Source organism: Pseudomonas sp. PDM16 (assembly GCF_014851865.1).
In the GTDB taxonomy this organism is placed as follows: Bacteria; Pseudomonadota; Gammaproteobacteria; order Pseudomonadales; family Pseudomonadaceae; genus Aquipseudomonas.
The window spans coordinates 394,612-506,082 of sequence record NZ_JACVAM010000002.1 but is presented as its reverse complement, the minus strand read 5'-3'; the positions used below and the strand labels follow the sequence as shown (position 1 = coordinate 506,082).

The window sequence follows — 111,471 nt, the reverse complement described above, 5'->3', positions numbered from 1 at the left end:
CTGTGGGCGCCTTGACCAGGTGGTCGTACGTTTCGAGAAACTGGCCATTCCCGCCGAATTCATCGGTCGCAACTACGACCAGGACGAGGAGTACCGCCTGCAGTTCCAACAGTGGGTCAACCAGCTGTGGGAGGCCAAGGACGCCCAACTCGGGCGCCTGCACGAGGAATATCCGGGCCGCGCCTGAGACCTAGCCGATCACCAGTGGCGGCTCGTCCGGCTTCCAGCTGGACCAGTCCAGCCGAGGTGGAAACTTGCTGGCACGGGCTGTCGGCAGCCCCGGCGCGACGAGGAAGCCCTGCATCGTGGTGCAGCGGTGGGCCATCAGCCAGTCGCGCTGTTCCACCGTCTCCACCCCTTCGGCGATCACCTCCAACCCCAGGTGATGGCCGAGGTCGATGATGGTGCTGACAATCGCCGCATCCTTGGGCGAATCGAGCATGTTGGCAATGAACAGGCGGTCGATCTTCAGCGTGTCCAGTTCGAAGTGGCGCAGGTAGGCCAGCGACGAGTAGCCGGTGCCGAAATCGTCGATGGCGATGCGTACCCCCAGCGCCCGCAACTGGCGCAACTGCTCACGGGTGGTGTCGAGGTCCTGCATCAACGCGCCTTCGGTCACCTCCACTTCCAGTTGTGATGGCGCAAGCCGATGCTGTTCCAGCATGCGGCGCAGGTCATCCACCAACTGCGGCATGCCGAACTGCACCGGGCTGACGTTGATGCTGAGCAGCAACTGCTCGCCGAACTTTGCCTGCCAGGTACGGCACTGGCGAATGCCCTGATTGAAGATCCAGTCACCCAGGCGGTTGATCAGGCGCGTCTCCTCCAGCAGCGGAATGAACACCCCCGGCGAGATGGTGCCAGCCACCCGGTGCTCCCAGCGCAACAGGGCCTCGAAGCCACGCAGGCGACCGCTGGCCAGGTCGATCTGCGGCTGGTAGACCAGCACGAAATCATCCTGCTCGATGGCCGTACGCAGGCTCTCCTCCAGCATCAGCCGTGAGCGGGCCCGACCGTTCATTTCCGGCGAAAAGAAGCGGTACTGCTGGCGACCGGCCCGCTTGGCCTCGTACATGGCCATGTCGGCCGAACGCAGCAGACCATCTACCGTCTGCCCGCACTCCGGGTAGCAGGCGATACCGATACTGGCACCCAGGGTGAAGTCGACGCCGTCCAGCGAGTGCCGCACCGATACCAGTTCGATCAGCTTCTCCGCCACCCGTGCCGCATCCTCGGGATGATCGAGGCTGTCGAGCAGCGCGGTGAACTCATCGCCGCCCATGCGCGCCACGATGTCGTAAGGGCGCAGGCAGACCTTCAACTGCTCGCCAACCTTGCGCAGTATCTGGTCGCCGGCATCGTGGCCGAGCGAGTCGTTGATGCGTTTGAAGCCATCCAGGTCCAGATAGAGCACGGCCATGCGCTTGCCGCTGCGATCGATACGCGACAATGCCGAGTCCAGCGCCTTGTGAAAGCCGCGGCGGTTGTGCAAGCCGGTCAGCGCGTCGGTAATCGCCTGCGATTCGAGCTGGGCGTGCAGGTTGCTCACCACCGACATATCCAGGGCGATCAGCACCATGGAGTTCTGGTACTGCGGCAGCGGCGAGCAGGAAAGCGCCACCGGCAGGTAACCTCCACTCAGCGTGCCGAGCACCGCATCGTGCACCCGGTAGGTCTGGCCGGCACGCCAGTGCCGGTAGAACTCGCTGTCCCGCCATTGGCCCGGCATCTCCGGTGCCTTGAGGTAGGACAGCAGCGAGGTACCCTTGAGGCCCGCCACTTCGCAGTGAAGCATCTGCGCCATCGCCGGGTTGGCGAAGCGGATGGTGCCGTTCTGGTCGATCACCAGGATGCCTTCGGAGGCATTGTCCAGCACCGAGGCGTTGAAGGCCCGCTCGCTGTCCAGCTGCTGGGTCAGCAGCAGCAACTCGTGGCGATGCCGCTCCTGCTCCAGCAGGGCGTTGATCTTGTGCTTGAGCACCTTCGGATCGAAGGGCTTGAGAATGAAATCCACCGCGCCGATGGCGTAGCCCTGCAGCACCGAATCCTCGGTGTGGGCGATGGCCGACAGAAAGATGATCGGCGTATAGCGGGTGTGCGGGCTGCCTCGCATCAGGCGGGCCACCTCGAAACCGTCCATCTTCGGCATCTGTACGTCGAGCAGCACCAGACCGACGTCCTCGTCCATCATGCAACGCAGGGCCGCCTCGCCGGAGTCCACGGTGCGCACGTTCCACTGCCCGTCGCCGAGCAGCGCTTCCATGGCGATCAGGTTCTCCTCGCGGTCATCCACCACCAGCAGGATCTGCTGGTCCCTCTCCGTCTCAAGTTGCAACTGCCCCATGCAGCCCTCCTTTCCTCGGCATCAATCGTTCCCTCTCAGCCCTGCACCTTCCGCTCCGGCTCCTGCGCAACAGCCAGCCAGCGGTGCAACATTTCCAGCAGTTCCTGACGACCGACCGGCTTGGCCAGGTAGTCGTCACAGCCGGCAGTAATGCATTTCTCGCGGTCGCCCTTCATGGCATGGGCCGTGAGGGCTATGACTGGAACGCCGCAGCCCCGTTCACCTTTCAGGATGCGCGTGGCGGTGTAGCCATCCATGTTCGGCATGGCCATATCCATCAGCACCAGATCGAAGGGCTCGCGGCCGAATACCTCAAGCGCTTCCACTCCATCCTTCGCCGGCATCACCACCAGCCCCAACTCGTCGAGCAGCGCGGTCATCGCGTAGATGTTGCGAATGTCGTCGTCCACCAGCAGTACGCGCCGCCCTGCCAGCTCCGAACTGCTCGCCTGCGGCTCACGCACGGCGGAAAGAAAGCCCTGCAACGCATCGCTTAGCGGCGACAGGTCATCGCCGCTCTTGCGCACCACCACGGCCGAATAGCGACGCAGGCGCTGCAGATCCTGGCGGGTGATATCGACGCCGGTGTTGATGACCACCTGAGTGCCCAGCAGCGGGCGCTCGCGATGCAACGCCTCGAGCAGGTCGAAGCCGTGTTGATCGGGCAGGTTGAGATCGATCACCAGCGCATCGAAATGTCTGCCTAAGTAGGCCTGGCGCGCCTCCTCGGCGCTGCCCAAGGCCACGACGTGGAAACCGATCTGCGTCAGGTGCTCGCGATAATGCTCGCGTTCCACCTCCACATCCTCGACCAGCAACAGATGGCGAGACGGCGAGTTGAACACGGTGATGTCCTGGAATACCTGCTCCAGGTCCTGGCGCGCCACCGGCTTGACCAGGTAGCTGGTGCCATCGCTGTGCCAGTCTTGTGGCTGCGGCACGCACGACACGATGTGCACCGGCACATCGCGGTACTGCAGCAGGCCGCGCAGGCGCCGGTAGATCTGCCAGCCGCTGATGTCCGGCAGGAGGATGTCGAGGATCACCGCGACGAAGCGCTCGCTCTGCATCAGCGCAATCGCCTGCTTGCCGTTACGGCAGTGCACGCTGGAGAAGCCATGGCCCTGTGCCTGCTCGGCGATCACAGCTGCGAAATTGGGATCGTCCTCGACTATGAGCACCGCCGGGCCATTACCACCGCGCTGCGGCAGCGAAGTCAGCGGATCGTCCTCCTTCTCCACCGGATTCAGCGCCACCACCGGTAGCCGCACGATGAAGCGCGAGCCCTCCCCCGGCGTACTTTCAAGGCTGATCTGGCCACCCAGTACCTCGACCAGTTGGCGGGTGATGGCTAGGCCCAGACCGGTGCCACCGAAGCGCCGGCTGGTGGAACCGTCGATCTGCTGGAAGGCCTGGAATATCCGTTCGTGCTGCGCCGGGTCGATGCCGATACCACTATCTCGAACGACGAACTGCAGGGTTTCACGTTCATCGTCCAGAGACACCGGCGAGTGGCCGATGGACAGCTCCACATCGCCGATCTCGGTGAACTTGAGGGCGTTGGACAGAAGGTTGCGCAGGATCTGCTGCAAGCGCCCACGATCACTGTGGATGACCCGCGCAACACCCGGTTCCAGATGGGTGAGCAACCGCAACCCCTTGATCTCGGCCATCGGCCGCAGGCTGGAATCCAGTTCCACCAGCAGGTCGTGAATGTTCACCGGCTCGAGTTTGAGCTGGACCCGACCGGCCTCGATCTTGGCCAGGTCGAGCACGTCGTTGATCAGTTGCAACAGATCGTTGCCGGCCTTGTAGACGATGTCCGCATGCTTGACCTGCTTCTCGGTCAGGTTGCCGGCGGCGTTGTGTCGGAGCTGCTCGCTGAGGATCAGGATGCTGTTGAGCGGCGTGCGCAGCTCATGAGACATGTTGGCCAGAAATTCCGACTTGTAACGGTTGGCCAGGGCCAGTTGCTCGGCCTGCTCGCGCAGGCGCTGCTCGGCCGCCTTGCGCTCGCTGATGTCGATGATCACCGCCTGCACCAGGCGATCGTCGCCAGCGCTAATCGGCGACAGCCCTACCTCCAGGGGGATCATGTGACCGTCACGGTGTTGGCCGAACAGCTCGCGATTGCCACCCATGCGCCGTGGCGAAGGATCCTTGATAAACGAATCACGCAGCACCGGATGCTGCTCGCGGGCGGACTCCGGCAGCAGCATCTCCACCGGCTGGCCAAGCAACTCGGCGCGGGTGTAGCCGAACATCTGCTCGGCCTGGCGGTTGACCATGCTCAGTCGCCCACGCCCATCCACCAGCACGATGGCGTTGGGCGAGGCCTCGACTACCAGACGAAAACGCTCTTCGGCGGACTTGCGCTCGCTGATATCGATGATCACCGCCTGTACCAGCACCTCTTCGCCGACGCGGATCGGCGCCAGCCCAACCTCCAGCGGAATCTGCCGACCATCGCGGTGCTGACCGAAGAGCTCGCGATTGCCCCCCATGCGGCGCTGCTCCGGCGCCTGCTGGAAGGCCTGGCGCATGCCGGCATGGCCCGCGCGCAGCTGCTCCGGCAGCAAACGCTCCACTGGCTGGCCGAGAAGCTCGCTGCGCTCGTAGCCGAACAGCAGCTCCACCTGGCGATTGACCATGGCTACCTTGCCGCTGCTGTCGACCAACACGATGGCATTGGGCGAGGCCTCCACCACCAGACGGAAACGCCCCTCGCTCTCACCCAAACGCCGGCTCTGCCGCTCGCTCGCCACCAGTGCGCGCTCACGCAGAAACAGGAAGCCGCCAACCAGCAACGACATCAGCAGTGACGCCAGCAACCCCGTGCCCAGGCCGATCGGCAGACCGCTGTTACCCACGCTCGCCTCGTAGACGGGTGTGCTGCTAACTCGCAACGACCAGTCCCGACCATAGATGTTCAGCTGTCGTTCGGTCTTGAAACGCGGTACATGGCCTTCAGTACCGATGTGAGCCAGCAGCGGCGTATCGGCATCATCCGGGTCGATCAACTCGATTTCGAACTGGGCGGCACTACTGCCGAGGATGCCGTGCATCAAATCGGCCATGCGGAACGAGCCGGCGATCACTCCCTGCATCGCCTCACGGCGCTCCTCCAGGGTGCTCAGAGGAGCATTCAGGCGGAACACCGGCAGATAGAGCAGCACCCCCGTCTGCACGTCCTTCTCGGTTTCCTGCTTGAGCTTCAAAGGCCCGGTGAGTACGGCCTCACCGCTGTCGCGCGCGGCACTGATGGCCACCCGGCGCGTTTCTTCGCTGTACATATCGAACCCGATGACCCGACGGTTGCGCCAGTCCAGCGGGTTGATGAACTCGATCACCATGTAGGCGTCCCGCTCGCCGGGCGGGTAGACCATGAAATCGTTACGCCCCTCGCTCTGCAACTCGTCGACGAAGGTTCGCAGCTCGCCAGCCCGGAGATAGCGCCCCCAGGCCAGTGCCTGGATGCCAGGATAATGATCCTGCAGTTGCAGCTGATCGGTGGCACGCTGCCACTCCAGATCGGATACCTGATCGCTGCCGGACATCAGGCCAGCCATGCCCCGCAGCACCATCTCATAGGCGCGCATACGCTCGCGCACGCTGAGCTCGACGCCGTCCACGGCCAAGGCGAAGCGTTGCTCCTGCGCCAGGCGGCTGCCCTGCTCCAGCGTCCACCACTGCCAGAGCACCAGCGAACCGAGGCCGAGCAGCAGCAACAGACTGATCAGAAAGGGAACGACGGGCTTGCGGGCAAGGGATATGGGAGCGGCTTCGTCCATGGGTTCTCCTGTTCCTTACAGCACCACGCCTCGCTCACCTGAGGCGCACCCGCGCGCGCGAGCGGGCGCAGCGCCTGCTGAGAGTGTAGTCAGGATTTTTTAGGGATAACCCGGCACGACAGACGGCAGTTGGCCATCACTCAGAAAAGCAGAAGGCCCCATTCGGGGCCTTCTGCTGAAGCTATCTGTCACTGGGCGCCAGGCAAAGGCCGTAGCGTCACCTCGACCCGGCGGTTCTGGGCACGGCCGTCGGCAGTCGCATTGCTCGCCACCGGCTGATCCGGGCCAGCACCACGGGTGCTCAGGCGCGACGCGTCGACGCCTTGGGCCGTCAGGTAGTTGGCCACGCTCTGGGCACGGCGCTGCGACAGGCCAACGTTATGTGCATGGCTGCCGGTGCTGTCGGTATGGCCGACGATCTCGATGCTGTTCTGGTTGTACTGGCGGAAGGACGATGCCAGGTTGTTCAGCGGGGTATAGAAGCTGCTGGCGATATCCGAAGAGTCGGTGGCGAAGGTGATGTTGCCGGGCATGATCAGCTGGATGGTATCGCCCTGACGCTGCACCTCCACGCCGGTGCCTTCCATGCTGCGACGCAGCTGTTCCTCCTGCTTGTCCGCGTAGTAGCCATAGCCGGCACCGGCGGCACCCGCCACGGCGGCACCTATCAGCGCGCCCTTGCCGCGGTTGTCATGGTTGATTGCGGCACCTGCCACAGCCCCGGCCACGGCCCCTATGCCACCGTATTTGGCAGTCTTGCTGGTACCGGAACCCTGCTGGTTCTCGTAGGGGTTCTGCGATGCACACCCCGCCAGCAGGGCCAGAAGTACTGCGGCGAGGACGGGGCGAGAAGAGGACAAAGTAAACATGGACTACTCCTGAACGAAGAACCTGCGGATGGGCAGGTTGCAGCGGTTTAGAGCACGGGCCTCCCTGAAGATTCCCCGCCAGCCGCTCCGCTTGCACCGGGTTCCGAGCACCCGCTCTTCCGGTGGACAGTGCCTTAGGGTAGCTTCGGAAACCTTCTCCCGCGCCGGAAACGCCCATGGCACTGCACACCTGGCTGATCTATCTCACCGCCGTCTTCGGCCTCTCGTTGACGCCCGGGCCCAACGGCCTGCTCGCCCTCACCCACGGCGCCCTCTATGGCCACCGCCGCGCCCTGTGGACGGTCACCGGCGGCATGCTCGGCTTCGTATTGCTGATGGCGCTGTCGATGTTCGGCCTGGCCGCCCTGCTCAAGGCCTCGGTGCATGCGCTGCTGGTACTCAAGTGGCTGGGCGCCGCGTACCTGATCTGGCTTGGCATCCAGCTCTGGCGCTCACCACCGTTGCACCTCACCCCACTGGAGTCGGCCGTGCCGCGTCCGGGCCTACAGCTGTTTCGCCAGGGCCTGTTGTCGGCGTTATCCAATCCCAAGGTGATCCTGTTCTTCGGCGCCTTCCTTCCACAATTTCTCGATCCGGCACGCAGCTTGTGGCTGCAGTTCGCCGTGATGGCGGGCACCTTTGCCATCGTGGAAGGCATCGTGGAGTACCTGCTGGCACGCACGGCACAGCGTACCCGGCCTTGGCTGGAGCGCGCCGGGCGCGGTTTCAACCGTTGCTGCGGAGGCCTGTTCGCCGCCATGGGCCTGGCTTTACCGCTAACCCGCTGAGACGGCGAAGTCCAACCGCCGTAACCAGCCGTAGGCCAGCAGCGCAGCACAGAGTCGCTCGCTGGCCTCCGAGGCCTCCAGCCACAGCAGATAGCGTTCTCCCCGAGACTCCAGCCGCCACTCGTCGGACTCCCCGAGCGCGGCGATGCACCGACGCAGGGCCTGTTCGTCCGGCTCGAAGGTCTCGATCAGCACCGCGCGCAGCATGGCGCCCTCCTCGCTCGATTGAAGCCTGGAATTGCCGGCCAGGCCGATCACTTCGTCAGTTGCATGGCGAAGCCGACGCCAAAGCGGTTCCATGCATTGATGGTAGCGATAGCCAGGGTCAGCTCGGCCATTTCGCTTTCGCCGAACTGAGCCGCCACCTGGTCGTACACCGCATCCGGCGCATGATCCTTCGGTAGCAGGGTCAGGGTGTCGGTCCACAGCAGGGCGGCACGCTCGCGCTCGCTGAACAGCGGTGAATCCTCCCAGGCACCCAGCGCCAACAGGCGGCGCGCCGACTCACCGGCCTGCATCGCCTCGCTGCTGTGCATGTCCAGGCACAGGGCACAGCCGTTGAGCTGCGAGGCACGGACCTTGACCAGTTCGCGCAGAGGACCTTCCAGCGAGAAACCTGCCTGGGTCTGCTCCAGTGCATACATGGCCTTGAACACATGAGGGGCGGTCTGGTGATAGTTGTTGCGCTTGCTGGTCATCATGGCGGCTTCTCCGACAATGGCCCGATGTCGTACCGGGATTGGCGGCCACTTTATTGATCAGACACTGCGAGATAAATTACCCACCAACGTAAGCATTGTGCGGAGAACCGGATAATGTCCTTCGACCGTCTCGAAGCGATGCGCGCCTTTTGCCGCATCGTCGAACTCGGCAGCTTCACCCGTGCGGCGGAGTCACTGGGCCTGGCCAAGACGACTGTCTCCGGGCAGATAGTGGCGCTGGAGAACCAGCTCGGCATAAAGCTGCTGCACCGCACCACCCGGCGCGTGTCTCCGACCACCGACGGCGGCGCCTACTACGAACGGGCACGCACCGTGCTGGACGACCTCGACGAACTGGAGAGCAGCGTATCGCAGAGCCGGGGCCTGGCTCGCGGTCGGGTGAAGGTCGAGATGCCATCACCGGTGGGCCGCTTCCTGATGATTCCCGCGCTGCCCGCCTTCATCGCGCGTCACCCGCTGATCCACCTCGACGTCGGTTGCAGCGAGCGGGTCGTCGACCTGGTGCAGGAAGGCTTGGACTGTGCGATCCGGGGTGGTCTGGTGAGCACGCCGGACCTGGTCTGCCGCCCCATCGGCAGGATGCGCTTCACCCTCTGCGCCACGCCCGGCTACCTGGCCGGGCATCCACCCGTGCAGCACCCGCGCGATCTGGCCAGGCTGTGCTTTCTGGCCTTCGTGTTCCCAGCCACCGGAAGGCAGAAGGTCAATGTGCTGCAGCGGGATGGCGAGCGTTTCGTCATCGACCAGGAGCCGACCATGCGCTTCAACAGCGGCGGCGCCTATGTCGCGGCGGCAGAGGCCGGGCTGGGGTTCGTCGCGGTGCCCACCGTCGAAGCCCGGCAGCCGTTGGCCGAGGGCCGGCTGGTGGAGATTCTTCCGGACTGGCGCCTGGAGGATATGCCCATGAGCATCGTCTACCCCCATTCGCGTCGCTTGGCGGCGCGGGTCCGCGCCTTCGTCGACTGGGCCGGCGAGCTGATGGGCAGCGACCCGTTATGGAAACTCTAGCGCCTATTGCCGTGTGGCCGCCGCTAGCCCTGCCCACCCAGCTCATTCAGGCACTGGCCGGACACCTGTTGCAGCCGCTTGACCAGCGGCTCGGGCAGCTCGGCCTTCTCCAGCGCGGCGAGTTCGGCGCTGGAAAAATCGCGATCAATGCGCCGCACCGTGCATTCGCAGTACTGCTGCGCGCGCGCCTGGCCGAGAGCCTGGCCGGCGCTGTTCACACAGCTCTTCTGAAAGGTGTCGCGCACACCCGGCGGCCATTCGCCGGCCAGCGCCGGCAGGCCCATCATCAGCAACGCGGCCAGGGCGATTGGCCTGGTACGGTCCATGGTGCTCTCCTCGCTGGGCGCGGGCAGGCGACAGCCCTCAGGGTTGTGGCGGGTTGGCATCCGGGCGGATATCGAAGCCGCCACGGTTCTCGCTGACGATATGGAAGTACTGGGTGCTGCCCGGCGCGACCTTCACGGCCACTTCCTTGTTCAGGCGGCCCATGCCGCAGAGGGTATCGTCGAGCGGATCTATCTTCAGCCCCAGCACACGGGTGCCGGCGGGCACTTCGAATCGTGCTACCTCGGCCATGCCGATGCGGGCAGCGAGCTTGCGATCCACCTCAATGGCGACGTAGCAACCGCCCCCCATCACCCCCATGTCTCTGTTCACCACCAGGCTACCGCCGTTTGCGTAGTCCTCCTGATAGGCCAGCAGGCGGTCTTCGGGCACGGGCGTGATGTTTTCGACATCGGGGCGGAACGAAGAACAACCTGCGAGCAGAACCAGGGGTACAACGGCGAAGAACTGGCGCATGGAAGCCCTCCTTGGGCATCGGGGAATCGAAGCAGTATTGGCGCTGAAGCGCTTCCTCTCAAGGGCCCTGCACCAATGAACGGAAATCCTGAACCTCGGCGCGGCCCCAGGTCTCTACAGATCAGCGATTCGAAGAGGAGTTCGACAATGAACAGAATACTGATCTGCGGCATCGCCGCCTCCCTGCCACTGCTGGCCGTGGCGGGTCCCGAGCTGACGGAAGAGCTCAACGGACTCAAGGTGGAGACCAGCACCAGCCCCTTCACTGCCCAGGACAATACCGGCTCCGGGCCGGTCACCGGCAACGCCACGCTGGTCCTCAAGCTGACCAACCGCGAGGCGCGCGCCGTGGAATGCGAAGTCGATCCGGGCCCGACGGCTACCGAAGTACAGGTGCAGAAGGTCAGCCTCGCCCCCGGAGAAAGCGCGACCCTGCGCGTGGACAGCCGAGCGGCCGGCGCCCGTACGGAAGCCAAGCTGACCTGTCAGCCCGCCAGCGCCTCCTGAGTTTCACTCCCCGCCGGGTCCGCCATGGGCCTGGCTTCTTTTTGCCCGCTCGCTCGTCTCGCCCCATCGGCGACTAGCCGTGGAATGCATGCCGCCACGCACTGGGCGACAGGCCGAACGTCCTGCCGAAATGATGACGCAGCGATACCGCAGAGCCGAATCCGGCCAGCACCGCAATCGACTCCACGCTCTGCTCGGTGCTCTCCAGCAGACGCTGGCACAGCGCCAGACGCTCCGTCAGCAGCCAGTCGCCCACGGTGGCGCCGGTGAGCTGGCGAAAGTGGCGTGTGAATGTGCGACGGCTCATCAGCGCTCGCTCGGCCAGGCTGTCCAGCGTATGCGGCAGATCGAGATGGGCACGCACCCAATCCAGCAGCCCGGCCAGGCGATCATCGCGCGAGGTGGCCGGCAACGGCTGCTCGATGAACTGCGCCTGACCACCCTGGCGATGCGGCGGTACCACCAGGCGCCGCGCCACGCGGTTGGCCAGCTCGGCGCCGTGCTGCTGGCGCAGCAGATGCAGGCAACAGTCGATGCCGGCGGCGGTGCCGGCAGAGGTCAGCAGGCCGCCGTCGTCCAGATAGAGCACATCGGCATCCACCGTCACCTGCGGATAGCGCTCGGCAAAATCGGCCGCCCATGCCCAGTGCGTCGTGGCACGAAGGCCGTCGAGCAGCCCCGCCTCGGCCAGCACATAGGCGCCCAGGCACAGGCCGACCATCCGTGCGCCACGCGCATGAGCCGCCACCAGTGCATCCAGCAGCACCTGCGGCGGCCGTTCTTCCGGGTCGTGCCAGCTCGGCACGATCACCGTCTGCGCCCACTCAAGCGCCTCCAGTCCGTGCTCGACCTGCAGGGCGAAGCCGGCCGTAGTGGGCAACGTGCCCACTACGGCGGCACACACACGTAGCTCGTAAAGCTCACCGCCCGGCCCGAGATCACCGAACACCAGGCAGGGCACGGACAGGTGGAACGGGGTGATGTGATCGAAAGCGACCACGGCGATGCGGTGGGCAGGCATGACGTTATCCAGGCCAGAGCTTTGGCCCGATATTAGCGCAAGCTGGCTTCAGGGCCACTCACAGCAAAGGGCGTGGCAGGCGAACAATCTACCCATCAACAACCACACCGCAAAACAAGAGGAACCCACCATGAGCCAGCAACCGAAACGCGCCCTGATCGTCATCGATGTGCAGAACGAATACGTGACCGGCAACCTGCGCATCGAGTACCCACCCATCGAGCAGTCGATGGCCAACATCGGCCGCGCCATGGACGCCGCCACCGCCGCCGGCATCCCGGTCATCGTCATCCAGCACCTGCTGCCGGAGAGCGCGCCGATCTTCGCCACAGGCAGCCACAACGCCGAGTTGCATCCGCTGGTGGGCGAGCGCCCGCGGGACCACTTCATCCAGAAGCAGATGGCCAGTTCCTTCGCCGGCACCGACCTGGCCGCCTACCTGAAGCAGCACCAGATCGACACCATCAGCGTGATCGGCTACATGACCCACAACTGCGACGACTCCACCGTGCGCCAGGCCCACCACGAAAGCTGGAAGGTCGAACTGCTGCACGACGCCGCCGGCTCGCCGCCCTACCGCAACGCCATGGGCTCGGCCACTGCCGAGGAAATCCACCGCGTGTTCACCGTGGTCATGCATACCGGCTTCGCCGCGGTGCTCAGCACGGACGAGTGGATCAACGCCCTCGAAACCGGCGAGGTGCCGCAGCCAGACAACATCTACCTCTCCAACCAGCGCGCCATTCAGTCTCGCTGAGAGAGCAGGCACGGCCGCCGATCAACAGGTTCGGCGGCCGGTATCACCCTGCACAGTGTGGCGAACACCGCCTGGCGGCTCACGCCGCATGCCACTCGCCTGATCAGCGGGATCGAGTCGGAAGCCGCTCCCACCACGGCAGCTCGCATCTGCCCAGCGAGCCTCGACATCGACACGAGTGATGCCCACTAGCAAAGGCTTCGATTTCTAACACTCCCGATGCCGGTGGTTTCATGGCTCCGCAGAGCGAACCGATGCAAGCCGCCGCAGCGACCCGCGCGCCGTCCGAACGCGCACACAGGCTGACGGCCTTCCCGGCGACCTCACTCGATCAACTGGGAGAAACCACCATGAAAATCGCCTCCATCGTCTCCGCCATCATTTCCAGCGCCGCCCCCTTCGCCTTTGCCGAAAGCGCCACCGAACTCGACAGCCACGCACCGGTCGTGGACTACCACTACGGCATGCAGCTGGACGTCGCCAGCGTCCTGCATCGAACTGACAACTCGGACAAGACCGGTGTGGTATCCAGCGTCATGGTCTACCGCGACAGCCTGGGCGAAGTACACAAGGTGCGCTTCCTCGAATGGGGTGGCCGCGCCAGCAACCAGAACGGCTGACCGCCAGCCCCCATGACCGCTCGACCCGCAGAAAAACGAACGCCGCAACCCGAAGAGCTGCGGCGTTCGTGTTCACTACAACAGGTGCCGGACGCCTCTGGCTCAGCCGGCGATACGCTTCACCAGCCGCTCCTGGAGCTTCACGAGCTCCGCCGGATCGGCCTGGTTGGTGGCGTGGATGCCGAGTTTGTCACCCTCGTAGCGCGGCACGATATGCACATGAATGTGGAACACCGTCTGCCCGGCCGGCGCGCCGTTGAACTGCGCCACCTGCACACCGGCCGGCTCCAGCTCGTCCACCACTGCCTGGGTCAGCTTGCGCACCACGGCCATCACCTTGGCCAGGTTGGCGTCGTCGATTTCCAGGATGTTGCGTGCCTCGGCCTTTTTCGGAATCACCAGGCAATGGCCATAGGACTGCGGGAACAGGTCGAGGAAGGCGAGTACGTCATCGTCCTCGTACAGCTTGTAGCAAGGGGCCTCGCCGCGAATGATCTTGGCGAAGATGTTCTGCGCATCGTAAGTGCCGTGCAGGCTCATGGGGTTCTCCGTGACCGAGTGAAACAACAAGGGCGAACCATACCGGCTTCTGATCAGTCAGGTAAGGATGTCGCTCCTCTCCACAGATAGTTATCCTGACCACCTAGCCAAATCCCTGGAGTCCCCATGCCAGACCTCTCCGCCTACGCCATCACGCGCAAATGGCCCGCCTCCCAGCCCGAGCGCCTGCAGCTCTATTCGCTGCCCACGCCCAACGGCGTCAAGGTCTCGATCATGCTGGAGGAGACAGGCCTGGCCTACGAGCCACATCTGGTCAGCTTCGACACCAACGACCAGCTCAGCCCCGAGTTCCTCTCCCTCAACCCGAACAACAAGATTCCCGCCATCCTCGACCCCGACGGCCCGAACGGTCAGCCTTTGGCCCTGTTCGAGTCCGGCGCCATCCTCATCTACCTTGCCGACAAGACCGGCCAACTGCTGCCGCAGGACCCAGCCGCACGCTACCAGTGCATCCAGTGGCTGATGTTCCAGATGGGGGGCGTGGGCCCGATGTTCGGCCAGCTCGGCTTCTTCCACAAATTCGCCGGCAAGGAGTACGAGGACAAACGCCCGCGTGACCGTTACGTGGCTGAATCGGCACGCCTGCTCGGCGTGCTCGACAAGCACCTGCAGGGCCGCGACTGGATCATGGGTGACGCCTACAGCATCGCCGACATCGCCACCTTCCCCTGGATACGCAACCTGATCGGCTTCTACGAAGCCGGCGAACTGGTGGAATTCGACCGCTTCACCAACGTGCGCCGTGTGCTCGATGCGTTCCTGGCCCGCCCGGCGGTACAGCGGGGCCTGGCCATTCCGAATCGCGCCTGACCATGCCGGCGGAACACCGCCGGCCCTGACAAGGAGTTCATCATGCCGCACGGCAATCTGCGCTCGACCACCCTGGCCGGGCTGCTGATTCCCTTCTGGCTGGCCGTCGGTGTCTTCACCGCCGGCCTCGCCTATCCCGGATACAGTCACATCAACCAGGCCATGAGCGAACTCGGCGCGGTAGGCGCACCGACTCATGCCTGGTCGCCGCTACTGAACAACTATCCGCTGGGGCTGCTCTTCATCGCTTTCGGCCTGGCGGTCTGGCGCCGCTTCCCCGGCTTCCTGGCGAGGCTGTCAGCCCTGCTGATCGCGGCCCACGGTGTCGCCAGCTTCTTCACCGGTTACTTCTCGTGCGATGTCGGGTGCGGGCTGGAATCACCGTCGAGTACCCAACAGATCCACAACGTCGCCGGGCTGGTCATGTTCATCAGCCTGGTCCTGGCCAGCGCCCTGTGGATCGCCACCGCCCCGCGCGAACTCGGCAGCCGCCGCTTCGCCCTGTTCTCGCTGCTGTGCACCGTGGTGGCTGTCGGCACCCTGCCGCTCATGGCGGCGGCAGTGGAGGCGCACAACGGCTTTGGACTGTATCAGCGACTCAACTACGGCGCCTCGGTGGTATGGACGGGAGCACTGGCCTGGATGATGCTCCGGCGCGCCTGAAGTAAAACACCGTGCAGGTGCAACACCTGCACGATCCCCCTACGCCCTCCTGCACACTATCCACCATCCGCTAACTGGCAATCGGCCAGCAGAGTGGATATAACCCTATGAAACGTACCTATTAGGCCTGCCGGATCAGACGAGAGGACAAGGGCCCGACGGCCGCATTCAATTGCCTGCAAGGAGCTGCAATGACTGATGACGTGATTGGCGTAACCGTCTGCGACGAGTGTGGTACTCGTTACAAACTCCGTGAAAAAAACCGCCATCAACTCGGTAAGCCTGCACGCTGCCAAAAGTGCAGCAGCATATTCACCGTCGAACTCGTCGACCCGACGCCGCTTGAAAATGCAGCCATCAAGAACGAGACGGAGCAGGCTCAAGAAGTTGCCGAACGCAAGCCCCGTCAGCGCAGAACCAGGGAAGAAATACGCCAGGAGCATCTCGACAGCATTCGCACCGGGTTCAAATCGCTGCATCCTCGGCTGGTCGCCATGGACCTTGCCGAAAAGACCTCGGAAGAGAACGTGCGCATCTGGGTGATCGACAGCCTGATCAACGCGCTCGGATACAGCCACGAAGAAATCGACACCGAGGTCCGTACGCTCGGCAAGCGCGTGGATATAGCGCTGAAGAAAGACGGCCAGATATTTCTGGTCATCGAATGCAAGAGCGTGCGCACCAAGCTCGGCAACAGTGTTCGAGACCAGGCAATCAACTATGCCACCAGCCTTTCCGCTCCCTGGGCGGTCATCACCAATGGCCACATCTGGCGGCTTTTCAGGATTCTTCCCCGCCAAGGTCGCGATCCCAAACTGGTAGAGATCTTCGATGTAGCGCTGTTGGACGCAGACGGCGTCAGCGACAGCGACGTAGAAAGCCTCTACCTGTTGACCGCCAGGGCTCTGTTCGGTGGCGACACCGAAAAGATGAGCCATCTCATCGGCTGCACGACCAAACGCAAGATCTTGCAGGCGCTGACATCCGACCGGGTGGTAAAGGCCATGAGGATGGAACTGGTAGAAAGCTACAAACAGGCCAACGACGTGAACGTGCCTCTGGACGATGCAGGCACCAAGTCCGTTATTGCCGATGCATTCGGCCTGGAAGACCTGTAGCCGAGCCAGCCGCTCATCCGGAGAAGCCCCTTCCAGAGCCTTCGCAAGCAACCAGTGACGTACAATGCCGCGCTTTTCATCGCGAGAAGCCCTGCATGCAAGCCGCTGTTTCCTCCGCGCCGCCGTTGTCGCGCGGCGCCATCATCCTGATCGAACTGGCGCTGGCCCTCGGCGGTTTCGCCATCGGCACTGGAGAGTTCTCCATCATGGGGCTGATGCCCGAGGTGGCGCGCGACCTGTCCGTCAGCGAGCCTCAGGTCGGCCATGTGATCAGCGCCTACGCCCTCGGCGTAGTGGTCGGCGCGCCGGTCCTCGCACTGCTCGGCGCGCGACTTTTCCGCCGCCACCTGCTGTTGCTGCTGATGGGCTGCTTCGCCCTCGGCAACTTTGCCAGCGCGCTGGCCCCCGACTACGCCTCGCTGATGCTGTTCCGCTTCATCGCCGGCCTGCCGCATGGCGCCTACTTCGGCATTGCCATGCTGGTGGCGGCCTCCATGGCGCCCCCACACAAGCGCGCCAAGGCGGTGAGCCGGGTGCTAGCCGGCTTGACCATCGCCATTCTCGTCGGCAACCCGCTGGCCACCTGGCTGGGTCAGCACCTGAGCTGGCGCTATGCCTTCGCCCTGGTCGGGGTGATCGCCGTGACCACCATCGCCATGGTCGCCCTGTTCATGCCGCTGGATCGCAACGAGGTGCGCAGCAGCCCCATTGGTGAGCTGAAGGCCTTCAACCGGGCGCCCATCTGGCTGGCCATGGCCATCGGCTCCATAGGCTTCGCCGGCATGTTCTGCGTGTTCAGCTACGTGGCCCCGACCCTACTGGAAGTCACCGGTGCCCAGCCCGGCTGGATTCCAGTGACGCTGGCGGTGTTCGGTGCCGGCGGCATTCTCGGCAACATGGTCGGCGGCTGGCTGTTCGATCGCCTGCGTTTCAAGGCAGTGGCCTGGATTCTGGCCTGGAGCACCCTGGTGCTGCTGCTCTTCCCGCTCGCGGCCCAGCATCTGACCAGCATGCTGCTGGCGACCTTTGCCCTGGGCACCATGATCGCCCTCGGCCCGGCCCTGCAGACCCACCTGATGGATGTGGCCACGGGCGCGCAAACCCTGGCGGCGGCGTCCAACCACGCAGCCTTCAACCTGGCCAACGCACTCGGCCCCTGGCTCGGCGGCATGGCTATCAGCGCCGGCATGGGCTGGACCGTCACCGGCTACATCGGCGCCATCACCGCCCTGCTCGGTTTGGCACTGTTCGCATGGGCCTGGCAGGTACACAAGCGCGCCTGAACAGATGCACGCCACGTGCGGGCCAGGTATCTTCGGCGTCCTTTTCCCGTACAAGTGGCGCCATGAACCGCACTCTCGCCCGTAGCCTGCTCCTCGCCATCGCCGCCTCGCTCTCGACTGCCGCCTCCGCCAAGGTCGAGATCGAGGCCGCCGAGCAGAAGCCCCTCGGCCACGTCCTGATCGCCAAGATTTCCGAGGAGATCGCCCCCGGCGACTACGAGGCGCTGTTCAAGGGCCTGCAGGCCCATCCCGGCAAGTTCGCCCGCAAGATCCTCCTGCTCGACAGCATCGGCGGTAGCTCCGCCGAGGCCATGCGCATGGGTCGCCTGCTGCGCGAGACCGGTTTCGAAGCGCTGGTGCCGTCTACCGGCGTGTGCCAGGGCAGCTGCGTCTACCTGCTCGCCGCCGGGCGCAAACGCACTGTGCGCGGCCACGTCGGCCTGCACCGCCCACACTTCCCGGCCGGCGAGTCCGCCCAGTCGCGCCTGGCCGGCATGCCCGCCAACCCGGCCGGCTACCTGCGCGACATGGGCGTGGCGCCCAAGCTGGCCAGCGACATGCAGGCCATCGAGCCACAACGCATGAAGGTGCTCACTGCCGACGAGCTGAAACGCTACGGGCTGAACTGATCCGCAACTGGCCCCCGGGCCTGCGATTCCGTACCATCGCCGCCCGCTTCGACCGACCGGCCAACCCGGTCCCTCACCCTGGTGACCCATGAAACCCGCCCGTCTGCGCGCCGACATCCTGGCCGGCCTCACCTCTTCCTTCGCGCTGGTGCCCGAGTGCATCGCCTTCGCCCTGGTCGCCCAGCTCAACCCGCTGATGGGCCTGTACGGCGCCTTCATCATCTGCACCATCACTGCCCTGTTCGGCGGCCGACCGGGGATGATCTCCGGCGCAGCCGGGTCGATGGCCGTGGTGATCGTCGCCCTGGTGGTGCAGCACGGCGCGCAGTACCTGCTGGCCACGGTACTGCTCGGCGGCCTGCTGATGGTGCTGTTCGGCGTGCTGCGCCTGGGCAAGCTGGTGCGCATGGTGCCGCACCCGGTGATGCTCGGCTTCGTCAACGGCCTGGCCATCGTCATCGCCCTGTCGCAGCTGGAGCACTTCCACGCCGAGGGCGCCTGGATCCAGGGCACGGCGCTGTACTGGATGCTCGGTCTGGTGGCCCTGACCATGGCCGTGGTCTACCTGCTACCGAAGCTGACGCGCGCGGTGCCGCCAGCGCTGGTGGCCATCCTCGGCGTCGGCCTGCTGGTCTATTTCCTCGACCTGCCCACCCGCACCCTCGGCGACATGGCCAACATCGCCGGCGGCCTGCCGCAATTCGCCCTGCCAGACATCCCCTGGAACTTGGAGACCCTGCGCATCATCGCGCCCTACGCCACGCTGATGGCGCTGGTCGGCCTGCTGGAAACCCTGCTCACCCTCAACCTCACCGACGAGATCACCCAGACCCGTGGCCACACCAACCGCGAGTGCGTGGCCCTCGGCGCGGCCAACATCGTCTCCGGCGCGTTCGGTGGCATGGGTGGCTGCGCGATGATCGGCCAGACCGTGATCAACCTCAGCTCCGGCGGCCGTGGCCGGCTGTCCGGCGTGGTCAGCGGAGTGATGATCCTGCTGTTCGTGCTGTTCCTCTCGCCACTGATCGAGCTGATTCCGCTGGCCGCGCTGGTCGGCGTGATGTTCGTGGTGTCGCAGCAGACCTTCGCCTGGGGCTCGCTGCGTGTGCTCGGCAAGGTGCCGGCCAACGATGTGCTGGTGATCGTCGCGGTGACCGTAATCACCGTGTTCACCGACCTGGCTACCGCCGTGCTCTGCGGCATCGTCGTCGCCGCGCTGAACTTCGCCTGGCACCACGCCCGCGAGCTGTATGTGGACAGCGACGCGCAGGTCGACGGCGGCAAGCTGTACCGCGCCCACGGCACGCTGTTCTTCGCCAGCACCACGCCCTTCCTCAACCTGTTCGACGTGGCCAGCGACCCCGACCAGGTGACGCTGGACTGCCGCCACCTGAGCTTCGTCGATTACTCCGCCATCGCCGCGCTGAAGACCCTGCGCGAGCGCTACGCCAAGGCCGGCAAACACCTGCGCGTGGTGCACCTGTCCGAGCGCTGCAAGCAATTGCTCAAGCGCGCCGGCGCCCACGACTGAGCAGGTTCCCGGCCGCCCAGGCTGCCGGGAGCCTGCACGACGCTACAGGCTGAAGCGCCCGACCAGGCGATGAAGGTCCGCCGCCAGGCGCGACAGCTCGTGGCTGGAGGCGCTGGTCTGGTGTGCGCCGGTGGCGCTCTGCACCGACAGGTCGCGGATGTTCACCAGGTTGCGGTCCACCTCGCGGGCCACCTGGGCCTGCTCTTCCGCCGCACTGGCGATCACCAGGTTGCGCTCGTACATCTCGCCGATGGAACCGGTGATATCGCTCAGCGCCGCGCCGGCGCTCTCCGCCAGCTCGCGGGTCGAGCGCGCCTTGCCGGTGCTTGCCTGCATCGAGCTGAGCGCCTGGCTGGCGCCGTTGCGCATGCCGGACACCATCTGCTCGATCTCCAGGGTCGACTGCTGGGTGCGATGCGCCAGAGCCCGCACCTCGTCCGCCACCACCGCAAAGCCACGGCCGGATTCCCCCGCCCGCGCCGCCTCGATGGCCGCGTTGAGCGCCAGCAGGTTGGTCTGCTCGGCGATGGCGCGGATCACGTCCAGCACCTTGCCGATGTCCTGCGACTGCGCCGCCAGCTCGCGCACCAGCCCGGCGGTGGACTCCACCTCCGCCGACAGCGTGGTGATCGCCTCGATGGTGTCCGCCACGCGCTCGTGGCCGACCTGCGCAGACTGGTTGGAAGCCTTGGACGCCTCCGAGGTGGACACCGCATTGCGCGCCACCTCGTCCACCGCCGCGCTCATCTCGTTGACGGCCGTGGCGGCCTGCTCGATCTCGTCGTTCTGCTGTTGCAGGCCGCGCCCGGCCTCTTCCGTCACCGCGTTCAGTTCCTCGGCAGCGGCGGCCAGTTGGGTGGACGAGCCGGAAATCTGCGCCAGTGTCTCGCGCAGGTTGTTCTGCATCTGCTGCAGCGAGCCCTGCAACTGGCCCACCTCGTCGCGGCCATCCACCTCGATCAGCTTGGTCAGGTCACCGGCCGCCACCTGCTGGGCAGCCTGCACCGCGCCGCGCAGCGGGCCGACGATGCTGCGGGTCAGCAGCCAGGCCAGGCCGACAGTGGCCAGCGCAGCGATCAGGATCACCAGAATCACCACATAGCGCGAGTTGGCGTACTCGGCGGCGGCCACCTGCCCTTCATGCTCGATGCCCTTGGCGTAGATCTCGCCCAGCTCGTTGAGCTGCGCGCCGGTGCCATCCACCACCGGCTTCATGTCCACCAGCAGCAGCTTGTTCAGCGCCGCCGTGTCGCCGTTGCGGGCCAGCTCGAAGGAGTCGGCCATGCCACGCTGGTAAGTGGCGAAGTCGCGGCGAAACTGCTCGTACAGGCGCTCCTCGTCGGGCGTGTCCACCAGCTTCTCGTAGGCCGCGATGTTCTGCATCAGCACCTGGTTGCGCGCGTCGTACTGGCCGCGATAGGTGTCGATGTTGGCGGGCTCCGGGTCCAGCGCCATGCGCAGGGAAATGGTGCGGATGCGCAGCATGTTCTCGCGGATGGTATCCACCGCGCGGATGCTCGGCACCCAATCCTGTTCGATGACCTCGGCACGCTCGCGGATGCTGGACATCTTGCCCAGCGAGAACACCCCCAGCAGCGCCACCATCATGGCGATCAGGCCAAAGCCGAGCGCCGCCCTGGGCGCGATGTTCCATTGGCGTAAGAACATGGAAAACCTCTGACTACTTATAGTTGTATGACAACCACCGAACCCGCCCTCTGCGACGGCTCCCGACTTGTTGGCAGCGGGAACGCCGCCGAACCCTATCAGGCCGGTGGCAGAGACGATCAGGCGCCGCGTGGGCGTGCACCTTCTTCGTGCACGGCCATCATAGTCATACGATGACTTATCAGGGAAGCTACCTACTACCAAGGCATAGAGGAAGAATGCATCGCTACAGGAGCAAGTGCCGGGAAACAGGAACCGGCACCAATGACGCCGACTCGCAAGAGTGGAATGAAGTGAGGACAGCGCCTGGGGGCGCCTCGACAGCCCCGCCGATAGATGCAGATGCCTAGTCCGCGCTCTGCACCCTAGACCTTGGTGGGCGGCTTCTTGTCCTGGGGTTTCGACCAGGGAGCCTTTTTGTAGTCGGCAGCGATGCCTGAGGTGCCGGTAGCAATCTGGGTGATCTCGCCGCCCTTGACGAGAAACGCCTCGACCTGCTCATCGAGTGACGAACGCAGTTTCTCTTGGATGGGGTCATTCATGGCGGCGCTCCTTGCGCGAGTAGGACGTCCACTATACAGACTCCGGCCCCATGACTGGCCCTGGCGACCGGCCATCCTTAATTACTCAGTAAAAACCGATAGACCTGGCTAATCGAACCAATCCCTGTATGCTGCCCGCCTGCCTGCTCTGTTTAGCGGCACCGTATTGATGTTCTGGCTGTCATCTCCATCTCCTCGGCCCCTTCACTCCGCATTCAGTCATCCAGAAACCTTCTGGCTGATCTCTCATTTTCTGGAGATGCACATCATGGCCAACCGCGAAAACGGCACCGTCAAATGGTTCAACACCGAGAAAGGCTTCGGTTTCATCACTCCCGAATCTGGTACAGACCTGTTCGTTCACTACCGCCATATCGAAGGTAGCGGCTTCAAGTCCCTCGAAGAGGGCCAGCGGGTTTCCTTCGTGGTAGCCCCGGGCCAGAAAGGCCAGCAAGCCGAACAGGTTCAGGTCATCTAACGATGCCCGGTCCGAAAGCCCCGCCCATGCGGGGCTTTTTTATGGGCAGCGCCTGCCCCAGCCAAGGAGTGACAACCATGCGTGCAATACTACTCTCCACCCTGCTCTTGAGCGGCCCGGTCAGCGCCTGGCAAGGCCAGGACCTGAAGACAGGCGCAAACATCGATGTCGACCGGGGCGCCGTGATCAGGAACGGAGAGAGCATCAAGTTTTACGACTACGGTGCCGGCGAGTACCGCACCGGCCGCATCACCGGTATCAGCTTCCGCAAGGGCGTGATGGACGTGGAAATCCACGACGAAAAGTCCGACCAAAGCCGAACCCTGGTCATGGAAAACTGATCGCGTCGCCACACGCCGCGCCAGTGCGCGACATGGCCCGGTACTGGGCCGTTCTTCAACTCTCACCGCCAACGGCTATCGCTCGACGGCGATCAAGTAGCACTCGACGAGCCGTCCGCGTCAGGCCGGTCAGTATGTTCACCTGACCAGCCACGTCACTTACTCTTCCGGCAGTCCAGGACGATCAGCCGTTGCTCAGCGCAGGGTGTAGCCCTTGTCCACCACCCAGTCCTGGCCGTACACGCCACGGGCACCCTGGGAGAGCTGGAACAGCACCACCTCGGCCACCGCCTCGGAACTGAGGAACTCGTTGTCCACCAGGCGCGCATTCACGTCGCTGGCAACGCTGGCCAGCGCCTCGTCCGGCAGGCCCAGGCTGTTCCAGATCGGCGTGGCGGTCGGCCCTGGCGACACCAGGTTCAGGCGCAGGCCCTCGTTCGCATGCTCCAGCGCCAGGCTGCGCACCAGGCTCGACAGCGCCGCCTTGGTGGCGATGTACGCCCCCAGGCCGACAAAGCCCAGGTGGCGCAGGAAGGTGCTGATGAACACCACCGAGGCCGGCTGGGCCAGTTGCTCCTTCAGCGCATAGAAGGTATTCACCGCGCCAGCGCCGTTGATGCGCCACTGCTCGTCGAACGCCTGCATATCGCTACCCGGTGCCAGCTTGGCGATGCCCGCATTGGGCACCAGGTAATGCACCTCGCCCAGCTCGGCGGCACGCTCGGCCAGCGCCTGCAGCGACTCGCTACGGGTGACATCGCCCTCGAACCAGAACAGCCGCTCGGGGTACCGCTCCAGCAGCGGCCCCAACTCACCCAGGCTGCGCGACATCGCCAGCACCCGTGCGCCACGCTGCAACAGCTGTTCGCACACGGCCAGGCCGATACCGGAACTGGCGCCAGTCACCACCGCCAGGCGTTGTTCGAATTCATTGCTCATCATTACCTCCAAAACAAAGGGAAGCCGTGCCCCGGGCAAGGCCCGGAGCGGACAGAAAGGAATCAGCGATAAAGGATGCGGCCCTGTTGCACGTCCACCTGCTGGCCGAGCTCGAAGCGCTGGTTGGGTGAGCGAATCCAGCGTTCGTCGCCCTCGTCGTCACGCACGATGTAGGCAGTGCCGGTCTGGCCACTGGCGCGCTGCACCTGCGCCCCGCTCCAGCCACCCACCGCCACGCCGATCACAGCACCAACCGGGCCGCCGGCCGCGGCACCGACCATCAAACCGGTGAGGCCACCGAAACCGGTGCCGACCGAGTTCTCTTCCTGCTCAGCCACCACCTGGGCGGCCTGAATGGATTGCACGGCCAAAAGGCCGGTAGTGAAAGCAAGCAAGGCAAAGCGATTCATCTGAGTTTTCTCCGTTGGTAGGTGTTACGCCACGGGATCTACTCAGCTTTCGTGCCAGATATTTTTATGTTTATTTTCAATTACTTGAAAAGATTAGAAGTCATTAAGACTTCGAATAATGGAAGTCCTTAAGACATCAATAAATGTCCGAATGACAGCGAAACGGCAAAGTCCTTATAGAGAAGAGGTACTTGATACCCCTATAAAACGAAAGGACAAGTTGCGTGACGGACTTCACATTGGATAAGTTCGGATAACGCTAATGGCGATGCGCCACCCCAACCGTATCGTCGAACAGGATGTAGGCCCAACGGGCAGTTAGCTAAGCCCGCTCAGCATGATAAGGAATTCGAGATGCGCGTTTGCTTTTACAGCCGCCTTACATCAGCTCCACCATCCCTATCCACTCACCACTCTGTCAGGCACTCCCAATTTCGGCTTAAGTCTTCTGCGACTGTTTTTATCAAAAAGCACCACTCCCGAGTCGAGACATTCAGCAATCGAAAAAGCAACCATCCAAATTTAACAAACAATTAAATCAAGAATCACAACCCAAGGAAGATTAAATGGACTCTCTTAACATAAACCTAGAGAACTGCTATGGAATTCAAAAGCTAGATGAAGAGTTAATTTTCAAATCATTTCAAGGCACTCCTGCAGGATCTACATTCTCAATATATGCTCCCAACGGATTCATGAAAACTTCGCTCGCCAGAACTTTTCTAGATATCCAAGAAGACAGGGAAAGCCAGGACCTTATATTTCCTGCGCGCCCTACAACTCGCTCAATCACGGCAGAGCCGGCCAACACCATCACTAGAGATTGTGTATTTGTAGTTAAACCCTATATAGAACGCTACTCAGCAGCAAGCACATCAACACTATTAGTGAACGCGAAGTTACGAGAGGAATATGAAGAGGCAGTCAAAAACATTGAGACAACCCTAGACAGCCTTCTTAAAGACATAAAAGACGCATCAAAATGGCCAGGACGCACATTACCAACAAAAGAACTGAAGGAAGTATTTCAATATAAAAATATTTACGAATTCTTCTCAGAGCTAGCCAACAATCTTAATGAAGATCAAACTTTCTCAGACCTAACCTACACAGAGATTTTTAATGAAAAGACATTAGCAGCTTTAGAATCAGGAGCTCTAAGCAAAGAAATAAATGAATACATGGGGAAATATCAAGAGCTAATTGATCAATCACCAGTACTTAATAAGAAATTCAACCACACAGGAGCAGCAGACGTATCCAAAAGCCTTCTAACTAACGGTTTTTTTGACGCAAAACACACGTTAAATATATCAAAAGGAACAGATAAAATTGAGATAAGCTCAACCAAAGAGTTAGAAAGCATTATTGACGAAGAAAAGCAGCGAATCTTAGGAGACAAAGAGCTCAGCACAAAATTCGAGGCAGTAGACAAGCAACTGCAAAAAAATGCCGAGCTTAAAAAATTTCGCGAATATTTATTAGAGCACCCAGAGGTGCTCACTGAACTAGGAAATCATAAGGAGTTCAGGAAGAAACTTTGGAACGCATACTTCAACAAAGCAAAATCTACTATTACCGCATTCTCGTCAGCCTACCACGGAGCCAAAGATGTCATCGCCAAAACTGCGGCTCAAGCAGATGCGGAAAAAACCAAATGGGCTTCCGTGGTAGCGCAATTCAATGAGCGATTTTACGTACCGTTTAAACTAATCATGCAAAACCAACAGGATGTGATACTTAAAGGAGAAATCCCTAACATCGGATTTGAATTTGACGACGGCAGAGAATCATGCGAAGTCGATGAAGAGAAACTACTTCAAGTACTTAGCCAAGGAGAAAAACGCGCTTTATACATCTTAAACATACTATTTGAAATACAAGCACGAAAAGAATCCAACCAAACCACCCTTCTTGTAATTGACGACATCGCCGACTCCTTTGATTACAAGAACAAGTACGCAATAATTGAATATCTAAACGAAATATCCAAGACACCTTTCTTTAGATTGATTTTCCTTACACATAACTTCGACTTTCACCGCACAATTAGCAGCAGACTCCAAATAGCCAGAAAAAGACGCCTATTCGCCCAGAAACATCAGAACACTCTTTCCTTCATCGTAGAAAAATACCAAAAGAACCCTTTCACCATTTGGAAAGACAATTTAGCAAGAGATCCATCCTATCTAGCCGCCAGCATTCCTTTTGTGCGCAATCTAGTTGAATACTGCCACGGAACAACAAGCAATCAGTACCTATTACTTACATCTCTACTACACATCAAGCCTGACAGTTCTAAAATTACCATTTCCGATCTAGAGAGCATCTATAAATCCACACTCCTAGATCAAGCAAACCTTACCCTCCCCAATCCAGCCTCATCAGCACTAAACTTAATCTACGACCAAGCCGAGGCTCTCGCTGCCGCCAAAAATGACAATGCCGAACTAGAATCCAAGGTAATTCTTTCAATTGCCATTCGACTAAAAGCAGAAGAGCACATGATCGACAAAATTAATGATCGAATCTTTGTCGAATCCATAACTAGCAATCAAACTTTTGAGCTGTACGAAAAATACTCAAAAACTTTCCCCCAAAACAGCAACCAACTACTTATTCTTTCTCAAGTAAATCTTATGACTCCTGAAAATATTCACTTGAACTCATTTATGTACGAACCAATTCTAGATATGTCAGCACTACATCTTTATGAGCTATATACAAAAGTTAAAGCATTAGCTTAAACACTCTAATCAATAGGAGGGCAAACCACGACTCACGACCTTGATATAGGTTATAAAACACCAATTATCTCGACCCAAACTACAGATTTCGCCTTGCACGGCGAGTTACTTTCTCTTTGCACGCGCAAAGAGAAAGTAACCAAAGAGAAAGCGCGCCCGGCATCCGGGTCTGGCCTGCGGCCAGACTTCCCTCGCTCCGGTGCTGCTCCGGGGGCCGTCACGAAGGGACGTCCCTGTCCCTTCGTTCCTAGCTCGGCGTCCTGCCTCGCGTCCCCCTGCGCAACACCTCCACTCGGCCTCCTGACGGGGTTCGGAACCCGAGTTGCCTGCAGGCTCTTCTTGCACGGGACCTTCAAGCAGCTCCAATCGCCCCTTCAGAAGGGTGAACAGAATCGTTGCGGAAGGGGTTGAGCGGCATGGATGCCGCGAGAGACGCGATGGGCCAAGGATGGCCCTTCGCGACGTGCCCCTGGAGCGGCGATGGAGTGAACGAACCCGGAGCGAAGCGCAGGGCCGGATGGCGGGGCAAGACCTTTTGGTTCCTTTTGGCGGGGCCGGCCATCCGGGCGACTGCCAAAAGGAACCCGCCCAGCAGGGCGGAACTGATACCTCCGCCAACCGAATCAAAGAGCAACGGCACACAGACAAGCGCCACTCCCACAATCGACAGCGGGGAGTTACAGTGCCCGCCCCAACTCCCCGCCAGCCCTGAGCAAAACCCGATGAGCAACGACCCCCTCCACGGCCTCCCCCTGAAAGCCATCGTCCAGGCCCTGGTCGACAAACACGGCTGGGACCGCCTCGGCCAGCTCATCGCCATCCGCTGTTTCACCCACGAGCCCAGCGTCGACTCCAGCCTCAAGTTCCTGCGCAAAACGCCCTGGGCGCGGGAGAAGGTGGAAGCGCTCTATATCCGGGATATCGCCGGTAAACGCTGAGGTTCGCCGACCATCCGGCGGATGAGCGAAGCACGGGGCGGCGTGGCGCGGTCATAAACGGGACCACATGCCTCCTGGTAAGCCCCATGCCCTCGCCTACTTGCGTTCGCCACCTGCGCCTGGACCTCGACGGCGTCGATATCTTCTACCGTGAGGCCGGCCCTGCCGATGCGCCGGTGTTGTTGCTACCGCACGGCTACCCCTGCTCCTCGTACGAGTTCCGCAACCTGATGCCGCTGCTGGCGGCTGGTGGCGCCGGACTTTCCCGGTTGCGGCTATTCGGCCACGCCCTATGACTTCGGCTACGACTTCGATGGCTACGCCCACTTCCTCGCGCGCTTCACCAACCAGCTGGGCATCGAGCACTTCGCCCTGTACCTGCACGACTTCGGCTCGCAGATCGGCCTGCGCCTGGCGATCAGCCGGCCGCAGCGCATCACCGCGCTGATCCTGCAGAACGGCGATATCTACGAGGACCAGCTGGGGCCGAAATACGAGGCGCTCAAGCAGTTCTTCGCCCACCCCAGCGAGGAAGCACGCGCCACGCTAGCCGAGGCGGTGAGCCTGGAGGGTTTTCGCGACGAGTTTCTCAACGACGTCGACCCGCCACTGGCGGCGCATATCCCGCCGGACCTGTGGCACCTGCACTGGGCGTTGATGACGCGGCAGCGCAAGCAGATCGCGGTGAACCTGATCGCCGGACTCAAGGACAACCTGGCCTGGTTCCCCCACTACCAGGCCTACCTGCGCCAGCACCAGCCGCCGACGCTGATCCTCTGGGGCCCGCGCGACGGCTACATGCTCGAGGGCTCGGCCCGCGCCTACCTGCGCGACCTGCCGGAGGCGGAGCTGCACCTGTTCGAGGAAGGCGGCCACTGGCTGCTGGAGACGCACCTGCAGGAGGCGGCGGAGCTGATGCGCGATTTCCTCGACCGCACCCTGGGCAACGGGGAAGACTAAGGCGTGCGGACGAACGGCCGGCACCCTGCACGAATGTTCTAAACCTCGCCTGGCAAACCGGTTAAGGTCGGGACTCGCCCCCTTCACTCCCGCCGGAACGCACCGTGAGCACACGCAACTGGATCGACCTCGCTCAGGATGCCGACACCGGCATCGAGTCGATCCGTGCGCATTTCGAGGGCCACGCCTACGACCCGCACTGGCACGACAGCTACCTGGTCGGCGTCACCGAACAGGGCGTGCAGCAGTTCAACTGCCGGCGCGAGAAGCACCTGAGCACGCCGGGCAAGGTGATCCTCCTGGAGCCGGGGGAGATCCACGACGGCCACGCGCCGACCGAGGAAGGCTTCACCTATTCGATGCTGTACATCGACCCGCAATGGCTGGAGCGCGAGCTGCATGCGCTGTTCGAGCACGCGCCGGCGGACAGCACGCCGAGCTTCGCCAATATCCTCAACACCGACAGCCGCCTGGCCGGCGCCATCTTCCGCGCCTTCCAGACGCTGCACGAGGGCGACCTGCGCATCGTCCGGCAGACCGCCATCGACGACCTGCTCGGCACCATGACCAGCCGCCTGCAGTGGCGCAAGCGGGAGAACCCGGACCCGCGCCTGCCGCTGGTGGCACAGATGGCGCGCGACTACCTGCACGCGAACTTCGACCAGGACATCGGCCTGGACGACACGGCGGCGGCCTGCGGGGTGGATCGCTTCCGCCTCAGCCGCGCCTTCAAGAGCGCCTTCGGCGTAGCGCCGCATGCCTATCTGATCCAGCTGCGCCTGGCCAAGGCACGCCAGCGCCTGGCCCGTGGCGACACGCCGGCGGACGTGGCCAGCGCGCTGGGCTTCGCCGACCAGAGCCACCTGGGCCGCTGGTTCCGCCGCGCCTACCAGCTCACCCCAGCCGACTACCGTCGCCGCTGCTCAAAGCTTCCAGACTGATCCACTGCCAACCCGCAGCATGGTCCTCCCTTACACGGAGAACCCATGCCATGCGTGCTACCCATCATTCTCGCCACGGTCGGAGGGGCTGAACCATGCAGTCCCTGTTGCCCTTCCTGCTGTTCGCCTTCGTCGCCACCATCACGCCGGGGCCGACCAATATCCTGGCGCTCAGCCACGGCGCGCGCTTCGGTGTGCGTGCCACCCTGCCGCTGGTACTCGGCGCCTGCCTGGCGGCGGCGCTGATCGTGCTGCTGGTGGGCTTGGGCCTGGGCGAGGCGTTGTTGCGCTACCCGCGTGTGCAACTGGCGATGAGCTGGCTCGGCGCGCTGTGGCTGAGTTGGTTGGCCTGGCAGTTGCTGCGTAGCGCCGCCACGCCGCTGAACACCACGGACGAGCGCGAACTCGGCCCGCTGGGCGCCGCGGCGCTGCAACTGGTGAACCCCAAGGTGTGGATGATGGCGGTCGCGGTGGTCAGCGTGTTCGCCGCTGGCAGCGAGGACAAGGCCGCGCGCGTGCTGCAACTGTCGCTGATCTTCCTGCTGCTGGCCGTGCCGAGCATGACCGCCTGGGCGTTGCTCGGCGCCGGCAGCGCACGCCTGTTGCAGTCGCCCAAGCGGATGCAGCGCTTCAACCAGGCGCTGGCGGTGCTGCTGTTCGTGTCTACCTGGCTGGCGTTGCTGCTGTAGCCGGCTCAGCGCTTGGCATCGATGCGCTTGACCGCTTCCAGCCAGGCCCCGTCGAGGCGGCTCTGCTCCGGGTCGAGCCCGCGCGCCAGCATGGCTTCGCGGTGGTCGTCGATCTCGCGGACCATCTGGCTGAGGTCGGCGCTGTTGCCGTCCAGCTGGTGCATCTGGGAAACACCCAGGTGGTAGAAGCGCAGCAGCTTCATGGCGCTCTCATCGCCCAGTTTCACACCGGCCTGCACGTGGTGCATGACGTTGGTGACGCGCATCAGGCTGCGCTTGAGCCGCCAGCCATAGGCGGCGGCAGCCATGAACGGTCGGTGCCACAACTGCAGGCGCACCACGGCGACGGTCAGGCCCAGGCCGAGTAGCACGCCGATCAGGTTCCACTTGAAGTTGTCGCCATCGGCCGCGCCGAACAGCTGGGTGCTGGCGGTGGCACAGAGCATGCCCAGGGCCAGGAACAGGCCGATGACGGCGTAGGTGCTGCGCCGGGTCTGCTGGCGATAGCGCTCGGGGCTCATGGGCTGGATTTCGAACAGGGTGGTCATGGCGATCCTGGCAGTCACGAAAGGCCGCCACCTTGCCTGATCGGGCCGGAGGGGTCGAGCCCGATGTGTGGCAAAGCTTGACCTGCGTCAGCAGGCGCGGCGGCTACTCGGTGACGGGTACGATCGGGATCAGCTCGACGTGCTTGCTGCCGGGCTCTGGGGTAAAGCCCAGGTCGCCGAACTGGTACCAGTCCTCGCCGAAGGTCTCGACCGGGTGCATGGTGCGGTCCGCACCGTTGCCGCACGCCAGCGAGGTACTCGGGCAATACAGGTCGCAGCCCCAGCAGATGCGCTCGGGATGGGGTGGGTTGAGCGGGAATTTCTTGGCCATGGCGCGCCTCGTACAGACTGCTGCGATGGTTGCAGGCTACGCCGATGGTGCGACCGCACCTTGACCTGGGTCATCGCGCGCCGATTCAGTGCACCTCGATGCGGTCGCGGCCGCCGGCCTTGGCCTTGTACAGGGCGCGGTCGGCACGGTCGAGCATGTGCTGCGGGTTCTCGTCGCCATGGAACTGGGTGATGCCGAAGCTGGCGGTCTTGCGCAGCACGGTATCGAAGTCGAACTGGCGGATGCGCTCCTGCAGGGTGCGCGCGGCTACCTGGGCCTGCTCGGCGTCAATCTCCGGCAGGATGACGAGGAATTCCTCGCCACCGAGGCGGCCGACCTTGTCGACGCTGCGCACGTTGTCGCGCAGCAGCGCGGAGAACTGGCGCAGCACGCTGTCGCCCACCGCGTGGCCGTGGTCGTCGTTGACGTGCTTGAAATGGTCGATGTCCAGCAGGATCACCGAGAACGGCGTGCCATAGCGCTGGGCGCGGGTGATCTCGTCGGCGAACAGCTGGTCGATGCGCGCGCGGTTCCACAGGCCGGTGAGGCCGTCGAGGCTGGCGCTCAGGGCCAGCCGGTCCTGGTGCAGGAACATGGTCTTGTGTGCCTTCTCCATCACGAAGGCGCAGAGCACGCCGAAGGAGAATGCGGCCAGTATCCAGATGAAGTGCAGCTGCTGCGCCCCCGGTTGCATGGCATCCAGCAGGGTGAAGGCGAGCAGCACGGCGGTGGACACACTGGCCGTCAGCAGGGCCTGGCGCAGGATCAGGCCGGAGACGGTGAAGGTCCACATCAGGTTGAGGTAGATCTCCGGCACGAAGTAGGCGAAGTCGGGGTTACGGAAGTTGAAGGCCAGGTTGGCGACCACCGCGCTGATCGGCGCCACGCTCAGCAGCACCCGCATCCAGCGATGCATCTCCTCGCGAAAACTCATCACGCCCACCGCCAGCAGCGACAGCGGTACCAGCACGCCATGCACCAGCAGGCGCAGGCCGTGGTGATCCTGCGCCACGTTCTGCTCGATGGCAGCGTAGATCAGGTACAGCACCGTGGTCAGGAAGGCGACGGAACGAATCTGCGGCAGCTTGGCCTGCCGGTACCAACGGACGAACTCCTGCCGCGTCGCGGCAGGCAAGCCGTACAGGGGGTCCAGCGACCGCGCCAGCGTTTCGATCACCCTCACTGGGGAACTCCTGTCCAGTGGCCGAGAAGAGCCGCCCGATGGCGGCTCTCCTATGTCGGCCGTAATTGCATCGACATGAGCTCAAAATGCCATCAGGCGTCGACCTGGCTCCACTGTTTGGCCAGCCGCTTGTCGGACACTGCCATTTTCGTGCCCAGTTGCTGGGCGAATAGCGACACGCGGTACTCCTCGAGCATCCAGCGGTACAGCACCAGTTCGGGGTCACGCTTGCCCTCCTGGGCGTGCTTGGCGGCCCTGGCCTGGTACTGCTCCCACGCGGCGGTCAGCTCGCCGGTCCACACGCGGTCGCGCTGCACCTGGCCGCCGACCTTGTCCAGGCGCTGCTCGATGGCCTTGAGGTAGCGCGGGATTTCCTTCAGCCACTCGCCCGGCGTTTCGCGGACGAAGCCGGGGTAGACCAGGTTGACCAGCTGCTGCTTGATGTCGTTGAGGGCCATGGCCTGGGCCAGATCGATCTTGCCCTTGAAGCGCTTCTGCAGGCCGTGGGCCAGCTTGAGGATGTCCAGCACCAGCCTGGCGATGCGCTCGGCGTGGCCGGTCCAGTCGCCGCGCTTCTTCTCGGCCAGGGCAGCCAGGGCTGCACCGTCGCGCGGCAGAGTCGCTTCGCCGTCGAGCACGCAGGCGTCGAGGCTGGCCAGCAGGATGTCCTCGACCAGCGCCTCGGGGCGGCCCATTTCACGGTACAGCAGACCCAGCTCGGTAAGGCCCGGCAGCTTGCCGCGCAGGAACTTGGCGGACTCGGCCAGTTGTTGCAGCAGCAGTTTCTGCAGCGCACGGCGGTGCTGGAAGTCGGCCTCGGCCTGGGTCGGGAAGCGCCCTTCCTTGACCACCCCACCCTCTTCCACCAGCGCTGGGAACACGGTCATGGAGAGGCCGGCGATCTTCTGCTGGGTCTTCTCGGCAACCTGGGCGAAGGCCTTGGCCTCCACCGGTTTCTGTTCCTGCTTCTGCTGCGGAATGGCCAGGGCGGCCTGGCTGGCTTCGGCGAAGCGCGCGGTCAGCTCGGCCAGGTCGCGGCCCTCGCCGAGGAACTTGCCCTGGGCGTCGACCACTTCCAGGTTCATCTTGAGGTGGCTTTCCAGTTGTTGCGCAGCCTCTTCCCAGGCCTCATCGGAGACGCGGGCGCCGGTCATGCGGGTCAGCTCGCGGCCGAGGGATTCGGGCAGCGAGCCCTGGCCGAAGACGATCTTCGACAGGGCCGCGCCGACGAAATCCGGCACCGGCACGAAGTTCTTGCGCAACGCCTTGGGCAGGTTGCGCACCAGGGCGATGGCCTTGGCCTCGATCAGCCCCGGCACCAGCCACTCCAAACGATCCGCCGGCAGTTGCGGCAGCAGCGGCGCCGGCACACGCAGGGTCACGCCGTCGCGCGGGTGATGGGGCTCGAAGTGGTAGGTCAGCGGCAGTTGCAGCTCGCCGAGCTGGAGGATGTCCGGGTACTGCGCGGCGGTGACTTCCTTGGCGTCACGCGCCAGCACGTCCTCCTCGCGCATGATCAGCAGCTGCGGGTTCTTCGCGCTCTCGCTCTTGTACCAGTGCTCAAAGGTGGCGGCCTGGTGGATCTCCGCCGGGATGCGCGCCTCGTAGAAGGCGTACAGGGTTTCCTCGTCGGCGAGAATGTCGCGGCGACGGGCCTTGGCCTCCAGCTCGTCGAGGCGCTCCAGCAGCTCGCGGTTGGCTGCCAGGCACTTGGCGCGGCTGTTGATCTCGCCGCGCACCAGGCCGTCGCGGATGAATAGTTCACGCGAGGCCACCGGGTCGACCGGGCCGAAATGCACCGGGCGGCGGCCGACCACGATCAGCCCGTACAGGGTGACCTGCTCGAAGGCGACCACCTGACCGCGGCGCTTCTCCCAGTGCGGCTCGAAATGGTTCTTCTTGATCAGATGGCCGGCCAGCGGCTCGATCCAGTCCGGCTCGATCTTGGCCACCTGGCGGGCGAACAGCTTGGTGGTTTCCACCAGTTCGGCAGTCATCACCCAGGTCGGCTTCTTGCGCCCGATCACCGAGGACGGGTGAATCCAGAAGCGCCGCTGGCGCGCGCCGAGGTAGTCGCCCTCCTCGGTCTTCTGGCCGATCTGGCTAAGCAGGCCGGACAGAATCGCCTTGTGCACCGCGGCATAGCTCTTGGCGCGCTGCGCCGCCTCGCCGGCCTCGGCTTGTTCGCGGACGATGACATTGACCTTGGTGTCGGTGGTCGGCTGCGGGCCTTGAGCAGCTCGGCCTTTCTGCCCAGGCTTGGCGGACTTGCCCATGTCATGAGCTTGGGAAGCTCCAGTCTTAGCGACAGACAGCTGCAGCTCGCGGGCGATCAGTACCAGCTGGCGGTGCGCGTCGCGCCACTCGCGCAGGCGCAGGTAGTTGAGGAAGTTCTTCTTGCACCAGCTGCGCAGCGGGTTGCTGCCCAGCTCCTGGCGTTTTTCTTCGAAGCCGCGCCACAGGTTGATCAGCGCGGCGAAGTCGGAATCCACGTCCTTCCACTGCGCATGGGCCTGGTCGGCGGCCTGCTGGCGCTCCATCGGCCGCTCGCGCGGGTCCTGCACGGACAGTGCCGAGGCAACGATGAGGATCTCTTCCAGGCTGCCGAGCTTGGCCGCTTCCAGCACCATGCGGCCCAGACGCGGGTCGATGGGCAGGCGCGCCAACTGGCGGCCCAGCGGAGTCAGCTGGCTCTCGCGGTTGACCGCCGACAGCTCCTGCAACAGGGTGAAGCCGTCGCTGATGGCCTTGCCATCTGGCGGCTCGATAAAGGGGAAGTCCTCGATGCTGCCCAGGCGCAGATGCAGCATCTGCAGGATCACCGCCGCCAGGTTGGTGCGCAGGATTTCCGGATCGGTGAACTCGGGGCGGCCGAGGAAATCCTCCTCGCTGTACAGGCGGATGCAGATGCCCGGCTCGACCCGGCCGCAACGGCCCTTGCGCTGGTTGGCGCTGGCCTGGGACACGGCCTCGATGGGCAGGCGCTGGACCTTGGCGCGGTAGCTGTAGCGGCTGATCCGCGCCGTGCCGCTGTCGATCACGTAGCGGATGCCCGGTACGGTCAGCGAGGTCTCGGCGACGTTGGTGGCCAGCACGATCTTGCGTCCGGCCATGGGCGCGAAGATCTTCTGCTGCTCGGCCGGGGTCAGCCGCGCATACAGCGGCAGCACCTCGGTGAAGCGCAGGTTGGCCTTGCGCAGCACCTCGGCGGCGTCGCGAATCTCACGCTCGCCGGGGAGGAATACCAGAACATCGCCGGGGCGCTTGCCCTCGGCACTCTCGTGGGCGGCGATCTCGTCCAGCGCGGCGAGGATGCCCTGGTCGACGGTGAGGTCGTCGAGCAGGCTCTCCCCCTCCTCGTCCACCTCGGCGGCCAGCGGGCGGTACCAGGTCTCCACCGGATAGGTGCGCCCGGAGACCTCGATGATCGGCGCATCGTTGAAGTGTTTGCTGAAACGCTCCAGGTCGATGGTCGCCGAGGTGATGATCAGCTTCAGATCGGGGCGGCGCGGCAGCAGGGTCTTCAGGTAGCCGAGCAGGAAGTCGATGTTGAGGCTACGTTCGTGGGCCTCGTCGACGATGATGGTGTCGTACTTCTCCAGGAAGCGGTCGTGCTGAGTCTCGGCGAGCAGGATGCCGTCGGTCATCAGCTTGATCAGCGTGCTGTCCTTGCTCTGATCCTCGAAGCGCACCTGATAGCCGACCAGCTCGCCGAGCGGCGTGGCGATCTCCTCTGCCACCCGGGTGGCAACGCTGCGCGCGGCCAGACGACGTGGCTGGGTGTGGCCGATCAGGCCATGCAGGCCGCGACCGATCTCCAGGCAGATCTTCGGCAGTTGGGTGGTCTTGCCCGAACCGGTTTCGCCGGCGATCACCAGCACCTGGTGTTTCTCCAACGCAGCCTTGATCTCGTCGCGCTTGGCGGCGATCGGCAGCGCGTCGTCGTAGCGGATGGTCGGGATGCTGCGCTTGCGCGCCTCGACCTTGGCGATGGAGGCCTGGAAGCGCTCCAGCCACTGCGCCAACTTGGCCTCGTCGGGATGCTTCTGCAGCTCATGGAGCTGACGACGCAGACGATGGCGATCGGCGATCAGGGCTTGGTCGATGTTCTTGTGCAGGGGAGCGATATCGGTCATCAGGCGGCGCGAGGCAATCGTGGCAAAGGCGCGATTGTCGCAGATTCCGCCTTCGCATTGCGCCCCGCACCGCAGATGGCGCGAGGCGATGCGGACAGGCTCAGCGGGTGGCGGTCACCGGCAGGCTGCGCAACTCCTGCGGAACCGTGCGCAGGGCCAGGTCCTGGGCCTGGATCGACGACCATGCGTAGCCCTGCAGGTCGCCCGGCTTGGTGTGATCCAGCTTCACCAACTGCTCGGCAGAAGGCGCCGGCGGCTGCACACCGTAGATCAGCGAGTAGAACACCGAGGCGGCCAAGTAGCTTCCGGCGTAGCTCGGATGGCTGCCATCCTCGATGAACAGGTTGGGCTGTGGCGACACGGCCAACGCGCGCTTCCAGGCCTGACCGACCGGCGCCAGTAGCGCGTGGGTCTCGTTGGCCAGTTCGGTGTAGACGCTGTCGAGCTGATCCTGCATGGCCGGCTTGGCCTTGCGCGCCCAGGTCAAATAGAGGATCGGCTGGGCGCCGGCCTTGCGCGCGGCAGCGGCCACATGGCGCACGTACTCGCGGGTCAGGTCAGGGTCGTCCACCGGCATGGTGCTAAAGTCCTGAATGACGACGTAGTCCCAGTGCTGGCTGGCAATGACCTTCTGTACTTCGCCACGCTGCCAATGAGCCTGCAGGCTGGCACCACCGAAGGTCACATCGCGAACCTGCAAGGGGCGAGGCTGGGCAGCCTCGACGGACATCTGCCGAACCATCTGCGGCAAGTCGTTGTAGAAGGTGTAGCTGTTGCCCACGAACAACACGCTCAGCGGCTGCCCCGGCAAGGCCGATTGGGCGGCAGTGCCGATTACCGGTTGTGCGGTCGGCGGATCGCCGGCCACGGCTTGGCCGACAGCGGCCACTCCCAGCATCCAGGCCAGGAGGATACGACGCATGGAAATACGCATTGAGGTCCCCCGGGAAGCGCAACGGCGCGGGTTACGGGCCCGCGCGCGACCGCCGCAGAGTATGCGAATACGCCCCCGTCGCAATGCTGGCACTTGGCATTCGCGACGAGAGGTCATACCGTTCGGTAGAAGTCATGATCCGGCTTGACCGTGATCAAAGTCCCATTCCCGCGACTGGGCAGAATATGGCCAAATGCCAGTCGGCTTGCGTGCAGATAGAGCGACTATGAAAAACTGGATCCTCAACCTCTCCCTCAAATACAAATTCTGGGCCGTCAACCAGGTGGCTTTCGTCACGACCCTGATGCTGGTGTTGTTCGCCATGCAGCAGGAGCAGGCTGGCCGCGCCGAGGCTGCGCGCGAGGCCGCGCAGTCCAAGGCCGCCGTGCTGGCTGCCTGGCCAGCCGGCAGCGCGCTGCCGCGTGATGCCCAGGTACTGACCTTCGCCAATGGCAGCAAGCCGGCCTGGCCCGGCCTGACCGGCAAGGAGCGCGGCTGGGTAGAGCTGGAGCACGATGGCATCTGGGGTGATACCCCGGTATTCGGCGCCTGGCTGCAGGACGCCGCCGATGGCCAGCGCGTGGCGGTGACCGCCAGCGCCCCGAGCCTGTGGCAGGTATTCGAGGCCCGTGCCGGCGCCTATGCGGTCTGCGTATTCGTGCTGATGCTGCTGCTCCTGGCCGCCTCGCAGTTGCTGATCCGCTTCATCCTCAGCCACCTCAACCAGCTCAAGGACGTCATGCTGCACGTCGAGCGCAGCGGTGACCTGTCCGCCCGCGCCCAGCTGAACAGCCGTGACGAAGTCGGCCAGATGGCCTCCGCCTTCAACGCCATGCAGGCCGGCTACCAGCGCGTGGTCAGTACCGTGGCCCAGGCCGCCGCCAGCCTCGACGATGGCGCTCGCCGCCTCGCCTCCAGCATGGAGCAGGTGCGCGGCGGCATGCTCGGCCAGCAGAGCGAGACCGACCAGGCCGCGACCGCGATCAACGAGATGTCGACCACCGTGCACCACATTGCCCAGCACGCCGCCGACACCCGTGACCAGTCCACCGAGGCGGACCGCCTCAGCGGCGTCGGCCAGCAGGTGGTGGGCCGCGCCAGCCACGCCATCGCCGCCCTCTCTCAGGGCGTGCAGCAGACCGCCGAGATGATCCAGCAACTGGCCGACGACAGCCGCACCATCGGCGGCATGGTCGAGACCATTCACGGCATCGCCGAGCAGACCAACCTGCTGGCGCTCAACGCCGCCATCGAGGCGGCTCGTGCCGGTGAAATGGGCCGCGGCTTCGCCGTGGTGGCCGACGAGGTGCGCAACCTGGCCAAGCGCGTGCAGGACTCCACCGACGAGATCACCCGCATGATCAGCAACCTGCAGTCCGCCAGCCGCGACGCGGTGGAGTTCATGCAGGAAAGCTCGCTCAAGGCCGACCAGTGCGTGCAGGAGGCCGGCGCCGCCGGCGAGGCCCTGGGTCATATCGCCAAGGCCGTGGCCTTAATGCGCGAGAGCAACACGCAGATCGCCGTGGCCGCCGAGCAGCAGAGCCAAGTGGCCGAGGAAATGACCCGCTCGGTGGTCGGCATCCGCGACGTCACCGAGCAGACCGTGCAGCAGACCGTGGCCTCTGCCAGCACCAGCGCCGAGCTGGTGGGCCTGGCCGAGGATTTGGGCAAAGCGATCCGCCGCCTGAAGCTGTGATGGCCAACTGAAACGAAAAAGCCCCGCATGAGCGGGGCTTTTTCGTGGGGCATCAGCCAGCAGATAAGCAGTTTTACACCAACCGCACGGTTGATCGGTAAAGCGCGGTCCACGGGGTGGATGGCCCTCTGCTCATCCACCACCATCCGCCCGGACAGGACACCTCTATGTGGCGTCCGGAGTCTGCCTGGCGCCGCGCCCGGCAATCGGCTCCTGTGCCTGGCAACCGTCATCGTTGCAGGTCAGCCCTTCGACCTTGGCCGCGGTGTCGACCCGAGCGTCCACCGACATGCCGACCCGCAGGTGGCCGATCAGCGGCTGGTCGGTATCGAGCACGATCTTCACCGGAATCCGCTGCACCACCTTGGTAAAGTTGCCGGTGGCGTTGTCGGGCGCGACGGCGGCGAAGGTCACGCCGGTAGCCGGCGCCAGGCTCTGTACATGACCACGCAGGACCTCGTCGGGAAAGCTGTCGACCCGGATGCTGACCGCCTGACCGGGACGCATGTGGTCGAGCTGGGTCTCCTGGAAATTGGCGATCACGTAGACCTGCTCCAATGGCACCACGGCCAGCAGCACATCGCCGGGCTTCACATAGGCACCGACCCTCACGGCGCGACGTCCGACCATGCCGTCCACCGGCGCGCGCAGCTGCGTGTGCGACATATCCAGCTCCGCCCTCTCCAGGTTGGCCTGGGCGCTCTGCAACGCGGCCTCGGCGGCGTCACGCCGGGCGGCGAGGATATCGGTCTGTTTCTGCGTGGCCAGCAGCCCGGCGCGGTTCTCCTGCTGCTTGGCACGGGCGCTGTCGTACCGGCTCTGTGCCTGCTGCGAGTTCTGCAGAGTGCCGGCACCGCGCCCGACCAGGCGCTCGTATCGCTCGCGCTCACGCTCGGCGAACAGCACCTCGGCACGGTCCGCCTGCAGGGTCGCATGCACCTGGTCGATCAGCGACTGCTGGCGATCCAGCGTGGCCTGGGCGTTGGCCAGCTGGGCCTTGACACTGGCCACCTGGGCCCGCGCGCCGTCCAGTGCCGCGCGATAGTCACGATCGTCGATGCGCGCCAGCACCTCGCCGGCGCGGACTCGCTGGTTGTCCTGCACCAGCACTTCGTCGATGAAGCCGGACACCTTCGGCGCCACCAGGGTGAAGTCGGCACTGACGAAAGCGTCGTTGGTGCTCTGCTCGTGATGATCGGCCAGCAGGAGGTACCAGGCGCTCCAGGCTGCCAGACCGGCGAGCAGCGCCAGGCCGGGAAGCACGATGGGGTTGGATGGACGAGGGGTGGAATCGCTCATGGAAATCTCCGACTCAGGTAGCGGCGCGCGGCGGGTAGATGCGCGTCGGCACGAAGGGAATGATCAGGATCAGCACGACGGCCAGCAGCGCCATGCACAGGTAGAGGTCGGACGAAGTCAGCACCAGCGCCTGCTTGTGCAGGCGCGCCGCCAGGCGGGCGCTGTCCTCGACCAGGGGTGAGTTGCCGAGGCGGTCGACCAGGCTGGTCGAATGGAAATGCAGGCGTGCGGTGGTCAGCACATCCAGCACCGCGCCGGCGAGAATCGCGGCGAAGCCCTTCACCGAGTTGAACCAGGCCGAGGCGAACGGCCCCTGCGCCGGCACGATGCTGCCGGTCGACAGCATGAGCAGTGGCAGTACCGCCATCGGCTGGCCGAATATCTGCAGCGCCTGCACCAGATAGAAGTCGTCGCGAATCCATGCCGAGGTGATCTGCGAGCCCAGCAAGCAGGACAGCGACAACAGCGCCAGCCCAGTCGCCAGCACCCAGCGGCAATCGACCCAGCGCAGGTTGCACAGTGCCGCCACCAGCGGCAGGGCCAGCAGCTGCGGCAGGGCGACCACCAGTAGCACCGGCGAGGTCTGCAGCGGCCGATAGCCCTGCACCTGAGCCAGGTAGCTGGACGGAATCAGGCTCGAGGCCAGCAGCGCGAAAAGCACACCGCCCAGGGTGAACAGGGCGAAGCTGAGGTTGCGCAGCTTGAGCAACTGCAGCTTGAAGAACGGCAGCGGGTGGCACCACTCGTTGATCAGGAACAGCACCATCAGTGCGCTGCCGCCACCGAGCAGCACACGGATCAGCGGTGAGGCGAACCAGTCCAGGCGCTCGCCCTGGACCAGGCCGATCACCAGCATGCTGATCGCCGGAAAGCCGAGCAGCAGCCCCTGCCAATTGAACTCGGCGAAGCGCTCCAGGCGCAGCGGGTCCTGCGGCAGGCCCCAGGCGACGGCGGCCATGGCCAGCAGGCTGCTGGGGATGATCTGCCAGAACGCCCACTGCCAGCCGACGTACTCGACCCAGAACGCCGCCAGCGGCGTGCCCAGGCTGGGGCCGAAGGTTGCGGTCAGGGCGTAGCTGGCCAGGCCATAGAGCTTGATGTTGGCCGGCAGAAAGCGCAGGGCCACGGTCATCAGCATCGGTGGCAATGCACCGCCGGCCAGGCCCTGAAGCATGCGCAGCAGCATCAGTGTGCGCTCGTTGGGAGCGAACGGGCTGAGCAGGCCGAGCACCATCAGCGCGGCGATGGCACCGAGGGTGAAACGGCGCAGCGACAGGGTTACCGAGAACCACGGTGCGAAGGCCATGGCGCATACCGAGGGTGCGGCGTACAGGGCTATGAGCCAGCTGCCTTCGTCATGGCCGATCCCCATGGCCCCGCGAATATCGGCCAGGGCGACCTTGGTGACGTTCTCGTTGAACCCCGCCACCAGCACCGCCAGCAGCACGCCCAGCAGACCGACCACGATGCGCGGACCGAACGCCACCACCGGCGGCGCAGTCACAGGCGCCGGAGCCGGCATGCCCTGGGAGATGAGTGCGGTGCTCATCGGGCGCCAGCCTGAACGGAGAAAGAAAGAAGCGGTGACATGCAACGAATCCGGACTATGGGGAGTGCGCAAAGTCTATGGGTCGTCAGCAATGCCGAAAATTGCAATATTCAAAATGAACACGTGCATAAAACGCACGACTATTACTAGCTGCGCAGCCCCTCCTCGCAGCACTGCTTGATCAGGCCACGCAGCCAGCGGTGGCCAACATCGTTGTCGAAGCGTGGGTGCCAGGACTGGCGTACCGGCACTCGCTGCAGCGGCAGGGGAATCTCGAATCGACGCAGAGGCAACCCCAGGCGCTGGCAGGTGGTGGCAACGAGATCAGGCACCGGCAGGATCAGGTCGGACTCCATCAGCGCCAGCACGGCAGAGAAGAAGCTCGGCGAAATCAGTACCACGCGCCGGGTCAGATCCAGCTCAGCCAGGCGCTGGTCGATGGGCCCACGCGCAAGGCCACGCCGGGAAATACTGATCTGGTCGAAGCGGGCGAAATGCTCGGGGGTGATGGGCTCGTCGAAGATCGGATGGCCGGCACGCGCCAGCCCGACGAAGCCCGCCTCGAACAGGCCCTGGGACTTGATCTCCGCCGTCAGGCTGCTGGAGGCACCGACGATCAGGTCAATACGCCCTTCGCGCATGGCGTCGTCATCGCCATCGATCTCCGGCACGAAGCGCAGCACCACGTTGGGCGCCTGCTGATGCATACGCTCGGCCAGTCGCCCGCCGTAGCAGACCATGAAGATATCGTTGGTGCGTACGTTGAACTGACGCTGCAGCGTCGGCAGGTCGACCTCCGAAGAGCGGAACAACCCGGTCGCCTGCTCGACCACACCACGCACCTGTTCACGCAACTCCAGCGCCCGCGGCGTCGGAACCAGGCCACGACCGGCGCGTACCAGAATCGGGTCGCCGACCGCCTCGCGGATGCGCGTCAGGGTTCGACTCATAGCCGGCGCGCTGAGGTGCATGCGCCGTGCGGCCCCCACCACGCTACCTTCGTCGAGCAGAATATCCAGGGCCACCAGCAGGTTCAGATCCGGTAGTTGCATGCAGCGCATCCTCTAGCGGCAATGATTGCAGTTGGCGCACTGTATAAGCCCGGGACAATGGCGTCGATGTCAGACAGCGGATGGGCTGGTAATGGAGCCAGAGCCCGCCCCTCCTTTTGTGGAGGATGGGGGCGAGCTGCGGATCGTTTACAACCGGGGCATGTTCTTGGTCACGCAATGGATGCCACCGCCACCGCCAGCGATCGGGTCGATGTTCACCTGCACGACCGTCCGCCCCGGATAGAGCCGGGTCAGCAGGTCCTTACAATACTTGTCCGCCGCCGCATCGCCGAACTGTGGGGCGATCACCGCACCATTGATCGGCAGGTAGTTGATGTAGCCAGGGGCGAAGTCCGGATTGTTGCGGGTGTAGACGTTGCTGCGCACCTTGAGGGGCGGCGGCAGGGTATGCACGACGAGGCGGCGGCCATCGGCGTCGGTGGCGTTCTGCAGGATCTGCAGGTGGGTACGCGTCACCGCGTAGTCGTATGACTTCGGATCGTTGTCCAGGTTGGCGATGACCACACCTGGCTTGACGAAGCGCGCGTAGAAGTCGACGTGGGCATCGGTGATGTCCTTGTTCTTGATACCGGGTAGCCAGATGATCTTGCGCAGGCCCAGATTGGCCTTCAGTTCAGCCTCGATCTGAGCACGACTCATACCCGGATTTCGGTTGCTGTTGACCCAACAGCTCTCGGTCATGATCGCCGTGCCGTGGCCGTCCACCTCGATACCGCCACCCTCGCCCACCAGCTGGCTGGCGATGTAGCTGGCGTCCATTTCGTAGCTCAGGGTGTCGGCCACCTGGGTGTCGTTGCTGGCGCGCTGCTTGCCGCCCCAGCCGTTGAAATTGAAGTCAACCAGGCCACGGCCGCCCTCGCCGTCGACCACGAAGCAGCCGCCGTAGTCGCGCACCCACACGTCATCCAGCGGCGTCGTGAGGAACTTGATATTGCTGGTGCCGCACTTCTGCCTGGCCTGGGTCAGCTGGTTGGCACGGCACAGCACGGTCACCGGCTGGTATCTGGCGATGGTCTTGGCCAACAGGGCGATGCAGTCGTTGACCGGCGAGGCCCAGTCTTCCCACACCGCCGAGGACGCTGCGAACGCCAGAATCACCCGCTCCTGCGGGGCATGCTCGTCGGGCATGTACCAGTTGCCGGCCAGCGCTGCGCGCGCGCGGGGTGCGCCGATGCCCAGGCCGAGGGAGGCGACGGCGCCGAGACTGGCAGCCATCGTCAGGTGCTTCATGAAATCGCGACGCGTAGACATGGTGTATCCCTCATCTCGTGGGTAGTGGTGTGGCGTCAGTGGGCGGTAGTTTTGAAGGTTGTCCAGGCCCGCATGCGCGCACGCATGGAACGCTGTGGAATGTCCTTGCCAGGAATCAGCCGCGCGTAGGTGGCTTCGCCGGCGTAGATGTCCGGGTTGTTGCGCATGTCGGCATCGACCATCGGCCGGGCCTTGGCGCTGGAGGTCGGGTAGCCGGTGAAGTTGCTGATCGCCGCCATGTTCTCCGGACGCATGACGAAGTTGATGAAGGCGTAGGCGTATTCCGGGTGCCTGGCGTCCACCGGGATGGCCATGGTGTCCATCCACACCGTGGTGCCCTCGCGCGGGATGTGGAAGCGGAAGTCCGCCGCCTTGCCGGCACCGCTGGCGGCGCGCTGGGCCTGGGTGAAGTCGCCGCTGTAGCCGAGCGATAGGCACAGGTCGCCATTGACCAAGTCGGTGACCGGCTGCGACTGGAACTTGCGGATGTAGGGTTTGATAGACACCAGCAGCTCGGTGGCGGCCTTCAGGTCATCCGGCTCGGCGCTACGTGGCGTGCGGCCAAGGTAGTTGAGCACCACGGCCATCACCTCGTCGGGCGAGTCGATCATGGAGATGCCGCAATCGGCGAACTTGGCTGCGTTCTCCGGCTTGAACAGCAGGTCGAGGCTGTTCACCGGCGCGTCAGGCATGCGCTTGCCGACCATCTCGGCGTTGTAGGTGATGCCGATGCTGCCCCAGGTGTAGGGCACGGTGGCGTGGCGCGAGTAGGGATACTTGGTCTGCAGGTTGCGCAGGCCCGGCTCGATGTCGGCCAGGTGCTGCAGCTTTTCCGGGTCGAGCTTCTGCAGGGCGCCGGCGCGCATCAGCCGTTCGGCCACGGTGTCGCCGGGGAAGATCAGGTCGTAGCCGCTGCCACCTGCCATCATCTTGGCCTCCAGCGTCTCGCTGCCCTCCATGACGTCGTAGATCACCTTGATGCCGGTCTCCTTGGTGAAGTTGGCAATGGTGTCTTCGGCGAAGTAGTCGGCCCAGTTGTACAGGCGCAGGGTCTTCTCCTCCACGGCAGCCGAGGCCTGGGCACAACACAGCGCCAGGGCGGCGAACAGCAGGCTTTTCTTGTGACTCATGGTCAGGCTCCCCGATGGTTCCAGTGGCTATGCCGGTGGCGGCCATCCAGGCCCAGCAGCGCTCCGTACATCTCCGGGCGACGGTCGCGGTAGATGCCCCAGGTCATGCGCTCCTCGCGCATGGCGGCGAGGTCCAGCTCACGCACCAGCACACCGCTGGTGTCGCGGTCGGCCTCGGCGAGCAGCTTGCCCTTGTGGTCGGTGATGAAGGACGAGCCGTAGAAGCTCATCTGCAGGCCCGGATCGGTGGTCGCCACCTCGCGACCGACGCGGTTGGCGGCGATCACCGGCACTATGTTGGCGGCAGCGTGGCCGCGCTGGGTCAGTTGCCAATGGTCACGCGAGTCGAATGCCGCAGCCCCCGACGTAGCGACGCCCGGCTCTGAGCCGATGGCAGTCGGATAGAGCAGCACCTCGGCGCCCTGCAGGGCCAGGCAGCGCGCGGTCTCGGGGAACCACTGGTCCCAGCAGATACCGACGCCGATACGGCCGACGGCGGTGTCCCAGACGCGGAAGCCGGTATCGCCGGGGCTGAAGTATTCCTTCTCCTGGTAGCCGATGGCGTTGGGGATGTGGGTCTTTCGATAGACACCGAGCAGGCGGCCGTCGGCATCGGCCACGGCCAGGGAGTTGAAGTAGGCGTTGCCGGCCTTCTCGAACCAGCTCAGCGGCAGGACCACGCCCAACTCGCCGGCCAGCGCGGCGAAGCGCTTGAGCAACGGGCTGGTGCTGTACTCCTCGGCCAGGGCCAGGTGCTTGTGGTGCTGTTCGATGCAGAAGTACGGCGTGGCGAACAGCTCCTGCAGCAGGATCAGCCGCGCACCGCGGGCGGCGGCGTCGCGCACCAGCTGTTCGGCGCGGTCGAGGTTGTCCTTGAGGTCCCAGCTGCAGGCGAACTGGGTGGTGGCGACGGTCAGTCTGCTCATCGCCTTACCCCTTCAGCGGCCACAGCGGCTGTTGCTGGGTGATGCAATGCACCCCGCCGCCGCCATGGGCCAGCTGGTTGATGCGTACCGGCACCACTTCGCGGCCGGGGAAGGCCATACGCAGGGTGGCGGCCGCGTCCTGGTCGGCGGCGATGCCGTAGGCCGGCATGATGATGGCGCCGTTGCAGATGTAGAAGTTGGTGTAGGAGGCGCAGAACACTTCCGCCTCGGTATCCACCGCATCGGTCGCTTCGTACAGCTCCAGCAGCTCCAGCTTGCGTCCCTTGGCGTCGGTGGCCAGTTCCAGGGCGCGACGATTCTCGCGCACGACCTCGGCGTACACCGAGCCGTGGTCATGGGTGGCGTCGACCAGCAGCGCGCCAGGCTTGGCGAAGGCGCACACGCCGTCGACGTGGCCGTCGGTCATGTCGCCGGTGACGTACTTGGGGTCGCCCGGCAGCCAGATGGTCTTCTTCACGCCCAGCAAACGGGCGAAGATTTCTTCCATCTCGGCCTTGCTCATGCCCGGATTGCGGTTAGGGTTGAGCAGCACCGACTCGGTGGTGATCAGCGTGCCCTCGCCGTCTACATGGATGGCGCCGCCCTCGTTGGAGAGCGGCGTGCCGAAGCACTCCAGGCCCAGGCCGTTGAGGATGCGCCGCGCCAGGCCCTCGTCGAGGCTGTGCTCGGACTTGCCGCCCCAGGCGTTGAAGCGCCAGCTGACACCAGCCAACCCCAGCTGCGGGTGGCAGACGAAGCTCGGGCCGGAATCGCGGCACCAGCTGTCGTCCACCGCCAGCTCGATCAGCTCGACACCCTTGCCACAGAGTTCGCGAGCACGCAGTACCGCCGAAGGATCGACCACCATCTTCACCGGCTCGAAGCGGGCGATGGCGTTGGCCACGCGGGCGAAGTCGACCTGCACCTCCTCCAGGGTTACGCCCCAGCCGGACTCCCACAGCGGCTGATTGTGCGGCCAGACCATCCAGGTGGCGGCGTGCGGGGCCCATTCGGCGGGCATGAACCAAGCGTTCGGAGTTGCTGCGTGCTGTTGCATACAAGTGCCTTTCAGTTAAGTCTTTGTTATCACTGAAAACCGCGAATGCGGTGATGGCTTGCATGCTAGGCCTGTAAAAAAGGCTCAACAAACGATAGATTTTCCACAATTCTGATTAGACAGGCTTATCAGTCATGCTCAAGCACTGGCCTCCCCTGAACGCCCTGCGCGGCTTCGAAGCCGCCGCCCGCCTGGGCAGTTTCCACAAGGCCGCCGAGGAGCTGCACCTCACCCAGTCGGCGATCAGCCAGCAGATCCGCAGCCTGGAAAGCTTCCTCGAACAGCCGCTGTTCTTCCGCAACGGCCGCAGCGTGGCGCTGACCGATGCCGGCTTCGACCTGCTCAGCACCACCCAGGCCCTGCTGCAGCAACTGGCCGTGGGCATCCGCCGCCTGGAGCAGTACCGCAAGCCCAACCAACTGGTGGTCAACACCACGCCGGCCTTCGCCCGTCATTGGCTGGTGCCGCAGCTGGGCGACTTCCACCGGCGCCATCCGGACGTCGACCTGTGGCTGTTCACCAGCGACGAGGTGCCGGACATGGCCAGCCAGACCATCGACATCGCCGTGCGCGACGACCTCAGCGCCCAGGCCGAATGCAGCTTCCGCGTGCTGCTGGAGGACCGCCTCTACCCGGCCTGCCACCCCAGCCTGCTGGCGCTGCCTGCAGGCGAACGCACCACCCTGCACGGCGAGCGCGAGATGGACTGGGCCCACTGGCAGGTACAGGGCGGCGCCGATATCGGCCAGCACAGCCAGGGCCTGAACTTCTCCGACCCCGGCCTGCTGCTGGACGCTGCCAGCGGCGGCCTGGGCATCGCCCTGGTCAGCGAGCTGCTGGCCGCCACCGCCTGTGCACTGAACCTGCTGCAACCGCTCAGCGAACAGCGGGTACGCGGCCCGCGCTGGACCTGGCTGGTACACCGCGACAGCGAGAACGACCCGCTCACCCGCCAGTTCTGCACCTGGCTGGAGCAGCGCCTGAGCCCGGTAGCACCAGCTGAAAACGCTCGTCAGCCGTTATGATCGCCGCATCACCCACCGACTCAACCAGACATGGAGCAGTCATGCCCTTCATCACCACCCGCACCGTTCTGTTCGGCGACTGCGACCCGGCAGGGATCGTCTACACGCCGCGCATCGCTTACTTCGTCATCGAGGCGATCCAGGAATTCCTCTCACATCGCCTTGGTGGCGAGGGCCTGCGCAAGCTGTTCGCCATGGGCATCCTGCCGCCGGCGCGGGCGCTGTCTGTCGAATTTCTCTCGCCCATGACCTGGGACGAGGTGATCAGCATCGAGGTACGCAGCGAAGCGCCCGGCACCACCTCGTTCGGCTTCACCGTGGAGGGCCGCCAGGTATCCGGCGAGGTGACCTTCCGTGCGTCGATGACCCAGGTATGCATCGACCCCGAGAGCAAGCAGCCAACTGCCCTGCCCGACGTCCTGCGCCAGGCGCTGCTGCCCGAATAAGAGAGGCACAGAAACGAAAAAGCCCCGCCGAAGCGGGGCTTTTTCATGCTGTTCGAGGATCAGGCCGTGGCGGCGATCTTCTTCAGCTCCTCGTCACGCAACTCGCGGCGCAGGATCTTGCCAACGTTGGTGGTCGGCAGGGTGTCGCGGAACTCGACGAAGCGCGGCACCTTGTAGCCGGTCAGGTTGGCACGCATGTGCTCCATGACCTGCTCCTTGGTCAGGCTCTCGCCCGGACGCACCACGACGAAGACCTTGATCGCCTCGCCCGACTTCTCGTCCGGCACACCGATGGCGGCGCACTGCAGCACGCCCGGAAGGGTGGCGAGCACGTCTTCCAGCTCGTTCGGGTACACGTTGAAACCGGACACCAGGATCATGTCCTTCTTGCGATCGACGATGCGCATGTAGCCGTCGTCCTGAATCACGGCTATGTCGCCGGTCTTCAGCCAGCCATTGGCATCAAGCATCTCGTCGGTGGCTTCCTGGCGCTGCCAGTAGCCCTTCATTACTTGCGGACCCTTGACGCACAGCTCGCCACGCTCACCCAACGGCAGGTCATTGCCGTCGTCGTCGATCACCTTGCACAGGGTCGACGGAACCGGGATGCCGATGGTGCCGATCTGGATGTTCTGGTACGGGTTGACCGACACGACCGGGCTGGTTTCGGTCATGCCATAGCCTTCACAGATGGCGCAGCCGGTGACTTCCTTCCAGCGCTCGGCGGTGGCCAGTTGCAGGGCCATGCCTCCGGACAGGGTCAGCTTCAGGCTGGACAGGTCCAGGCGGCGGAAGTCTTCACTGTTGCACAGGGCCACGAACAGGGTGTTCAGGCCGACGAAGGCGGTGAACTTCCACTTGCCCAGTTCCTTCACCGTGCCCGGCAGGTCGCGCGGGTTGGTGATGAGGATATTGTGGTTGCCGGTCAGCATCATCGCCATGCAATGGAAGGTGAAGGCGTAGATGTGATAAAGCGGCAGAGGGCAGATGACAATCTCCGCACCCTCGTGAAGGTTGGAGCCCATCAGCGCTTTGGATTGCAGCATGTTGGCCACCAGATTGCGGTGGGTCAGCATGGCACCCTTGGCAACGCCGGTGGTGCCGCCGGTGTATTGCAGCACGGCGACGTCGTCGCTGGCAGGGCTAGCCTCGGTGACGGACTTGCCGCGACCGAGAGCCAATACCTGGTTGAGCTTGACGGCCTGCGGCAGGTTGAACGCCGGGACCATCTTCTTCACGTGTTTGACCACGGTGTTGACCAGCAGGCGCTTGAGCGGCGGCAGCAGGTCACCCACCTCGGTGACGACGACGTGCCTGATACCGGTCTTCGGCAGCACTTCCTCGGCCAGGTGGGCCATGTTGGCCAGGCAGACGAGCGCCTTGGCGCCGGAGTCGTTGAACTGGTGTTCCATCTCCCGCGCGGTGTACAGCGGGTTGGTGTTGACCACGATCAGGCCAGCGCGCATGGCGCCGAACACCACGATGGGATATTGCAGGACGTTCGGCATCTGGACGGCGATGCGATCACCGGACTTGAGGTCGGTGTGGTTCTGCAGATAGGCGGCGAAGACGCCGGAAAGCTCGTACAGCTCACCGTAGGTCAGGGTCTTGCCCATGTTGGTGAAAGCGGGCTTGTCGGCGAAGCGTCGGCAGGACTCTTTCAGTACGGCCAGTATGTTGGGGTACTGGTCGGTATCGATCTCGGCAGCGATTCCGACAGGATACTTGTCCTTCCAGAAGTTTTCGGTCATGGAAGCCTACTCCTGAGCAACAGCTTGTCTACACCGCGCGCAATGGCGGTTGTTTGTTGTGATGTTTGACCTTGACGCGAGCTGGTGACAGGCGCAAAGCGTGCCGAGAGTAGCAGCTTTGCCAAGGTGCGCCTAGCACCAAACATAGCCAGCACGGTCAGTAAAACGACTACAACTGCATTTTTGGTCACGCCTTTGTCATGCTCGAGGCGAGGCCCTGGATCGGGCTTTTCGGCGCTATGGACAGGGTAGAGAGTGAAAACGAAAGTGCCCATTGCCGAGAATGGCGAATGGGCACTTAACAGGGCGCAGCGTGTGCGTCAGGCGATGTCGCGCAACTCGCGACGGAGGATCTTGCCGACCGGCGTCATCGGCAGGGCGTCCTTCAGCACGATGTGCTTCGGCACCTTGTAGCCAGTGAAATTCTCACGGCAATAGGCCTTCAACTCCTCGACGCTCACACCGCCCTCGCGAGGCACCACGAATAGCTTGACCGCCTCACCGGATTTCTCGTCCGGCACGCCGATGGCCGCGCAGCTGGCGACCTTCGGGTGGGCCATGACCACGTCCTCGATCTCGTTCGGATACACGTTGAAGCCAGAGACGATGATCATGTCCTTCTTGCGGTCGACGATGCGCACGTAGCCATCCGGGTCGATCACGGCGATGTCACCGGTCTTGAACCAGCCTTCGGCATCCAGCACTTCGGCGGTGGCCTCTTCACGCTGCCAGTAGCCCTTCATTACCTGCGGGCCCTTGATGCACAACTCGCCCCGCTCGCCCACCGGCTGCTCGACGCCATCGTCGTCGATGACCTTGAGCGCGGTGCCCGCCACCGGAATGCCGACGGTACCCAGGCGAGCCAGTTCGCCATAGCAGTTGGTGGTGGCGACCGGCGAGGTCTCGGTCAGGCCGTAGCCCTCAACGATGGCGCAGCCGGTCATCTGCTGCCAGCGCTCGGCGGTGGCCTTGACCAGTGCGGTGCCACCGGAGTTGGTCAGCTTGAGGTTGGAGAAGTCGAGGTTCTTGAAGTCCGGGTGATCCATCAGCGCGACGAACAGGGTGTTCAGGCCGAGCAGCGCGGAGAAACGCCACTTGCCCAGCTCCTTGACGAAGCCAGGGATGTCGCGCGGGTTGGTGATCAGCACGTTGTGGTTGCCGCTGACCATCATGCACATGCAGTTCGCGGTGAAGGCATAGATGTGATAGAGCGGCAGCGGCGCGATCATGATCTCGCCGCCTTCCTTCATCAGCGGCTGGCCGTCGTCGCCGGTCTGCTGCAGGCAGTTGTGCACCTGCTGCATGTTGGCCACCAGATTGCCGTGGGTGAGCATCGCGCCCTTGGCCACGCCAGTGGTACCGCCGGTGTACTGCAGTACGGCGATGTCGTCGAGCCCGGCCTTGACCGGCTTCAGCGCATGCCCCTGGCCACTGCGCAACACGTCCTTGAACGACAGCGCCTGCGGCAGCTGGTAGTCCGGCACCATCTTCTTCACGTGCTTGACCACGGTATTGACCAGCCAGCCCTTGAGGCTCGGCAACATGTCACCCAGGCGAGCCTCGATCAGATACTCGACCTGGGTATCGGGCAGCACTTCCTGCACCGACTTGCCGAAGGTGTTGAGGTACACCAGCGCACGCACGCCGGCGTCATTGAACTGGTGGCGCATTTCGCGCACGGTGTACAGCGGGTTGGTGTTGACCACGATCAGCCCGGCACGCATGGCGCCGAACACGGCGATCGGATACTGCAGGACGTTGGGCATCTGCACGGCGATGCGATCGCCAGGCTTGAGGTCCGTATTCTTCTGCAGCCAGGCGCCGAAGGCCGCAGAGTAGCGGTCCAGCTCGGCGTATGTCAGCGTCACCCCAAGGTTGCTGAAAGCCGGACGGTCGGCGAACTTCTTGCAGGATCTCTCGAACACCTCGACCACGGAGCGGTAGGTGGAGAAATCGAGTTGGTTGGATACCCCGGCCGGGCGCTTGTCGTCCCAGAAGTCAGGTTGCATTGTTGTTATCCCCTTGACCTGAATGAGCTGACCGGTCACCAGCGAAGCGACCGGGTTGCCCCGGAACTTAGCAGCAACACGGCCCAAGGCAAATACCTCCCGGGGGCTCATTGACCCTGTGAATCTTTACCATGCTTTTCGGCGATTCATGCTCGGCTGGGCTATAGCTACTAATCACGCCCCCGATCCGGCTCGCCATGCCACGCAGCCTCTGCCTCGTCGTGCTCGCCCTGCTCTGCCTGCCGCTGGCGGCCGAACCACGCCTGGCCACCCTGGAATACCCACCTTACAGCAGCCAGGCACTGCCCTCCGGCGGCAGCATCGTCGAGCTGACCCGAAGCGCCTTCGCCACCCAGGGCTACGCCCCGCAGATCGACTTCCTGCCCTGGGCACGAGCACGTGCCGAACTGCGGGACGGCAGCTACCAGGGCGCCCTCGCGCTGTGGCCGCAGGAGATAAAGGAAGAGAAACTCACGGCCTCGCGCCCGCTGTTCTACAGCGAGCTCGGCCTGTTCGTCCGCCAGAGCGACCCACAGCCCTTCACCCGCCTGGCTGACCTGCGTGGGCGCAAGGTCGGTATCGTCCGCGGCTACGGCTACCCACCACGACTACTCGAATCCGGGTTGCTGCCGGAGGAAGCGGTGGACGACATCAGCAACCTGCGCAAACTGGCGGCACGACGCTTCGACCTGGTGTTGCTGGAGCGGGTCGTCGGTGAATACCTGGTGGCAGGTGACGCGGAGCTGCGCGGCCGCCTCGTATGGCAGGAACCAGCACTGGAACGCATACCGCTGGTGGTCGGCTTCACCAAGCCCAGGGCCGGCCAGCCGGACTGGGCCGCCATCTTCGAGCGCGGCCTGCGCGAACTGCACGCCAGTGGGGAATACATGCGCATCCTCAAGCGCCACAACAGCTGGCGCTAACGGTCCTTTGCCTGGAGCTTCGGGCCATGCACAATGCCGCGACTCACCTGGGCACAAGGATCGCCATGCACCAGCAAGCATTCTGGATGGGCGCCAGCGACGGCACTCCACTGCACGTACTTCACTGGCACGCCGACACGCCGCCCAGGGCAGTGCTGATGATCGCCCACGGCATGGCCGAACATGCCGCACGCTACGCGCGACTGGCCGAGCGCCTGGTGGCCGACGGCTACGAGGTATACGCCCTCGACCAGCGCGGCCACGGCATCACCGCCGAAAACGGCGTGCTGGGTCTGTACGCAGATGAGGACGGTTGGAGCAAGGTGGTCGGCGATCTCGCCAGCCTCAACCACCATATCCGCCAACAGCATCCGCAGCTGCCAATCCTGCTGCTCGGCCACAGCATGGGCAGCTACATCGGCATGGCCTATCTCATGCAGCACAGCTGCAGCGTCCACGGAGCCGTCCTGTCGGGCTCCAACTACCAGCCGCTACCGCTGTACAAGGCCGCCAGACTGATCGCCCGACTCGAGCGCCGGCGTCTGGGGCCCAACGGACGCAGCCGGCTGATCGACTTCCTCTCCTTTGGCTCGTTCAACAAGGCCTTCAAGCCCAATCGCACCGGCTTCGACTGGCTCAGCCGCGACCCGGCGGAAGTCGATAAATACGTGACCGATCCGCTGTGCGGCTTCGTCTGTACCACCCAGCTGTGGTGCGATCTGATGGAAGGCTTTCAGCAGATCACCCCGGTGCGCAACCTGGCCCAGATCGACGCCGACCTGCCGTTACTGGTCATCGGCGGCGACCACGACCCGGTCAGCCAGGGCAAGCGACTCGGCCACCTGGCGGGCGCCCTGCGCACCGCCGGCATCCGCAATGTCGAGCTGAAGATCTACCCCGAGGCCCGCCACGAGCTGCTCAACGAGAGCAACCGCGACGAGGTCACCGACTACCTGCGCAACTGGCTGGAGCGAGCCCTGGCCCGTAGCCGCCAGTGCCCCAACACCATCGAGGAACCCGTATGACTCAGGTCACCAACATCCCCTACGACGCCCTGGAAGTTGGCCAGCAGGCCAACCTGGTGAAAACCGTTGAAGAGCGTGACGTACAGCTGTTCGCCGCCGTTTCCGGCGACAACAACCCGGTCCACCTGGATGCCGCCTACGCCGCCGAGACGATGTTCAAGGAGCGCATCGCCCATGGCATGTTCACCGGCGCGCTGATCAGCGCGGCCATCGCCTGCCAGTTGCCCGGCCCAGGCACCATCTACCTCGGCCAGCAGCTCAAGTTCACCCGCCCGGTAAAGCTCGGCGACACCCTGACCGTGCAGCTGGAAGTGCTGGAGAAGCTGCCCAAGGGCCGCGTACGTCTGGCCACCCGAGTGTTCAACCAGAGCCAGGAACAGGTGGTGGACGGCGAAGCCGAAGTATTGGCACCACGCGCCGAGCAGACCCTGAACATGCCGGCGATGCCGAAAGTCACTGTGGGTTGAAATATCTAGTTCACGCCCTCCACCTAGGCTAGAACTCCACGCATGAAAAGGCCGCTCACTGAGCGGCCTTTTCACTCCCTCTCCCTCCGGGAGAGGGTTGGGGTGAGGGAAAGCGGCGAGTTGCCTAAAGCTCCCTCACCCCTGGCCCCTCTCCCAGAGGGAGAGGGTGATACTACTCCCTTGCTACCCTCACACTCGCCGTCATCCCTGCACTTAGCGGCAACTCCTTCGGCACCTCCTCCAGCTCGATGCGCACCGGGATACGCTGGGCCAGGCGCACCCAGTTGAAGGTCGGTTCGACGTTGGCCAACAGCTGCGCGTCCGGCGCGGCATTACGATCGGTGATGCCGCGGCTGATGCTCTGCACCTTGCCTTGCAGCGGCTCGCCACCACTCATCAGGATCACTTCGGCCGACGCACCGACACGAATGCCCGGCAGCTTGGTCTCCTCGAAGTAGGCCTGCACATAGAAGGAATCGTCCGCCACCACGGCCATCACCGCCTGGCCGGTCTGCACGTAGTTGCCCTGGGCCAGATGCAGATTGGTGACCTGGCCGGAGCGTGGCGCGCGCACCTCGCTGCGTTTGAGATTCAGCTCGGCCAGCTTGACCTCTGCCTCCGCCTCCTGGAACTCCGCACGGGCGATGGCGGCATTTATCTGCGCATTCTCGCGCAGCTCGGCGCTGATCGCCTGCGGTCCCAGGTGGGCACGACGCGAGGCCTCGTGCTGGCGCAGGTTGAGCTGCTGGCGGCGGGTCTCGGCCATGGCTCGCGCCTTGTCCAGCGCCGCCTGATAGCGCTCGCGATCGATGCTCATCAACAGATCACCGGCCTTGACCACCTGATTGTCGTGCACCTTCAGCTCCACCACCCAACCGGATACATCGGGCGCGATGGTGACCACATCGGCGCGTACCCGGGCATCGCGGGTCCAGGGCGAAATCATGTAGAAGTGCCAGAGCCACCAGCCAGCCAGCAGCGCCGCGGCGACCAGTACCAGGGTGACTAACACGCGGGGCAATGCGCGCATCCTCAAACTCCTCACCAGGCAGCCAGCAGGGCCATCAGCCCCGCCAGCACGCAGATATAAAGGGCGCAGTCGAACAGCGCCTCGTGCCAGATCCAGCGCGACATCCCGGCGCGCTGCAGAGCCAGGCGCAATACGCCAGTCAGCAGCAGCGCCAATAGCGCATATAACAGCATGGGGCTGAGCAGCACGCCGCCCAGTGCCCACTCACGCAGTTCCATGAATCCCTCCTTGCCGGGCGCACCACTGGCGCCAGCTATGGGTCAGTTGCAGCAGCGCGGCCTCAGCCAGGCGCAGCTCGATGGCAGGCGGTTGATCGTGCAGGGCCCGCATCAGAGCCTGAGCCGGCGCGTCCAGGTCATCGCCACGCGCCCGTGCAGGCCCTCGCCCCAACAGCGCCTGAACTTCACCGAAGAAACGCCGCTCTGCCTGGCGCGGAGCCGCCGGAGCAGCCGCCAGGCAGGCACGCAGGTGCAACAGCTCATCACCCAGATCGAGACTGTCGATACCGTCGTCCCAGCGACTGCGGCCGCCTTCCGGCAGCTGCGGATAGAAGCGCGCCAGCTGCAGCAGACGATCGGCCATACGCCCACCGAACCAGTTCTCCGCGCCCTCCAGGCTGCGCGAGCAGAGTCGCGCCAAGTCATCCAGGGTTGCCTTGAGCAGACGGCGACCGTGCCACACCGGGTTGCGCAGCACGATCAGGCGCAACGCCAGCACCGCGCAACCGACGCCGATCAACATGGCCAACGCTTCGTTGAGAAAGAACGCGACGTTGTAGACCATGTCATTCCGCGGTGCGCAGAGCACGATGAAATGCAGACAGAACGAGGTGGCAGCACCAGCCAGCGCGGGCCGCGACATGGCCAGCAGGCCGAAAAACAGCGGCACGCCGAGAGCCAGGCAGAGCAGCGGAAAGCCGTTCCATTGCGGCAACAGCACCTGACCAACCACGAAGGCCACCGGCAGCGCATAAAAGATGCCGCGCAGGAAGGCCATGCCGATCAGGTCGGCATTCTCGCGACTGGCGAACAGGCTGCACACCACCGCCGCCAGCAGCAGCGCGCCGCTGGCGGCCGGCCAGCCGGTGGCCAGCCAGAAGGCCGACAGCACCAGCAAGGTCAGACAACTGCGCAGGCCGTAGACAGTGGCAGTCTGCACATCGCGGTGCCAGGAAAGAGGCGGCGGCGCACCTTGCGGCGCCTCGCCACGGACCACCGCATCGAGTGTCGCCTGGGCCCGCGACAGCTGACGCACCAGCACGGCCATGCGACCGATGCAATATTGCCGCGCCAAAGGCTGGGCCGGGTCGTGGGACTGTTCCAATAGCCGCCGATAGAGCGCTTCCTGCCGTGCCGCATCCGGCTCGGCGAGCAGTGCCTGAATCTCGCTCAGCGGCGGCGTCAGTGCATGCACATCTGCTTCGTCCAACTGCTGCCACTGACGAGCCACGCCTCGGGCCAGGCGCAGCAAGCCGAGCAACTCCCGTGTCAGCGCCCGCAGACCCCGGGCCCGCTGGCGTCCCAGACTGCCCTCGAACCACGCGTGTTCGCGCTGAGCGTCTACGGCGACGATGCGGGCCAGAGTTTCTAGCAATCCCTGGCGCGCCGCATCACGCCCCTGCAGCGCCGCGGACGCCGCTTGCGCTCCGCTTTGCCACGCCGCGCGTGCCTGCTGCACCACCGCTCGTTCCACCCGCTGCGGCCAGATCACCGCGCTGACCGCCATCGAGCAGAGAATGCCCAGGCAGATCTCGGTGCAGCGTGCTACCGCCTCGTCGAACACCAGAAGCGGCTTGCCGATAACCGGCAGGCAGATGATCGCCACCGTGTAGCCGGCCAACACGAACGAATAGGCCCAGGCACTGCGCAGCAGGGTCGATGCCGCCGTGCACAGACCCAGCCACAGCGCCATCACCAGCAGGAACAGCCAGGGCGCCTGGGCGAACAATCCCATGAAGACCACCGACAGCGCGGTACCGATCAGGGTACCTAGCAGCCGCGCCAGGCCCTTCTGCACCACCATGCCGGCCAGCGGCTGGGCAACGATGAAGGCAGTCATCAGCGCCCACTGGGGCTGATCGAGATCGAAGCGGAAGGCGCACCACAATGCCAGGCCACCGCTCAGTAGCGTCTTGCAGGCGAACTGCAGGGCGGCAAGATCGGGAACGAGCAGGGCCGAAAGGGAATCGCGCACAAGGGCTACCAGCAAGGATTCTTAGATGAAGGTAGATGGCCGGGGCAAAACCGACCAAGCAACCAAATCTAATTATTAGCCAGCTAATAATATTCGTCCACCATCACTAGATAGATGAACGGCTGTTGCAATTAATTAACCGCATATTTAATTATTGAACTCATGAGCAAACAGACCAGAACCCCACGTGCCCCCGGGCGCCCCGCCGCCGATGCCACGGTGCAGCGCGAGCTGCTACTGAACGTCGCCACCGACCTGTTCTCCCACCAGGGCATCCAGGCCACCAGCCTGCGCGCCATCGCCGAGCGCGCCGGGGTGACACCGGCCCTGCTCAACTACTACTTCGGCAACAAGGAAAGGCTGGTCGACGCCATGGTCGAGGAGCGCTTCCTACCATTGGTAATGACCGCCGCTCAGGGCCTGCAGCAGGCCGGCGACGATCCGTTCGCTCTGGTCGAAGCCTTCCTGCGCGACATGAGCCGCAACGTCGCCGCGCACCCATGGATATCCCAGCTGTGGGTACGCGAGATCCTCTGCGAGGGCGGCGTACTGCGCGAGCGCCTGATGGACCGCGTCGCTCCACTGGTGCCGCTGCTGTTGGCGCAGAAATTTGCCGCTGCCCAGGCACGCGGTGCACTCAACCCCGAGCTGGACCCACGCCTGCTGGTGGTCTCGCTGATCGGCCTCACCCTCCTCCCCTACGCTGCCGCACCGATCTGGCGTGGCGTGTTCGCCAACCCGCAGATCGGCGACGACGCGCTGATCGCCCACACGCTCGCCCTGCTCAAGGGCGGCATGGAGCCCTGAGATGGACCATTTGCTGCGACCTTGTCAGCTACTGGCCGGCCTGCTCATCGTCACCCTGTCCGGCTGCGATGCCGGCCGCGAAGAACTGCTGGGCACCCTGGAATGGGACCGTATAGGCCTGCCCGCCGAGGCCTCGGAAACCATCCTCTCCTGGAAAGTGGCGGAGGGTGACCGGGTCGAGGCCGGCCAACTGCTGCTGGAACTCGACCCACGTCGTCAGGACGCTCGCATCGCCCAGGCCCGCGGAGAAGTGGACCAGGCTGCCGCGCGACTGGCCGAGCTGAGCAACGGCGCGCGCAGCGAGACCATCGACTCCGCCCGCGCCACCCTGGCGCGCAATCGGGCCGAGCAGGTCGACAGCGAACGCAACTTCACCCGTATCGCCGAGCTGCACCGACGCAAGATGGTCGCCGTGGCCGAACTCGACCGCGCCCGCGCCGCTCGCGACCAGGCCAGCGCCGCCACCCGGAGTGCCGAGGCACAACTGCGCGAGCTGACCAACGGTACCCGCCCTGAGCAGTTGGAGCAGGCCGGCGCCGCCCTGGATGCCGCCCGTGGCAATCTGGCCCAGCTTGAGGTTGGCCGGGAACACCTGAGCCTGCGGGCGCCCCGCGCGGGCCTGGTCGACTCGCTGCCGTTCAGAGTCGGCGACCAACCGCCGGCCGGCGCAGAACTGGTCAGCCTGCTGGTTGGCGAGGCGCCTTATGCACGGGTGTTCATCCCTGCCAGTATCCGCTCCCAGGTGCAGGTAGGCGATGCCATGCACATCCATGTAGAAGGCATCGAAGCCCCCTTCACCGCCAAGGTGCGCAGTATCCGCAGCGAGGCCAGCTTCACCCCCTACTACGCCCTCACCGGCGACGATGCCAGCCGCCTGATGTACCGCGCGGAGCTGGTCCTCGAAGGTGAAGCCGCACGCCAGCTGCCAGCCGGCCTGCCGCTGCACGCGGAGCGCATCGACCATGAACGCCGATGACCTGGTGATCCGCGCGCGCGGCCTGACCAAGCGCTTCGGCAAGCTCACCGCGGTCGATCATCTTGATCTCTCGATACCCTGCGCCGAGGTATTCGGCTTCCTCGGCCCCAACGGCTGCGGCAAATCCACCACCATCCGTATGCTCTGCGGCCTGTTGCAACCCAGCGAGGGCCAAGTGGAAGTGCTTGGCTGCCAGATCCCCCGCGACGCCGAGGAGCTGAAGAAGCGCATCGGCTACATGACCCAGAAGTTCTCGCTCTACGAGGACCTGACGGTGCAGGAAAACCTGGAATTCCTCGCCGCCGTGCAGGGCATCGGCCGCCGCGAAACCCGCGAGCGCATCGACGAGCTGCTGGAACGCTACTGGCTGGCCGACCGCCGCAAGCAGATGGCCGGCACCATGAGCGGTGGCCAGAAGCAGCGCCTAGCCCTGGCCGGCGCCGTGCTGCACAAACCCGACCTGCTGCTGCTCGATGAACCGACCAGCGCCGTCGACCCGCAGTCGCGCCGCGAATTCTGGGATTCGTTGTTCGAGCTGGCCGAAGCCGGCACCACCTTGCTCGTGTCCACCCACTACATGGACGAGGCCGAGCGCTGTACCCGCCTGGGGATTCTCGACGCCGGCCGCCTGGTGGCCGACGGCAGCCCGCGCGAACTGATGGATGCCCTGCCCGGCCACCCGCTATTGATCGAATGCGCCCAACCTCGCGAAGCCCAGCGCGCCCTGCAAAATCACCACGAGGTGCTGGCCATGGCGCAGATCGGCGCCACCCTGCGTGTGCTCTGCGAGGGCAATGGCGCCCGCGACGATATAGCCGCCACCCTGCAGCGCGCCGGTATCGACGCCCAATTGCGCGACGGCGAGGCCAACCTGGAAGACGTATTCGTCGCCGTCACCCGCAAGCCGCTGGAGGCCACGTCATGAACCTGCGCCGCATGGGTGCCATTGTCCTCAAGGAGCTGCGCCAGCTGCGTCGCGACAAACTGACCTTCGTCATGATCGCCGGCGTGCCGCTGCTGGAACTGGTGCTATTCGGCTACGCCATCAACATGGACGTGCGCGGCATCGAGGCCGCGGTGCTGGACCAGGCCAACACCGCGCAGTCGCGCGAGGCAGTGGCAGAGATCACCTCCAGCCAGGTGATCGAGGTGAAGTACCGGCTGAACAACCCGCAGGAGATCGATCGCCTGCTGCGTGAGGGGCGTATCAGCGCCGCGCTGGTGGTACCTGCCGACTTCGAGGCACGCCTGCAGCGCCGGGACCGTCCGCCGCTGCAACTGGTGGTCGATGGCTCCGACCAAAGCGTGCAGGCCTCGGCGCGTCAGTTGGCGGCCTATCCGCTACCCGGCTGGGGATCTGCCCAGGGCGTGGAGGTGGTGAACTTCTACAACCCGGAGCGGCTGGCGCCACTGAACACGGTGCCCGGCCTGCTGGGAGTGATACTGACGATGACCATGGTGCTGTTCACTGCCGTGGCGCTGGTTCGCGAGCGCGAACACGGCAACCTTGAGCTGCTGATCGCCACCCCGGTGTCGCCCTGGGAGCTGACCATCGGCAAGGTGCTGCCCTTCATCGGCATCGGCCTGATCCAGGTCACGGTGATTCTGGTAGTCGGCCACTGGCTGTTCGAAGTGCCGGTGCGCGGTTCGATCCTCGAACTCTACGGTGCCTCGTTGTTGTTCATCATCGCCAGCCTGGCGCTCGGGGTATGGCTGTCGACATTGGCCACCACGCAGTTCCAGGCCATGCAGATGGCCTTCTTCACCTTCCTGCCGCAGATCCTGTTGTCCGGGTTCATGTTCCCCTTCGCCGGTATGCCCAAGGTGGCCCAATGGATCGCCGAGCTGATGCCGCTGACGCACTACCTGCGTCTGTCACGCGGCATCATGCTGCGCGAGGCGGGATTGCTTGAACTGTGGTCGGAGATGCTGATCCTAATTGTGTTCTGTGCGGCGCTGCTGGGCCTGGCCGTGTCGCGCATCCACAAGCGCCTGGACTGAGGGACAAGTTTTAGCGGATGTGTCGTCGTCACACCACGGCCATCCATACGCACTATGCTCGGCCCAGGTAAAGACGGCGAGGCATGCCATGCGACGACGCTTCTCCCCCCTCCCCCTGCTCGTGCTGCTGGCCGGCCTCACCCTGCTGACCGCCTGCAGCCGCCTCGACCTCGCCTACCGCAACCTCGACTGGCTGCTGACCTGGCGCATCGACAGCTACCTCGACCTCAACTCGGAACAGAAGGCCTGGCTCAAACCGCGCCTGAACCAGCACCTGGCCTGGCACTGCAGCACTCAGCTGCCGCAGCTGGCCAGCTGGCTGGACCAGGATCGCGCCAATCTGGCAGCCGGCCAGCTGGACGCGCCACACCTCAAGGCACGTTTCCTCGACCTGCGCGACGCGCTCGGCGAGGTCTCCGCTGAGATCAGTCCGACCGCCGCCGGCCTGCTGCAACAGCTCAGCCCGCTGCAGGTCCAGCAGCTGCGTCAGTCGATGGCCAAGGAGAACGAGAAGCTGCGGCGGGAGTTCGTCGAGCCGCCTCTTGCCGAACAGATCAGCAAGCGCAGCGAAACCACCGAGGAACGCCTGGAACCCTGGTTCGGCATACTGGACGCACAGCAGAAGGCCCTAGTGCGCAGTTGGGCTGAACAGCGCGGCGAGCAGAACCGTCTGTGGCTGGACAGCCGCGAACGCTGGCAGGCGGCACTCCTTCAGGAGCTGGATGCGCGGCGCAGCGCTGACTTTCCCCAGCGCATCGAGGCACTGCTGCGTGAACGACAGGACTACTGGAGCGAGGACTATCGACGTTCATTCACGGACGGCGAACGCAGCCTGGCGGAGCTTCTCGACCAGCTCATCGCCACCTCCAGCCCTGCCCAGCGCCAACAACTCAGCGAACGTCTTGACGCACTGCGCGAGGATATCGCCAAGCTGACCTGCACTAGCCCTGCAGCGGAGGCAGTTGCCAGTCGATCGGAGTGAGTCCGCACTGCTCCAGATACTTGTTGGCCCGACTGAAATGGCCGTTGCCGAGGAAGCCGCGATAGGCCGACAGCGGCGACGGGTGTGCAGACTTCAGCACCAGGTGGCGGGTGGTATCGATCAGCTTCTGCTTGCTCTGCGCGTGTGCCCCCCAAAGCAGGAACACTAAGTTACCCGGTCGCGCATTGACCGCCTCGATCACCCTGTCGGTGAATGGCTGCCAGCCCTTGTCGGCATGCGAGCCAGCGCTGGCCTGCTGCACGGTCAGCGAGGTGTTGAGCAGCAACACGCCCTGCTCCGCCCAGCTCTGCAGGTAGCCGTGATCAGGGATGTCGATGTTCAGGTCGCGCTTCAACTCCTTGAAGATGTTCTGCAGCGAGGGCGGCGCCGGCACACCCGGCTGCACCGAGAAGCACAGGCCGTGAGCCTGGCCGGGGCCGTGGTACGGGTCCTGGCCGATGATCACCACCTTGACCTGGTCCAGCGGCGTGGAATTGAGCGCGTTGAAGATCATCGGTCCCGGCGGGTAGATCACTTTGCCTGCAGCCTTCTCGGCACGCAGGAAATCCCCCAGGGCCAGCATGTAGGGCTTGTCGAACTCCTCACGCAGGACTTCCTTCCAGCCCGGTTCGAGTTTGATGCGGTCGTCGGCGCTCATGCGGCTTTCCTGCTGTAAAACGAAAACGGCACGCTAGGGAAGGCACTGGGTCAAGTCAAGGCTGATGCCGCGCCATCACGCCGCTGGATGCACGTGGCTCACCGGCGAAATCCGTCCAAGACTGCAGGCTCCAATACCCGTGAGGAGCATTGAGCCATGAGCACCACAGGAACCGAAACCGGCATCAGCCGCGAGCGACTGGAGCAGGCGCTGCAACACTCCACCTTCGCCCAGTTGCTGGGCGCCGAACTGCTCGACTTCGAGCCGGGCAGGGTCAGCCTGCAGGTCGCCAGCCGTCCCGACCTGTGCCAGCACCACGGCTATATGCACGGCGCGGTGGTCGGCTTCATGGTCGATAGCGGGTGCGCCTGGGCCGCAGCCTCGATGGTAGGCGACGTGGTCACCAGCGAGTACAAGCTCAACCTGCTCGCGCCGGCCATCGGCGAGCGGCTGGTGTGTCGTAGCGAGGTGCTCAAGGCCGGTCAGCGCCAGGCGGTCTGCCGAGCGGACGTGTTCGCCGTGAAGGACGGAGCGGAGAAGCTGGTTGCCACGGGGCTGGCCACCATCTCCCGGGTATGAGCATGCAGTCCGTCCGATCACCTTGGCGTGGCACGGATGCCCACTAGGCTTGTGGATGGGAAAACGGACGGAGATAACCGAATGGACGCCCATCCAGATGGCCTTAAATTCTCGCTCTATTTCAACTTCCTCAAGGGCAACGCCAAGGTGCCGCAGATGCCCGAGACATCGCTGCGCCTGCGCGAGCTGCTAGCCTCCGAGCACGCCTCGCTGGAGCAGGTGACACGCCTGCTCCACAGTAACCCGCCACTGGCCGCCTACCTGCTGCAGTTTGCCGAGAGCCCATTGCTGCGCGGCAGCAGACCGGGCATTAACCTGCAGGAAGTGATATCGCGACTGGGTCTGAAGCACCTGAACAACCTGGTGCTGACCTTCACCATTCACCACATGCTTTCGCAGACCGACCCGGTTCTGCTCAAGGTATTTCGCACCCGCTGGAACGCCTCGCTGCTGTGCGCGTCATACTGCGCCTGCCTGTCCCAGCAACTGACCCGCCTGCCGCTGGAAGACGCGATGCTCGCCGGCCTGGTTCAGGACATCGGCAGCCTGCCGGTGATAGATGAGGTGGAGAACTGGTCCGGCAAGGTGCCGACGGAAGTGGAGCTGATGGCACTGTGCGACGAGCTGTCGGCAAACGTTGGGGTGATAGTGCTGACCAGCTGGAACCTACCGCAGCCGTTCATCGAATGCGCCCGACTACGCGGGCAATGGGAGCGTGAACATGCGGTCCCCGCCGACCTGATCGATGTGGTTCAGGTTGCCCGTTGCCTCGCCGCAGGAGCCGACAGCGACCTGGTCCGACTGCCGGCCTGGCAGCAACTGGTGGGTCAACGCACAGGCGAATTCACTCCCGCTCAACTGCGCGGCACCATCGACGAACCCGTCCGTTTCTGGTTCAAGCTGCTCGGCGGCAAGGGCGCCTGAGAACCTGTTCAACGACTCGCGCACCAAAAAACAAGGCCTTGGCGGCCCCACAAAAAGCAGCTGGGGAAGCTAAATATCGAGCGGTAGTAACATCAACGCAGTTTTTCCGGCACGCAGCAGCCTTGAACGGGCGCTCAGCTCTACGCCGCCTCTGGCGACTGGTGCTCACGGCAAATCAGCTGCGCATCCGGTGGTGCCAGCGCCTCCTGCGTCAAGCCGCAGAACGGCTGGCCATCGCGCTGCTGATGGAAGCGGCAGGTATGGCACAGGCCGAAGCTCGGCACCTGCTCGCCCTGCTGGATCTGCCGCAGCAGCATGCCCAACAGCCGCTCCAGCTCATCCGCCTGCCCACCCATGCGCGCCAGCGCCTGACCGAGGAACTCCGGCGGCACCACTGCCGCCACCAGCTCGCGGGCCGGCGCGGTCAGCTCCAGGTGCACGCTGCGCCGGTCGCGCGGGTCCTGGCTCTTCTCGATCAGGCCCTTGGCCTCCAGCGCCTTGAGCGACTGCGACACCGTGCCCTTGGTCAGCCCCAGGTACTCGGTCACCGCCAGCGGCGTGTTCGAGTAGCGGTTGCAGCGCGCCAGGTAGATCAATGCGCTGACCTGGATCGGCTGCAGCTCCGCCAGCAGCGGGTGCTGACGGTTCCACATGCGCATCAGGCTGGTCAGCCGCTCGAGCAGATCGAAGAAGGTTGTGCCGGTCATATATCACTCCTGTCGAAACATAGTATCGATTAAAAACCATATTGACAAAGAGTGGAACGAGAGTAGCCTTCACATCAGTATCGAATCGATACCAAATTAATCTGAAGGAGACTCGAAATGACCAACGCACGCTTCTACCACGCCGGCTGCCCCGTTTGCGTCTCGGCTGAACAGACCCTGCTCAACCTGCTGGACCCACAAGTGAAGGTCGAGGTCGTCCACCTCGGCGATCAGAAACAGCGCGTCGCCGAGGCCGAGCAGGCAGGCGTCAAATCGGTGCCCGCACTGGTGGTCGATGGCCAGGTGCTGCACCTGAACTTCGGCGCCTCCATCGACGACCTGAAATAAGGAGCCAGCCATGAAAGCCCCCTTCGCTCTCGCGCTCACCGCGCTCCTCGCCAGTCAGGCCTGGGCCCATGGCCCGGGCGGCATCCACAGCGAGAAGACCGCCAAGGTCGACGCCGCCTTCGACCTGGTACACACCCGCGTGTTCAAGGACGGCAGCGACTTGGTGTTCGAGCAACTGGTCGACGGCAAGGCCGGTAGCCGCGTGCCCACCGCCAAGGGCAGCTTCGCCGCCGCCGAGGTGTACAGCTACGTCTGGCCGACCAGCCTGGACGCCGGCAGCGTCGGCTTCGAACAGGGCTCGGGCATCCTAGCCCTGGCGCTGACCTCGCACCCGGACTTCGACGACACCCCGCAGCTCGACGAGAACGGCGACGGCAAGCAGGACAACGACGGTGGCCTGTGGCACTCGCACTGGGTGGTGCTGACCAAGGATACGAGCTGCGGCCCGTCCGGCCTCAAGGTGCGCGACATCCCCGAGGGCGCCAAACCCAAGCTGCCAGCCACCTGGCCCGGTGCGCCGATCTACATCGACTCGCCCGGCTATGACCTGAGCGTGCAGGACGATGCCGCGCGCATTCGCGTGCCGCTGGCCGCCGTCGGCTTCCCGCAGAGCTTCAACTACGACGGCGTGACCGCCGCCCTGCAGGTCAACGCTGACCTGCACAATCCGCTGCTGTGCGTTTCCAGCGTGTGGGACGTGGCTTCCGGCGACCTGTCGCTGCCGGCCACCTGGAAAGAGGAGAAGTGACATGAACGTGAAAGTGTTCGACACCCATGTGCGCACGGTCGACGGTGGTTACCTACACTTCGACGTGCTCATCGAAGGCAACGACCAGGCGCTCGCCACCCGCTACGCCCGCGAATGGCTCGCCAGCCGCGGCGTGGAGGATGCGGACGTATCGCAGAGCCGCTGCCAGTTCTGCCACAGCGAGCCGGCCCACCCCGAGGTGGCCGCGGCCATCGCCCAGCAGGGCTACTTCATCATCCCGCTACAGGGTTGCTAAGGAGACAAGGTCATGAACGCGTATCAGCCCCTGAACTGCGATCTGCACGACTTTCTGGAGATCGCTTGCATGCACGGCTACCGCCTGCAGGTTGAACTGGTCGAGGGTCCGAGCTTCGTGGCCAGGGCGCTGGATACGCGCACGGCCCCGAGCAAGGAGGAATTCCTCGTGCTGCAGACCGACGAAGGCAAGCAGGAGGTGCGTCTCGACCAACTGCTGGCCATCACCCCGCTCGACCCCGGCGCCAGTTTCGGCCGGGTGGAGCTGGCGGGGATGATCTGCTCGATCTGACCCCTCGCGAAAACCATGCAGCTTGCGGTACGGGCCACAGGCTGCATGAGCCGGGGGTATTTGCTAGCATCGCGCTCCCTCCCCCATTCTGCCGTGCACCATGTCGCTGTCCGTCAATGCCGTGCGCTTCGCTTTGCTCACTCGTTTCCTCAAGGGACAAGCCAAGGTCCCTCAGATGCCGGAAGCCGCGTTACGCATCCGCCGCCTGCTGGAAGACCCACGCACCTCGCTGGAGCAGCTCGCGAGAGTGATCAACAGCGATCCGCCATTGGCTGCCTACCTCATGCAGTTCGCCGAAAGCCCGCTACTGCGCGGCGGACGACCATGCGTATCGATGCGCGATCTGCTCGCCCGCCTCGGAACCCGCCAGCTGAACGATCTGGTACTGGGATTCTCTCTGCGCCATCTCTTCTCCAGCCCGGAGAGTGCGCTGCAGAAAGCCTTCACCCTGCGCTGGCGGCGTGCCCGCGAGCGAGCGGCGTATTGCGCGGCACTGGCGCAGCGCAGTGGCCTGATGCTCGACGAGGCAATGCTGGCAGGTCTCCTGCAGGACATCGGCAGCCTTCCGCTGCTGGCCGAAATCGAGCACTGGCCCGACTTTCCGCGGGAAGTCGCGACGCTGGACGAATTGTGCGAAGAGTTGTCCGGCGACATAGGCGCGCTGGTGCTGACACGCTGGCAGCTCCCCACGGCGATAATTGATTGCGCACGCCAGCGGGGCAAATGGCAACGCGAACACTCCGGGTCCGCCGACCTGGCAGACCTGGTGCTGGTCGCCAGTGCCTTGCAGGCAGCGGAGAGTGATCTCCCGGAAATACTCCCGGCTCAGTTGCAACTGGGGCTGGACATGCCACTCACGGCACTTCGTGACGAGCTGCGCCAGGAACTGCAGCTGTGGCTGCGGCTTCTCGCCTGATCACCCCTGGTGCAACGCCCGGTAGTGACTGGGCGCCATGCCCACCACCTTGCGGAACAGTCGCGAGAAATAATAGGGATCGTCATAGCCCAGCTGCTCGGCGATCTGCCGTACATCCAGCGTTCCCTGGTCGAGCAGGCGGCAGGCCTGGGCCATCTTCAGCTGGATGAAGTCCTGAATCGGTGCGTGGCCGGTCAGCGAGCGGTAGGTCTTGGCGAAGTGGAAGCGCGACAGCTTGAACTGCGCTGCCAGGTCATCAAGCTGGAGGCTGCCGTGCAGGTGGCTACGCATCACGGCCCGTACCGCCTCCACATCCAGAACTCGACCTGACTTCAGTGTCGCCCGCGCCGGCAGCACGGCCAGGGAGCTGAGCAGCGCCTGCAGCTGGTGCGCGGCGTGGATGAAGTGTGCCGGATTCAGACCCTGGCGGTGCACACCGAGCAGCGCCTCGAAGTCCGCCAGCAGGCGGGGCTGCACACCGATGCGGCGTACACCGGGCTTGCCCAACAGGCGCAGGAAGTCATCGCACAGACCGCCGTCGAAATGCACCCAGTGAATGGTCCAGGGTCTCGCCGGGTCGGCGCCATAGGTATGCGGGCGCCCCTTGGGCAACAGCAGCAGATCGCCGCCGCCAACTTCCAATCGTCCATCCCCTGTATCCAGCCATCCGCGTCCGGCACGGCAGTAGATCAGCAGGTGATCGTCAGGCTGGGGACGCTGCATGCGGTGTCCAGCGGCGTCCGGATAGAAGCCCAAGGCCAGCGGATAGCAACCGGACGAGAGTGGATGGCGGGCCAGCACGCGGCGCAGTCTCGGCGGCACGATAAAGCGCAGACCATTGGCCGGCAGCGGCCAGTTGGAGGTTTCGACCGAGGCGCTCATGGCACTCTCTTTCTTGTTTGAATACCAAGATCGTCCATCCCTTGAGCAAGATCGTCAATCCACAGCCGCGCCCCGGGCGGCTATAAAAGCCCCACAAGAACAATTCAGGAGGCCCACGATGCCCCAGGTGATCCCGCAGCTGATCGACGGCCAATGGCAAGCCAGCCACGCCCGCGAACTGATCGAAGTGACCGACCCGGCCACCCAGGAAGTCCTGGCCCTGGCGCCCAAGGCCACCCATGAGGAGATCGAGGCGGCCATCACCGGCGCCAAGAAGGCCTTCCTCGGCTGGCGCGAGGTACCGGTGCCGGAACGCGCGCGACTGATGCTGCGCTACCAGCACCTGCTCAAGGAGCACCACGACGAGCTGGCCGAGATTCTTGCCGCCGAGACCGGCAAGACCTTCGCCGACGCCAAGGGCGACGTCTGGCGTGGCATCGAGGTGGCCGAGCATGCGGCCAACATCTGCAGCCTGATGATGGGCGAGACGGTGGAGAACGTCGCCCGCGAGATCGACACCGCCAGCTGGATCCAGCCACTCGGCGTGTGCGTCGGCATCACCCCGTTCAACTTCCCGGCAATGATCCCTCTGTGGATGTTCCCGTTGGCCATCGCCTGCGGCAACACCTTCATCCTCAAGCCCTCCGAGCAGGACCCACTGACGCCCAATCGCCTGGCCGAGCTGTTCGTCGAGGCCGGCGCACCGGCAGGCGTGCTGCAGGTGCTGCACGGCGGCCGCGAGGTGGTCGACGCCCTGCTCACCCACGAGGACATCCGCGCCATCTCCTTCGTCGGCTCGGTGCCGGTGGGCCAGCATATCTACCGCACCGGTACCCAGCACCTGAAGCGCGTGCAGGCCTTCGCCGGCGCCAAGAACCATATGGTGATCATGCCCGACGCGCCGAAGGACCAGGTGCTCAGCAACCTGCTCGGCGCCAGCTGCGGCGCCGCTGGGCAGCGCTGCATGGCGATCAGCGTGGCGGTGTTCGTCGGCGAGTCGAAGCAGTGGATCGACGAACTGGCCGCACAGATGGCCGAGCTCAAGCCAGGCCACTGGAAGGACCCGAGCTCCGCCTATGGCCCGCTGATCAGCCAGCAGGCCAAGCAGCGCGTGCAGAAGCTGATTGCCGAGGGCAAGGCGGAAGGCGCCGAGTGCCTGCTCGACGGCTCGCAGTGCGAGGTGGCCGGCTACCCCAACGGCAACTGGCTGGGCCCGACCCTGTTCCGCGGCGTGACCACCCGCATGAGCCTGTACCGCGAGGAGATCTTCGGCCCGGTGCTGGTGTGCATGGAGGTCGACACCCTGGAGCAGGCCATCGAGCTGGTCAACGCCAGCCCCTACGGCAACGGCACCAGCATCTTCACCCGCTCCGGCGGCGCCGCTCGCCACTATCAACATGCAGTGGAGGTCGGCCAGGTAGGCATCAATGTGCCGATCCCGGTGCCGCTGCCGTTCTTCTCCTTCACCGGCTGGAAGGGTTCGTTCTATGGCGACCTGCACGCCTATGGCAAGCAGGCGGTGCGCTTCTACACCGAGACCAAGACCGTCACCAGTCGCTGGTTCGACGATGCGGCCGTGACGGGCGGAACCCCGGTCGGCCCCAACATGACGATACAACTCAAGTAAGCGTTGACGTACCGCAACACGGTGCCACTACGACGAAAAGACAATGCCTCCGCGTTCGCCAGAGCTGCACAGTCAGCCCTGGCACAACAAGAACAAGGAGCCGACACCATGAAACGACTGACTGCCTGCCTGGCCCTCTGGGCCGGAATCACCGCCGCCGTACAGGCTGCCGAGCCGATTACCCTCGGCCTCAGCTACCCACGTACCGGCAGCTACAAGGAAGAAGGACTGGCACAGATGCGCGGAGCCCTGCTGGCCATCGACGAACTGAACGCCAAGGGCGGTGTACTGGGCCGACAGTTGCGGCTGTCCAGCCTGGACGACGCCTCTCGCCCCGAAAAGGCGGCGCGCAACGTCGACAAGCTGGCCGGCGAAGGTGCTTCCATGCTCTTCGGCGGCGCCTCCAGCGCGGCGGCCATCGCCGCGGGCAAGCGCGCCCAGGAGAAGGGTCTGCTGTATTTCGGCACCCTCACCTACTCCAACGACACCACGGGCAAGGACGGCCACCGCTACCTCTTCCGCGAGTGCAACAACGCCTGGATGAGCGCCCGCGTGCTCGGCCAGTACCTGGCCAAGAATCTGCCGAACAAGCGCTACTTCTATGTCACTGCCGATTACACCTGGGGCAACACTACCGAGAGCTCGCTGCGCGAGACCACCGGCACCCAGGATAGTGCGCGCAACCCGGGTCTCAAGGTGCCCTTCCCCGGCGCCCGTATCGCCGACTACCAGAACGCTCTGACCCAGGCCGCCCAGAGCAGCCCAGATGTGCTGGTCCTGGTGCTCTTCGGCGAGGATCTGGTACGTGCCATGCGCGTGGCCGAAGACCTGGGGCTGACCCGCAAGGTGCAGATCGTCGCCCCGAACCTGACCCAGGGCATCGTCGAACAGGCCGGCCCAGGGCTGATGGAAGGCGTGCTCGGCACCGAGCCCTGGACCTGGCGCGTACCAGAGCTGGAAGGCTCCCAGGCTGGCCAGGACTTCGTGCGCAACTTCACCGAGCGCTACGAGGTCTACCCCTCCAGCGCCGCCGCGTCGGCCTACAGCATCGTCCAGCAGTGGGCCGACGCCGCCGGCCGTGCCAAGAGCCTGGACAGCGAGGCGCTGATCAAGGCACTGGAGGGGCATCGCTACAGCCTGCTCAAAGGCCCCCAGCAATGGCGCGCCTTCGACCACCAGAACGTGCAGACGGTGTACGCGGTGCGGGTCAAGACACGCGCTGAAGTGATGTCCTCGCCGCTGCACCAGGATTACTTCGAGATCGTCCACCGTCTGGACGGAGAACAGGCCGCCCCCAGCCTCGCCGAATGGCAGGCCGAACGGCGTGCCGCCGGCCAGCCCGTTACCCTACAGTGAGAACCTATGGACCTTGAGCTGAGCGAAGAACAACGTCTGCTGGTCGACAGCGCCCGCGCCTTTGCCGCGCGGGAACTGTTTCCCCACGCGGCCGACTGGGACCGCGAACACCACTTCCCGGTCGACGTCATCCGCCGCGCTGCCGAACAGGGCTACCTGGCCCTGTACATCCGCGAGGAGGATGGCGGGCTGGGCTTGTCGCGACTGACCAGCTCGCTGATCTTCGAACAGCTCTCCGCTGGCTGTGTGGCCACCACGGCCTACCTCACCATCCACAACATGGCGTCCTGGATGGTTGCCTCGTTCGCCGACCAGGCGCTGAAGGACGCCTGGCTGCCCAGACTGACCAGCGGCGAACTGCTGGCCTCCTATTGCCTGACCGAGCCCGATGCCGGCTCCGACGCCGCCCACCTGCGCACCCGTGCCCGGCGAGACGGCGACGAATACGTGCTGGACGGCAGCAAGTGCTTCATCTCCGGGGCAGGCAGTACCGATGTATTGATCGTCATGGCGCGCACCGGCGAGGACGGCGCCAAGGGCATCTCCTGCTTCCTGGTACCAGGCGATGCAGTCGGCGTGAAATACGGGCGCAACGAGGAGAAGATGGGCTGGAAGGCGCAACCGACCCGCACCATCACCTTCGAAGGAGTACGCATCCCGGCCGGCAACCGCATCGGTCCCGAGGGACAGGGGTTCACCTATGCCATGAAGGGCCTGGACGGCGGGCGCATCAACATCGCCAGTTGCTCGCTCGGCGTGGCCCAGGCGGCGCTGGAGCAGAGCCTGCGCTACGTGGAGGAACGCAAGCAGTTCGGCAAGGCACTGGCCGAGTTCCAGGCCCTGCAGTTCAAGTTGGCCGATATGCTCACGGACCTGACCGCCAGCCGGCAAATGGTGCGCCTGGCGGCCCACCGGCTGGACACTGGCCACGGTGAGGCCAGCCTGTATTGCGCGATGGCCAAACGTTTCGCCACCGACCACTGCTTCACTGTGTGCAACGAGGCTCTGCAGCTGCACGGCGGCTATGGCTACCTCAACGACTATCCACTGGAGCGCTGGGTGCGCGACAGCCGTGTGCACCAGATTCTGGAGGGTACCAACGAGATCATGCGGGTGATCATCGCCCGTCGCCTGCTGGACCAGGGCGGCATGCTGGATCGCCTGCTGTAGCTTCTGCTGGGAGTCCTCTCTCCTGCAGGGAGAGGGTTGGGGTGAGGGCCGGTATCGATCCAGAGCCTCTCACCCTACGCGGGCCGCCCCGCCCTCTCCCACGGGAAAGGGGAACACTATTACGAGGACCGTTATGACCACCGCCATCGAAGCCTACAACCCCGGCATGTTCGATCTGACCCACAAGCTCACCGTGGAGAAGCACGGCCACACCGCCCTGATCACCATCAACCACCCGCCGGCCAACACCTGGGACCGCGACTCGCTGATCGGCCTCAAGCAGATCGTCGAGCACCTCAACCGCGACGACGACATCTACGCCCTGGTGGTGACCGGCCAGGGCAGCAAGTTCTTCAGCGCCGGCGCCGACCTCAACCTGTTCGCCGACGGCGACAAGGCCCGCGCCCGCGAGATGGCACGACGCTTCGGCGAAGCCTTCGAGACCCTGCGCGACTTCCGTGGCGTGTCCATTGCCGCGATCAACGGCTACGCCATGGGTGGCGGTCTGGAATGCGCCCTGGCCTGCGACATCCGCATCGCCGAACGTCAGGCGCAGATGGCCCTGCCGGAAGCCACCGTCGGCCTGCTGCCCTGCGCTGGCGGCACGCAGAACCTACCCTGGCTGATCGGCGAAGGCTGGGCCAAGCGCATGATCCTCTGCGGCGAACGCATCGACGCCGAGACCGCCCTGCGCATTGGCCTGATCGAGCAGGTGGTGGACAGCGGCGAAGCCCGTGGCACCGCCCTGCTGCTGGCAGCCAAGGTGGCGCGGCAGAGCCCGGTGGCGGTGCGCACCATCAAGCCGCTGATCCAGGGCGCCCGTGAGCGCGGCCCGAACAGCTGGCTCTCCGAGGAGCGCGAGCGCTTCGTCGACCTGTTCGATGCCGACGACACCCGCGAAGGCGTCAACGCCTTCCTCGAGAAACGCGACGCCCAGTGGCGCAACAAGTGACTTCCACCATGAACATGCATTTCGAAGAACGTCCCGCCCTGCATGGCTACCGCATCGGCATCGCCAGCCTGGACGCGGAGAAGAGCCTCAACGCCCTGACCCTGCCAATGATCGAGGCGCTGGATGCCAAGCTACGGCAGTGGGCCGAGGACGAGCACATCGCCTGCGTGCTGCTGCGCGGCAACGGACCCAAGGCCTTCTGCGCCGGCGGTGACGTGGTGCAGCTGGTACAGCAGTGCCGCGAGCATCCCGGTGAGGTGCCGCCGCTGGCGCGGCGCTTCTTCGCCGATGAATACCGCCTCGACCACCGCATCCACACCTACCCGAAACCGCTGCTGTGCTGGGCCCACGGCCACGTGCTGGGCGGCGGCATGGGCCTGATGCAGGGCGCAGCCATCCGCATCGTCACCCCGAGCAGTCGCCTGGGCATGCCGGAGATCAATATCGGTCTGTACCCGGATGTCGGCGGCAGCTGGTTCCTCGCCCGCCTGCCGGGCAAGCTCGGCCTGTTCCTTGGCCTCACCGCCGCCAGCATCAACGCCCGCGACGCCTTGGACCTGGACCTGGCCGACCGCTTCCTGCGTGACGATCAGCAGGACACGCTGATCGAGGGCCTGGTGCAGATGAACTGGCAACACCAGGCGCCGGAGCAGCTCAACAGCCTGCTGCGCGCTCTGGAGCACGAGGCCCGCCCGGACCTGCCACCGGCGCAGTGGCTGCCACGCCGCGAGCGCATCGACGCCCTGCTCGACCTGGCCGACCTGCCCGCCGCCTGGCACGCCCTCACCGCCCTGCACGGCGACGACGATCTGCCGCTGGCGCGCGCCGCCAAGACCCTGGCCGCCGGCTGCCCGCTGACTGCGCACCTGGTCTGGGAACAGATTCGCCGCGCCCGTCACCAATCGCTGGCCGAGGTGTTCCGCATGGAATACGCCATGAGCCTGAACTGCTGCCGCCACCCGGAATTCCCCGAGGGCGTGCGCGCCCGCCTGATCGACAAGGACCAGGCGCCGAAGTGGCACTGGCCCGACCCGGCGAGCATTCCACCGGCGGTGGTCGAGGCGCACTTCGCTCCGGTCTGGGAAGGCGACCACCCGCTGGCGGACCTCTAACCATCACCCTGAGGAGAACAACAACAATGACTCAGATCGCCTTTATCGGCCTCGGCCACATGGGCCTACCCATGGCCCGCAACCTGCTCAAGGCCGGGTTCGCCGTGACCGCTTTCGACCTGGTCGCCGAGGCTCTCGCCGCCTTCGCCGAGGACGGTGGCAAGACCGCCGCCAGCGCTGCCGAGGCGGTCAAGGGCGCGAGTGTGGTGGTCAGCATGCTGCCGGCCAGCCGCCATGTGGAAGGCCTGTACCTGGGTGACGGCGGCCTGCTGCAGCAGATTGCTCCCGGCAGCCTGGTGCTGGAATGCTCGACCATCGCCCCGGACTCGGCGCGCAAGGTTCACGCTGCCGCAGCGGCCAAGGGCATCGCCCTGCTCGACGCGCCGGTCTCTGGCGGCACCGCTGGCGCCGCAGCCGGCACCCTGACCTTTATGGTCGGCGGCAAGGCCGAGGACTTGGAGAAAGCCCGGCCGATCCTCGCCACCATGGGCAAGAACATCTTCCACGCCGGCCCCGATGGCGCCGGCCAGGTAGCCAAGGTGTGCAACAACCAACTGCTCGCCGTACACATGATCGGCACCGCCGAGGCCATGGCCCTGGGCGTGGCCAGCGGTCTCGATCCGGCGGTACTGGCCGAAATCATGCGGCAGAGTTCGGGCGGCAACTGGAGCCTGGAGAAGTACAATCCCTGGCCAGGGGTGATGGAGAATGCACCGGCGTCCAAAGGCTACTCGGGCGGCTTTATGGCCGAGCTGATGACCAAGGACCTTGGTCTGGCCCAGGAGGCCGCCCAGGCCACTGGCAGCAGTACGCCGATGGGCGCGCTGGCCTTGCAGATCTACCGCATGCTGCTCAAGCAGGGCGACGGCAAGCTGGACTTCTCCGCCGTGCAGAAGCTGTTCGTCGAATGAGTGATTTGGAGCGTGGCGGCCAACCCGCCACGCTCCATGCGCCTCAACGCAGACGGACGATCTGCCCCTGCTGTGGCGGCAGGCGGCCATGCACCAGGCCGGAGATGATCTCCGCTGCCGCCTCATAACCCTCGCTGCGCACCACCTCGACCAGCTGCGTGCCGCTGGCCTCGACCCGCCGATAGAACTTCACCATGCCCTCGCCGACATAGCGCGAGACGCCGCCCGAACCCCAGTCGACATTGCGTTTGCGCATCTGGATCGGCGCGAAGAACATCTTCGGCTCCGGCCCGCTGGCGGCCTTGTACTCGGCCTCCTCGGTGTTCTGCGCCGAGCCGGCCACGCAGCTGTAGGCCAGCTGGTCGGCGAAGTGTGCATGCACGCGGTCGCGCAGGGCCAGGTCGCTGGAGAAGTCGACGTAGACGGTCGGCACGCTGGCATCGAGCGACTCCAGGTTCTGGTAAGCCAGGGCGCTGTCATAGCAGCCGAGCTGCTCGACGAAGGCAATGTTGCCGCGCGAGGTCAGGCCGATGCATTCGATGTCGTACTCCTCCAGGCAGAACAGCGTGCAGTAGGCAGTCTTGCTCGACGCGCTGGAGAACAGCAGGCGCTGGGCGCCGAAGAAATCGTTGTCGAGCAGGAAGTCGGCGAGCATCGCCGAGGTCAGGTACAGCGGCTTGAGCAGCGCCTGCAGGTCCTCGTGTTCGGGGCTGTAGTAAGGATCGGCCGCGCACAGCGCGTACTGGTTGTAGGGCGTCGGCAGTTCGGCGCGATGCGCATCCAGCGCGCGGAAGCCACGTGGCGAGGCCTCGGCCTTGACCCGCGTGTAGCTGGCGATCGGGTAATAGCCGTAGTAGCGCGCGCCAACCTCGATGTCCTCGACCGCCGAGGCCACCACATCGGCGAAGCCCCATACCGGCATGTGTCCCCACTCGGCCGTGCCGGTCGGGTAGAAGTCCCAGTAGCGCATCGAGTCGCCGAAGGCGGCGTAGGTGATGTTGTTGGTGGTCAGGGCGAAATGATCGGGCCTGAGGACGATCTCGCCGGGCGCCACGCTCAGGTCGAAGTCGAAGCTGTCGATACGGCTCTGGTCGAGCGCGCCCTTGCGGGTGAGCAGGCGCGTGGCCTTGACGAGTTGGGTCATTTGCGGGTCCTCTGGCAGGCGACTGATGATGAACCGACAGGGTAGAGGGCGATGGACAGGAAGGGGTTCGGAAACCGTGCAGCGGTCAGCGCGCCAGGGCAAAAGCTCAGAACCAAGCCGCTCAAGCGCCCACAGCAGGCCCGCGCGCAGTTCACCGTGGAGGCCATCTACCAGGCTTTCGTTCGGATTTGGCAGCGCGATGGCTGGGAGGCCGTGACCACCCGCGCGGTGGCGCTGGAGTCGGGCTTCGCCGTGGGCACCCTGTACGAATACTTCCCCAGCAAACAGGCGCTGCTCTCCGGCTACGTGCGCCACAGCATCGAGCAATTACTACGCAGCATCGATGAACAGGTGATCGCGCCGCCGCTGGACTGGCGCAGCCGCGTCAGCCTGCTGCTACGCCTGAGCTGCAGCCCGGCCGAGCCCATCAGCCAGCTATTCACCTTCGAGGTCGCCCAGCTGGAAGCGCAGATCGCCGAGCCACGGCATCACCAGCGGGCCTACGAGGAGCTGCTCGGCAAGTGGCAACAGGTGTTCGCCAACTGCCGCGACCTGCCCCACCCCGCCTCGGCGGCTACCGTCGAGGCGCTGTTTCTGATGGTCTGGGGTGGCCGCCGCTACGCGGCCCTAGGGCAACTCGACGAGGCGCGCCTGCGCCGCTGGCTGGGTGAGACGGAGCGCCTGGTGCTAGGTGCACTCGAGAACATCTAGCGCTCGCGCAATGCCTCCCCCTTGGCGCGGATGATCGGCTTGAGCAGATAGCTGAGCACACTCTTCTGTCCGGTGATGATATCCACGGACGCCACCATGCCCGGGATGATCAGCAACGGGCTCTGCTCGCTGCCCAGGTGGCTCTTCTCGGTGCGCAGCTGGATCAGGTAGAAGCTGTTGCCCTCCTCGTCGGTGATGGTGTCCGCACCGATCTGTTCGAGGTTGGCCGCCAGGCCGCCATAGATGGTGTAGTCATACGCGGTGAACTTGACCATGGCCTTCTGGCCGGGATGCAGGAAGGCGATGTCCTGCGGACGGATACGCGCCTCCACCAGTAATGTGTCGTCCAGCGGCACGATCTCGACCAGGTCGCTGCCCGGCTGTATGACTCCACCGATGGTGTTGACCAGCAGCTGCTTGACAATGCCACGTACCGGCGAGGTAACCAGCGTGCGGTTGACCCGGTCCTCCAACGCCTTGCCACTCGCCTGGACCTTGCTGAGGTCGGTGCGCGCCTCGTTGAGCCGGGTCAGCGCCTCGCTGCGGAAACGTCCGCGGGTTTCGTCGATCTTGCGCTCCACTTCCTTGATCGCCGAGCCAGCCCGGGGAATGGCCAGCGAAGTAGCGTCCAGTTGCCCGCGATTCTCCACCTCCGCACGGCGCAGCCGCAGCAGCTCGACCTGGGAGATGGCCCCCTTGGCCACCAGCGGCTCGGACATGTCGATCTCCTGCCGCAGCAGAGCGAGGCCACGCTGGTATTGATCGCGCTTGGAGACCAGCTCGCGCAGCTCCTGCTGGCGCTGAGCCAGCTGCTCCTCGAGGCCGGCCACCTCATCCTGCAACTGCTGGCGGCGGCTCTGGTACAGCGCCTGCTCGCTGGCAGCCAGACCCGGAGCGGCTTCCATTGCCGTTGCCGGCAGCTCCAGGGCACGGTCCTCGACCTCTGCGGACAACCGCTCCACCCGCAGCAGCAGCGCCAGACGATCCGCCTCGGTCTCGCCGACATTGGAGGCAAAGCGGGTATCGTCCAGCCGCAGCAGCGGCGCACCGACTTCGACCACCTGCCCCTCGCGCACGAACAACTCGGCGACTATCCCACCCTCCAGGTTCTGGATCTTCTGCAGCTTGGAGGATGGAATCGCCTTGCCGTCGCCACGGGTGACTTCGTCCACGACCGCGAAATGCGCCCACAGCAACGCAAAGAGGCTGAAGCCTACCAGGCTCCAGATGGTCAGCCGCACCAGTCGAGGCGCATCCTCGATCAGCGCCTTGCGCACTTCTGGCAACGGTTGCCCCGACAGGGACTGCCGGCCCTGGAAATAGCTGCGCAGGTGCTGCGCCGCTCGGAAGTCACGCCACATTGATGCGCCCCCCCCGTATCGCTTCCATCACCTCGGCCTTGGGGCCGTCGGCGACGATTCGCCCTCGGTCGATGACGATCAATCGATCCACCAGGCTCAGCAACGATGTGCGGTGGGTCACCAGTACCAGGGTCTTGTCCGTGATGAAGCCCTGCAGGCGCTGCTTGAGGCGCTCCTCGCCGGTATTGTCGAGAGCACTGGTGGGCTCATCCAGCAGCAGGATGGGAGGGTCCAGCAACAGGGCGCGAGCCAGGGCTACCGCCTGACGCTGCCCTCCGGACAGCTGCTGACCGCGCTCGCCGACCTGCAGCTCATAGCCCTGCGGGTGCAGGCGGGCGAACTCATGCACACCTGCCAGCTCTGCGGCCTGCAACACCAGTTCGTCCTCTACATAACGAGCACCGCTGACAAGGTTGTCGCGCAGCGTGCCGGAGAACAGCTGGATGTCCTGCGCGACGTAGCCGATGTTGTGGCGCAAGTCGCCGACATCCAACTGCCGCACATCCACCCCGTCTACCAGCAGATGGCCTGCATCGGCCTGGTAGAGGCCGACGATGAGCTTCGCCAATGAGCTCTTGCCGGAGCCACTGCGACCGATGATGCCAACCTTCTCGCCGGCGGCAATGCGCAGGTCAATGCCAACGAGTGCGGCATTCTGCTGCTGCGGATAGCGGAACTGCAGCTGCCGGCACTCCAGTGCCCCTCGCAGTTGCGGGCGGCTAAGACCACGCGCCTGCTCCTCGCGCTCCTGCGGCAATGCCATCATCTGGTCGATGCTCTGCATGCTCACCCGTGCCTGCTGATAGCGGGTGAGTAGTCCTGAAAGCTGACCGAGCGGCGCTAGCGCCCGTGTACCGAGCATGTAGCAGGCGATCAACCCACCCATGCTGAGATTGCCGGCCATGATCAGATAGACCCCCAGAACGATGGTCACCACGCCGGTCAGTTGCTGGATGAAGCCGGTCAGATTCAGCGCCAGGCTGGACAGCATCCGAGCCCGGAGTTCGAGGCGCCCGAGCGTGCCGATGGTCTGCTCCCAGAGATACTGGCGCTCGCTCTCGGCATTGTTGATCTTGACCGCATCCAGTCCGGCCAGGGTCTCGATCAGGCTCGACTGGCGCTCCGCGGACAGCGCCATGCTGCGCTCCATGGTGTCCGCCAGCGGGCGCTGCAGCAGCCAGCCGAGACCCAGCGCGAGGGGGAAAGCCAGGATGGGAATCCACACCAGGTGACCACCCAGCCAGGCGATCACGGCAAGCACCAGTATGGTGAACGGCAGGTCGATCAGGCTGGTCAGGGTCAGCGAGGCGAGGAAGTCGCGCAGCACCTGGAACTCGTGGATATGTTGAGCGAAGCTGCCGACCCGAGCCGGGCGCACCTTCATGGTCATGCCGACGATACGCTGAAAGAGACTGGCGGAGATGATCAGGTCGGTCTTCTTGCCGGCCAGGTCCAGGCACAGGCCGCGCATGGTCTTGAGCAGCAGGTCGAACAGAAAGGCCCCCGATATGCCCACAGCCAGTACCCAGAGCGTCGCCTCCGCCTGGTTCGGCACCACCCGGTCATACACATTCATCACGAACAGCGGCGCGAACAGGCCGATCAGGTTGATCAGCACACTGGCCGCAACGGCATCCATGTAAAGCCAGCGAGAGCGTTTCAGGGTGTCGCGAAACCATGTGCGGGTGCGCGGGATAAGGCTCTCGCGGTCCTGATCGAATGCATGGCGTGGCTGCGCGAAGAAGACCTCACCACTGTAATCCTCCTCCAGCAGGTCAAGGGAGACCGCCACCTCCCCGCCCTCGCTCTCGCTCAGCAGCAGTCGGGCACGCTCACCTTCACGTGCAAGCAGGATGGCCGCGCGACCTTCGCCAAGCAGCAACAATGCCGGCAGCGCGATGGCGGGAATCTGCCGCAGTGGACGATGCAACCAGCGCCCTTGCAGTCCGGCCCGCGCCGCGGCACGTGGCAACAGGTCTGGCGACAGCCGCTGGGCGGGGAGCGGCAGGCCGGCACTCAACATGGAGCGGGTCGCCGGCCTCTGGTGCAGCGTGCACAGGGCCAGCAGGCCGTCCAGCAGCGGGTCATCATGGCGGGCGCGTGGATCGCCCAAGTGCAGCGTCTGGTTGGCCGCGGCGGACATGGTTCAGTCTCAGCTCTTGTTTTTCGGGTTCCTTCCGGCGAGCCATCCGCCTTCCCCCTGACAACCGGGCCGGACCAACCGCACCCGACGCGGAACTCCACTCCATGACCGATCATCGGTCGGCTCCCAATCAACCCACATTCCGGCTCGCTCAGGGCGTTACCAACTGGCCTGCCAGGCGAAACAGATACTTGCGCACACATCCCGACTACTTGGTCAGGCTTGCCAGCCGTGGCCTCCAGTCGCCGGGCGACCGTTGATCGGAGAGGTTGAAAGAGCCAAGCAATAGCAAAGTGACATGGCAGAAACGATTGTTTAGCATGCCCCGCGACAGGTCAATACTTTGGCATAAAGCCAATAACTAGAAGAAATAAGCCAATTTATTGGCGATAAGAATTTGCCGCACTTCATCGCAATGGCGCCGGCATTCCCACCCGAATCGGCAGGAAGCCCGCAGCAGACCAAGGAGAGTTCGCCCATGAACAATGTCATCGCTGTCGTCAAAACTGTCGTAGGCCAGGTCATGGCGCTTTCTCCCGATGGCGCCCAGCGACTCCTGGTCGAAGGCGACCGCTTGTTTCGTGGTGAACAGGTCCTGACCGGAGAGGCCGGCCTGGTAAGCCTCCAGCTCAAGGATGGGCAGACCGTCGAACTGGGCAGCACCAGCCAATGGCCCGCCGTCGAGCAGCAGGAGCAGGACGCCACGGCCTCCACCACGCCTCCTGCACAGGATCTGCAGCAGGCCATAGCCAGCGGCATGGACCCGACGACCGATCTGGCACCAACTGCCGCTGGCCCCGCGCCCGGTTCGGGCAGCAGCACAGGCATCGCAGGCGGGCACGGGTTCGTCATGCTTGACGCCACGGCCTCACAGGTCGATGTGCAGGTAGGTTTCGAAACCCGCGGACTGGACTTTTCCGCGCCCCTGACAGAGCAGGAAGATCTGATCGACGACTTCACGCCGAGCCTGGCCGAGGTACCGGTAGACCCAGTGCCCGAGACGCCCGTCCCCCAGCCGCCACTGGAAGAGCCAGAGCCGCCCGTAGAGGAACCCGAACCGCCGATCGAGGAGCCGGAGCCCCCAGTGGAGGAGCCAGAGCAGCCGGAGCCCCAGCCACCAGTCCCGCCGGCCAATACACCACCGATCGCCGTGGCAGACAGCTTCACATTGCTCGAAGGAGGCTCGATCTCGGGCAATCTGCTGAGCAATGATTTCGACAACGATGGTGACAGCCTCAGCATTACCTCTTTCACGCTGAGCACCCAACCATTGGTGAGTCAGCCGCTCGGCAGCCCCATTACCATCCCCTTCGTCGGCACGCTGCAGATCAATGCCAATGGCACGTTCAGCTTCAACCCACTACCCAACTACAACGGCCCGGTGCCAGTCATCACCTATACCGTCAGCGACGGCAGCAGCATCGCCAGCACCACGGTCAGCATCGACATCACGCCGGTCAACGACGCGCCCTTCCACATCGTGCCGCAAGCGCAAACGACGCCCGAAGACACTCCTCTGACCTTCTCACTGCAGACCAGCAATGCGCTGGGAGCCTTCGACGTCGATCTGGATTCGCTGACCACCACACTGAACGTGCAACACGGCGTGCTCGAGGTGGGCCTGAATCTGCTCGGCGTAACGGTGACCGGCGGCGGAACCAGCACATTGACTCTGAGCGGCAGCCCTGCGGCGATCAACAATGCGATGGCCCAGCTGAAGTACACCCCGGACGCCAACTACCACGGGCCCGATACCCTGAGCATCAGCACCACCGACGGGCAGGAGACGGCCACTGACAGCGTTGCCATCACCGTCACTCCGGTCAACGATGCTCCGGTGGGTGCGCCAGAAACCAACAGCGGTCCGGAAGACAGCATCGTCACCGGTAACCTGCTGACCAATGCCACCGATGTGGACGGCGATAGCCTCAGCATCGCCAGCTTCAACCTGACCGGTTCGCCACTCACCCAGTATCCGGTGGGCACACCGATCAACATTCCTCAGGTCGGGACGCTGCAGATCGACGCCGACGGCACCTACACATTCACACCGCAGGCCAACTACAACGGCAACGTTCCCCAGGTGACGTTCACGCTGACCGATGGAACCGATACGGCCACGTCGACCCTGGATATCACCATCACCCCCGACAACGATGCACCGATCATCCACGTCCCCACAGCGCAGACCACTCCCGAAGACACCAGCAAAGTCTTTTCCCTGGCGACCACCAATGCCATCGGTGTATTCGATCCAGAGCTGGACAACCTGACCGTCACCCTCAGCGTCGAGCATGGTGTGCTCAATGTAGGGCTGAACGCACTCGGCGCAGGTGTCAGTGGTGATGGGAGCAGCGCACTGGTGCTGACCGGCAGCCAGGCGGCAATCAACAACGCGATGGCCCAGTTGCGTTATACCCCCAGCGCCAACTACAACGGGCCAGACACTCTCAGCATCGTCGCCAGCGACGGCATCGACAGCACCTCCGACTCGGTGGCCATCACCGTCACTCCAGTCAACGATGCCCCGACCACCAGTGACCTGGGCCTGGTCACCGATGAGAACGTGCCCGTCAACGGCATCGTCACCGGCACCGACATCGAGGGAGACACGCTCAGTTTCTCCATCACTGGCGCGCCGGGTAACGGCACCGTGGCCCTCAACACGGCCACCGGTTCTTTCACTTACACCCCAAGCACGAACTACAACGGCTCGGACAGCTTCGTCGTCACCGTCTCCGACGGCAACGGCGGCTTCGCCACCAGCACCGTCACCATTGGCGTCAACCCGCTCAACGACGCCCCAGTCTCATTGCCCGACAGCATCCTGGTCGCCGAGGGCGGCACAGCCAGTACGCTGGTGGGTGGCAGCACCAGCGTACTGGCCAACGACAGTGACGCCGACGGCGACCCGCTCGACGCTATCCTGGTCTCCGGCCCGGCCCATGGCACTCTGACGCTGAACCCCAACGGCACATTCAGCTACGTCCACGACGGCAGCGAGACCACTACAGACAGCTTCACCTATCGGGCCAACGACGGCACCGCCAATGGCAACACCGTCACCGTCAGCATCGGCATCACGCCGGTCAACGACGCACCGGTCTCGGTGGCCGACAGCATCGTGGTCGCCGAAGGCGGCACCGCCACTGTACTGGCGAGTGGCAGCACCAGCGTGTTGGCCAACGACAGCGACGCCGAGAACGACACGCTCAGCGCTATCCTGGTCTCCGGTCCAGCCAACGGGACCCTGACGCTGAACGCCAATGGCACCTTCAGCTATACCCACAACGGTAGCGAGACCACTGCCGACAGCTTCACCTATCGGGCCAACGACGGCACTGCCAATGGCAACATCGTCACCGTCAACATCGGCGTTACCCCGGTGAACGATGCACCGCAGGCCACCGATGTATCGGCCAGCGCTGTGCAGGGTGGCGCAGAGGTGGCCATCTCGCTGTCCGGCAGCGACCCGGATATCGGCGACGCGGTGGAGAGCTTCCGCATCACCTCGCTGCCCGACCACGGCACTTTGCAGATCAATGGCGTAGCCGTGACCGCGGCCGCCGTCGCTGCGGGCAGCGCGGTGATCAGCGCGACCGACGCGGCGAATGGCTTGCTGACTTACCTGCCGCCGGGCGACTTCGACTCGACCAACGATGGTCCTGCGCCTACCTTCGGCTACCAGGCCTTCGACGGCGACACCTACAGCGCCGGAGCAACAGTCACCGTCAACGTCGCCGACGCGGCACCCGTGGCAGTGGACGACTTCGTCGTACTGACCGAAGGCAGTACGACGGCCTCGGTCAACCTGGTGATCATGCTCGACACGTCGGCAACCATGGTCAGCCCGTTCCTCGGCGGTGTTGTCAGCCTGCCGGGTGGCGGCACCACCACACGCCTGGCCCTGGCCCAGAGCGCCCTCGAAAACCTGATCACCAGTTACGGCGGCAGTCTGCAGAACGTGATGCTGGTGACCTTCGACGACACCGCCACCTATCACGGCTGGTTCAACGACCCCGCCGCCGCCATCGCCGCCATCCGGGGCGTTAGCACCGGTACCGGCACCAATTTCGACGACGCGCTGAAGCAGGTCCAGACCCACTACGGCACCCCACCGGAGGCCGATCACACCTTCGTCTACTTCCTCTCGGACGGCTATCCGGCCACCCCGCTGGGCGCCAACCGGCCCTCGGTATCCATCTCCTCCAGCGAACGGGACGGCTGGGTAGACTTCGTCACGGACAAGGGCGTGGACTCCGTATACGCAGTGGGCATCGGCGCCGAGCTCGTCGGCGACTATGCCCAGAGCAACCTGGACACCGTGGCCTGGTCGCCGAGCGGCAACCCTCCGCTGACCTGGAACACCGACGACGGTCTGCTCCACAACCCGGGCGACTTCGTCCAGGAAAGCACGGTGCATAACCCCAACACCATCGTGGTGGTCAACCCGCTGGACCTCAACGGCGTGCTGCAGGGCACCGTGCAGGTGGGTGGTCTGCTCGATGGCAGCGTCTCAGGTAACGTCGCCGATGACTTCGGTGCCGATGGCCCTGCCGCGCAGAAGGTCGTCGGCGTCAGTCTCGACAGCGACGGTGACGGCATCGGTGACCTCTCAGCGACCTTCGACGGCAACTTCTACCAGCTGGATCTGGGCACCGATATCGGACTGCTGAAGATCGATGCCCATAGCGGCAACTACAGCTTCACCCCGGCCAGCACCTTCAATATCGACCAGGACGTCACATTCAAGGTGGTCTACACCATCGAGGACAGTGACGGCAGTCAGGCCTCCGCCACGCTGCATCTGACACTGGAAAGCGCAGCAGGCGGCGGATTGCGCATGGCCCCGGCAGCTGCAGCGTTCGACTCTGGAGACACGCTCCTGCCGCTGGAAGACGAACAGCTTCTCATGGCGGAAGATCCGGAAGCGTCTGGCTCAGCGATCCAGGCTACCAGCGGATTCGACTCCAACAAGGAGAGCATCGACCTGGCCGACCTGCTCCAGAGCGAGAGTAACGATCTCGGCGCCTACATCGACCTCCAGCGCGGCAGCAACGATGCGGAAGGCCACCTCGAACCGCCCGTTCAGAACGGCGGCGGTGAGGACTTCGCACCAGACGGCCTGGATATCGGCGGTTCGGGCATCATGCCGGCCGCGATCATCAACTCGCTGATCGCCGGTGCCGACCACAGCATGAAGCTGGACCAGTAGAAGCGAAGGCGGGCCCTGGAGGCCCGCCTCTATACAATCAATCGGAAAGAGCCCGCCCTCGCAATGGGGGCCGTGAGCGGTCGAACTCGCGTCGCCAGCCGTCATGGCGCTGCCATGAGCGGCCGTCGTGGCGTGGTCTCCAGGCAGAGCGGTCACGGTATGCATCATGGCGGTGGAAGTCCCCATGCCAGCGATAGCGGCCACCGTGATCCGGGGCGTAATGGGAATGGCGGCGCTCCTGGTAACGGTCGCGGTGCCATCGGTAGTCGCGATCATCGTATCCCCTGGGTAGCGGTCGTATCTCGTAGTAGCGAACCTCGTAGCCTGGGCGGGCATACTCGTCGCCATAGGCGACACAGCCGGTGGAACCGAGCCCGATAACGGCGCAGAGCAATATCTGACGGAACATGGCGGCCTCCTTCGACCGCAGGGAGAGCACCAGCCATTGCCAGCACCCAGGTCTTCACCTATCCGTGAGACTCGCTCACACGACTACTCTCACCCAGCCGCCAGCTGCCATTTCCGTGTCAAATTGCGACACGCGAGCTCCATCCACCAGTTCGGCCTGGCCATAAATGCAGAGGCCCCGACATCAGCGATATCGGGGCCTCTGCAGGGTACTCACCGGCAGATCGCCGATGAGCAGGCAACGACACTCAGCGGATATGAGCGTCCTTGTATTCCTTCTCCGCTTCGTAGAAGCGTTGCAACATGGACTGGCTCGGTGCGTTGCCGATGCGGCTGAAGACCAGGATGGCGATAGTGCCCAGGATGAAGCCCGGGATGATTTCGTACAGGCCCATGCCGATCCAGTTCTTCCAGATGATCACGGTAGCGGCACCGACCACCATGCCGGCCAGGGCACCGTTACGGGTCATGCCTTTCCACATCAGGGACAGGATCACCACCGGACCGAAGGCGGCGCCGAAGCCAGCCCAGGCGTAGGACACCAGGCCCAGAACCTTGCTCTCCGGATTCTGCGCGATGAGGATGGCGATCACAGCGATCAGCAGCACCATGCCACGGCCGACCCACACCAGCTCCTTCTGCGAGGCGCCCTTACGCAGGAAGGCCTTGTAGAAGTCTTCGGTCAGGGCACTGGAGCAGACCAGCAGCTGGCAACTCAGGGTGCTCATTACCGCCGCCAGGATGGCGGACAGGACCACACCGGCAACCCACGGGTTGAACAGGATCTTGGTCAGTTCGATGAACACGCGCTCGCCGTTCTCATGAACAGGGCCAGCCAGGTCCGGGTTGTTGTTGAAGTATGCAATGCCGAAGAAGCCCACAGCCACGGCGCCGCCGAGGCAGAGGATCATCCAGGCCATACCGATACGACGGGCAGCCGGGATCGACTTGACCGAGTCTGCGGCCATGAAACGCACCAGGATATGCGGCTGGCCGAAGTAGCCCAGGCCCCAGCCCAGCAGCGAGATGATCGCGATGAAGGACAGGTTGCGGAACATGTCGAAGTTGGCCGGGTTGGCCTGTTCGATGGTGGTCATGGCCGCATCGAAGTCACCCAGGGCGAGGATCACGAACACCGGGGTGATCAGCAGGGCAAAGATCATCATGGTGGCCTGCACGGTATCGGTCCAGCTCACTGCCAGGAAACCACCGATGAACACGTAGGCGATGGTCGCCGCGGCACCGACCCACAGGGCGGTGTCGTAGGAGAGGCCGAAGGTGCTTTCGAACAGGCGAGCACCAGCCACCACGCCCGAAGCGCAATAGATGGTGAAGAACACCAGGATCACCAGCGCGGAGAAGATACGCAGGATCTTGCTGTTGTCCTCGAAGCGGTTAGTGAAGAAGTCCGGCAGGGTAAGGGCGTTGCCGTTGTGCTCGGTCTGCACGCGCAGGCGACCGGCAACGAACAGCCAGTTGAGCCAGGCACCGATGATCAGGCCGATGGCGATCCAGCTCTCGGAGATACCGGCGATGAAGATCGCGCCCGGCAGGCCCATCAGCAGCCAGCCACTCATGTCGGAGGCGCCGGCAGACAGGGCGGTCACGAAGCTACCGAGGCTACGGCCGCCAAGGATGTAGTCGGAAAAATTCTTGGTAGCCAGGTAGGCAGCGAAGCCGATTGCAACCATCGCGGCGATATACACCACGAAAGTAATCAGCATGGGGGTGCTAGCTGTCATGAGGAGGGTGCCCTCTCGTTTGTTGTTATGCGCCGCGACGGGTCGTCCGCGGCCAGGTTGGCATACGTGCCCGTTCGTGGCGGACACTCGGATACCCCGGTTTGAACCGGGGATTGCAAGGCGGACGCCCGTAGCCGGCGCCACATCACATCGCTCCCCTCCCGGAAACGACCGCAAGGTGCGTATCGTGCACCCTGCCGCAATAGCGACCACCGGCAAGGAAGCCCCTACCTTCGGTTTAGCCCATTGCTCCGGCGGCACAAGCGCAACGCGAAACCCGCCCCCGGAGCGGGATGCAGGACTCTAGTGACAGGGAGGTGACGGGTTCTTGCGAAAAACTCCGGAGTTTTTTCAGAAAACTCCGGAGTCGCGACCGATTCTCGACTTCAGCCGAAGGCGATATTGCCCCGATATCTCGTTCGACCGAGGGAGATGATGCTCCCGCCAGACGAGTCAGTCGTTGCTCGGCTTGTTCACCGCGTGCAACACATACTGTGGCAGGGCGAAGGCACCTAGATGGATCTCCGGGTTGTAGTAGCGGGTAACGATTCCACTACCGACGAAGCGCTGGCGCAGGGTATCCAGGGGCAATTTACGGTATTCGGCATCGGTGCTACCCCAGGCGAAGGACATACTGCCACCGATATGGGTTGGCACTGCAGCCTGGTAGAAGTGCCAGTCGGCAAACAGACCGTCCATGCGGCTGGCGGTGTTCTGCACCTCACCAAGCTGCATGAAGGGAGTACCGTTCTGGGCCACCAGGATGCCGCCATCGTCCAGGCAACGGCGGCAGGCTTGATGGAAGTTGTCGGAAAACAGCATCTCGCCCGGCCCGGCCGGATCGATGGAGTCAGAGATGATCACGTCGAACCTCTCGTCGGTGGTCGACACGAAGCTCATGCCGCTATCGATCACCAGGTTCAGACGCGGGTCCTCGTAAGCGCCACAACTATGGTTGGGCAGGAACTCCCGGCATATGTCGACCACCGCTCCGTCAACCTCGACCAGTGTGATGCTCTCGACGCCGTGATGCTTGCGCACCTCACGCAGCATGCCTCCGTCGCCACCGCCGATGATCAGCACGCGCCTGGCCAGGCCGTGGGCCAGGATCGGCACATGGGTCAGCATCTCGTGGTAGATGAACTCGTCGGCCTCGGTGGTCTGGATAACGCCGTCCAGCGCCATCACCCGCCCCATCCGGGCGTTCTCGAAGATCACCAGGTGCTGGTGCTCGGTACGCACCTCATGTAGCAGCCTGTCCATGCGAAAGCGCTGGCCATAGCCGTCGTAGAGAGTTTCCTGATAGTCACTCATGGGTAGTCCCCCGTCGCCGCTGGTGGATTCGGACGGACAAGCGCCCGCCCATGAAGGAGGTGCGCATTATAGGAAGACAGGCCCAGCGGCCCCAGCCGACTATGGCAACAGGATGTGTGGATCAGATGCGCACGTTGCCGCGCGGCCCCAGCAGCGCCCAGATGATCAGGCCCAGTACCGGCAGCAGGATGATCAGCAGCACCCAGAGGATCTTCATCCCGGTTTCCGCGTTGCTCTTGATCACGTTGATGATCGCCCAGATGTCCAGGGCAAGGATGATCAGACTGACCAGACCGCTGAGCATGGAGCCCATGACGACTCTCCTATATGAAGGGTGGTCTGCTTAGGATAGCCGGGGCACGCCAGCCCGCTTAAATACGGACGAAACGGGAAAGACCGAAAAAACACTGACATGCGACATATTCCTATGTTTTCACGACAGGATGTGACTCCAAGGTCAGGATTGATCATCAACTGTTCACAGGCCGCGGCAACACGTGCTTTCGCTGGCCGGATTGCACATTGGGCATCCCTTGGAGAACAGACCCATGAATACCTCGCTCCGCGTAAACGAAGCTCTTCTGATCGCTGGCCGCGCTTTCCAGCCGTTCCAGTGCGTCGCCTGGCAGCCACAGGATGGTACCGGCCTGATCACTCTGGCGGTGATCGACCGCACCAACCGCCGCCTGGGCCAGGCCCAGCTGGCCAGCCACACCTACGCCGATCCTGCACAGCTGGCCGATGCATTGTCCCAGTCGCGTGAGCAGATCAGCCGCCAGGGTTATTCGCTCGACCCATGGAGCATGCCCGAGTAATCCATCTCCAGCCCCGGCCTGCCGCCAACAGAAGCCCCCTCCGCCTAATGGCCGAGGGGGCTTCGCTTTTCTGAACGAACCTAAAGTCTGCCGCCCCGTCTATTCACTAACAGCCACAGACGGAGGGGTAGCATGAATAGCGCCATCAATCTGGACGAGGCATTACGCATCGTCGAGCAGGCTTTCCTGCCACACACCTGCAAAACCCGGGCGGACCGCGACGATGCCAGCTTCTCCTTCCGCGTCTTCGACGACAGCGAAGTCGAGTTGCTATCCCAGGCCCACGTGGCGCGCTCGCAATACAGCGACGCCACCCGCCTGGCCGGGCTGATCGAGCTTGCACGCCTGGAGCTGAGCAAGGACGGCTACGAGCTGGTGCCTTGGTCGATGCCCTGGAGCAACCCGCAGGGCTGAGGCATACGCCATGGAAGCCTTCGACTGGCAACGCATCCTGCTCCACGACTTTCCCCTGGCATTCCTCGGCGAGGTCGCCTTGCGCGCGGCCTTCGCCTATCTGGCGGTATTCGTCTTCCTCAAGGTCTCCGGTCGACGTGGCGTGCGCCAGCTGTCGGTATTCGAACTGGTGGTGATCCTTACCCTCGGCTCGGCCGCCGGCGATGTGTCCTTCTACGACGACGTGCCATTGCTGCCGGTCATCGTAGTGTTCGCCACCTTGTTGCTGCTGTACAACCTGACCACCCGGGTAATGAAGCACAGCCCGCGCTTCGGCAGCTGGGTCGAGGGCAAGCCGGTGGTGATCATCCGTGACGGCCTTTTCGAGCTGGGCACCCTCGACGAGCAGAACATCTCCAGCGACGAATTCCACATGGAGCTACGCCGCGCCGGCGTCGAGCACCTGGGCCAGGTTCGCCTGGGCATTCTCGAAGTAGATGGCGACCTCAGCCTGTTCTTCTTTCCCGCCGAGGAGACCCACAGCGGCCTGTCGGTCCTGCCAGAGCCGCTCAACCCGAAACACCAGCTGATACCCGCACAGGGCCTGTACGCCTGCGTCCGATGTGGCAACCCCCAACCACTGTCGGCCGGCCAGAACCCCAGCTGTGCACGCTGTGGTGGCCGAAGCTGGAGCCATGCCCTGGATTGGAGGCGCGAACGATGACCGAGCAGGCACGTCCGCTGGCTGAAGGTGAGCGGCCGCTTCCCGAGGACGAGCGCGAAGACACCGGTACAGCCCTGTGCCCGTCGCTGCCCCCGGACCTGGTGTACGTCGATGATCGGCAGATGGGCATCAGCCGGCGCAAACTGCGCGGCCGCTTCGTCTACTTCGATGCCGATGGCGAGCGCATCCGTGACGAGAGTGAGATCAAGCGAATCAACGCTCTGGCGATTCCTCCGGCCTACACCGACGTATGGATCTGCCCAGACCCACGCGGCCACCTGCAGGCGGTCGGACGCGACGCCAGGGGACGCAAGCAGTACCGCTACCATCCACGTTGGCGCGAGGTACGCGACTGCAACAAGTACGAACGGCTACTCGAATTCGGCCGCGCCCTGCCCGGCCTGCGTCGCCAGGTGGAGCAACATCTGGCCCTGCGCGAACTGAGCCGCGACAAGGTGATGGCCACGGTGGTCGCGCTACTCGACTCGACACTGATCCGCGTCGGCAACCCTCAGTACGCCCGCGACAACAAGTCCTTCGGACTCACCACCCTGCGCAACCGCCATGTCGAGGTCGCTGGGGCCGCCATCCGCTTCCACTTCCGTGGCAAGAGCGGCATCGAACACCGCGTCAGCCTCAACCATCCGCGCCTCGCGCGCGCAGTACGGCGCTGCATGGAGCTGCCTGGGCAGCAACTGTTCCAGTATCTGGACGAAACCGGAGAACGCCGTGGCGTCAGCTCGGCGGACGTCAACCTGTACCTGCAGAATCACACCGACAGCGACTTCACCGCTAAGGACTACCGCACCTGGGCCGGAACCGCCCTCGCCCTGCAATACCTGCGCGAGCTACACCCGGACAACGCCAGCGAGGCCAAAAGCCAGGTGGTGGAGGTGACTCGCCAGGTCGCCCGCCTGCTCGGCAACACCCCGGCCATCTGCCGCAAGTGCTACATCCACCCGGCCGTGATCGAGGCCTTCCTCGACGGCAGCCTGGCCAAATTGCGCGCTGCGAAGCCCCGCCAGGGCCTGCGCGAGGAAGAAAGCCTACTGCTGCGGTTTCTGGAGAAGCTGTCCAAAAGCGGTTGAGAGACTGGCAACATGCACCAGCCTGGCAATATCTGTGGGCTTATTGTCCTTGTTGCCAGAACAACGTACGCGCAGACTGGCCTCCAGTTTCCGGAGGACCGCCTCGTTGAAGACCATCGCCAGCCTGATCTATCCCGACGTGATGAGCCTCGATGTCACCGGCCCGCTGCAGGTGTTCGCATCGGCCAACGTCGAGCTGCGCCGCCTGGGCCAGGCCGAGGCCTATCGCCCGCTGGTGCTGGCCGATGAGGCCGGTCCGATCGCTACCTCCGCAGGTTTCCAGATAGTTGCCGAAGGGTCCTGGCGCGACTGCGCGCCGAGCGAGCTGGACACCTTGTTGATTCCCGGCGGTCTGGGCGAAACCGCGCAGTGTGCCAACCAGCCTCTGCTGGCCTGGCTGCGCACCGCCGAGCCGCAGATCCGCCGCCTGGGTTCGGTCTGCTCCGGCGCCCTGATCCTGGCAGCTAGCGGACTGCTCGACGGACGGCGCGCCACTACTCACTGGGCCGATGTGCAAGCCCTGCGCTGCCACGGCGATATCGACGTAGACGGCGACCGTCTGCACACCTATGACCCGAGCGGCCGCGATGGCGACGCCCATGTGTTCACCTCCGCCGGCGTCACCGCCGGCATCGATCTGGCGCTGGCACTGGTCGAAGCCGATCTCGGCCGCCCTCTCGCCCTGGCCGTGGCGCGGCGACTGGTGATGTTCCTTCGTCGCCCCGGTGGACAGGCGCAGTTCAGCGCCCTGCTCGCTCCGGATGCCAGCCGGACACCCCGACTCCTCAGCCTGCTGGAGTGGATGGCGCAGCACCTGGATGCCGACCTCTCGCTGGATGCCCTGGCGCAACAGGCCAACCTCTCGGCCCGCAGTCTATCGCGCCTGTTCGTTCAGGAACTGGGCATGGGACCCGGCCGTTACGTCGAGCAACTACGCCTGGAGGCCGCGCGCAACCTGTTGCAGGACAGCGGCGCTTCGATCGGCACCGTGGCTCGGCTGACCGGCTTCCGCCACCCGGAAAACCTGCGCCGCACCTTCCACAAGCACCTGTCGGTGAGCCCCCAGGACTACGCCGAGCGTTTTGCCTGAACCGCACCTCTCGCACCAAGGAGAATCATCATGCTGCAACTGCGCCCCGGCTGCGAATGCTGCGACCGCGACCTCCCCCCGGAGTCGCCGGATGCGCGCATCTGCTCCTTCGAATGTACGTTCTGCGTCGACTGCGCCACCAGTCATCTGCACGGCCACTGCCCCAACTGCAGAGGCGAGCTGGTGCGCCGGCCGGTCCGGCCGGCCAACAAGCTGGAAAGCTATCCCGCCACCACCGAGCGAACCCTCAACCCGGCCGGCTGCCCAGCACAGGAGCAGGCGTCGTGACCCACTTACTGCACAAACTTCGCGGCGATGCCGTAGCCCTGCCACCCCGCGCCAGCTGGCAACAGATCGGCCTGGCGTGGCTCGGCGGCGCGCTGGCCATCGCCTGCGTCGCCAGCACCGGTGACTGGCTGTCGCTGAGCCTGCTGCTCGGCTCCTTTGGCGCCTCCTGCGTGCTGGTGTTCGGCTATCCCGACCTGCCGTTCTCGCAGCCGCGCAACGTGGTCGGCGGTCACGTGCTCAGCTCGCTGGTCGGAATCGCTCTGCTGCAGGCCTTCGGCCCGCAGTGGTGGGCGCTGGCCCTGGCGGTCGGCACGGCCATCGCACTGATGATGGCGACCCGCACCGTGCATCCGCCGGCAGGCTCCAACCCGGTGATCATCTTCCTCGCCCAGCCGGACTGGAGCTTCCTGTTATTCCCCACGCTGACCGGTGCCCTGCTGCTGGTGCTGGTCGCACTGGTCTACAACAACGCCACGCGCGAAGCGCGCTACCCCAAGTACTGGTGATCGTCGATGCTTCTCCTGAGCAACCCCACGCTGCTGCGTCTGTTCCTCGCCCAGGCCCTGTTCTGGAGCTGCGCGATGATCGGCATCACCCTGACCTCGCTGGTCGGCCTGCAGTTGGCGCCACTCAACGGTCTGGCCACCCTGCCCTTGGCCCTGCTGGTGCTTGGCTACCTGTTGGCGACCCAGCCGCTGTCGCTCTTCATGCAGCGCCATGGCCGCCGCGCAGGGCTGCTGCTTGGTGCCAGTGCAGGCATCCTCGGCGGGCTGCTCAGTGCGGCCGGCGTATGGCTGGAGGATTTCTGGCTGTTTTGCGTCGGCGCATTGCCCATCGGCATCTATCAGGCCTCGGCCATGTACTACCGTTTCGCCGCCCTGGAGGCGGTAGATGATGCTCACAAGGGCCGTGCCACCGCCTGGGTCATCGGCGGCGGCCTGTGCGCCGCACTGCTGGCGCCGACGCTGACCCTGTGGGCGCGCGGTGCGCTGGAGCGCCCCTTCGTCGGCGCCTATCTGTTGGTCTCGCTGCTCACCGCGCTGGCCATTCCGCTGCTTCTGGGTCTGCGCCAGGGCGCCCTGCCACCACCCGCCAGCCGTGGTCTGGCGGCCATGAGCGCCCTGCTGGTGCGGCCGGTAGTACGCAATGCCGTACTCATCACCGCCATCGGCAACGGGCTGATGGTGCTGGTGATGAATGCCACGCCACTGGCCATGAGTTTCTGCGGGCTACCGCTGGAGGCGGGTGCCGAGGTGATCCGCTGGCACATGATCGGCATGTTCCTGCCGGCCTTCGTCGCCGGCCCGCTGGTGGATCGCCTCGGATGCCGGCGAGTGGCACTGCTCGGCATAGTGCTACTCACCGCCAGCGCGACTATCGCCCTGACCGGCGAGCTGCAGAGCTATTTCCTGGCCTCTTCGATGCTGCTCGGCATGGGCTGGAACCTGATGCTGGTCGCCGGTACCACCCTGCTAGGCCAAGGTCACTCCTCCGAGGAGCGGGGCCAGGCGCAGGGGCTGATGGAGTTGGGCAATGGCGCAGTGGCGGCGGCCGCCTCGTTCGCGTCGGGCATGCTGATCAGCGGTCTAGGCTGGAACCCTGTGAACCTGGCCATGCTCGGCCTGCTGGTGGTGGCTCTGTTCGCGCTGATCAGTAGTGGACGTCAGGCCCAGGTTGCCTGACCGGAGCCCGATCTGGGCAGCCGGATCAATCCGGTTGCGGCCCGATAGGGAAGAACTCGCCGCTGCTCCAGACCCCGAGCCAGAGTTGTCCATCGATCTCCCGCCCCACCGCGATATCCACCAGCTGATAGAAGACATTGCGATGCACCAATGCCTCCAGGTTGCTGCGCACATGCAGATACGGAGCGGGCTCCTGGCTCTCGGGATCGATCTCGACCCGTAGCAGATGCTGGGGACCCGCCTCGACCTCGTCATCGACATTGGTGGTAAAGCGCAGCACCTGCCCCTCCCCCTCGCCTTCGACTTGCAGGGTCACTGCCACGAACGGCGCATCGTCGACGATGATGCCGACCTTCTCCACCGGGGTAATCAGAAAGTACTTATCGTCGTCCCGGCGGATGATGGTGGAGAACAGCTTGACCATCGGCTTGCGTCCGATCGGCGTTCCCAGGTAGTACCAGGTACCGTCCCTGGCTATGCGCATGTCGATATCGCCGCAGAAATCCGGGTTCCACAGGTGTACCGGCGGCAGGCCCTTGCCCTCGCCTTTGGGAATCTGTGCCAACAGGTCGCCGGCCTTGCCCGGATCGGTCATACGTAGTCCTCCTCTGTCCAGCCGACAGTATGACGGCTCGGTTCCGTCTGAACAGCCGGATGAATATGGGCGGAGCCAGGCAAAACCTATTTATCCTGCGAACCTAGCGTGCACTCACGCCCAGCAGGGTGCGCGCGTACTGGTCGAATGGGGCACGCAGCTGGTCGGCCGGCTGGTTGTCGTACAGCGTCATAAATCCGCCACGATTGCGGATTCGTGCCGTATCGACCAGATAACGGGTGCTGGTCTCGATCAGCATCAGCTGGATGACACCGGAATCGACACCGACCCGATCAAGCGCCTCCTGGTCCTCCCACTCCTCTACCGTGCCGATACGGTCATCGGCATCGGCGAAACGGGTGTAGAGCAGATAGTGAGCCCCCACGATGCGAGCCTCGTTCATCGCTTCGTCCAGTCCCTGCGGCTTGCTGGCACGGCGTACCAGCGGGAAGTATTCGACGAAGGACTTGAAGGCCTCCTCGGCCACCACATTGGGCCGCGGGCGCGCGTCACCCGGCGGCACGTAGTGGGCCTGGGAGATGAAGATGAACGAGTCGGCCTGCAGGCGCCAAGACGCGGAGCGGCGGGTATCGCTGCGGTCGAGCACGCCCGCGTCGCGCAGGTGGTACTCGGTGCCGGCAGCCATATCGCTGACCTTCATGCAGCCACCGAGCGCAACCAGCGCCAGCAGCAGAATCAAGCTACGCATTGCATTTCCTCCCTGCCGGTGACGGAAAACCGGCGGATAGAGAGTCATAGCAGCTTCCGCGCCAACCTTGCTTCAGAGGCCACGCTGCCACTCCTGGCGCAGATGTGCGCTCTGCGGCCGCTCGATAGCCTGACGCACCTGCGCCAGCAGGCGCGCCTTGTCGGCGCCCAGGTTGCCCTTGAGCACCAAGTAGTTGGAGGCGTGATCGCTGCGGAATACGGTGTTATCCAGTTCCAGCCCCTGCAACAGGCGCTCCACCTCATAGAACAGCTGCTGCTGGCTGAGCGGCTGGAAGCTGGTGAAGCCTTCGCGGAAACGCTCTTCTCCCATCGGGAAACTGACCACGAGGGTGGAGAGGAACTCCGGCTGGGCGGCGTTCATCAGACGCGCCGAGTTGTCGGCGTGCTGCTCGCTCAGGGTAGCGCCGCCGAGGCCGTTGAGGATCATTACCGAGCGGGTGATACCGGCCTGCCCGAGCTTGTCCAGGGCACTGAGACTGGACTCGTAGGTTTCGCCCTTGTTGACCCGCGCCAGTACCTCATCATCGCCGGACTCACAGCCGACATAGGCCATCTTCAGCCCGGCATCGGCCAGCTCCTTGAGCTCTTCCACCGACTTCTTGCGCAGGTTGCGCGGTAGACAGTAGCTGGATACCCGATCCACCTCGGGCATGTGTTCGCGAATCGCCCGCAGGATTCCCAGCAGGCGCCGCGTCGGCAACACCAAAGCGTCGCCGTCGGCGAGGAATACACGTTGCACGATCAGGCGCTCGCCGGCCTGGCGGATCTCCTCCAATACCTGATCCTCATCCCGGGCACGGAATTTCTTCTGAGGCTGGGTATACATCTCGCAGAAGGTGCAGGCATTCCAGGAGCAGCCGTTGGTGACCGGCAGGATGAGGGAATGGGCTTCGCTCGGTGGACGGAACACCGGCTCGATATAGGCGATGGGGAATTCGGCGGGCATGGCTTTCGTACAAGTGGATGAGCGGCGCGTTAGCCGCCGATGATTTTCATGACGGTGGCGCCCCCCGCGAAAGCGATATCCTGTTTGTCGGCGAGCGCCCTTACCAACAGTCGCTGCAGTGCCGGCAGAGCCTGGTGACGCGGCTTGTCGAGCAGATCGCCGATGTAATGGCGGTTGCTCGACGAAAGGCAGCCATGCAACCAGCCAGCAGAGGACAGGCGCAGGCGCGAGCAGGTCCGGCAGAACGGCACGCTCTCGTTGGCGATAACGCCGAAGAAGCCGCGGCCAGGAATCTCGTAACGCAGCGCGGTTGCATCCACTGGTGCCGGCGCCTGGACGAATTCGTGGCGACCCGCCACCGCCTCGAGCAGCTCGGGCATGCCATAGAACTGCTGCTGGAAGCTAGCCCCCTCGCGCGCCAGATGCCCCATGCGCATCAGCTCAATGAAGCGCAGCTCGAAGCCATTCTCCAGGCAGTAGTCGAGCATCGGCAGCACTTGCTCGTGATTCTGCCCGCGCAGCGGCACCATGTTGATCTTGATCTTCAGCCCGGCAGACCGCGCCTCTTCCAGGCCCTGCAGTACGGCGGGCAGGTCGCCACCGCGGGCGATGCGCTTGAAGTCACCGGGATCTAGGGTGTCCAGAGACACGTTGATGCGCCTGAGACCACACTCCAGCAACAGCGGCAGCTTGCGCGACAGCAACTGGCCATTGGTGGTCAGGCCGATATCCTGCAGGCCCAACTGACTGGTCTCGCGAAGGAAGTGCTCAAGCTTGGGACTGACCAGCGGCTCGCCACCAGTGATGCGCAGGCGCTCGATGCCGGCCGCCTCGATCAGGTAGGCCACGCCACGCACCATTGCCTCGGCGGACAGCTCGTCCTGGGCCGCAACCAGCCGCTTGCCATCCGGCACGCAGTAGGTGCAGGCATAGTTGCAGGCGGCGGTCAGGCTGATACGCAGATTGCGGAAACGCCGACCCTGGCGGTCAACGATCATGGAGAACTCCGGCTATGTTCATTCCGGAGTATAAGCCCGCCGCCGATTGCGCAACGCATCATTGGCAGGCTGAATGGCATCAGGCCGCCGGTGCTTCGCCTTCGCGCTTGCGCTTGTTGCCCATGCGCACGCCGATGTCCATGAGGAATTGGAAGAAACCATCCTGATCCTCCAGCACGCTGCTCCAGAACGGCGAGTGGTACAGCGCCACAGCGCCATGCACCAGCGCCCAGGCAGCGCAATAGTGGAAATACGGCGGAACGTCTTCCAGTTTGCCTTCGGCGATCCGACCCTTGATCAACTGGGTGAGACGCTCGAAGTTGGAGGCACGGATCTTGTGCAGTTGCTCGACCATCTCAGGCACCTGATTGCCCTTGGCAACCTTCTCCTCCAGACGATCGAACAGGCGATAGCGCTGAGGATCCTGCATGCGGAACTCGAAGTAGGCGCGCGAGAGCGCTTCCTTGTCGCGCGCCACGTCGTCGGACAGGAACAGAGCATTGAGATCGCGCTCATAATCCAGCATCAGGCGGAGATAGACCTCGGCCTTGGATTTGAAATGCTTATAGATGGTGCCTTTGCCGATACCGACCGCGTCGGCGATCATCTCGACAGTCACGCTGTCTTCACCCTGTTCAAGGAAGAGCTTGAGCGCGGTATCGAGAATTTCCTGTTCGCGGCGACGGAATTCACGGACTTTGCGAGGTTCTTTGTTCATGAAGTGACTACAGGATAAAAAATCGAAGCGCGCCATTATGCCTGTTCAGCACGAAAATGCACGGATCATCGACCCAATGCTCAAATTAAGCGACGAATTCCCTCTAGTTCCCGGCCTGTGCTACCTCAACCACGCTGCAGTGGCGCCCTGGCCGAAGCGCGCCAGCGAGGCCGTACGGCGCTTCGCCGAAGAGAACATAGGGACTGGCGCCCGAGACTATCCAGAATGGCTGAAAGTGGAAAAGCGCCTGCGCGAGCGCTTGACTCGCCTGCTCAATGCCTCCAGCACCGCCGATATCGCGCTGGTGAAGAATACGTCTGAGGCCCTGTCCTTCGTGGCCTTCGGCCTCGACTGGAGACCTGGCGACCAGGTGGTGATCAGCGACGAGGAGTTTCCCTCCAACCGCATTGTCTGGGAGGCTCTTGGGCCGCAGGGAGTCGAGGTGGTACAGGTCAGCCTGGCTGGCAGCGATCCGGAAGGCGCGCTGCTGGCCGCCTGCGGACCACGCACACGGTTGATGTCGATCAGTTCGGTGCAGTTCGCCAGCGGCCTACGCCTGGACCTGCCCCGCCTGGGCGCAGGATGCCGCGGCAAGGGTGTGCTGCTTTGTGTCGATGCCATCCAGCAGCTCGGCGCACAGCCACTGGACGTCCAGGCCTGCGACTGTGCCTTCGCCATGGCCGACGGCCACAAGTGGATGCTCGGCCCGGAAGGCCTCGGCGTGTTCTATTGCCGCGGCGACATGCGCGAGAAGCTCGCTCTGCACGAATATGGCTGGCACATGCTCGAGCACGCCGGCGACTACGACCGCACCGAATGGCAGCCAGCCCGCAGCGCTCGGCGCTTCGAGTGTGGCAGCCCGAACATGCTCGGCGCCATGGCACTGGAGGCCAGTCTGTCGCTGCTGGAGGAAGTGAGCATGCAGCAGGTGGCGCAACTGATCGAGGAACGCGTGCTGCAACTTCAGGAGGGGCTTGAGCGAATCGCGGGCATTCAACTGCACAGTCCGCTGAATCCGGCACGACGCGCCGGCATCCTGACATTCAACAAGGACGGCTGGGACAATCAAGCGCTGTTCTCCAAACTCCGGGAACAGCAGGTGATCTGTGCACAGCGGGGGAAAGGCATCCGTCTGTCGCCACATTTCTACACCGACCCGATGTCGATCGAGCGAAGCCTGACGGTACTGAGCCAGCTGCGACAAGGCTGAGTGCTCAGCAGCCGTCGGGGTATTCCAAATACGTTTAAGAAACCGCGGCGACCAATCTGGACGAGAGGGAATCCTGGCCAATACTGAGATGACTGGTGTGCGGCATCTCCCCCCAAGTGCCCCGCCAGTCGAGGTACCGTGGATCGCGTACCTTTGTTTTACTCCTAATGGTCTTGACCCGGATTCATCCCCCAGAACCCGGGTTTTTTTTGTCCGCGATTTCTCAAGATCTTGCGAGCTAGAACCTGACGAGGCGGCAAACGAGCAACGGGAGTAACGGCCGCAGGCTGGCGCTCCAGGCACTTTACCAACGACGCCAGGTCGACGCGCAGTGGATCGTGTCAGGTCACACGCGCCAGCGGGAACAATTGCTTGAAGTTAGCCGTGGTCTGCGCAGCCAATGCTTCGAATGATTCTCCGCGCACCATGGCCAGAAACTCGGCCACCTCGCGCACATACTGAGGCAGATTCGGCTTGCCGCGATAGGGAATGGGCGCCAGGTAGGGCGAATCGGTCTCCACCAGCAGACGTTCTGCCGGCACCTTGCGCGCCACCTCGCGCAAGGCGTCGGCATTGCGGAAGGTCACGATGCCGGACAGCGATATATAGAAGCCAATGTCCAGCGCCGCCTTTGCCATCTCCCAGTCCTCGGTGAAACAGTGCAACACGCCGGCCTGCGGCAACGCTGCCTCGCGCAACAGCGCCAGGGTATCGGCACGTGCCTCGCGGGTATGGACGATGACCGGCTTGCCGGTGACCCTGGCCGCCTCCAGATGCAGACGGAAAGACTGCTGCTGCAACTCGGCCGCCTCGGGCTCGTAGTGATAGTCCAGGCCAGTCTCGCCGATGGCCACCACATTGGGATGGTTCAACTCTCCGAGCAGCCAGTCCAGCGCCGGAGTCTCGCCCTTCTCCAGATCCAACGGATGAACACCCACCGAGCAGTCTACGTCTGTGTAGCGCTCGGCCAGCGACTTAACCGCGCCGGCATTGGCGGCACTGACGCCGATGCACAGGAAATGCTGCACGCCACGACCACGAGCAGCATCCAGCGCTGCATCAAGGGAGCCGTCATGAGCGGCCAGATCAAGGCGATCAAGGTGGCAATGGGAGTCAACCAGCATGAATTTCTCTATCTCTGAAATGACGAAGCGCCCATTCCGGGCGCTTCTGCCTTGAAGCCTGCGAGGCAGCACTACATGGTGTGGGTCGGGCGATCCGACTTCAACGCACCCGCCAGGTAGGTCTCGATCTTGTTCCGGGCGGTATTGTCACCGTCGTTGAACTGCACACCGACACCGGCGGCACGATTGCCTTGTGCCCCCTTTGGGGTGATCCATACCACCTTGCCGGCTACCGGAATCTTCTCCGGTTCATCCATCAGGTTGAGCAGCATGAACACCTCATCACCCAGCTTGTAGCTCTTGGCGGTCGGGATGAACAACCCGCCATTACGGATGAACGGCATGTAGGCAGCATAAAGCACGGACTTGTCCTTGATGGTCAGCGACAGTATCCCGTTACGCGGCCCCAGGTTCGGTGGCAAACTCATGCATGATTCCTTGCAACTTATCCGATTTTCGATTCTAGCCCGGTCCGGGCAGGCTTGCCCACTGCACCAGCAGGGCTTCGAGAAGCAGAGCACCGTTCAGGTTGGCCTTGCCCAGTACCTTCTGGCGCTGCAGCAGCAACCAGTCCTGCATCGCCAACAGCTTGTGTTGAGGCGTCTTGTCGGCCAGATACTGCACAACCTTGCGCATGTCGGCCAGCCCCAAACCGTCCTCGTCGCGACTCAGTTGATAACGCAACATCAGTTGTGCCCAGTCGCAAAACCAGTCGAACAGCATGGCCATCGGCAGATTCTTCCAGGCCTCGGCCAGCTGGCTGGCACTGGCCTGTTGCTTGAGCAGTTTCTTGACCCCCTCGACCACCAGGGCGCGCTGCTCCAGCACACCCTGACCATGCAGGCGACGAGCCATCAGCGGCGAACCACCGGCCAGGATCAGTAGCTCCAGACGCTGCTCATCACCACACTCCGGCAATGCCTGGGCCAACCAGGCCAGACTCTCGGCATGGCTCGGTAGCGGACAGGCCTGCTGCACGCAGCGGCTCTTCACGGTCGGCAGCAAGCGGCTGGGCTGGTGACTGACCAGCAACAGCACGGTGTCACCGGATGGTTCCTCCAGGCTCTTGAGCAGGGCATTGGCAGAGTTGAGGTTCATCGCCTCCACGGGCTCCAGCAGCACCACCTTGCGACCGCCGAGCTGGGCAGTCTGCACCACGAAGCTGACCAGATCGCGCACCTGATCGACCTTGATCGCCTTGTCCGCTTCTTCCGGCTCCAACACAAAAACATCCGGATGGGTCCCTGCCGCCAGCAGGTGACAGCCTTTGCATTGGCCACATGCATCCAGGCCAGCGGGCTTCTGGCACAGCAGGCGCGCCATCAGGCGCTCAGCCAGGTCGCGCTTGCCGATGCCGGCGGGGCCGTGCAGCAGGTAGGCATGAGCATGACGCGGACGGCTGGCTAGCTGCTGCCAGAGCTGCGCCTGCCAGGGATAGGCATCAGCCACGGCAGCGCTCCAGAATTTCTGGCAGCAGCCCATCGATTGAACGCTGCACCGACTCCAGCGACTGGGCGGCATCCAGTACTCGGTAGCGACCCGGTGCGGCTTCGGCACGCTTCAGGTAGGTCTGCCGCACTGCCTCGAAGAAGCCCCGCTCCTCTTGCTCGAAACGATCCAGACGACCACGAGCGGCGGCGCGGGAAAGGCCAATCTCCACCGGCAGGTCGAATACCAGGGTAAGACCAGGGCGCAGCTCACCTTGAACAAAAAGCTCCAATTCGGCGATACGCGCCTCACCCAGGCCACGCCCGCCCCCCTGATAGGCATAGGTGGCATCGGTAAAGCGGTCACAGAGCACCACAGCGCCGCGCGCCAGGGCCGGGCGAATGACTCGAGCCAGGTGCTGGGCACGAGCGGCGAACACCAGTAACAACTCGGCATCACTGTCCATGGGCTCGTCACTGGGGGCCAGCAGCAGTTCGCGGATGCGCTCGGCCAGCGGGGTGCCGCCAGGCTCGCGGCTGAGCACTACTTCGATGCCCTGCTCGCGCAAGCGCTCGGCGAGGTACTCGCGGTTGGTGCTCTTGCCGGCCCCTTCCGGGCCCTCCAGGGTGATGAACAGACCGCTCACGGGTTTTCCTTATCTGGGCGCGGGACTGGAGCGATAGTCGGCGCGGCGCTTGAGCTGATACTCGCGCACGGCACGGTTGTGCTGCTCCAGGGTCTCCGAGAATACATGGCTGCCGTCGCCGCGTGCGACGAAGTACAGGCTCTTGCCAGCCACCGGGTTGAGCGCGGCATGGATCGCTTCGCGACCTGCCAAGGCGATGGGGGTAGGTGGCATGCCATCGATCACATACGTGTTGTAGGGCGTCGGCTGTTGCAAGTGAGCACGAGTCAGATTGCCGTTATATCGCTCACCAAGGCCAAAGATCACCGTCGGATCCGTCTGCAGGCGCATGCCAATACGCAGTCGACGGACGAACACACCAGCGATCTGCCCACGCTCCTCGGCCACACCAGTCTCTTTCTCAACCATCGACGCCATCACCAGCGCATCGTAGGGTTTTCGGTAAGGCAGTCCATCTGCGCGGCTGGCCCACTCCTCGTCCAGTACCTGATCCAGACGGGTGCGCGCCTGTTTGAGCAGATCAAGGTCACTCATGCCACGCACGTAGCGGTAGGTATCGGGAAAGAAGCGCCCCTCGGGGCTGACTCCCGGCAGACCCAGCCGCTCCATCAGCGCCCGGTCGTCCAGCGTGGCCAGGCTCTGCGCCAGCTTCTCCTGACGAATCAGTGCAGCACGCACCTGGCGGAAGCTCCAGCCCTCGACCAGGGTCAGGCTGTACTGCACCACCTCACCGCGGCGCCACAAGCCGATCAGATCCCGGACATTCTGCTCTGGCAGCAGGCGATACTCTCCGCTGTGCAAAGCCTGGTTAGGCAGGTTGAAGCGCCAGTAGAGACGCAGCCAGAACGCGCCATCGAGCACTCCCTGCTGCTCCAGGCGATTGAGCAGGCCACCCGGCGTGTCACCAGGCAAAACCTCGATCAGACGCTCGCTCTCCAACTTGAGTGGCTGGTTCAAGGCACTGTGCAGACGCCAGCCAGCCAAGGCCAGCGCCAAGACGAGCAATACCAGGCCGGCAGCGAGCAGCAGCATCAACTTGCGAATCACGAATCAGGCATCCAGCAGACTGCGAATAATGGCCTGCAGTTTACGGGTGAGCGGGCCTGCCGGCCAGACACTGCCCGCCAGTTCGCGCACTGGCCAGATACCGTACAGGCTGTTGCAGACGAACAGCTCGTCGGCCTGCAGCAGTTCATCGAAGGTGATATCACGCACCTGCAGCGCAATACCCTCGCTCTCGGCCTGCACCAGAATCTCGGCACGCATCACGCCGGCTACGCCGCAGCGCGACAACTCGGGAGTCAGCAGAACCTCATCCTTGACCAGGAACAGGTTGCTGAACACGCCCTCGATCACCCGCCCGGACATATCCCGCATCAACCCTTCGGCGAAAGCGGCATCCTGCCACTCGTCACGAGCCAGTACCTGCTCCAGACGGTTGAGGTGCTTGAGCCCAGCGAGCAGGGGCTGCTCCGCCAGGCGAGTGACGCAGGGGTACAGGCATACGCCTTGTTCGGCATTGCGCGCGGGGTATGCGGGCAGAGGGTTACCCAGCAGGATGCGCCGAGGCAGTGAGGGGTGCGGCGGCGCATAGCCGCGCAAGCCATCGCCACGAGTGATCATCAGTTTGGCAACGCCATCGCCCAGCTCGCTGAAGAAGACCTGTAGCTCGGCCTCCAGAACAACCAAATCAAGGTCGATGGACAGGCGCCGCAGCCCCTCGCTCAGGCGCGCCAGATGGCGCGGCAGCAGTGTGGCACGGCCACCGTGCACGGCGATGGTCTCGAACAGCCCATCGCCGTAGGCCAGGCCACGATCACCCAAAGGCAATTCCGTGGCCGGACGGCCGTCAACCCAGCTCAGCATCAGCCGTTGAAGCGACGGAACACCAGCGAACCGTTGGTGCCGCCGAAGCCGAAGGAGTTGGAAAGCACCGCGTCAATCGCCAGCGGTTTGGCCTGGTGCGCGACGAAGTCGAGGTCGCAACCCTCATCCGGCTCGTCCAGATTGATAGTCGGAGGCGCGACCTGATCGCGCAGGGCCAACACGCTGAAGATGGCTTCGACCGCCCCGGCAGCACCCAGCAGGTGGCCGGTCATGGACTTGGTCGAACTGACGGACAACTGATGGGCATGCGCACCGAACACCGACTTCACCGCACAGGCCTCTGCCTTGTCGCCAGCAGAGGTGGAAGTACCGTGGGCGTTGATGTACTGCACCTGATCCGGGTTGATGCCAGCATCACGCAGCGCATTGGTCATGCAGCGAGCGGCACCCGCGCCATCATCCGGCGGCGAGGTCATGTGGAAGGCGTCGCCACTCATGCCGAAACCGGTCAGCTCGGCATAGATGGTCGCACCGCGGGCTTTGGCGTGTTCCAGCTCCTCCAGCACCAAGGCTCCGGCGCCGTCCGACAGCACGAAGCCGTCGCGCCCCTTGTCCCAGGGGCGACTGGCCTTGGCCGGATCATCGTTGCGGGTAGACAGCGCGCGAGCAGCGCCGAAGCCACCCATGCCCAGGCCACAGGTGGCCATCTCGGCACCACCGGCGACCATGACGTCCGCCTCACCATAGGCAATATTGCGTGCCGCCATGCCAATGCAGTGAGTACCCGTGGTACACGCGGTGGCGATGGCATAGTTCGGTCCCTGCAGCCCCAGATGGATCGACAGGAAACCGGAAATCATGTTGATGATCGAGCCCGGCACAAAGAACGGCGAGATGCGCCGCGGCCCCTGCTCCATCAGTGACTTGCAGTTATTCTCGATGTTGGTCAGACCGCCGATACCGGAGCCCATGGCCACACCGATGCGCTCACGGTTGGCGTCGGTGACCTCCAGGCCGGAGTCCCGCATCGCCTGGAAGCTGGCAGCTAGACCATACTGGATGAACAGGTCGAGCTTGCGCGCCTCCTTGGCCGACAGGTAATCCTCGACGTTGAAGCCCTTCACCGACCCACCGAAACGAGTGGAGAAGGCGGATAGGTCCATATGCTCGATCAGGCCAATACCACTGCGACCGGCCAGAATGCCCTGCCAGCTGCTGGCCACATCGGTGCCCAGCGGCGACAGCATGCCCATACCGGTAACCACGACGCGTCTACGCGACACTGCACAATCCTCTTATTCGTTGAAACTTGCCGGCCCGATAAAGAAAAACCGCACGCCCTTTAACGGGCAGTGCGGCTTTTCTGGGCCGAAAACCGGCGATTACAGGCGCTTAGGCGTGCGCAGTGATGTAATCGATGGCTTCCTGAACGGTGGTGATCTTCTCAGCCTGCTCGTCCGGGATCTCGGTCTCGAATTCCTCTTCCAGAGCCATCACCAGCTCGACGGTGTCAAGGGAGTCGGCGCCGAGGTCTTCGACGAAGGAAGCGCTGTTGGTCACTTCATCTTCTTTGACGCCCAGTTGCTCGGCGACGATTTTCTTGACGCGTTCTTCGATGGTGCTCATGTCTTGTTTTCACTCCTATGGAAAAAATCCGTGCAGCTGGGCTGCAGTGTATAGAAAGGGTTTTCTAAGTTTCAAGCCGGTTTCCCGGACCCTTCCGAAACTGCCGTCTTCTGCCGGTCGCACTTTTGTAACGAACTTTAGACTGGGTTTATGACAGTTTCCCGAAAGACCGAGTCACATTCAGCTCATGTACATGCCGCCATTCACCGGAACCGTGGCACCGGTAACGTAGGCTGCGCCCTCGGATGCGAGGAAGCCGACCACTTTGGCAATTTCTTCAGCCTGCCCCAGGCGACCCAGCGGAATCTGGGTCAGCAGCGCCTCGCGCTGGGCTTCCGGCAGCTCGCGGGTCATGTCGGTATCGATGAAGCCGGGCGCCACCGAGTTGACGGTGATCGAGCGCGAGCCGACTTCACGCGCCAGGGCGCGACTGAAACCTTCCAGGCCAGCCTTGGCTGCCGCGTAGTTGGCCTGCCCGGCGTTGCCCATGGCGCCAACCACAGACCCGATGTTGACGATCCGCCCCCAACGCGCCTTGGTCATGCCGCGCAGCACAGCCTTGGACAAGCGGAACAGGCTGTTGAGGTTGGTATTGATGACATCGAACCACTCCTCGTCCTTCATGCGCAGCATCAGGTTGTCGCGGGTAATGCCAGCGTTATTGACCAAGATGGCCACCGCACCGAAGTCCTTCTGGATCTGCTCCAAGACGGCCTCGACCGATTCGCTGCTGGCCACATCCAACATCAGGCCGGCGCCCTGGATACCCTGCTCCTTGAGCGCCTCTCCGATGCGAGCTGCACCGGCTTCGCTAGTGGCCGTACCGATGACGGTGGCACCCTGACGGCCCAGCTCGAACGCGATGGCCTGACCGATACCACGGCTAGCACCGGTAACCAGTGCAACTTTGCCTTGCAGACTCATGATTCTCTCCTTATGGCTCAGGCCAGCGCCGCGCGCACGGCGGCGAAAGCATCCGGGGTTTCCAGACTGTGGGTGTTGATGCCTTTGACGCAACGCTTGTTCAGCCCCGCCAGCACCTTGCCAGGGCCGCACTCGACCAGCTCGGTGACGCCTTGCGAGTTTAGATAGATCACGCTTTCCACCCAGCGGACCGGGCTATAGAGCTGGGCCAGCAAGTCACGCTTGAGGGTGTCCAGATCGGCAGGCACGGCAGCGCTGACATTCTGCACCAGCGGAATCTGCGGCGCCTGCCAGGCCAGGCCGTTGACCGCATCAGCGAACTTCTCGGCAGCCGGACGCATCAGCTCACAGTGCGACGGCACGCTGACCGGTAGCGGCATGGCACGCTTGGCACCTCGCGCCTTGCAGGCCTCGATGGCACGCTCGACGGCAGCCGCGGCGCCGGCGATCACTACCTGTCCCGGCGCGTTGAAATTGACGGCGCTGACCACTTCGCCTTGCGCAGCTTCGACGCAGGCGGCCAGCACGTCGGCATCCTCCAGGCCGAGGATCGCGGCCATGCCCCCCTGCCCCGCAGGTACAGCCTGCTGCATCAGCTGACCGCGCAGCTCGACCAGCTTGACTGCATCACGAAAACCTAGGGCGCCTGCAGCGACAAGGGCTGAGTACTCACCCAGGCTATGGCCTGCGACGAAAGCCGGGCAAGCACCGCCCTCGGCCTGCCACAGGCGCCACAGCGCGACGGAAGCCGTGAGAATGGCCGGCTGGGTCTTGTCGGTTTCGTTCAAGCGCTCTTCCGGGCCTTGCTGGGTCAGCGACCAGAGGTCGTAACCGAGCACCTCGGAGGCCTCTCCGAAGGTTTCATGTACCAGCGCCTGCTGGGCACCGAGCTCGGCGAGCATGCCGAGTGACTGCGAGCCTTGGCCGGGGAAGACAAATGCGAGGGAGGAGGACATCAAACTTTCCCTTATATAGTCGGAGGAAGCGGCACGGCGATACCGGACCGGAAACTGCAGATTGGATGGAGCCGCTACACCGGCGGTCACAAGCCCGGTCGCAGACATTTCGGCTTGGAAAGTCTCGATCACCGGGAGTTCAGAAGACGGCCTCGAATGAACACGAGGCACATAGACCTCCAGAGTCTCAGAACAACAGATCCTCGAGACGACCATGCAAGCGCTGGGGGAGATTCTCCCGTACCTCGATGACGGCACGGCGAATGGCGCTCTGGAACCCTTCCACGGTAGCCGAGCCATGACTCTTCACGACAATGCCTTGCAGCCCCAGGAAACTGGCCCCATTGTGGCGCGCTGGAGCTAGCTCACTTTGTAGACGCTTGAGCAACGGCAATGCCACCGCACCAGCCAGCTTGGACACCAAGCTTTCATTGAACAACGCCTCAATGCGCGCCGAGATCATCGACACCAGCCCTTCGCTGGATTTCAGCAGGATGTTGCCGACAAAACCGTCACACACCACCACGTCGGCCTCACCACGATATAGGCTATCGCCCTCGACGAAACCGATGTAGTTCAGCCCTTCGGCCTGCCGCAGCAAGCTAGCGGCCAACTTGACCTGTTGATTGCCCTTGATGCTCTCGGTGCCGACATTGAGCAGTGCTACGCGTGGCCGCTCCACGCCCTGGGCCTCGGCAACAACCGACCCCATGACCGAGAATTGGTAGAGCTGCTCGGCACTGCAATCCACATTCGCGCCCAGATCAAGCAGATGGCAGACGCCCTTGACCGTAGGCACAGCCGTGACCATGGCCGGCCGGTCGATACCCGGCAACGGCTTGAGCACATAGAGGGAAAGCGCCATCAGTGCGCCGGTATTGCCAGCACTGACGCATGCCTTAGCGCGACCACTGCGCACCAGCTCCAGCATCACGCGCATGGAGGCATCTGGCTTGCCCCGCAAG

At 64.1% G+C, this 111,471-nt stretch carries 111 protein-coding genes and 1 pseudogene (2 of these 112 cut by a window edge); 55 read left to right on the top strand and 57 right to left on the bottom strand.

What is annotated here, in order from left to right:
* On the top strand, nucleotides 1-187 hold the 3' portion of the coding sequence (locus IB234_RS08865) for an acyltransferase (RefSeq protein ID WP_192316619.1). 722 nt of this gene lie to the left of the window's left edge; the window shows 187 of its 909 coding nt (coding positions 723-909); its start codon lies beyond the left edge, outside the window; it ends in the stop codon at nucleotides 185-187.
* Nucleotides 188-190: 3 nt separating this feature from the next.
* On the opposite strand, the gene IB234_RS08860 is transcribed toward IB234_RS08865, so the two are convergent.
* The 3 genes from IB234_RS08860 to IB234_RS08850 form a co-directional block, all read right to left on the bottom strand.
* Nucleotides 191-2,344 carry a putative bifunctional diguanylate cyclase/phosphodiesterase gene (locus tag IB234_RS08860; RefSeq protein ID WP_192316617.1) on the bottom strand — a complete coding sequence of 718 codons (2,154 nt, stop codon included), beginning with the start codon at nucleotides 2,342-2,344 and terminating at the stop codon, nucleotides 191-193.
* A gap of 35 nt (nucleotides 2,345-2,379) precedes the next feature.
* On the bottom strand, nucleotides 2,380-6,135 hold the full coding sequence (locus IB234_RS08855) for a PAS domain S-box protein (RefSeq protein WP_192316615.1): 3,756 nt from the start codon (nucleotides 6,133-6,135) through the stop codon (nucleotides 2,380-2,382).
* 188 nt (nucleotides 6,136-6,323) lie between these two features.
* On the bottom strand, nucleotides 6,324-7,004 hold the full coding sequence (locus tag IB234_RS08850; protein ID WP_192316613.1) for an OmpA family protein: 681 nt from the start codon (nucleotides 7,002-7,004) through the stop codon (nucleotides 6,324-6,326).
* A gap of 176 nt (nucleotides 7,005-7,180) precedes the next feature.
* On the opposite strand from IB234_RS08850, the gene IB234_RS08845 reads away from it, so the two are divergent.
* Entirely contained in the window at nucleotides 7,181-7,792 is a 612-nt protein-coding gene (locus IB234_RS08845) for a LysE family translocator (protein ID WP_192316611.1), read from the top strand.
* Here IB234_RS08845 and IB234_RS08840 read toward each other — a convergent pair.
* Both IB234_RS08840 and IB234_RS08835 read right to left on the bottom strand, forming a co-directional pair.
* A complete protein-coding gene (locus tag IB234_RS08840) occupies nucleotides 7,781-8,092 on the bottom strand; it encodes a hypothetical protein (protein WP_192316609.1) in 312 nt (103 codons plus the stop codon). The two genes, IB234_RS08845 and IB234_RS08840, sit on opposite strands and share 12 nt — an antisense overlap.
* The gene (locus IB234_RS08835; RefSeq protein ID WP_192317773.1) at nucleotides 8,047-8,490 is read right to left on the bottom strand and encodes a carboxymuconolactone decarboxylase family protein; all 444 of its coding nucleotides are present in this window, start codon (nucleotides 8,488-8,490) and stop codon (nucleotides 8,047-8,049) included. The genes IB234_RS08840 and IB234_RS08835 overlap by 46 nt, the downstream gene beginning before the upstream one ends.
* 117 nt (nucleotides 8,491-8,607) lie before the next feature.
* On the opposite strand from IB234_RS08835, the gene IB234_RS08830 reads away from it, so the two are divergent.
* Nucleotides 8,608-9,522: a LysR family transcriptional regulator gene (locus IB234_RS08830; RefSeq protein ID WP_192316608.1), complete on the top strand. Its 915-nt coding sequence runs from the start codon at nucleotides 8,608-8,610 to the stop codon at nucleotides 9,520-9,522.
* 23 nt (nucleotides 9,523-9,545) lie between these two features.
* Here the strand turns inward: IB234_RS08830 and IB234_RS08825 are convergent, their stop codons facing one another.
* Nucleotides 9,546-9,848, bottom strand: a complete 303-nt coding sequence (locus IB234_RS08825) for a hypothetical protein (protein ID WP_192316606.1) — start codon at nucleotides 9,846-9,848, stop codon at nucleotides 9,546-9,548.
* 37 nt (nucleotides 9,849-9,885) lie between these two features.
* Nucleotides 9,886-10,323 (bottom strand): 3-isopropylmalate dehydratase, encoded by a 438-nt coding sequence (locus tag IB234_RS08820; protein WP_192316604.1) that lies wholly within the window; start codon nucleotides 10,321-10,323, stop codon nucleotides 9,886-9,888.
* A gap of 147 nt (nucleotides 10,324-10,470) precedes the next feature.
* On the opposite strand from IB234_RS08820, the gene IB234_RS08815 reads away from it, so the two are divergent.
* Nucleotides 10,471-10,830, top strand: coding sequence for a hypothetical protein (locus IB234_RS08815; protein ID WP_192316601.1), 360 nt, complete (start codon nucleotides 10,471-10,473; stop codon nucleotides 10,828-10,830).
* A 73-nt stretch (nucleotides 10,831-10,903) separates the two neighbouring features.
* Here the strand turns inward: IB234_RS08815 and IB234_RS08810 are convergent, their stop codons facing one another.
* On the bottom strand, nucleotides 10,904-11,851 hold the full coding sequence (locus IB234_RS08810) for a helix-turn-helix domain-containing protein (RefSeq protein WP_192316599.1): 948 nt from the start codon (nucleotides 11,849-11,851) through the stop codon (nucleotides 10,904-10,906).
* Nucleotides 11,852-11,981: 130 nt separating this feature from the next.
* Between IB234_RS08810 and IB234_RS08805 the strand changes: the two genes are divergently transcribed.
* Nucleotides 11,982-12,608: a cysteine hydrolase family protein gene (locus IB234_RS08805; protein ID WP_192316597.1), complete on the top strand. Its 627-nt coding sequence runs from the start codon at nucleotides 11,982-11,984 to the stop codon at nucleotides 12,606-12,608.
* 350 nt (nucleotides 12,609-12,958) lie between these two features.
* Nucleotides 12,959-13,228 carry a DUF2790 domain-containing protein gene (locus IB234_RS08800; protein WP_192316595.1) on the top strand — a complete coding sequence of 90 codons (270 nt, stop codon included), beginning with the start codon at nucleotides 12,959-12,961 and terminating at the stop codon, nucleotides 13,226-13,228.
* Between the two features lie 102 nt (nucleotides 13,229-13,330).
* Here the strand turns inward: IB234_RS08800 and IB234_RS08795 are convergent, their stop codons facing one another.
* Nucleotides 13,331-13,768 carry an HIT family protein gene (locus IB234_RS08795; protein ID WP_192316593.1) on the bottom strand — a complete coding sequence of 146 codons (438 nt, stop codon included), beginning with the start codon at nucleotides 13,766-13,768 and terminating at the stop codon, nucleotides 13,331-13,333.
* Between the two features lie 126 nt (nucleotides 13,769-13,894).
* On the opposite strand from IB234_RS08795, the gene IB234_RS08790 reads away from it, so the two are divergent.
* The 6 genes from IB234_RS08790 (at nucleotide 13,895) to IB234_RS08765 (ending at nucleotide 19,823) form a co-directional block, all read left to right on the top strand.
* A complete protein-coding gene (locus IB234_RS08790) occupies nucleotides 13,895-14,599 on the top strand; it encodes a glutathione S-transferase N-terminal domain-containing protein (RefSeq protein WP_192316591.1) in 705 nt (234 codons plus the stop codon).
* Nucleotides 14,600-14,641: 42 nt separating this feature from the next.
* Nucleotides 14,642-15,262, top strand: a complete 621-nt coding sequence (locus IB234_RS08785) for a DUF998 domain-containing protein (protein WP_192316588.1) — start codon at nucleotides 14,642-14,644, stop codon at nucleotides 15,260-15,262.
* Nucleotides 15,263-15,453: 191 nt separating this feature from the next.
* Nucleotides 15,454-16,380, top strand: coding sequence for a type I restriction enzyme HsdR N-terminal domain-containing protein (locus IB234_RS08780; RefSeq protein WP_192316586.1), 927 nt, complete (start codon nucleotides 15,454-15,456; stop codon nucleotides 16,378-16,380).
* Between the two features lie 95 nt (nucleotides 16,381-16,475).
* A complete protein-coding gene (locus IB234_RS08775) occupies nucleotides 16,476-17,663 on the top strand; it encodes an MFS transporter (protein ID WP_192316583.1) in 1,188 nt (395 codons plus the stop codon).
* Between the two features lie 62 nt (nucleotides 17,664-17,725).
* A complete protein-coding gene (locus IB234_RS08770) occupies nucleotides 17,726-18,292 on the top strand; it encodes a hypothetical protein (protein ID WP_192316581.1) in 567 nt (188 codons plus the stop codon).
* An 88-nt stretch (nucleotides 18,293-18,380) separates the two neighbouring features.
* Complete coding sequence (locus tag IB234_RS08765; protein ID WP_192316579.1) at nucleotides 18,381-19,823, top strand: SulP family inorganic anion transporter; 1,443 nt, start codon at nucleotides 18,381-18,383, stop codon at nucleotides 19,821-19,823.
* A gap of 42 nt (nucleotides 19,824-19,865) precedes the next feature.
* Here IB234_RS08765 and IB234_RS24375 read toward each other — a convergent pair whose 3' ends face one another.
* The 3 genes and pseudogenes from IB234_RS24375 to IB234_RS08755 form a co-directional block, all read right to left on the bottom strand.
* Nucleotides 19,866-20,729, bottom strand: a complete 864-nt coding sequence (locus tag IB234_RS24375; protein ID WP_412547913.1) for a methyl-accepting chemotaxis protein — start codon at nucleotides 20,727-20,729, stop codon at nucleotides 19,866-19,868.
* A pseudogene (locus tag IB234_RS24370) lies at nucleotides 20,721-21,491 on the bottom strand (MCP four helix bundle domain-containing protein); the annotation flags it as partial. The gene IB234_RS24375 and the pseudogene IB234_RS24370, both read right to left, overlap by 9 nt.
* A 365-nt stretch (nucleotides 21,492-21,856) precedes the next feature.
* On the bottom strand, nucleotides 21,857-22,033 hold the full coding sequence (locus tag IB234_RS08755) for a hypothetical protein (protein WP_192316574.1): 177 nt from the start codon (nucleotides 22,031-22,033) through the stop codon (nucleotides 21,857-21,859).
* A 268-nt stretch (nucleotides 22,034-22,301) separates the two neighbouring features.
* Between IB234_RS08755 and IB234_RS08750 the strand changes: the two genes are divergently transcribed.
* A complete protein-coding gene (locus IB234_RS08750; RefSeq protein WP_192316572.1) occupies nucleotides 22,302-22,511 on the top strand; it encodes a cold-shock protein in 210 nt (69 codons plus the stop codon).
* A 77-nt stretch (nucleotides 22,512-22,588) separates the two neighbouring features.
* Nucleotides 22,589-22,852: a DUF5334 family protein gene (locus IB234_RS08745; RefSeq protein ID WP_192316569.1), complete on the top strand. Its 264-nt coding sequence runs from the start codon at nucleotides 22,589-22,591 to the stop codon at nucleotides 22,850-22,852.
* A 195-nt stretch (nucleotides 22,853-23,047) separates the two neighbouring features.
* Here IB234_RS08745 and IB234_RS08740 read toward each other — a convergent pair whose 3' ends face one another.
* Together IB234_RS08740 and IB234_RS08735 are read right to left on the bottom strand one after the other, a co-directional pair.
* Entirely contained in the window at nucleotides 23,048-23,791 is a 744-nt protein-coding gene (locus IB234_RS08740; RefSeq protein ID WP_192316567.1) for an SDR family NAD(P)-dependent oxidoreductase, read from the bottom strand.
* Between the two features lie 62 nt (nucleotides 23,792-23,853).
* The gene (locus IB234_RS08735) at nucleotides 23,854-24,201 is read right to left on the bottom strand and encodes a hypothetical protein (protein ID WP_192316565.1); all 348 of its coding nucleotides are present in this window, start codon (nucleotides 24,199-24,201) and stop codon (nucleotides 23,854-23,856) included.
* A 566-nt stretch (nucleotides 24,202-24,767) separates the two neighbouring features.
* Here IB234_RS08735 and IB234_RS08730 point away from each other — a divergent pair.
* The 6 genes from IB234_RS08730 to IB234_RS08710 all read left to right on the top strand — a co-directional run bounded on the left by IB234_RS08730 (nucleotide 24,768) and on the right by IB234_RS08710 (nucleotide 30,476).
* A complete protein-coding gene (locus IB234_RS08730; protein WP_192316563.1) occupies nucleotides 24,768-26,948 on the top strand; it encodes an AAA family ATPase in 2,181 nt (726 codons plus the stop codon).
* A gap of 722 nt (nucleotides 26,949-27,670) precedes the next feature.
* Nucleotides 27,671-27,886 carry a VF530 family DNA-binding protein gene (locus tag IB234_RS08725; RefSeq protein ID WP_192316560.1) on the top strand — a complete coding sequence of 72 codons (216 nt, stop codon included), beginning with the start codon at nucleotides 27,671-27,673 and terminating at the stop codon, nucleotides 27,884-27,886.
* Nucleotides 27,887-27,972: 86 nt separating this feature from the next.
* A complete protein-coding gene (locus IB234_RS23930) occupies nucleotides 27,973-28,182 on the top strand; it encodes an alpha/beta fold hydrolase (RefSeq protein ID WP_225580453.1) in 210 nt (69 codons plus the stop codon).
* Entirely contained in the window at nucleotides 28,136-28,846 is a 711-nt protein-coding gene (locus IB234_RS08720; RefSeq protein ID WP_318651994.1) for an alpha/beta hydrolase, read from the top strand. Before IB234_RS23930 ends, IB234_RS08720 begins: the two co-directional genes overlap by 47 nt.
* 104 nt (nucleotides 28,847-28,950) lie before the next feature.
* The gene (locus IB234_RS08715; protein ID WP_192316558.1) at nucleotides 28,951-29,787 is read left to right on the top strand and encodes an AraC family transcriptional regulator; all 837 of its coding nucleotides are present in this window, start codon (nucleotides 28,951-28,953) and stop codon (nucleotides 29,785-29,787) included.
* Between the two features lie 95 nt (nucleotides 29,788-29,882).
* A complete protein-coding gene (locus tag IB234_RS08710; protein WP_192316556.1) occupies nucleotides 29,883-30,476 on the top strand; it encodes a LysE family translocator in 594 nt (197 codons plus the stop codon).
* A 5-nt stretch (nucleotides 30,477-30,481) separates the two neighbouring features.
* Here the strand turns inward: IB234_RS08710 and IB234_RS08705 are convergent, their stop codons facing one another.
* The 5 genes from IB234_RS08705 to IB234_RS08685 form a co-directional block, all read right to left on the bottom strand.
* Nucleotides 30,482-31,015 (bottom strand): DUF3087 domain-containing protein, encoded by a 534-nt coding sequence (locus IB234_RS08705; RefSeq protein ID WP_192317771.1) that lies wholly within the window; start codon nucleotides 31,013-31,015, stop codon nucleotides 30,482-30,484.
* A 112-nt stretch (nucleotides 31,016-31,127) separates the two neighbouring features.
* Nucleotides 31,128-31,355, bottom strand: a complete 228-nt coding sequence (locus IB234_RS08700) for a DUF3079 domain-containing protein (RefSeq protein WP_192316554.1) — start codon at nucleotides 31,353-31,355, stop codon at nucleotides 31,128-31,130.
* An 85-nt stretch (nucleotides 31,356-31,440) separates the two neighbouring features.
* Nucleotides 31,441-32,538 (bottom strand): GGDEF domain-containing protein, encoded by a 1,098-nt coding sequence (locus tag IB234_RS08695; RefSeq protein WP_318651993.1) that lies wholly within the window; start codon nucleotides 32,536-32,538, stop codon nucleotides 31,441-31,443.
* Between the two features lie 92 nt (nucleotides 32,539-32,630).
* Nucleotides 32,631-36,674 (bottom strand): ATP-dependent RNA helicase HrpA, encoded by a 4,044-nt coding sequence (gene hrpA, locus IB234_RS08690; RefSeq protein WP_192316552.1) that lies wholly within the window; start codon nucleotides 36,672-36,674, stop codon nucleotides 32,631-32,633.
* Nucleotides 36,675-36,774: 100 nt separating this feature from the next.
* Entirely contained in the window at nucleotides 36,775-37,596 is an 822-nt protein-coding gene (locus IB234_RS08685) for an SGNH/GDSL hydrolase family protein (RefSeq protein ID WP_192316550.1), read from the bottom strand.
* 238 nt (nucleotides 37,597-37,834) lie between these two features.
* On the opposite strand from IB234_RS08685, the gene IB234_RS08680 reads away from it, so the two are divergent.
* A complete protein-coding gene (locus IB234_RS08680) occupies nucleotides 37,835-39,304 on the top strand; it encodes a methyl-accepting chemotaxis protein (protein WP_192316548.1) in 1,470 nt (489 codons plus the stop codon).
* Between the two features lie 165 nt (nucleotides 39,305-39,469).
* Here the strand turns inward: IB234_RS08680 and IB234_RS08675 are convergent, their stop codons facing one another.
* The 7 genes from IB234_RS08675 to IB234_RS08645 form a co-directional block, all read right to left on the bottom strand.
* A complete protein-coding gene (locus IB234_RS08675) occupies nucleotides 39,470-40,603 on the bottom strand; it encodes an HlyD family secretion protein (RefSeq protein ID WP_192316545.1) in 1,134 nt (377 codons plus the stop codon).
* Between the two features lie 13 nt (nucleotides 40,604-40,616).
* A complete protein-coding gene (locus IB234_RS08670) occupies nucleotides 40,617-42,152 on the bottom strand; it encodes an MFS transporter (protein ID WP_192316543.1) in 1,536 nt (511 codons plus the stop codon).
* 146 nt (nucleotides 42,153-42,298) lie between these two features.
* A complete protein-coding gene (locus IB234_RS08665; RefSeq protein WP_192316541.1) occupies nucleotides 42,299-43,204 on the bottom strand; it encodes a LysR family transcriptional regulator in 906 nt (301 codons plus the stop codon).
* A gap of 147 nt (nucleotides 43,205-43,351) precedes the next feature.
* Nucleotides 43,352-44,476: an agmatine/peptidylarginine deiminase gene (locus tag IB234_RS08660; protein ID WP_192316539.1), complete on the bottom strand. Its 1,125-nt coding sequence runs from the start codon at nucleotides 44,474-44,476 to the stop codon at nucleotides 43,352-43,354.
* 35 nt (nucleotides 44,477-44,511) lie between these two features.
* On the bottom strand, nucleotides 44,512-45,606 hold the full coding sequence (locus IB234_RS08655) for an extracellular solute-binding protein (protein ID WP_192316536.1): 1,095 nt from the start codon (nucleotides 45,604-45,606) through the stop codon (nucleotides 44,512-44,514).
* Between the two features lie 2 nt (nucleotides 45,607-45,608).
* Complete coding sequence (gene aguB, locus IB234_RS08650; RefSeq protein ID WP_192316534.1) at nucleotides 45,609-46,532, bottom strand: N-carbamoylputrescine amidase; 924 nt, start codon at nucleotides 46,530-46,532, stop codon at nucleotides 45,609-45,611.
* 4 nt (nucleotides 46,533-46,536) lie between these two features.
* On the bottom strand, nucleotides 46,537-47,589 hold the full coding sequence (locus IB234_RS08645; RefSeq protein WP_192316532.1) for an agmatine/peptidylarginine deiminase: 1,053 nt from the start codon (nucleotides 47,587-47,589) through the stop codon (nucleotides 46,537-46,539).
* A gap of 134 nt (nucleotides 47,590-47,723) precedes the next feature.
* Between IB234_RS08645 and IB234_RS08640 the strand changes: the two genes are divergently transcribed.
* Together IB234_RS08640 and IB234_RS08635 are read left to right on the top strand one after the other, a co-directional pair.
* The gene (locus IB234_RS08640; protein WP_192316530.1) at nucleotides 47,724-48,614 is read left to right on the top strand and encodes a LysR substrate-binding domain-containing protein; all 891 of its coding nucleotides are present in this window, start codon (nucleotides 47,724-47,726) and stop codon (nucleotides 48,612-48,614) included.
* A gap of 41 nt (nucleotides 48,615-48,655) precedes the next feature.
* Entirely contained in the window at nucleotides 48,656-49,060 is a 405-nt protein-coding gene (locus IB234_RS08635) for an acyl-CoA thioesterase (protein WP_192316528.1), read from the top strand.
* Between the two features lie 59 nt (nucleotides 49,061-49,119).
* On the opposite strand, the gene fadD1 is transcribed toward IB234_RS08635, so the two are convergent.
* Both fadD1 and fadD2 read right to left on the bottom strand, forming a co-directional pair.
* Entirely contained in the window at nucleotides 49,120-50,811 is a 1,692-nt protein-coding gene (fadD1, locus tag IB234_RS08630) for a long-chain-fatty-acid--CoA ligase FadD1 (protein WP_192316526.1), read from the bottom strand.
* A gap of 320 nt (nucleotides 50,812-51,131) precedes the next feature.
* Nucleotides 51,132-52,820 (bottom strand): long-chain-fatty-acid--CoA ligase FadD2, encoded by a 1,689-nt coding sequence (gene fadD2, locus IB234_RS08625; protein WP_192316523.1) that lies wholly within the window; start codon nucleotides 52,818-52,820, stop codon nucleotides 51,132-51,134.
* A 197-nt stretch (nucleotides 52,821-53,017) separates the two neighbouring features.
* On the opposite strand from fadD2, the gene IB234_RS08620 reads away from it, so the two are divergent.
* The 3 genes from IB234_RS08620 to IB234_RS08610 all read left to right on the top strand — a co-directional run bounded on the left by IB234_RS08620 (nucleotide 53,018) and on the right by IB234_RS08610 (nucleotide 55,235).
* Nucleotides 53,018-53,743, top strand: coding sequence for a substrate-binding periplasmic protein (locus IB234_RS08620; RefSeq protein ID WP_192316521.1), 726 nt, complete (start codon nucleotides 53,018-53,020; stop codon nucleotides 53,741-53,743).
* A 65-nt stretch (nucleotides 53,744-53,808) separates the two neighbouring features.
* Nucleotides 53,809-54,768, top strand: a complete 960-nt coding sequence (locus IB234_RS08615) for an alpha/beta hydrolase (RefSeq protein ID WP_192317767.1) — start codon at nucleotides 53,809-53,811, stop codon at nucleotides 54,766-54,768.
* Nucleotides 54,765-55,235: a MaoC family dehydratase gene (locus IB234_RS08610; protein WP_192316519.1), complete on the top strand. Its 471-nt coding sequence runs from the start codon at nucleotides 54,765-54,767 to the stop codon at nucleotides 55,233-55,235. Before IB234_RS08615 ends, IB234_RS08610 begins: the two co-directional genes overlap by 4 nt.
* Nucleotides 55,236-55,407: 172 nt before the next feature.
* Here IB234_RS08610 and IB234_RS08605 read toward each other — a convergent pair whose 3' ends face one another.
* The 3 genes from IB234_RS08605 to IB234_RS08595 are packed head-to-tail and all read right to left on the bottom strand — an operon-like array spanning nucleotide 55,408 to nucleotide 58,458.
* Entirely contained in the window at nucleotides 55,408-56,265 is an 858-nt protein-coding gene (locus IB234_RS08605) for an HlyD family secretion protein (protein ID WP_192316517.1), read from the bottom strand.
* An 11-nt stretch (nucleotides 56,266-56,276) separates the two neighbouring features.
* Nucleotides 56,277-56,483, bottom strand: coding sequence for a DUF1656 domain-containing protein (locus tag IB234_RS08600; protein ID WP_192316515.1), 207 nt, complete (start codon nucleotides 56,481-56,483; stop codon nucleotides 56,277-56,279).
* A complete protein-coding gene (locus IB234_RS08595; protein ID WP_192316513.1) occupies nucleotides 56,470-58,458 on the bottom strand; it encodes an FUSC family protein in 1,989 nt (662 codons plus the stop codon). Before IB234_RS08595 ends, IB234_RS08600 begins: the two co-directional genes overlap by 14 nt.
* Nucleotides 58,459-58,620: 162 nt before the next feature.
* Here IB234_RS08595 and IB234_RS08590 point away from each other — a divergent pair, with 162 nt between their 5' ends.
* The 5 genes from IB234_RS08590 to IB234_RS08570 all read left to right on the top strand — a co-directional run bounded on the left by IB234_RS08590 (nucleotide 58,621) and on the right by IB234_RS08570 (nucleotide 63,224).
* Nucleotides 58,621-59,265: a TetR/AcrR family transcriptional regulator gene (locus IB234_RS08590; protein ID WP_192316511.1), complete on the top strand. Its 645-nt coding sequence runs from the start codon at nucleotides 58,621-58,623 to the stop codon at nucleotides 59,263-59,265.
* Between the two features lies 1 nt (nucleotide 59,266).
* Nucleotides 59,267-60,241: an HlyD family secretion protein gene (locus IB234_RS08585; protein WP_192316510.1), complete on the top strand. Its 975-nt coding sequence runs from the start codon at nucleotides 59,267-59,269 to the stop codon at nucleotides 60,239-60,241.
* On the top strand, nucleotides 60,228-61,166 hold the full coding sequence (locus tag IB234_RS08580) for an ABC transporter ATP-binding protein (protein ID WP_192316508.1): 939 nt from the start codon (nucleotides 60,228-60,230) through the stop codon (nucleotides 61,164-61,166). Before IB234_RS08585 ends, IB234_RS08580 begins: the two co-directional genes overlap by 14 nt.
* Nucleotides 61,163-62,242, top strand: a complete 1,080-nt coding sequence (locus tag IB234_RS08575) for an ABC transporter permease (protein WP_192316506.1) — start codon at nucleotides 61,163-61,165, stop codon at nucleotides 62,240-62,242. The genes IB234_RS08580 and IB234_RS08575 overlap by 4 nt, the downstream gene beginning before the upstream one ends.
* An 88-nt stretch (nucleotides 62,243-62,330) precedes the next feature.
* Nucleotides 62,331-63,224 (top strand): DUF6279 family lipoprotein, encoded by an 894-nt coding sequence (locus IB234_RS08570; protein WP_192316505.1) that lies wholly within the window; start codon nucleotides 62,331-62,333, stop codon nucleotides 63,222-63,224.
* Here the strand turns inward: IB234_RS08570 and ung are convergent.
* Nucleotides 63,184-63,882: a uracil-DNA glycosylase gene (gene ung / locus IB234_RS08565; protein WP_192316504.1), complete on the bottom strand. Its 699-nt coding sequence runs from the start codon at nucleotides 63,880-63,882 to the stop codon at nucleotides 63,184-63,186. The two genes, IB234_RS08570 and ung, sit on opposite strands and share 41 nt — an antisense overlap.
* Before the next feature lie 156 nt (nucleotides 63,883-64,038).
* On the opposite strand from ung, the gene IB234_RS08560 reads away from it, so the two are divergent.
* Nucleotides 64,039-64,461 carry a PaaI family thioesterase gene (locus tag IB234_RS08560; RefSeq protein ID WP_192316502.1) on the top strand — a complete coding sequence of 141 codons (423 nt, stop codon included), beginning with the start codon at nucleotides 64,039-64,041 and terminating at the stop codon, nucleotides 64,459-64,461.
* A gap of 81 nt (nucleotides 64,462-64,542) precedes the next feature.
* Nucleotides 64,543-65,385, top strand: coding sequence for an HDOD domain-containing protein (locus tag IB234_RS08555; RefSeq protein ID WP_192316500.1), 843 nt, complete (start codon nucleotides 64,543-64,545; stop codon nucleotides 65,383-65,385).
* Nucleotides 65,386-65,525: 140 nt separating this feature from the next.
* Here the strand turns inward: IB234_RS08555 and IB234_RS08550 are convergent, their stop codons facing one another.
* The gene (locus tag IB234_RS08550) at nucleotides 65,526-66,092 is read right to left on the bottom strand and encodes a MarR family winged helix-turn-helix transcriptional regulator (RefSeq protein WP_192316498.1); all 567 of its coding nucleotides are present in this window, start codon (nucleotides 66,090-66,092) and stop codon (nucleotides 65,526-65,528) included.
* 117 nt (nucleotides 66,093-66,209) lie between these two features.
* On the opposite strand from IB234_RS08550, the gene IB234_RS08545 reads away from it, so the two are divergent.
* The 5 genes from IB234_RS08545 (at nucleotide 66,210) to IB234_RS08525 (ending at nucleotide 68,651) form a co-directional block, all read left to right on the top strand.
* A complete protein-coding gene (locus tag IB234_RS08545; protein ID WP_192316496.1) occupies nucleotides 66,210-66,440 on the top strand; it encodes a thioredoxin family protein in 231 nt (76 codons plus the stop codon).
* Between the two features lie 10 nt (nucleotides 66,441-66,450).
* Nucleotides 66,451-67,188: a hypothetical protein gene (locus tag IB234_RS08540; protein ID WP_192316494.1), complete on the top strand. Its 738-nt coding sequence runs from the start codon at nucleotides 66,451-66,453 to the stop codon at nucleotides 67,186-67,188.
* 1 nt (nucleotide 67,189) lies between these two features.
* Nucleotides 67,190-67,444 carry a DUF2024 family protein gene (locus IB234_RS08535; protein WP_192316493.1) on the top strand — a complete coding sequence of 85 codons (255 nt, stop codon included), beginning with the start codon at nucleotides 67,190-67,192 and terminating at the stop codon, nucleotides 67,442-67,444.
* Nucleotides 67,445-67,456: 12 nt separating this feature from the next.
* Entirely contained in the window at nucleotides 67,457-67,735 is a 279-nt protein-coding gene (locus IB234_RS08530) for a Rho-binding antiterminator (protein WP_192316492.1), read from the top strand.
* A 100-nt stretch (nucleotides 67,736-67,835) separates the two neighbouring features.
* On the top strand, nucleotides 67,836-68,651 hold the full coding sequence (locus tag IB234_RS08525) for an HDOD domain-containing protein (RefSeq protein WP_192316491.1): 816 nt from the start codon (nucleotides 67,836-67,838) through the stop codon (nucleotides 68,649-68,651).
* Here IB234_RS08525 and IB234_RS08520 read toward each other — a convergent pair whose 3' ends face one another.
* Nucleotides 68,652-69,533 (bottom strand): AraC family transcriptional regulator, encoded by an 882-nt coding sequence (locus tag IB234_RS08520; RefSeq protein ID WP_192316490.1) that lies wholly within the window; start codon nucleotides 69,531-69,533, stop codon nucleotides 68,652-68,654.
* A gap of 118 nt (nucleotides 69,534-69,651) precedes the next feature.
* On the opposite strand from IB234_RS08520, the gene IB234_RS08515 reads away from it, so the two are divergent.
* The 6 genes from IB234_RS08515 to mmsB all read left to right on the top strand — a co-directional run bounded on the left by IB234_RS08515 (nucleotide 69,652) and on the right by mmsB (nucleotide 76,661).
* Complete coding sequence (locus IB234_RS08515; RefSeq protein WP_192316489.1) at nucleotides 69,652-71,160, top strand: CoA-acylating methylmalonate-semialdehyde dehydrogenase; 1,509 nt, start codon at nucleotides 69,652-69,654, stop codon at nucleotides 71,158-71,160.
* 108 nt (nucleotides 71,161-71,268) lie between these two features.
* Complete coding sequence (locus tag IB234_RS08510; RefSeq protein WP_192316488.1) at nucleotides 71,269-72,516, top strand: ABC transporter substrate-binding protein; 1,248 nt, start codon at nucleotides 71,269-71,271, stop codon at nucleotides 72,514-72,516.
* A 6-nt stretch (nucleotides 72,517-72,522) separates the two neighbouring features.
* The gene (locus tag IB234_RS08505) at nucleotides 72,523-73,686 is read left to right on the top strand and encodes an isobutyryl-CoA dehydrogenase (protein ID WP_192316487.1); all 1,164 of its coding nucleotides are present in this window, start codon (nucleotides 72,523-72,525) and stop codon (nucleotides 73,684-73,686) included.
* Between the two features lie 133 nt (nucleotides 73,687-73,819).
* Nucleotides 73,820-74,638, top strand: coding sequence for an enoyl-CoA hydratase (locus IB234_RS08500; protein WP_192316486.1), 819 nt, complete (start codon nucleotides 73,820-73,822; stop codon nucleotides 74,636-74,638).
* Between the two features lie 8 nt (nucleotides 74,639-74,646).
* On the top strand, nucleotides 74,647-75,750 hold the full coding sequence (locus IB234_RS08495) for an enoyl-CoA hydratase/isomerase family protein (protein ID WP_192316485.1): 1,104 nt from the start codon (nucleotides 74,647-74,649) through the stop codon (nucleotides 75,748-75,750).
* Between the two features lie 26 nt (nucleotides 75,751-75,776).
* Nucleotides 75,777-76,661 (top strand): 3-hydroxyisobutyrate dehydrogenase, encoded by an 885-nt coding sequence (gene mmsB / locus IB234_RS08490; RefSeq protein ID WP_192316484.1) that lies wholly within the window; start codon nucleotides 75,777-75,779, stop codon nucleotides 76,659-76,661.
* A gap of 43 nt (nucleotides 76,662-76,704) precedes the next feature.
* On the opposite strand, the gene IB234_RS08485 is transcribed toward mmsB, so the two are convergent.
* Nucleotides 76,705-77,805, bottom strand: coding sequence for a DUF2855 family protein (locus IB234_RS08485; RefSeq protein WP_192316483.1), 1,101 nt, complete (start codon nucleotides 77,803-77,805; stop codon nucleotides 76,705-76,707).
* A gap of 51 nt (nucleotides 77,806-77,856) precedes the next feature.
* Between IB234_RS08485 and IB234_RS08480 the strand changes: the two genes are divergently transcribed.
* Entirely contained in the window at nucleotides 77,857-78,516 is a 660-nt protein-coding gene (locus IB234_RS08480; RefSeq protein ID WP_192316482.1) for a TetR/AcrR family transcriptional regulator, read from the top strand.
* Here IB234_RS08480 and IB234_RS08475 read toward each other — a convergent pair.
* Nucleotides 78,513-79,877 carry an HlyD family type I secretion periplasmic adaptor subunit gene (locus IB234_RS08475; protein WP_192316481.1) on the bottom strand — a complete coding sequence of 455 codons (1,365 nt, stop codon included), beginning with the start codon at nucleotides 79,875-79,877 and terminating at the stop codon, nucleotides 78,513-78,515. The genes IB234_RS08480 and IB234_RS08475 overlap by 4 nt on opposite strands.
* On the bottom strand, nucleotides 79,867-82,020 hold the full coding sequence (locus IB234_RS08470; RefSeq protein WP_192316480.1) for a type I secretion system permease/ATPase: 2,154 nt from the start codon (nucleotides 82,018-82,020) through the stop codon (nucleotides 79,867-79,869). The genes IB234_RS08475 and IB234_RS08470 overlap by 11 nt, the downstream gene beginning before the upstream one ends.
* A gap of 478 nt (nucleotides 82,021-82,498) precedes the next feature.
* Here IB234_RS08470 and IB234_RS08465 point away from each other — a divergent pair, with 478 nt between their 5' ends.
* Entirely contained in the window at nucleotides 82,499-87,235 is a 4,737-nt protein-coding gene (locus tag IB234_RS08465; RefSeq protein ID WP_192316479.1) for a retention module-containing protein, read from the top strand.
* A 37-nt stretch (nucleotides 87,236-87,272) separates the two neighbouring features.
* Here the strand turns inward: IB234_RS08465 and IB234_RS08460 are convergent, their stop codons facing one another.
* The 4 genes from IB234_RS08460 to IB234_RS08445 form a co-directional block, all read right to left on the bottom strand.
* Nucleotides 87,273-87,644, bottom strand: coding sequence for a hypothetical protein (locus IB234_RS08460; RefSeq protein ID WP_192316478.1), 372 nt, complete (start codon nucleotides 87,642-87,644; stop codon nucleotides 87,273-87,275).
* Between the two features lie 247 nt (nucleotides 87,645-87,891).
* Nucleotides 87,892-89,385 carry a sodium/proline symporter PutP gene (gene putP, locus IB234_RS08455; protein ID WP_192316476.1) on the bottom strand — a complete coding sequence of 498 codons (1,494 nt, stop codon included), beginning with the start codon at nucleotides 89,383-89,385 and terminating at the stop codon, nucleotides 87,892-87,894.
* A gap of 453 nt (nucleotides 89,386-89,838) precedes the next feature.
* Entirely contained in the window at nucleotides 89,839-90,699 is an 861-nt protein-coding gene (gene speE, locus IB234_RS08450) for a polyamine aminopropyltransferase (protein ID WP_192316474.1), read from the bottom strand.
* 121 nt (nucleotides 90,700-90,820) lie between these two features.
* Nucleotides 90,821-91,012: a PLDc N-terminal domain-containing protein gene (locus IB234_RS08445; RefSeq protein ID WP_192316471.1), complete on the bottom strand. Its 192-nt coding sequence runs from the start codon at nucleotides 91,010-91,012 to the stop codon at nucleotides 90,821-90,823.
* 235 nt (nucleotides 91,013-91,247) lie between these two features.
* On the opposite strand from IB234_RS08445, the gene IB234_RS08440 reads away from it, so the two are divergent.
* From IB234_RS08440 to IB234_RS08405, 8 genes are all read left to right on the top strand, one after another.
* Nucleotides 91,248-91,514 carry a hypothetical protein gene (locus IB234_RS08440; protein WP_192316469.1) on the top strand — a complete coding sequence of 89 codons (267 nt, stop codon included), beginning with the start codon at nucleotides 91,248-91,250 and terminating at the stop codon, nucleotides 91,512-91,514.
* 132 nt (nucleotides 91,515-91,646) lie between these two features.
* Complete coding sequence (locus IB234_RS08435) at nucleotides 91,647-91,928, top strand: DUF1652 domain-containing protein (protein WP_192316467.1); 282 nt, start codon at nucleotides 91,647-91,649, stop codon at nucleotides 91,926-91,928.
* A gap of 10 nt (nucleotides 91,929-91,938) precedes the next feature.
* Complete coding sequence (locus tag IB234_RS08430) at nucleotides 91,939-92,631, top strand: DUF421 domain-containing protein (RefSeq protein WP_192316465.1); 693 nt, start codon at nucleotides 91,939-91,941, stop codon at nucleotides 92,629-92,631.
* Nucleotides 92,628-93,719, top strand: coding sequence for a DNA topoisomerase IB (locus IB234_RS08425; RefSeq protein ID WP_192316463.1), 1,092 nt, complete (start codon nucleotides 92,628-92,630; stop codon nucleotides 93,717-93,719). The genes IB234_RS08430 and IB234_RS08425 overlap by 4 nt, the downstream gene beginning before the upstream one ends.
* 106 nt (nucleotides 93,720-93,825) lie before the next feature.
* On the top strand, nucleotides 93,826-94,809 hold the full coding sequence (locus IB234_RS08420; protein ID WP_225580452.1) for a GlxA family transcriptional regulator: 984 nt from the start codon (nucleotides 93,826-93,828) through the stop codon (nucleotides 94,807-94,809).
* Between the two features lie 30 nt (nucleotides 94,810-94,839).
* On the top strand, nucleotides 94,840-95,097 hold the full coding sequence (locus tag IB234_RS08415) for a DUF1272 domain-containing protein (RefSeq protein ID WP_192316460.1): 258 nt from the start codon (nucleotides 94,840-94,842) through the stop codon (nucleotides 95,095-95,097).
* Nucleotides 95,094-95,603 carry an HPP family protein gene (locus IB234_RS08410; protein ID WP_192316458.1) on the top strand — a complete coding sequence of 170 codons (510 nt, stop codon included), beginning with the start codon at nucleotides 95,094-95,096 and terminating at the stop codon, nucleotides 95,601-95,603. Before IB234_RS08415 ends, IB234_RS08410 begins: the two co-directional genes overlap by 4 nt.
* Before the next feature lie 6 nt (nucleotides 95,604-95,609).
* Nucleotides 95,610-96,779, top strand: a complete 1,170-nt coding sequence (locus IB234_RS08405; RefSeq protein WP_192316455.1) for an MFS transporter — start codon at nucleotides 95,610-95,612, stop codon at nucleotides 96,777-96,779.
* Between the two features lie 25 nt (nucleotides 96,780-96,804).
* Here the strand turns inward: IB234_RS08405 and IB234_RS08400 are convergent, their stop codons facing one another.
* From IB234_RS08400 to IB234_RS08380, 5 genes are all read right to left on the bottom strand, one after another.
* Entirely contained in the window at nucleotides 96,805-97,374 is a 570-nt protein-coding gene (locus tag IB234_RS08400; protein WP_192316453.1) for a DUF1285 domain-containing protein, read from the bottom strand.
* Nucleotides 97,375-97,477: 103 nt separating this feature from the next.
* Nucleotides 97,478-98,083, bottom strand: a complete 606-nt coding sequence (locus tag IB234_RS08395) for a DUF4823 domain-containing protein (RefSeq protein WP_192316451.1) — start codon at nucleotides 98,081-98,083, stop codon at nucleotides 97,478-97,480.
* A gap of 72 nt (nucleotides 98,084-98,155) precedes the next feature.
* On the bottom strand, nucleotides 98,156-99,049 hold the full coding sequence (locus IB234_RS08390) for a radical SAM protein (RefSeq protein ID WP_192316449.1): 894 nt from the start codon (nucleotides 99,047-99,049) through the stop codon (nucleotides 98,156-98,158).
* A gap of 29 nt (nucleotides 99,050-99,078) precedes the next feature.
* Nucleotides 99,079-100,047 (bottom strand): GTP 3',8-cyclase MoaA, encoded by a 969-nt coding sequence (locus IB234_RS08385; protein WP_192316447.1) that lies wholly within the window; start codon nucleotides 100,045-100,047, stop codon nucleotides 99,079-99,081.
* 79 nt (nucleotides 100,048-100,126) lie between these two features.
* Nucleotides 100,127-100,765 (bottom strand): TetR/AcrR family transcriptional regulator, encoded by a 639-nt coding sequence (locus IB234_RS08380; RefSeq protein WP_192316444.1) that lies wholly within the window; start codon nucleotides 100,763-100,765, stop codon nucleotides 100,127-100,129.
* Nucleotides 100,766-100,841: 76 nt separating this feature from the next.
* Between IB234_RS08380 and IB234_RS08375 the strand changes: the two genes are divergently transcribed.
* Nucleotides 100,842-101,975, top strand: coding sequence for an aminotransferase class V-fold PLP-dependent enzyme (locus tag IB234_RS08375; protein WP_192316442.1), 1,134 nt, complete (start codon nucleotides 100,842-100,844; stop codon nucleotides 101,973-101,975).
* Between the two features lie 341 nt (nucleotides 101,976-102,316).
* Here the strand turns inward: IB234_RS08375 and IB234_RS08370 are convergent, their stop codons facing one another.
* The 11 genes from IB234_RS08370 to plsX form a co-directional block, all read right to left on the bottom strand.
* Nucleotides 102,317-103,099: a TatD family hydrolase gene (locus IB234_RS08370; RefSeq protein WP_192316439.1), complete on the bottom strand. Its 783-nt coding sequence runs from the start codon at nucleotides 103,097-103,099 to the stop codon at nucleotides 102,317-102,319.
* Between the two features lie 71 nt (nucleotides 103,100-103,170).
* The gene (locus IB234_RS08365) at nucleotides 103,171-103,527 is read right to left on the bottom strand and encodes a PilZ domain-containing protein (protein WP_043310025.1); all 357 of its coding nucleotides are present in this window, start codon (nucleotides 103,525-103,527) and stop codon (nucleotides 103,171-103,173) included.
* A 34-nt stretch (nucleotides 103,528-103,561) separates the two neighbouring features.
* Nucleotides 103,562-104,548 (bottom strand): DNA polymerase III subunit delta', encoded by a 987-nt coding sequence (locus IB234_RS08360; protein ID WP_192316437.1) that lies wholly within the window; start codon nucleotides 104,546-104,548, stop codon nucleotides 103,562-103,564.
* Entirely contained in the window at nucleotides 104,541-105,173 is a 633-nt protein-coding gene (tmk, locus tag IB234_RS08355) for a dTMP kinase (protein WP_192316434.1), read from the bottom strand. Before tmk ends, IB234_RS08360 begins: the two co-directional genes overlap by 8 nt.
* A 9-nt stretch (nucleotides 105,174-105,182) precedes the next feature.
* Complete coding sequence (mltG, locus tag IB234_RS08350; RefSeq protein WP_192316432.1) at nucleotides 105,183-106,220, bottom strand: endolytic transglycosylase MltG; 1,038 nt, start codon at nucleotides 106,218-106,220, stop codon at nucleotides 105,183-105,185.
* 3 nt (nucleotides 106,221-106,223) lie between these two features.
* On the bottom strand, nucleotides 106,224-107,039 hold the full coding sequence (gene pabC / locus IB234_RS08345; RefSeq protein ID WP_192316430.1) for an aminodeoxychorismate lyase: 816 nt from the start codon (nucleotides 107,037-107,039) through the stop codon (nucleotides 106,224-106,226).
* On the bottom strand, nucleotides 107,039-108,283 hold the full coding sequence (gene fabF, locus IB234_RS08340; protein ID WP_192316428.1) for a beta-ketoacyl-ACP synthase II: 1,245 nt from the start codon (nucleotides 108,281-108,283) through the stop codon (nucleotides 107,039-107,041). The genes pabC and fabF overlap by 1 nt, the downstream gene beginning before the upstream one ends.
* Nucleotides 108,284-108,392: 109 nt before the next feature.
* Nucleotides 108,393-108,626: an acyl carrier protein gene (gene acpP / locus IB234_RS08335; RefSeq protein ID WP_021700471.1), complete on the bottom strand. Its 234-nt coding sequence runs from the start codon at nucleotides 108,624-108,626 to the stop codon at nucleotides 108,393-108,395.
* Nucleotides 108,627-108,806: 180 nt separating this feature from the next.
* The gene (gene fabG / locus IB234_RS08330) at nucleotides 108,807-109,550 is read right to left on the bottom strand and encodes a 3-oxoacyl-ACP reductase FabG (protein WP_192316425.1); all 744 of its coding nucleotides are present in this window, start codon (nucleotides 109,548-109,550) and stop codon (nucleotides 108,807-108,809) included.
* A gap of 17 nt (nucleotides 109,551-109,567) precedes the next feature.
* Nucleotides 109,568-110,506 (bottom strand): ACP S-malonyltransferase, encoded by a 939-nt coding sequence (gene fabD, locus IB234_RS08325; protein WP_192316423.1) that lies wholly within the window; start codon nucleotides 110,504-110,506, stop codon nucleotides 109,568-109,570.
* 187 nt (nucleotides 110,507-110,693) lie between these two features.
* On the bottom strand, nucleotides 110,694-111,471 hold the 3' portion of the coding sequence (plsX, locus tag IB234_RS08320; protein WP_263864187.1) for a phosphate acyltransferase PlsX. It continues 230 nt past the right edge of the window; the window shows 778 of its 1,008 coding nt (coding positions 231-1,008); the start codon falls outside the window, past its right edge; its stop codon occupies nucleotides 110,694-110,696.

Excerpts from the sequence above, each read along its gene's own strand:
- IB234_RS08385 (WP_192316447.1), bottom strand. The coding sequence starts at position 100,047 with ATGATCGTTGACCGCCAGGGTCGGCGTTTCCGCAATCTGCGTATCAGC.
- IB234_RS08600 (WP_192316515.1), bottom strand. The coding sequence starts at position 56,483 with ATGGAACTGCGTGAGTGGGCACTGGGCGGCGTGCTGCTCAGCCCCATG.
- ung (WP_192316504.1), bottom strand. The coding sequence starts at position 63,882 with ATGAGCGCCGACGACCGCATCAAACTCGAACCGGGCTGGAAGGAAGTC.
- IB234_RS08570 (WP_192316505.1), top strand. The coding sequence starts at position 62,331 with ATGCGACGACGCTTCTCCCCCCTCCCCCTGCTCGTGCTGCTGGCCGGC.
- IB234_RS08810 (WP_192316599.1), bottom strand. The coding sequence starts at position 11,851 with ATGCCTGCCCACCGCATCGCCGTGGTCGCTTTCGATCACATCACCCCG.
- fabD (WP_192316423.1), bottom strand. The coding sequence starts at position 110,506 with ATGTCCTCCTCCCTCGCATTTGTCTTCCCCGGCCAAGGCTCGCAGTCA.
- IB234_RS08400 (WP_192316453.1), bottom strand. The coding sequence starts at position 97,374 with ATGACCGATCCGGGCAAGGCCGGCGACCTGTTGGCACAGATTCCCAAA.
- IB234_RS08840 (WP_192316609.1), bottom strand. The coding sequence starts at position 8,092 with ATGGAACCGCTTTGGCGTCGGCTTCGCCATGCAACTGACGAAGTGATC.
- IB234_RS08740 (WP_192316567.1), bottom strand. The coding sequence starts at position 23,791 with ATGAGCAATGAATTCGAACAACGCCTGGCGGTGGTGACTGGCGCCAGT.
- IB234_RS24375 (WP_412547913.1), bottom strand. The coding sequence starts at position 20,729 with ATGCAGAACAACCTGCGCGAGACACTGGCGCAGATTTCCGGCTCGTCC.
- hrpA (WP_192316552.1), bottom strand. The coding sequence starts at position 36,674 with ATGACCGATATCGCTCCCCTGCACAAGAACATCGACCAAGCCCTGATC.
- IB234_RS08475 (WP_192316481.1), bottom strand. The coding sequence starts at position 79,877 with ATGTGGCGTGACTTCCGAGCGGCGCAGCACCTGCGCAGCTATTTCCAG.
- IB234_RS08525 (WP_192316491.1), top strand. The coding sequence starts at position 67,836 with ATGTCGCTGTCCGTCAATGCCGTGCGCTTCGCTTTGCTCACTCGTTTC.
- IB234_RS08370 (WP_192316439.1), bottom strand. The coding sequence starts at position 103,099 with ATGCTGGTTGACTCCCATTGCCACCTTGATCGCCTTGATCTGGCCGCT.
- IB234_RS08700 (WP_192316554.1), bottom strand. The coding sequence starts at position 31,355 with ATGGCCAAGAAATTCCCGCTCAACCCACCCCATCCCGAGCGCATCTGC.
- IB234_RS08775 (WP_192316583.1), top strand. The coding sequence starts at position 16,476 with ATGCAAGCCGCTGTTTCCTCCGCGCCGCCGTTGTCGCGCGGCGCCATC.
- IB234_RS08850 (WP_192316613.1), bottom strand. The coding sequence starts at position 7,004 with ATGTTTACTTTGTCCTCTTCTCGCCCCGTCCTCGCCGCAGTACTTCTG.
- fabG (WP_192316425.1), bottom strand. The coding sequence starts at position 109,550 with ATGAGTCTGCAAGGCAAAGTTGCACTGGTTACCGGTGCTAGCCGTGGT.
- IB234_RS08755 (WP_192316574.1), bottom strand. The coding sequence starts at position 22,033 with ATGAATGACCCCATCCAAGAGAAACTGCGTTCGTCACTCGATGAGCAG.
- IB234_RS08685 (WP_192316550.1), bottom strand. The coding sequence starts at position 37,596 with ATGCGTCGTATCCTCCTGGCCTGGATGCTGGGAGTGGCCGCTGTCGGC.
- IB234_RS08845 (WP_192316611.1), top strand. The coding sequence starts at position 7,181 with ATGGCACTGCACACCTGGCTGATCTATCTCACCGCCGTCTTCGGCCTC.
- IB234_RS08575 (WP_192316506.1), top strand. The coding sequence starts at position 61,163 with ATGAACCTGCGCCGCATGGGTGCCATTGTCCTCAAGGAGCTGCGCCAG.
- IB234_RS08855 (WP_192316615.1), bottom strand. The coding sequence starts at position 6,135 with ATGGACGAAGCCGCTCCCATATCCCTTGCCCGCAAGCCCGTCGTTCCC.
- IB234_RS08405 (WP_192316455.1), top strand. The coding sequence starts at position 95,610 with ATGCTTCTCCTGAGCAACCCCACGCTGCTGCGTCTGTTCCTCGCCCAG.
- IB234_RS08515 (WP_192316489.1), top strand. The coding sequence starts at position 69,652 with ATGCCCCAGGTGATCCCGCAGCTGATCGACGGCCAATGGCAAGCCAGC.
- IB234_RS08390 (WP_192316449.1), bottom strand. The coding sequence starts at position 99,049 with ATGCCCGCCGAATTCCCCATCGCCTATATCGAGCCGGTGTTCCGTCCA.
- IB234_RS23930 (WP_225580453.1), top strand. The coding sequence starts at position 27,973 with ATGCCCTCGCCTACTTGCGTTCGCCACCTGCGCCTGGACCTCGACGGC.
- IB234_RS08815 (WP_192316601.1), top strand. The coding sequence starts at position 10,471 with ATGAACAGAATACTGATCTGCGGCATCGCCGCCTCCCTGCCACTGCTG.
- IB234_RS08675 (WP_192316545.1), bottom strand. The coding sequence starts at position 40,603 with ATGAGCGATTCCACCCCTCGTCCATCCAACCCCATCGTGCTTCCCGGC.
- IB234_RS08510 (WP_192316488.1), top strand. The coding sequence starts at position 71,269 with ATGAAACGACTGACTGCCTGCCTGGCCCTCTGGGCCGGAATCACCGCC.
- IB234_RS08365 (WP_043310025.1), bottom strand. The coding sequence starts at position 103,527 with ATGAGTTTGCCACCGAACCTGGGGCCGCGTAACGGGATACTGTCGCTG.
- IB234_RS08485 (WP_192316483.1), bottom strand. The coding sequence starts at position 77,805 with ATGACCCAACTCGTCAAGGCCACGCGCCTGCTCACCCGCAAGGGCGCG.
- fadD2 (WP_192316523.1), bottom strand. The coding sequence starts at position 52,820 with ATGCAACCTGACTTCTGGGACGACAAGCGCCCGGCCGGGGTATCCAAC.
- aguB (WP_192316534.1), bottom strand. The coding sequence starts at position 46,532 with ATGAGCAGACTGACCGTCGCCACCACCCAGTTCGCCTGCAGCTGGGAC.
- IB234_RS08555 (WP_192316500.1), top strand. The coding sequence starts at position 64,543 with ATGGACGCCCATCCAGATGGCCTTAAATTCTCGCTCTATTTCAACTTC.
- acpP (WP_021700471.1), bottom strand. The coding sequence starts at position 108,626 with ATGAGCACCATCGAAGAACGCGTCAAGAAAATCGTCGCCGAGCAACTG.
- IB234_RS08590 (WP_192316511.1), top strand. The coding sequence starts at position 58,621 with ATGAGCAAACAGACCAGAACCCCACGTGCCCCCGGGCGCCCCGCCGCC.
- IB234_RS08785 (WP_192316588.1), top strand. The coding sequence starts at position 14,642 with ATGCCGCACGGCAATCTGCGCTCGACCACCCTGGCCGGGCTGCTGATT.
- IB234_RS08435 (WP_192316467.1), top strand. The coding sequence starts at position 91,647 with ATGAATAGCGCCATCAATCTGGACGAGGCATTACGCATCGTCGAGCAG.
- IB234_RS08445 (WP_192316471.1), bottom strand. The coding sequence starts at position 91,012 with ATGGGCTCCATGCTCAGCGGTCTGGTCAGTCTGATCATCCTTGCCCTG.
- IB234_RS08795 (WP_192316593.1), bottom strand. The coding sequence starts at position 13,768 with ATGAGCCTGCACGGCACTTACGATGCGCAGAACATCTTCGCCAAGATC.
- IB234_RS08535 (WP_192316493.1), top strand. The coding sequence starts at position 67,190 with ATGAACGTGAAAGTGTTCGACACCCATGTGCGCACGGTCGACGGTGGT.
- IB234_RS08480 (WP_192316482.1), top strand. The coding sequence starts at position 77,857 with ATGGACAGGAAGGGGTTCGGAAACCGTGCAGCGGTCAGCGCGCCAGGG.
- IB234_RS08770 (WP_192316581.1), top strand. The coding sequence starts at position 17,726 with ATGAACCGCACTCTCGCCCGTAGCCTGCTCCTCGCCATCGCCGCCTCG.
- IB234_RS08545 (WP_192316496.1), top strand. The coding sequence starts at position 66,210 with ATGACCAACGCACGCTTCTACCACGCCGGCTGCCCCGTTTGCGTCTCG.
- IB234_RS08530 (WP_192316492.1), top strand. The coding sequence starts at position 67,457 with ATGAACGCGTATCAGCCCCTGAACTGCGATCTGCACGACTTTCTGGAG.
- speE (WP_192316474.1), bottom strand. The coding sequence starts at position 90,699 with ATGAGTGACTATCAGGAAACTCTCTACGACGGCTATGGCCAGCGCTTT.
- mmsB (WP_192316484.1), top strand. The coding sequence starts at position 75,777 with ATGACTCAGATCGCCTTTATCGGCCTCGGCCACATGGGCCTACCCATG.
- IB234_RS08520 (WP_192316490.1), bottom strand. The coding sequence starts at position 69,533 with ATGAGCGCCTCGGTCGAAACCTCCAACTGGCCGCTGCCGGCCAATGGT.
- IB234_RS08550 (WP_192316498.1), bottom strand. The coding sequence starts at position 66,092 with ATGACCGGCACAACCTTCTTCGATCTGCTCGAGCGGCTGACCAGCCTG.
- IB234_RS08540 (WP_192316494.1), top strand. The coding sequence starts at position 66,451 with ATGAAAGCCCCCTTCGCTCTCGCGCTCACCGCGCTCCTCGCCAGTCAG.
- IB234_RS08615 (WP_192317767.1), top strand. The coding sequence starts at position 53,809 with ATGCACCAGCAAGCATTCTGGATGGGCGCCAGCGACGGCACTCCACTG.
- IB234_RS08835 (WP_192317773.1), bottom strand. The coding sequence starts at position 8,490 with ATGACCAGCAAGCGCAACAACTATCACCAGACCGCCCCTCATGTGTTC.
- IB234_RS08635 (WP_192316528.1), top strand. The coding sequence starts at position 48,656 with ATGCCCTTCATCACCACCCGCACCGTTCTGTTCGGCGACTGCGACCCG.
- IB234_RS08380 (WP_192316444.1), bottom strand. The coding sequence starts at position 100,765 with ATGAACAAAGAACCTCGCAAAGTCCGTGAATTCCGTCGCCGCGAACAG.
- IB234_RS08610 (WP_192316519.1), top strand. The coding sequence starts at position 54,765 with ATGACTCAGGTCACCAACATCCCCTACGACGCCCTGGAAGTTGGCCAG.
- IB234_RS08585 (WP_192316510.1), top strand. The coding sequence starts at position 59,267 with ATGGACCATTTGCTGCGACCTTGTCAGCTACTGGCCGGCCTGCTCATC.
- IB234_RS08860 (WP_192316617.1), bottom strand. The coding sequence starts at position 2,344 with ATGGGGCAGTTGCAACTTGAGACGGAGAGGGACCAGCAGATCCTGCTG.
- IB234_RS08680 (WP_192316548.1), top strand. The coding sequence starts at position 37,835 with ATGAAAAACTGGATCCTCAACCTCTCCCTCAAATACAAATTCTGGGCC.
- IB234_RS08825 (WP_192316606.1), bottom strand. The coding sequence starts at position 9,848 with ATGGACCGTACCAGGCCAATCGCCCTGGCCGCGTTGCTGATGATGGGC.
- IB234_RS08820 (WP_192316604.1), bottom strand. The coding sequence starts at position 10,323 with ATGCGCCAGTTCTTCGCCGTTGTACCCCTGGTTCTGCTCGCAGGTTGT.
- IB234_RS08735 (WP_192316565.1), bottom strand. The coding sequence starts at position 24,201 with ATGAATCGCTTTGCCTTGCTTGCTTTCACTACCGGCCTTTTGGCCGTG.
- IB234_RS08830 (WP_192316608.1), top strand. The coding sequence starts at position 8,608 with ATGTCCTTCGACCGTCTCGAAGCGATGCGCGCCTTTTGCCGCATCGTC.
- IB234_RS08745 (WP_192316569.1), top strand. The coding sequence starts at position 22,589 with ATGCGTGCAATACTACTCTCCACCCTGCTCTTGAGCGGCCCGGTCAGC.
- IB234_RS08660 (WP_192316539.1), bottom strand. The coding sequence starts at position 44,476 with ATGTCTACGCGTCGCGATTTCATGAAGCACCTGACGATGGCTGCCAGT.
- IB234_RS08805 (WP_192316597.1), top strand. The coding sequence starts at position 11,982 with ATGAGCCAGCAACCGAAACGCGCCCTGATCGTCATCGATGTGCAGAAC.
- IB234_RS08460 (WP_192316478.1), bottom strand. The coding sequence starts at position 87,644 with ATGTTCCGTCAGATATTGCTCTGCGCCGTTATCGGGCTCGGTTCCACC.
- putP (WP_192316476.1), bottom strand. The coding sequence starts at position 89,385 with ATGACAGCTAGCACCCCCATGCTGATTACTTTCGTGGTGTATATCGCC.
- IB234_RS08750 (WP_192316572.1), top strand. The coding sequence starts at position 22,302 with ATGGCCAACCGCGAAAACGGCACCGTCAAATGGTTCAACACCGAGAAA.
- IB234_RS08375 (WP_192316442.1), top strand. The coding sequence starts at position 100,842 with ATGCTCAAATTAAGCGACGAATTCCCTCTAGTTCCCGGCCTGTGCTAC.
- IB234_RS08670 (WP_192316543.1), bottom strand. The coding sequence starts at position 42,152 with ATGAGCACCGCACTCATCTCCCAGGGCATGCCGGCTCCGGCGCCTGTG.
- IB234_RS08620 (WP_192316521.1), top strand. The coding sequence starts at position 53,018 with ATGCCACGCAGCCTCTGCCTCGTCGTGCTCGCCCTGCTCTGCCTGCCG.
- IB234_RS08665 (WP_192316541.1), bottom strand. The coding sequence starts at position 43,204 with ATGCAACTACCGGATCTGAACCTGCTGGTGGCCCTGGATATTCTGCTC.
- pabC (WP_192316430.1), bottom strand. The coding sequence starts at position 107,039 with ATGCTGAGCTGGGTTGACGGCCGTCCGGCCACGGAATTGCCTTTGGGT.
- IB234_RS08765 (WP_192316579.1), top strand. The coding sequence starts at position 18,381 with ATGAAACCCGCCCGTCTGCGCGCCGACATCCTGGCCGGCCTCACCTCT.
- IB234_RS08500 (WP_192316486.1), top strand. The coding sequence starts at position 73,820 with ATGACCACCGCCATCGAAGCCTACAACCCCGGCATGTTCGATCTGACC.
- IB234_RS08415 (WP_192316460.1), top strand. The coding sequence starts at position 94,840 with ATGCTGCAACTGCGCCCCGGCTGCGAATGCTGCGACCGCGACCTCCCC.
- IB234_RS08800 (WP_192316595.1), top strand. The coding sequence starts at position 12,959 with ATGAAAATCGCCTCCATCGTCTCCGCCATCATTTCCAGCGCCGCCCCC.
- IB234_RS08430 (WP_192316465.1), top strand. The coding sequence starts at position 91,939 with ATGGAAGCCTTCGACTGGCAACGCATCCTGCTCCACGACTTTCCCCTG.
- IB234_RS08605 (WP_192316517.1), bottom strand. The coding sequence starts at position 56,265 with ATGCGCGCATTGCCCCGCGTGTTAGTCACCCTGGTACTGGTCGCCGCG.
- IB234_RS08425 (WP_192316463.1), top strand. The coding sequence starts at position 92,628 with ATGACCGAGCAGGCACGTCCGCTGGCTGAAGGTGAGCGGCCGCTTCCC.
- IB234_RS08505 (WP_192316487.1), top strand. The coding sequence starts at position 72,523 with ATGGACCTTGAGCTGAGCGAAGAACAACGTCTGCTGGTCGACAGCGCC.
- IB234_RS08640 (WP_192316530.1), top strand. The coding sequence starts at position 47,724 with ATGCTCAAGCACTGGCCTCCCCTGAACGCCCTGCGCGGCTTCGAAGCC.
- IB234_RS08470 (WP_192316480.1), bottom strand. The coding sequence starts at position 82,020 with ATGTCCGCCGCGGCCAACCAGACGCTGCACTTGGGCGATCCACGCGCC.
- IB234_RS08780 (WP_192316586.1), top strand. The coding sequence starts at position 15,454 with ATGACTGATGACGTGATTGGCGTAACCGTCTGCGACGAGTGTGGTACT.
- IB234_RS08645 (WP_192316532.1), bottom strand. The coding sequence starts at position 47,589 with ATGCAACAGCACGCAGCAACTCCGAACGCTTGGTTCATGCCCGCCGAA.
- IB234_RS08725 (WP_192316560.1), top strand. The coding sequence starts at position 27,671 with ATGAGCAACGACCCCCTCCACGGCCTCCCCCTGAAAGCCATCGTCCAG.
- IB234_RS08655 (WP_192316536.1), bottom strand. The coding sequence starts at position 45,606 with ATGAGTCACAAGAAAAGCCTGCTGTTCGCCGCCCTGGCGCTGTGTTGT.
- fadD1 (WP_192316526.1), bottom strand. The coding sequence starts at position 50,811 with ATGACCGAAAACTTCTGGAAGGACAAGTATCCTGTCGGAATCGCTGCC.
- IB234_RS08495 (WP_192316485.1), top strand. The coding sequence starts at position 74,647 with ATGAACATGCATTTCGAAGAACGTCCCGCCCTGCATGGCTACCGCATC.
- IB234_RS08790 (WP_192316591.1), top strand. The coding sequence starts at position 13,895 with ATGCCAGACCTCTCCGCCTACGCCATCACGCGCAAATGGCCCGCCTCC.
- IB234_RS08560 (WP_192316502.1), top strand. The coding sequence starts at position 64,039 with ATGAGCACCACAGGAACCGAAACCGGCATCAGCCGCGAGCGACTGGAG.
- IB234_RS08580 (WP_192316508.1), top strand. The coding sequence starts at position 60,228 with ATGAACGCCGATGACCTGGTGATCCGCGCGCGCGGCCTGACCAAGCGC.
- IB234_RS08730 (WP_192316563.1), top strand. The coding sequence starts at position 24,768 with ATGGACTCTCTTAACATAAACCTAGAGAACTGCTATGGAATTCAAAAG.
- IB234_RS08465 (WP_192316479.1), top strand. The coding sequence starts at position 82,499 with ATGAACAATGTCATCGCTGTCGTCAAAACTGTCGTAGGCCAGGTCATG.
- IB234_RS08710 (WP_192316556.1), top strand. The coding sequence starts at position 29,883 with ATGCAGTCCCTGTTGCCCTTCCTGCTGTTCGCCTTCGTCGCCACCATC.
- IB234_RS08395 (WP_192316451.1), bottom strand. The coding sequence starts at position 98,083 with ATGCGTAGCTTGATTCTGCTGCTGGCGCTGGTTGCGCTCGGTGGCTGC.
- IB234_RS08440 (WP_192316469.1), top strand. The coding sequence starts at position 91,248 with ATGAATACCTCGCTCCGCGTAAACGAAGCTCTTCTGATCGCTGGCCGC.